This is a genomic window from Aeromonas sp. SG16 (assembly GCF_024436135.1).
Taxonomy (GTDB): domain Bacteria; phylum Pseudomonadota; class Gammaproteobacteria; order Enterobacterales; family Aeromonadaceae; genus Aeromonas; species Aeromonas jandaei.
In genome coordinates, this window is record NZ_JANFNW010000001.1 from 1 (window position 1) to 114085 (window position 114085).

A 114085-nucleotide genomic window follows, 5' to 3' on the forward strand; every position below is an offset into this window, starting at 1 on the left:
GGAGAAGGATTCGAACCTTCGAAGGCAGAGCCGTCAGATTTACAGTCTGATCCCTTTGGCCGCTCGGGAACCCCTCCCCAAGTGCGAGGCGCATACTAACAGATCTTCCGCTTTTGTGAACCCCTGAAGCGGATTTTTCCATTAAAAGAATTGGATATGTGGCCGATAAGAGATGAAATCACCATTTCCAAGAGTTATCCCATGCTACCCAGTTCAATCCGTAATCAGCTGCTCGTCGATGAAAGCCAGTTGGGGCAACGCCTCAACCAGGATCTTCAGCATGGCGATCGGGCTGATTTCCGATTGCAGCTGGCGCTGCTGACCGATGCGGTTGAAGAGCAGCCCTGGTTCGATGCCAAGCCGGCGGCAAGCCCGGACAAGCGGGACTGGCGAGCGCACTTTGAGCTGCGAGAGGCTCAGGTGCTGATGGCCGAGGGGGCGGGGAGTGACTGCAGTGCCATCAATGAGCGGTTGCAGCAGGGGGGGAGCATGGTGGATGTGCGGCTCTGGCTGGCATTGCAAACGCCGCCACTGGTAGCCAGACAGCCGCTGATCGATGAGGCGGTGTTTGACAATCTGACGCTGCTGGGGCGCGAGAAGCTGCAACACAAGGTAGCCAGTGTGCCGCGGGAGGAGGATCCGCTGGTGCTGTTGCCGGTGCTCGACCGGTTGCAGCAGGGGGTCGATACCCGTCTTCACTGGCTCAGTTAGGGACTGGTGTTTTTCTTGTTCAGCCTGCTGAAAATCAGGCAAACAAAAAGGCGGGATAACCCGCCTTTATGCTCTTTGTGATCCGCGATGCCTTACGCGTCAGCTTCGTCCGTTTCAACCTGCTCCTTCAACGCGGCATTGGCGCGACGGGCAATGGGTTTTTCGGTATGGCGATTGAGTTGACGCTCCAGTTTTTGTCCCAATTCGTTGATGGCGGCGTAGAGATCCTCATGCTCTGCCTGGGCAAACAGTTTGCCGTTGGGGATGCCAGCACTGGCTTCGACAATGAACATCAGACGCTCTTTGGAGACAATCACATGGGGTGTGATGAGAGGCACCTGAAGACGTTCGAGCTTTTCAAAACGGGATTCGATACGCTCGCGAATAGCCGGGGTGATGTCGATGATTTTGCTGGTAATTTCGATTTTCATATAGGCCCCCTTCGGGTCGTCTTGCTTGTGTCTTCACCTTCAGATTACTGATTGGCGGCACTTAAAATGTGATGTTAATCACAAAATGCAGCCATCATTATTCAGCAACTTATAAATTGTGATCTTTTCCGGTTTCGTGCCAAAAATCGCTTGAGCTCCTTGAAACTGGCAGGCAGTATGACGGGAATAGGATCGTTTCTGTCCCCTCTTGGCAGCACCCTGTGTCGACCTCATATCCGGTTCCCACTGCTTGATATCGCATGTTTGCACTTTGCCCCTCCTCTCTTCGACCTCATGAGCGGATCCGGAGCGGTTGCTGCTGCCTGTTGCTGGACATCAAACGTGGTCGGTTGTTGTGTTGGAGTCATAAATGAAGCATCAAGCCACGCAGGTCATGTGGTTTTTTGATCGGCAGCATGATCAGTGGAGTCTCTCTGATCAGGGCACCTGCCAGCAGTGGCAAGGAAAGGGAGTCCATCCATGGGCCGACCAGCTGCTGCCGGAAGATGAAGCGGGCTTTGCCGACTTCCTCATCCGCCTTCATGAATCACACCTGCCGGAACAGTTTATCGGCCACCTCAGAGATAAAGACGGAGCCCTCAACCATGTGCTCTGGAGCGGCCAGTTTGTGCCCAACCAGGAGGTTTGCTGTGGTTGGCTGATCCCGCTTGCCGCAACGTCTCTCAAGCTCTCTCTGCCTTTGCTGCAGACCAGTCTGCTCACCCAGCTGGCGCAGGCACTTTCTGCCCGCACCGGGCTCGACTTCTTCAACACCCTGGTCAAACAGCTCTCCCACATTCTGCAAGTCGATGCGGTCTGGGTCGGTGAGCTGAGCTCGGCGGATCGGGTGCGGGTGCTGGCCGCGGACGGGTTGGCGCTCAAGGATTACCCGCTGGCGGGAACCCCCTGCCAGCAGCTCTATCGGCAGGGCGCGGTCTGCCTGGAGGTGATCTCCGAGCAGGAAGAGTACCAGCCGTGGCTGGCCGCCGGTCAGACCTATTACGGTCAGCCGCTGTTTGATGGCCGGGGGCAACTGCTGGGCCATCTGGCGCTGCTCAGCTCGGCGCCGGCAGACATGGCGAACCTCAACTCGGTGCTCAACACCTTCACGGTGCGGATGGTTGCCGAGCTGGAACGGCTGCAATCAGATGCCCAGATGCGCCTCTCTGCGGTAGCTTTCGAAACCCATGAGGGGATCATCATCACCGACCCGGGCTTCAAGATCTTGCGGGTCAACAACGCCTTTAGCCAGATCACCGGATTCGACAGCCAGGCCGTGCTCGGTCTGCAGCTGGAACAGGATCTCTGGCCCAATCTGGGGGGGCTCGGTTACGAGCTCAATCCCCTGAGCCGCTGGCAGGGTGAGACCCAGCGTCTGCACGCCGATGGTCATACCTATCCCCAGTGGGAAATCGTAACGCCGGTGCAGGATGAGAAGGGAGGCATAAGCCACTTCGTCATCTGCTTCGAGGATATCTCCGAACGCAAGGCGGCCGAACGGCGGATCCAGGATCTCGCCTATTACGACGAGTTGACCGGTCTGCCCAACCGACGACAGCTGCATGAAACCCTGGTTCAGACCTTCAACGAGGCGACTCACAGCTGCCTGATCGGCGCGCTGCTCTTTATCGATCTCGATCACTTCAAGACCATCAACGACTCCCTTGGCCACGCCACCGGCGACTGGCTATTGAAAGAGGTGGCGACCCGGCTCAAGCGGCTGGTGCGTCAGGGAGATTGTCTGGCTCGCCTCGGTGGGGATGAGTTCGTCCTGCTGCTGCCGTCGCTGTCGGCCAGCCCACCCCAGGCGGAGATGCAGGCCGACATCATTGCCGAGCGGCTCATCACCGAGATTGCCGCACCTTACACCTATGCGGGGCAGGTGCTGCACATCGGTGCCAGTGTCGGCATCACCCTGTTTCCGGATCGGGAGCAGGGTGTGGATGATCTGCTCAAGCAGGCGGATACCGCCATGTATCAGGCCAAGTCGGCCGGTCGCAAGACTCGGCGCTTCTTTGACGCCTCCATGCAGCAGCAGGCGGATCGCCGCCTGCACATCCACAACGAGCTGCGCAACGCCCTCAACCAGCAGGAGCTGACGCTCTACTATCAGCCCCAGCATCTGGTGGATGGCGGTGACATCATCGGTGTCGAGGCGCTGATCCGCTGGCAGCCGGCGGGGCGCGCACTGGTCTCCCCGGCCGAGTTTATCCCCATCGCCGAGGAGAGCGATCTCATCGTCGATATCGGCAACTGGGTGCTCCACGAAGCCTGCGCCCAGTATGTGCTGTGGGAGGAAAATGGAATCCATATCCCGCAGATCTCGGTCAACGTCAGTGCCAAGCAGTTCCATGCCACCGACTTTGTCGAGCGGATCCACGATGTGCTGGCGCAAACCGGCATGGATCCGGCCTGCCTCAATCTGGAGATCACCGAATCCGTGGTGCTGGGCCATGCCGAGGACACCATCAGCAAGATGACGGATCTCAAATCCCTTGGCATCAGCTTTGCCATCGACGATTTCGGTGCTGGCTACTCCTCCCTGAGCTATCTCAAGCGGCTGCCCGCCGACGAGCTCAAGATCGACCGCTCCTTCATTCAGGACATCCCCAAGGATGGCGACAACATGGCCATCGTCGAGGCGGTGATCGCCATGGCGCGTCACATGGGGTTCAACGTTACCGCCGAAGGGGTAGAGTCACGCCAGCAGCTGGAGTTTCTCAAGGCACAGGGGTGCAGCTTCTATCAGGGCTACCTCGCCTCCAAGCCGTTGCCGGTGCCCTATCTGGAGAAATATGTGCAGCGCCTCGCAAGACAAGAGTACCCGCGCGAAATCCAGCTGAGCGGCGTAGAAAAATAGTCTCCTCTCCCCGCTGTCGCCTTGGCTGGCAACGGGTAGAATGGGAGGCAGTAGACCCACCGCCCGCGGGCGGTGTTCTTGCCTCGCAATGGAGATGTTCAGTGAAAGCTGTATGGGGAATTGTTTTGTCGGCGCTGTTTGCGCCGGGTCTGATGGCACAAACAGCGGAGCAGTCGCTGTACCGTCAGGCCTACGATGCGGTAAAGGCCGATGATCAGGCCCGTTTCCAGCAAATTCGAGCCCGTTTGGCTCATTATCCCCTGTTGCCTTACCTCGATTACTACCAGCTCGCCTTTCGGCCCGGGGCGGCCGACTACAACGATGTGACCCGCTTTATCCGCGAGCATGGCGATACCCCCCAGTCAAACCGGCTGGAACGCAGTTACCTCACCTATCTGGCCCAGAGCGAGCAGTGGTCGCAATTCCTGCGCTTCTATCCGGCCAAGCCGAGCTCCACCGATCTGCTCTGCATGCACTATCAGGCGCTCTACAACACCGGTAAACAGGGGGAAGCGCTGCAGGGGGCTGGCAAACTCTGGATGAGCGGCCAATCCCGCCCCGATGCCTGCTCGCCGCTCTTCAAGCTGTGGCAGGCATCCGGTCAGCGTACCCAGGATAAAATCTGGCAGCGGATGACCCTCGCTTTCGAAGCGGAGAACCCCAACCTGATCCGTCATCTGGGGGCCAACCTGTCGGGTAGCCTGCAAAGCTATGGCGATCAGATGGTGACCCTGTTCGAGCAGCCAGCCAAGGCGATGAATCCCGCCTATTTCAGCAGCAATCCCTACTCAAGGAAGCTGCTCTCGCTCGGTTTGGCCCGTTATGCCAATCAGGAGCCGGAAGCGGTACTGCGCCAGCTGACGCTCTTTCGCAGCCGTTTCGGCCTGACTCAGGCCGAGGTCAAACCGGTTGATCGTGCCATTGCCCGTCGTCTGTTGCTGGATCGCTCACTGGCCCAGCGCAGCTGGCTCGACAATACCGTGGTGCGGTTGGCCGACCCCGATATTACCGAGCTGCGGGCCCGTCTTGCGATTTGGGAACAGGATTGGCGCGGCCTATCCGGCTGGGTCAAAAAGATGCCGATGGCGCGTCAGAAAGAGGATCGCTGGCGCTACTGGATGGCGCGCTCCCTTGAAGTACAGGGGCAGAAGAAACCGGCCCAGGATCTCTATCTGGAGACCGCCAACCTGCGCGGTTTCTACGGGTTCATGGCGGCCCAGCGTACCGGCGTGCCCTACCGCATGGTCAATCAGGGGGTGAAGCATGTACCGGACTGGCGCACTGCCAGCCAGCGCTGGCCCTTCCTGCTGCGGGTGCGCGAGCTGCTGTCGATGAACGAAATTACGGCGGCACGGGCCGAGTGGATCCACAACATGGATCGCAACCCGGTGGCCCAACGCATCGAGTTTGGTCATATCGCCCTCAATCAGGGGTGGCATGAACTGGCCATTCTCTCCAGCATCCGCGCCGAAGCGTGGGATGCACTGGAGCTGCGCTTCCCCAAACCCTACACCCAGACCTTCAGTCAGGTGGCGCGGGAGCGGGCGGTCAACATGAGCTTGCTCTACGCCATCTCCCGTCAGGAGAGCGCGCTCTATCCGATGGCCCAGTCACCGGTGGGGGCGCGTGGCCTGATGCAGCTGATGCCCTCGACCGCCAAAGAGACTGCCGGCAAGCTCGGTGTGCCCTATCGCAGCGAACAGCAGCTGTTTGATCCGGCGATGAACGTCCGGCTGGGGAGCGCCTACCTCAAGCGGTTGCTCGATCTCTACGATGGCAACCGGATCCTGGCGGCAGCGGCCTACAACGCCGGACCCGGTCGGGTGAAGCGCTGGCGCGATCAGAGTGAAAACAAGCCGATGGATGTCTGGGTCGAGAGCATTCCCTACAAGGAGACGCGCAACTACGTGCAGAACGTGCTGTCGTTTGACCTCATCTATCAGCACAAGCTGCAGCAGCCGCTGCGCTTCATGTCGGATCGGGAGCTCAACCACGCCTATTGAGCACGGGGCCGCCAGTCGGCCCCGTTTTCAAATCCCGCAGGCAGCGGGTATCATCAGCAACGCTCTGTTACAAAAGGAAACATGAGTGGTGATCGGGCTCCGGGAAATATTCTAGGGAGCGGGATATACTCGGCCGTCGGCACCAGCAGGTTCCCCTCACAATAAAGGAATGGATAGTGGCAACGATAAAAGACGTTTCTCAGCTGGCAAATGTGTCTATTTCCACCGTATCGCGCGTGATCAACAACACGGCGCAGGTCGCCCCGGAAAAGCGCGAGGCCGTATTGGCGGCCATGAAGGAACTCAATTTTCGGCCCAACAGTTTTGCCCAGGCTCTGGTCAGCAAGCGTTCCAACTGCATCGGCGTGCTGGTCGGCGACCTCTGCGGTGGCCCCTTCTTCGCCCAGATGATGCGGGGCATTGAAACCATGGTCGATCGGGCCAACAAGTTCACCATTGTGATGTCGGGCAACCATGACATTACCCGCGAGCGCCATGCCATTCAGGCTCTGCTGCAGCGTCAGTGCGATGCCCTGATCCTGCACAGCAAGGCGCTGCCCGACGAGGAGCTGAGCGAGCTGGCGGCGGGCACCACTCCCATCGTCTTTATCAACCGTCAGGTGCCGGGTGCCGAAGATCGCTGCGTCTGGCTCGACAACAAGGCCGGGATCACCACGGCTTGCCAGCATCTGCTCGATGCCGGTCATCGCAAAATTGCCTTTATTACCTCCGATGACGAGGAGTTCGTCGATGGTCAGCAACGGATGGCAGGCTATACCCAGACCCTGGGGCGGGCTGGTATCGCTCTTGATCCGGCCCTGATCAGCCGTGGCTTTGCCGACGAGAACGGTGGTTATGTGGCGATGAGCGAACTGCTGGCGCGCGGTGTCGAGTTCACTGCCGTGCTCGGTTTCAACGACGGCATGGTGGCCGGAGCCATCTCCTGTCTGCTGGAGCGTGGTTACAAGATCCCGCAGCAGGTGTCGGTGGTGGGCTTCGACGATATCCCCTATGCCCGCTACATCTATCCCAAACTCACCACGGTGCGCTACCCCATCGAGGAGATGGGCAGCCGCGCCGCCGAGCTGGCGCTGCGTCTGCTCGATCACAAGCCGGTAGACGGGTTGCCGCTCAAATTCGAAGCCCAGCTGGTGGAGCGTGAATCGGTCGCCTGATCTGCGGCGAGAGGTTCAGAGCAATATGGCCCCATCGGGGCCATATCTTTTTCTGCCACACTAGTTCCGGTTTTACCCCGCCAGGGCAATACGCTGCTGGCGGCGCGCTTCCACCCCTTCGGCAAGGGTATTGAGCACTTCCCGCGTCAGCTCCCAGCCGATGCAGCCATCGGTGACCGACTGGCCGTAGCGCAGCGGCTGGTTGCCTATATCCTGGCGTCCCTCCTTGAGAAAACTCTCCACCATGACGGCAGCGATGGTGTGGCAGCCGTTGCCCAGCTGGGCAGCCAGATCCCGTGCCACGGGTAGCTGGCGGGCGTGCTGCTTCTGGCTGTTGCCGTGGCTGCAATCGACCATCAGGCGAGGGGAGAGGTGATGCTGGCGCAGCAGCTCACCTGCCTCTGCCACATGATTGCTCTGATAGTTGGGCAGGCGGCCACCGCGCAGGATCAGGTGGCCATCGGGGTTGCCATGACTGCGCACCAGTGCCAGCCGCCCGTCACCGGAAGGCTGCGGATAGAGGTGCGCGGCCCGGCTGGCAAGGATGGCCTCGACCGCGATCCGGACGTTGCCATCGGTGCCGTTTTTAAAACCGATGGGGCAGGGGAGGGCCGAGGCCAGCTGGCGGTGGAGCTGGGATTCGGTGGTGCGGGCACCGATGGCGCCCCAGCTGATGAGATCCCCCAGATAGAGCATGCTGGTGAGATCGAGAAATTCGGTGGCACAGGCGAGCCCCTCTTGCCCGAGTGCCAGCAGCAGTTCGCGCGCCTTGCGCAGCCCCTCCGCCAGCCGATCGCTGCCGTCCAGACCCGGGTCGAAGATAAATCCCTTCCAGCCGAGCGTCGTGCGCGGCTTTTCGAAATAGGTGCGCATCACGACTTGTAGCTGATCCCCGTATTGGCCCTGCAGCTCGACCAGCCGGCCACCATAGTCGCGGGCGGCGACGGGATCGTGGATGGAGCAGGGACCGATCACCAGCAGCAGGCGGTCGTCCTCTCCCTGCAGAATATGGCGGGCTTGCTGGCGGCTGCGCGCTATCTGACGGGTGAGTCGGGGAGGAACGGGGTGATCTTGCAGCAACTCATCCGGGGTGGGCAGGGTGGCAAGGGGTGATGCGTTCAGTAGTGAGGTGAACATGAGCGATCCTTATGGAAATGGAAACCTGCATGCTCATTGCTGTCCAGTGGGGATCTTCCCCTTATTGTGTCGGGCAACACAGCGCGGGCATGGGCCCGCGCTGTTGGCTTGATGAGCTTTAGAAGCGGGCCGAGCCACTGATGTAGTAGCTGCGACCCGGCTCCACGTTCTGGAAGGTGGGGTCTTTCTCCTGCAGGCGCACATCGGTCAGGTTGGTGATACCGACCCGCAGATCAAAGTTCTCGGTGACTTTGAAGCCGGTGCCAAGATCGAAAGTCTGATAGCTGGGCAGCTTGTGCAGCACCACGGCCTTGTTGACGGTCTGCTCCGCATATTGGGTGCCGGTGTAGGTGGTGCCAACGAAGGCGTTCATCCGCTCGGTGGCCTGCCAGGTCAGTTTGGCGTTGGCCTTGTGCTCCGGCCGTTCGGGCAGGGCCTGACCCTGATCGCCTTCCGCTTTCAGGTAGGTGTAGTTGGCACCCAGATTGATGTCGTCGGTCAGATCGAGCCTGCCGGTCAGCTCCAGCCCTTTGGTGGTGGCCTTCTCCAGATTGTACCAGGTGCGATCAGTGGAGTTCGGCAGCTGTTTGAAGGTGAGCATGTCGTCGATATCGGAGTAGAAGAGGGTGGCGCTGGTCTCCCAGATCCCTTGCCCTGCGATAACGCCCAGCTCGTAGTTGGTGCTGGTTTCCGGCTTGACCTTGTCGCTGCCATAGATGCGGCAACTGCCGCCGCAGCTCTCGATGCTGTAGCCATTGGAGTACTGGTGCGGTGCCGGCGCCTTGAAGGCCTGGCTGACACCGCCTTTCACGGTCACCACATCGTTCAGTTCGTACACCAGATAGCCGCGCGGGGTGAAGTGACTGCCGTAGATCTCGTGGTGATCGTAACGGCCGCCCAGAGTCAGGGTCAGGCTATCGGTCAGGCCGATCTCGTCCTGAGCAAACAGTGCCTCCTGGGAGTGACTCTCCTTGCCGCCGATATCCTTGTAGCTCACCGCATCCACCAGCTCCCGATCCAGATATTCACCACCCAGGGTCAGGTAGTGGTTGGCCAGCGCCAGGTTGGTGTAGCCCTTGAGGGTCAAGGTGTTCTCCTCCAGTTCGCGCTGCTGCGGGGCCGAGTAGCTGGTATTGAAATCATCGATCTGGGAGCTTTCATAGTTGGCCATGACGGTGGTGTCACCCCAGCTCCAGTTCCCCTTGTGAGTCAGACCAAACAGGTTGCGATCGTTTTGCTGCTGGCGGCTGTGCACCTTGTTGCCGGTCTTGCGGAAGATATCGAGGGGCCGCTCATCCTGGTTGTAGAGATAGTCAAACTCGAAGCGCTGCTGCTCATCCACCAGCCAGCTCAGGGTGGAGGCAAAGTTGCGGGTCTGCTTGGCTTCGATGAGCGGGATGCTATCGGCCGCTTCCGGCGGAGTCCAGGCCTGACGGTCGTACACTTCGCCATTCATCCGGATCAGCAGGTTGTCGGTTAGCGGGCCGGTAAAGCCCAGGTTGGTTCTGTGCTGATCGCCGCCATCCTTGCCCTCGATGGCCTTGAAGTCGGCATCGGCTGCCCCTTGCCAGGTTTTGCCCGGCTGCTTGGTGATGATGTTGATGACACCGCCGATGGCATCGGAGCCGTAAAGTGCCGACATGGGGCCGCGGATCACCTCGACCCGCTCGATCATGCCAAGGGGCACCGGAGTGTTGTCGAAGTTGCCACCGCGCCACAGGGCATTGGAGGAGGAGAGGCGTTTGCCATCCACCAGCACCAGGGTGTATTTGCCAGACATGCCGCGAATACCGATGTCGCTGCGGCCATTGGTGTCGGTCTCGGCCTGGATGCCTACCTCGTGGCGCAGCAGGTCGGCAAGGTCATTGACCGGTGCGGCCTTGATCTGTTCGGCACTGATAACCGAGATGGAGGCGGGGGCCGAGCGGGTATTGTGCGCAGTGGTGGTGACTGTGATCACCTCGTCGGCTTGAGGGGCGTTGCTGGCGGCGATTGCTTGCTGGGTCAGCAGGGTGACTATGGTAGTGGCCAGCAGGCTGGGGGCAATAAAACGGGAGGTTGAGGATTTCATTATTTACATCTTCCATAACATTCAAATGATAAGCGTTATCATTATCAAGTTGAATTTGCTCCGATCGCAACTCTTTTTTATCGGCGATGTTCGGTTTCGTTCGCCCCTCTCTTTTGACTAAAAAGAAGTTAATGAAATTGATTCTCATTTGTGTTGATCGTTTTTTCACTCCTTGTTAGGATGCCGCTCACCCTGCGATGGCGTGAGTCAAATGACTCACACTCTGTCGTTTCAGGTAGTGATTCATTCCAAGGAGTAGCACCGTCATGTGTGACCATGCACTGGAAGGAGAGTGGCCCGCCACAGCGGCCGGGCTGGATAAAGTGTGCTGTTTTGCCAGCGGTGACAGGGTACTGGTCGCCTCCGGTATCCACGACAGTTTTACCGGCATCCCGCCGGAGAAGCTGCTCGCCCATCTGCGTCAGTTGCGCCAGCAGGGGATGGTCAATCCCATCGCCATCGGCGCCATTCCGTTTGATACCCAATCCCCCTGGCATCTGGTGATCCCGGCGCAATCGCAATGGGTCGCAAGGGATGCGCTGTTGCCCGCCCGCTGTTGTCAGCTTCGTGGCGAGGTGAGCGAAGTGACCGGCGCTGCCCACTATCAGGGGGCGGTGCGGGCGGCGCTGCAGCAGTTCAGCGAGGGGCAGCTTGAGAAGGTGGTGCTGTCGCGCGCCATCGATGTGCAGAGCGCAGAGCAGACCTCACCTGCACACGCCTTTGGCTCTCTGCTGGCCCAGAATCCGGGCGCCTATGTGTTCCAGATCCCGCTGCCGGAGGGAGAGACCCTGCTTGGCGCCAGCCCCGAGCTGCTGGTATCGCGCAGCGAGATGGCGGTGGTGAGCAATCCGCTGGCGGGCTCCCGTCCGTGCCACGCTTTTTCCGATCAACAGGCAGCCAGTGCCGATCTGCTGGGGGCCCAGAAGGATCGCTATGAACATGCGCTGGTGGCCGATGCGGTCGCTGCGGCCCTCTCTCCCTTCTGCCGCGAGCTGGATGTCCCTCTGGAGCCGCAGGTGATCGCCACTCCTACCATGTGGCACCTCTCGACCCGCATCGCCGGGCGGCTCCATGAACCCTCTCCCGTGCTGGCACTGGCGTTGGCGTTGCACCCGACACCGGCGGTATGCGGCACGCCGCTCTCGGCTGCGCGTCAGGCCATCTCCCGGCTTGAGGGGTACGATCGCCGTTTCTACTGTGGTGCTGTCGGCTGGATGGATGCCGATGGCAATGGCGAGTGGGTGGTCACCATCCGCTGTGGCGTGCTGGCCGGCAAGCAGCTGCGGCTCTATGCCGGTGCCGGGGTGGTGGTGGGCTCTTCGCCGGAAGCAGAGTGGCAGGAGACCGCCGCCAAACTCGGCACCATGCTGCGCGCCTTCGGCCTCGAGAGCCGGGAATCGGAGGTAACCGCATGAAGCCGCTGGTGCCCTTTACTCCCTGGCCCGCCGAGCTGGCGGCCCACTACCGGGCACAAGGTTGGTGGCGCGGACAACCGCTCACCGTCCTGCTCGATGACTCTGCCGAACGTTATCCCGAGCGCACGGCCCTGATCTGCGGGGAGCGCACCCTCAGTTATGGCCAGTTAAAGCGTGAGGTCGATGTACTGGCGGCGCGGCTGGCCTCGTGCGGGCTGGGTCATGGCGATACCGCGTTGGTGCAGTTGCCCAACTGCGCCGAGTTCTATATCTGCTGGTTTGCCCTGATCCGCTGCGGCGTGGTGGCGGTGCATGCCCTCTACAGCCATCAGCGGCGCGAGCTGGTGGCCTTTGCCCGCCAGATTGAGCCCGCCTTGCTGGTACTCAGCCCCTCCCATCCCGGCTTTGCCGGTGAAACGGGAAGCCTTGTGGCCCTTGATGAGCGGGTATCGCCTTCCTGTCAGACACTGCTTTTCGAGCCAGCAGAAGGGGGCGATCTTCAGTCAGGATTTGCATGGTGTCAGCCTGACCCGATAGCCCGTGCTGATGGTTCGCCGCTGGCGGCCACAGCGCCTACACCAACCCCGGCCGATCAGGTCGCCTTTTTCCAGCTCTCCGGCGGCAGCACCGGCACCCCCAAACTGATCCCCCGTACCCACGATGACTATGGCTATAGCGTGCGCCAGAGCGTGGCGGTGTGCGGCTGGGATGAGCGGGTGATCTATCTCTGTGCCCTGCCGGCGCCCCACAACTTTCCCCTGAGCTCCCCCGGGGCACTCGGAGTGTTTTATGCCGGTGGCTGCGTGGTGCTGGCAAAGGATCCTTCCGCAGCAACCTGTCTGCCGCTGGTGCAGCGCCATCAGGTCAACTGGGCGGCACTGGTGCCACCGGCTCTGGCGCTCTGGCTGGAGGCGGCCAGCCACTATCCGCAGACCTCTCTGGAGTGTGTGCAGGTGGGCGGTGCGCGCCTCAGCCCGGCTCACGCCGAGGCGGTGGCGAGCCGCCTCGGCTGCCGCTTGCAGCAGGTGTTCGGCATGGCCGAGGGGCTGGTCAACTACACCCGCACCGAGGATGACCAGTGGCACATCGTCAATACCCAGGGCCGCCCGATGAGCCCGGGCGACGAGGTGGAGGTGCGAGGCAGCGACGGGCGCCCCTTGCCCGATGGCGAGTGCGGCGAGCTCTGGACACGTGGCCCCTACACCTTTCGCGGCTACTTCAAGGCCGATGCCCACAATCAGCGGGCTTTCGACCGGGACGGTTTCTACTGCACCGGCGATCTGGTCTGCCGCTTGCCCGGCGGTCATCTGATGGTGGTGGGGCGCAACAAGGATCAGATCAACCGGGGCGGGGAGAAGATCGACGCCCTCGAGATTGAAGAGCTGTTGCTGACCCACCCGGAGGTGCGGCAGGCGGCGCTGGTCGCCATGCCCGACCCCATGCTCGGGGAGCGCAGCTGCGCCTTTTTGATGTGCCGCGAGCCCCTCAATCTGCCCCGCTTGCGCCGTTTCCTGCGCGAGCAGGGGGTGGCCGATTACAAACTGCCCGATCGCCTGGTGCTGGTGGAGCAACTGCCCCACACCCCGGTCGGCAAGATAGATAAACAGACGCTGCGCGAGCAGCTCGCCAAGGAGTGTGCATGACCATTCAATCCCTCGCCGCCTATCCGCTGCCCACCGCTGAGGAGCTGCCCACCGGGCGGGTGAACTGGCCCTTCGAACCGGGCCGCGCCGCCTTGCTGGTCCACGATATGCAGCACTATTTCGTCGATTTCTACGGGCCGGGCAATCCGCTGATCAATCAGGTCATCGACCATATCGCCACCCTGATCCGTCAGGCGCGTGCTCTCGGCATGCCGGTGGTCTATACCGCCCAGCCCGCCGAACAGAGTCAGGCAGATCGGGCGCTGCTCAACGACATGTGGGGGCCGGGGCTGACCCGGGCGCCGGAGCGTCAGCCGATTGTTTCGGCGCTGGCCCCCGAGCCGCAGGATACGGTGCTGACCAAGTGGCGCTACAGCGCTTTTTGCCGCTCACCGCTGGCCGAGCTGATGGCCGAATGGGGGCGGGATCAGCTGGTGATCTGCGGCATCTACGGCCATATCGGGGTGATGCAGACGGCGGTCGATGCCTTTATGCGCGATATCCGCCCCTTCCTGGTGGCAGATGCTATCGCCGACTTCTCCCGCGAGGATCATCTGTTGGCGCTCTCCTATGTCAGCCGCAATGCGGGTCGGGTGATTACCGTGGCCGAGGTGATGGCGGCCAGCAAACGCCCCCTGACTCGCGAGTTGCTACGTGCTCAGGTGTTGGTGCGGCTGCCCGCCGAGATGCAGCAGGAGCAGCCCACCGAGGATGACAACTTGCTCGACTACGGTCTCGACTCGCTGGCGGTAATGGGGCTGGTGGAAGAGTGGCGTCAGCAGGGGCTGGTGGTGGAGCTGGCCGAGCTGGCCCGCACGCCGACCCTGGCTCACTGGTGGGGGCTCCTCTCCCGTCAGCTTAATGTTAGTCAGGCCACGGCTTATCAGGTCAACGAAGATCACGTCAGCGAACCGGAGTGCACCCCATGAGCGAGTGGCAAGGTAGAACCGTCTGGGTAACTGGCGCGGCGCAGGGAATTGGCCATGCGGTGGCGCGCACCTTTGCCGAGGCGGGGGCCAGCGTTGTGGCGTTCGATCTGCAACTGGCCGAGACACTGCCCGGCAACGTGAAGAGGGTGGTGATCGATGTCAGCGATAGCGAGGCCGTGACCCGCTGCTGCGAACAGCTGCTGGACGAGGGGCTGGGGCCCGATGTGCTGGTCAATGTCGCCGGCGTACTGGCGACCGGCAGGATCGATGAGGTGGATGACGCCCTCTTGCAACGCACCTTCGCCATCAACACCTTCGCCCCCTTCTACCTGATGCGGGCCCTGACCCCCTGGTTTCAGGGGCTGCGCAGGGGCGCCATCGTCAATGTCTCCTCCAATGCTGGTCGGGTGCCGCGAGTGGGGATGGGCATTTATGGCGCCTCCAAGGCGGCGCTGACCAGCCTCACTCAAACGGCTGGGTTGGAGCTTGCACCCTATGGGGTGCGCTGCAATCTGGTGTCGCCGGGCTCGACCCGTACCCCGATGCTGTACGGCATGTGGCAGGAGGGGGAGGCAGAGCAGTGCGAAGGGGAGCTGCGCACCATCGCGGGTCTGCCCGGGCAGTTCAAGCTGGGGATCCCCCTTGGCAAGCTCGGGACCCCCGACGAGGTGGCCGCCTGCGTGCTGTTTCTCGCCTCCGATGCCGCCAGCCATATCACCCTGCAGGATCTGGTGGTCGATGGCGGTGCCACTCTGGGGGTCTAGCCCGCGCGCTGCCGATCTGGCAGGCGTGACACTCTATTTATGGAGGAGGCCTGGCCTCCTCGCTTTTCAGCCATGCGGGCAGGGGCAAGCCGCTGCCCGCTCGATGTTTGCGCAAGGATATTCCCATGGAACAGACAATGGCGATGCGCGCCACCCATCAGCGTGGGGATCACCTGCGCTGGCCGCTTACCACTGCTCAGGCGGGCATCTGGTTTGCCCAGCAAAAATATCCGCAGAGCCCCGCCTGCAATACCGGCGAGTACTGGCTGCTGGAGGGGGCGCTGGCTCCCCATCACTTCACCCGAGCGGTGCGTCAGACCATCGACGAGATCCCCGGTCTGCACTGCGCCTTTGTGGCCACTGCCGATGGCCCGCAGATGGTGGCCAACCCCGCCTGCTGGCAGCTGAGCGAGCGGGATCTGCGCAGCGAAGCCGACCCGCTCGCAGCCGCGCAGGCCGAGATGCGTGCGCAGTTGGCCGTCCCCTTCAATCTGGCCGGGGGGCCGCTGTTTGCCACCACCCTCTATCGCCTTGGCGAGGGGCGGTGGGCCTGGTTTATTGCCGTGCACCATATCGCCATCGACGGCTTTGGCCTGAGTTTGCTCTGCCAGCGGGTGGCGAGCTGGTATGAGGCGCTCTGCATCGGCGAGCAGCCTGCTCCCTGTCGTTATGCGACCCAGCAGGAGTTGCTGGCCGAGGAGGCTGCCTATCAGGATTCGCCGCGCGCCGCGCGGGATCGCGATTTCTTCGTGCAGCAGCTGGCCGGGGTGGAGAACCCGGCGTCGCTCTCCCGCCGTCCGGCGCAAGGGCTAGGCCCCACTTATCGTTTCGAACAGCGGCTGGCTGGCCACCAGTGGCAGGCACTGGTAGAGCGGGCGAGTCGCTCGGCCTGCCACCCCTACAGCCTGCTGCTGGCGGCGGTGGCCAGCTATGTACAGCGGATGAGCGGCGCTGGCGAGGTGGTGCTGGGTATTCCGCTGATGGGGCGACTGGGCTCAGCGGCGGCCGATACCCCCTGCATGAAGGTCAATGTGGTGCCCCTGCGCATCGAGCTGAGCGGCACCAGCCGGGTAGGAGAGTTGCTGGCACAGGTCGAGCGGCAATTTGCCGCCCTGCGCCGTCATCAGGGCTGCCGTCAGGAGTGGTTGCAGCAGTGTCAGCCGGGCCAGCCGCTGTTTGGCCCTCAGGTCAATCTGATGCCCTTTGCCCGCACCCTCAGCTTTGGTGAAGGGCACAACCAGGTTCGTGGTGAGGTGCAGGTGCTGGCGGCGGGGCCGGTGGAGGAGTGCGCCTTCTACTTTGCCGAGGAGGCAGGCGCTATGACCCTGACCCTCGAAGCACATCAGGGGCGCTTCAGCCATCAGGAGAGCGAGCGTCATCTGGCCCGGCTGGTCGCCTATCTGGCGGCCTGGAGTGAGGCGGGTGACGAGGCCCTGGCAGTGCGCTTGCCGCTGCTGCTGCCTTGCGAGCAGGCTGAGCTGGCGCGCTGGAACCAAACCGACCATCCGTTGCCGACTACCACCCTGAGTGCACTGCTGGCCGAGGGGCTAGCGGCGGCAGATCAGAGCGCCATCGCGCTGGAGTGTGGCGCCGAGCGCTGGAGTGTGGCCGAGCTGCGCCAGCGAACCCGCCAGCTGGCCAGCTATCTGGCGGGGAGAGGCGTGGGCCCCGGTTGCCGGGTGGCTGTGGTGATCCCGCGCTCTCCCGAGCTTATTCTCGCCCAGCAGGCCATCATGGCGGTGGGGGCCGTCTATGTACCCGTTGATCCGGACTATCCGGCGGAGCGGATCGGCTACATTCTCGCCAGCAGCGATCCTGCGCTTGTGCTGACCAGTCGTACGCTTCAGATGCCGCTCGACGTGGCCGTACCACTTGTCTGCCTCGATGCCCCCGGTGTGGCAGAGCAGCTGGCGACGATAGATGTGGCGGTGATAACACCTTGTGATCTGCCAGCTCCCAAACCGGAAGATGCGGCCTATATCATCTACACCTCAGGTTCGACCGGTCGGCCCAAAGGGGTGGTGGTGAGCCACGGTGCCATCGTCAACCGGCTGCTCTGGATGCAGCACATGTATCCCATCGGCCCGGTGGATCGGGTGCTGCAAAAGACCCCGGCCGGTTTCGATGTCTCCATCTGGGAGTTTTTCTGGCCCTTTATGACCGGGGCGCGGCTGGTGCTCGCCAAACCGGGCGGCCACAAGGATCCCGCCTACCTTGCCTCGCTGATTGAGCAGGCCGGGATCACCACCTTGCACTTTGTCCCCTCCATGCTGCAGATCTTCGTCACTCAGGCCGAGCCTGCGCGTTGCCGCGCCCTGCGGCAGGTATTTTGCTCCGGCGAGGCGCTGCCCGCGGATCTGGTGCAGCGCTGGTATGGGACATTCTCAGCCCCCCTGCACAACCTCTATGGCCCGACCGAGGCGGCGGTGGATGTCACCTGGTATCCCTGCCGGGCAGACGAGGTGGTGACCAGCGTGCCCATCGGCTATCCGGTCTGGAATACCAGCATCCACATTCTCGACCCCTGGTTGCAGCCGGTGCCCCCCGGTGTGGCTGGCGAGCTCTGGATCGGCGGCGTGCAGGTGGCGGAGGGCTACTTTGGCCAGCCCGAGCTCACCGCCGAGCGCTTTATTGCCAACCCCTTCGGCGCGGGACGGCTCTATCGCAGCGGCGATCTGGCCGCCTGGCGCGAGGATGGCGCCATCGAGTATCTGGGGCGCCTCGATTTTCAGGTGAAGATCCGCGGCCAGCGCATCGAACTGGAGGAGATCGAACAGGTGCTGCTGCGCCATCCCCGGGTGGCGCAGGCGGTGGTGCTGGCCCCCGAATTTGCCCCCGGCGATCGCCGTCTGGTGGCCTATGTGGTGGCCGCAGATAGCAGCGAGCTGACGCTGGCCGAGCTGGCACCTGCCCTTGGCGCGGCGTTGCCCGACTACATGGTACCGGGACTGTTGGTTACTCTGGCCGAGCTGCCACTCACCCCCAATGGCAAGCTGGATCGCAAGGGGCTGCCACTGCCCGACATGGCGTCAGTGGTCGGTCAGTCATTGCCGAAAACCCTGCTGGAGGAGCGGCTCTGTCGCCTCTTCGCCGAGATACTGGGGCTGGTGCGGGTCGGCGCCGACGATAACTTCTTTGCCCTCGGCGGCCACTCCCTGCTGGCGGCTCAACTGGTGGTGCGCATTGAAGAGTCGACCGGACAGGCGCTCACTTTGGCCAGTCTGTTCGAAGCGCCGAGCCCCGCCCAGCTGGCGCGCCGTCTGGGCGGCGAGCGGGAGGCCATGCCCATGCTGTTGCCCCTGCGGGCGCCCGGTGCGCCGGCGGGCGCATCAGGCCCCACTCTCTTTTGTGTTCACCCCGCAGGGGGACTCGGCTGGTGTTATGCGCCGCTGGTGCCCCATCTGCCGGCCGACATGGCGGTCTATGCCCTGCAGGCGCGAGCGCTCTGCCAGCCGGATGCACCTCTGCCTGCCAGCTTCGACGAGCTGGCCCTCGACTATGTGACCGAGCTGCGTCGTCAACAGAGCGAGGGGCCCTACTGGCTGCTCGGCTGGTCGCTGGGGGGCATGCTGGTGCACCGGATGGCCGCCATGCTGCAAGAGCAGGGACAAGAGGTGGCCATGGTGCTGCTGCTCGATGCCTACCCCTGCCGTCAGTGGCAGACCCAGCCGTTGCCCGACGAGCAGCGGATGCTCGATGCGTTGCTGCGGATGGGAGGCATTGCGGTTGCGGACAATGCGCTCGATTCCCTTACTCGGGGCGACGTGGTGGCCCGACTGGGTGCAGAGGGGAGTGCGCTGGCCATGCTCGACGAGCAGGTGGTGAGCGCCATGATTGAGCTGGTGGGCCACAACAACCGGCTGATCCGTGAGCCGGTCGACTACTGCTACCACGGGGAGGTGATCTTTATCGAGGCGTCAGCCTCCCGCCAGCCCTGGCTGGATGGACGCGGCTGGGAGCCACTGACAAAAGGCGAAATCCGCTATGAGCGCTTCCCCTGCCTCCATCAGGAGATGGTGCATCCCGACTGGCTGGCGCAGGTCGGCGCCCTTATCTGTGAGCGGGTCTATGGGGTCGGACAACAACCGCACATCCGGCAGGAGGGGGGCGCATGACCCCGGTTGCCGCCATCCGGGAAGCATTGCAGGCGGGCAAACTGGTGGGGCTGGGGGAGCCGCACTGGCACCCGGATTTTATCCGACGCCAGCACGCCTGGCTCTGCGATCCGGCGCTCTGGGGAATCATGACCGATCTGGTGCTGGAGTGCGGCAACCGCCGCCATCAGGGCTTGCTCGATGCCTGGCTGACGGGGGAGGAGAACTGGCAGGGGGAGCCGCTGACGCTGGCGCAGCTCTATCCGGTTTGGCTCGACTCCTGCGCCTTTCCCGCCTGGATGGCCCCCGAGTTTCCGGCACTCTTTGCCGCCCTGCGCCAGAGCAATCTGGCACGCCCCGAACATGTGCGGCTGCGGGTGCATCTCTGCGAGCCCTTATTCGAGTGGCAAGAGTTGACTCCTGAGCGATGGCAGCAGCACAACAGGGGGCGGGATCGGGCGCTGGCCGACGATCTTCTTGCACTTCCTGCCCGCGGCGTGGTGCTGCTGGCGGGGGCGCGTCATCTGCTCAAAGCCGCAGGAGATCCCCACTTTGCTCAGCCGACGCTGGGCCAGTTGCTGGAGGCGGCAAGACCGGGTTGGCTGCAGGTGCTTCACCCTTGGCCAATGGTTGCTGGGAAGGGTGATGAGAAAGAGGAGCGGGTGTGCGAGCTGGTCGGTATCACGACCGCCGATCTCTATCCACACTGGCCGGTGCATCCGCCGCTGGAGACTCTTATCGACAGGTTGGTGCGCGTGACTGACAGGGGACGGGAGATGCGAATTTGCCCTACCTTGCTGGCCGAGCCCTGGCGCAGCCGCTTGCTGAGTCGCGCTCACTTGCTGCCAGCTGGCATGGCCAGCCAGCTGCAACAGTGGCTGGCGTAACAGCTGGTTGGCGTAACCGCTGGCTTGAGTAACAGAAGGGGGTGCAAGGCTCCCCTTTTCAACATTTGGCATCCTGCATTCAACACTGCAAAGTTGCACCATTTACGGCATACCTTGCCGCTCATCGCCGAAAATTCAGCTCCTTCGCTACTTTAAAGAAGTTTCTACTGGTCTTACCTGAGTAAATCCCTTTGCTTTTTATTTAACAAGGCATTTACATCTAAGTGTCACCAGCATCGGTGACGCCTACAACGGCAAGGAGCCAGTTATGACCCATGTCGACATCCCTTTCCTTCGTTACCTCGATGCGGAAGGGTGCCCGGTCGCCACCTTACCGACCTGGCTGGACAAGGCGATACTGCACACCTTCTACCGCAATATGGTGATGGTGCGCAGCTATGACAAAAAAGCGATAGCGCTGCAACGAACCGGCAAGCTCGGTACTTTTCCCTCCCATCTCGGCGCAGAAGCCGTGGGGATTGGCATTGGTCTCGCCATGCAGCCGCAGGATGTCTACGTCCCCTACTATCGGGACATGCCCACCCTCTATGTGCGGGGCGTGCCGATGGAGAAGAACCTGCAATATTGGGGTGGTGACGAGCGGGGCAGTTATTTTCTCAAACCCGATGGGACCCCCTCTGAAGATCTCCCCATCTGCGTCCCCATCGCCACCCAGATCACCCACGCATGCGGTATTGCCTCGGCCTTCAAACTGCGTAATCAACCGCGCGTCGCCGTGGTCACCATCGGCGATGGCGGCACCTCCAAGGGGGATTTTCTGGAGGGGCTCAATTGCGCCGGTGTCTGGCACCTGCCGATGGTCATCATCGTCAACAACAATCAGTGGGCCATCTCGGTGCCACGTAAGCTGCAATCGAGCGCCCCAACGCTGGCCCAGAAAGGGATTGGTGCAGGGGTGCGCAGTCTGCAGGTGGATGGCAACGATGTGGTGGCGGTCTACGATGCCGCCCGCAGTGCCGTCGAACGGGCCCGCAGTGGCAAGGGGCCGACTCTGATCGAGGCGGTCAGTTATCGCCTCGGCGATCACACCACGGCCGACGATGCCACTCGCTATCGCGACGGGGCCGAGGTCGAGGCCGCTTGGGCGAAAGAGCCGGTCAAGCGGCTGCGCCAGTTTATGCATAGCCAGGGCTGGTGGGATGAGGAGCAGGAGCAGAGCCTGCTGGCGGACGCCGCCCGAGAGGTAGAACAGGCGGTTTCCCGTTATGATGCGATGGCGCCCCAGCCACCGGAGGCGATGCTCGATTATCACTACGCCAGCCTGCCCGCCGAACTATTGCCCCAGCGCGAGCGAGTAATTGCCAAGGGGATGAAGCAGGAGGTTGGCCATGAGTGAGATCAGTTTGCTGGAAGCGGTCAACATGGCCCTTCACTACGAGATGGAACACGACCCGGATGTGGTGGTGTTGGGCGAGGATGTGGGGGTCAACGGCGGGGTGTTTCGCGCCACCGTGGGGCTGCGCGACAAGTTCGGTTTCAAGCGGGTGATCGATACGCCGCTGGCCGAGGGATTGATTGCTGGGGTGGCGGTCGGCATGGCCACCCAGGGGCTCAAGCCGGTGGCTGAGTTCCAGTTTCAGGGCTTCATCTTCCCCGGGATGGAGCAGATCATCTGTCAGGCGGCGCGGATGCGAAACCGCACTCGTGGCCGTCTCTCCTGTCCCCTTGTCTATCGCTCCCCGTATGGCGCTGGCATTCATTCGCCGGAGCATCACAGCGAGAGCGTCGAGGCACTGTTTGCCCATATTCCCGGGTTGCGGGTGGTGATCCCCTCCAGCCCGAGGCGCGCCTATGGCTTGCTGCTCTCGGCCATCCGCGATCCTGATCCCGTGATGTTTTTCGAACCCGATCGCATCTATCGCTCGATGAAATCCGAGGTGGTGGATGACGGTGTCGGCCTGCCGCTGGATGTCTGCTTCACCCTACGCCCAGGCCGGGATATCACGGTAGTGGCCTGGGGGGCCTGCATTCAGGAGGTGATGCGGGCGGCGAACCTGCTGGCCGAGCAGGATATCCAGTGCGAGGTGCTGGATCTGGCCACCATCAAGCCGCTGGATATGGAGACCATCCTCACTTCGGTACGCAAGACCGGCCGCTTGCTGGTGGTACACGAGGCGTGTGGCAGCTTCGGGGTAGGAGCCGAAATTGTGGCGCGGGTGACCGAGCAGGCACTTCCCAGCCTCAAGGCGCCGCCCAAACGGCTGACTGGCGTGGATGCAGCCGTTCCCTACTATCGCAACGAAGCGTATTACCTCATCACCGAGCAGGATATCGCCGATGCCGCTCACCAGCTGATGGAGAACCAGTGGCTATGAAATTTTTCAAATTACCGGATCTGGGTGAAGGGTTGGCCGAAGCCGAGATCGTCGAATGGAAAGTGAGTGCCGGTGATACCGTCGAGGTCGATCAGGTGTTGTTGTCGGTGGAAACGGCCAAGGCGCTGGTGGATGTGCCCTCTCCGGTGGCCGGGGTGATCGCCCGTCTCTGTGGCGCCGAGGGGGATATCCTCCATATCGGTGCGCCGCTGGTGGAATTCGAGGGGGGGGAGGATGATGGCACCGTGGTGGGCAAGGTGAGTGCTCACCAGCAACATATCGAGGATCACTTCGTGGTGGGGGCCATTGCCCCGGGGGGATCGCTGGTACAAGCCATGCCAGCGGTGCGACTGCTGGCACAAAAACTGGGTCTGGATATCGACCGGATCAAGGGAAGTGGCAGCGGCGGTATGGTGACCGAACTGGATGTGCAGCAGGCATTCGAGGCCCAGCAGAGCAGTGGCAACGAATTCCTCAAAGGGTCACGGCGAGCCATGGCCAAGGCGATGGAGCTCTCTCATCAGACGGTGGTGCCGGTCTGTATCACCGACGAGGTGGATTTGCGTCACTGGCGGCCTGATGAGGATGTGACGGTGCGCCTGATCAAGGCTATTGGCGTGGCGTGCCGCGCCGAGCCCTCGATGAACGCCTGGTTTGATGGTGAAACCCTGTCAAGACGGTTGTTCAAAGAGGTCAATGTGGCCATTGCGGTGGATTCCAAACATGGCCTCTATGTGCCGGTGATGGAGAACGTGGCTGAGCGGGAGGGGGCCGATCTGCGCCAAGGGCTGGATCGGATGATCGCCGATGTGAAGGCGCGCGCCGTGCCCCGCGAGATGTTGCAGGGGGCGACCATTACGCTCACCAACTTCGGCGCCATCGCAGGTCGTTATGCCAGCCCTATCGTGACGCCGCCGCAGGTGGCCATCATAGGGGCGGGCAAGTTGTTCGAGAAAGTGGTGTTCATCCATGGGGAGGCTCGCCCGGTGAGGGCATTGCCGTTGTCGATGACATTTGACCATAGAGCCTGTACCGGCGGCGAGGCGGCACGCTTCCTCAAGGCTCTGGTACAAGCGCTGGAAGCGCCGACCCTGTAACGGTTGTGCCCTGCCGTTGGCAGGGCACAAATTTGTTTGCGTAATCTACAAAGCCACGTATAATCCTAGGCAGCTTGAAAGGGCGATAGTTATGTCAATGAATTTGATGTTTTACATCTTTTCCTGTTGTTCATAAATTAATCCCGTTTTTTGAGCTTTACCCGCTGAAAAGCATAAGTAATTATTTTGAATACAGGTTTAAAGATATGTCTAACATGATCACCGGTACCGTTAAGTTTTTCAACGAAACCAAAGGTTTTGGCTTCATCCAGCAAGAAAACGGCCCGGACGTTTTCGTTCACTTCAGCGCCATTCAAGGTAACGGTTTCCGTACCCTGGCTGAAGGTCAGCGCGTACAGTTCTCTGTGACCCAAGGTCAGAAAGGCCCGCAGGCTGAGAACGTAACTGCTCTGTAATTCTTACAGAATTTAAGAAAGCCGTGGTGCCTCTGGTACCACGGCTTTTTGTTTATATGGCCTTTGTTCCTGACTCATACGGTGTGTGAATCATGTTCCAGACCCTGTTGCTCCTGACTGCATTGACCCCGATTGTGGATGAGCCCGTGCCGGTACAGGCAGCTATGGAGGCAGAGCGGGTCTGTCAGCAGTTTGTCCATGTGCGGCTAGGTGAAGAGCGGCAACCGGACGAAATTGAGGCCCGCCTGATCCCCGACAGGGAGTCAGAGTGGCTGGTCGATGGCAAAGTAAAAGGACCCGAAGGTCCTTTGCTGTTTGCCTGTCATCTCCATCAGGGAGAGCGCTGGGAGCTGCTCAACTTTTCGCTGTGGGCTCCCCAGCCGGTCAAAGCGGTTTGAGTGCGACCAGCAGGTGCTGCAGATGCTCTACCATGGTCATGCCAAACGGGGTGAGGTAGCCGCCATCTTCGGCACTGATGAGCCCTTGCTGATGCAGGCGAACCGCTGCCTGGCAAAGCTCTTCAGACATGTCGCTGCGTAATTTGATGCCCAGGCTCATGTTGGCCGGATCAAAACATGCCAGTATCTTCAACTGGTTTATTACGTCATCAGAAATCTGATCGATACCAATCATGGATCTACTCCTTACGCTAAAGATGTATGCAAACTAGCATTCCCGGATCCACTTTAGTGGGCGCTGGTTCAAAGTATTGGTCTTTGTCTCTGCCATACCCTGCCGAGTGCTGTTTTTTTGGGCGTAATCAGATGGTTGCCACTTCTCCCTACAAGCCCCTCACCATGCCAAACGTGATAGGATAGAGCCCTCCTGTTAACCGGACGGTTCGCTTGCGACTGTTCGCCCAGTTCAAGGTATTGCTCATGGTCAAGATCACTCTGGTATCCCTGCTGCATTCACACTCTGCCGGTTTTCCGGTCTACCCTGTCTCGCTGCTGACCTCCTTGCTTGAGAGCCACGAGGGGGACCTGTGGTTGCCTGCCCGCAAGGGGAGCGATATTGCCCAACTGCGCAAGCATGCCAAAGGGGATCAGGCCCGTGAACTGGCAAGTCTCGATGCCGGCTGGTGTGACTTTGCCACCGGTAAGGAGGGGGCGACTGCCGAGCTGGATGCCCTGGCCAACTACGATGCCGAGATGATGGAGAACCTGCAGATGTATTGGCACAGTGCGGCCAAGATCAACAGTCCCATCAGTGACAACCTGTTCGAGCTGCGCCGCGAAGTGGTCGATGAAGCGCACGGCGCCAAACTGGCGACAGCCTGGCTGGCCCAGCAGCAACTTCGCTTCGAGCAGTTGATGAGCGCGGCGGCGAGTGGTCGGGATCAGCTCTGTTTTGTCGAGGTCGAGTCAGCCTACTGGCTGCGGCAAAAACTGAGTGAAACGCCGGATGTGGAGTTGATCACCCCGGCGCTTTAATCCGGCCAATGTCGCGAGCCTGGCTTTTTTATCCGGCTCCCTGCTCTATCCTTATGGGCGTTCTGTTCCCCCCGTCTGGCGTCAGGGGGCGGCAGGCTGGACAAGCTGACCACAAGATGTGAACATGGCGCCCTTTATCGATTGAGAGAGACTTGGCCAATGAGCTATGAACTGAGCGACACCGAGCGCAATGCCGCGCTGCAACTGAACGCTGACTACCGTTACGATCACTTCATCAGCAAGCTGGTCGAGCATGAAGAGCTGTTTGTACTGACCGACGAGCACGGCGTCATGATGCTGACTACCGATGATGAAGATTGCATCCCGGTATGGCCGCACCCGGAATACGCCAAGGCGTGGGCCGAAGGGGAGTGGGCCGAGTGCAAGCCGCAGTCCATCACCCTCAAGGTGTGGCTGGAGCGCTGGATCGACGGCATGGAGCAGGACGAACTGTGCGTCGCCGTGTTCCCGACTCCGGATCAGGAAGGCATCGTGCTGGAGCCGGCCGATATCGCCGACGCTATCGCCCAGAAGCAGGCCAAGCGCGGCTAATCGCCCCAGCTTGACGCCAGCAACTCAGGTTCCAAAAAAACCGGTTGTAAAAAAAGACCCCGCCAGTGTGCGGGGTCTTTTGCTATCTGCCGCTGGCTCAGGGCTGCTTGAAGCGGGTATCGACCTGAGTAACGGGAGGGAAGCTCTGGCCGCTCTTGATGGCCTCCTGCGTTTCACTTTTTACCTGTTCGTCGATCCAGAACAGACCGCCATAGCTGTAACCACTGTTGCCGCCATCGAGGGGCCAGTGGAGCAACTCGCTCTTGGGCGTAGCGGGCACCTTGGGCAGTTTTATCCAGCGCCAGGCGCCATCACGGGTGTAGGGCACCTGATAGGTGGGCACGAAGCTGGCCAGCTCATAGAGCCTCTGCTGGATCTGGCGCGACAGCTCGGCCTTTTTGCCAAAATCGAAAGCCTTGTCGTACTGCTCTACCAGGGCGGTCATCGCCTCGTCATCGATGTTCATGATGTTGTTGGTTTGCGGTTTGTGGGCGTTGATCTTGTGAAAGTGCTCCCAGTAGGCAGGGTAGCGACCAGAACTCCAGGCCATCCAGGCACTCTGGTGCTTTTTCTCCAGCATCGACTTGAAGCCAGCTGAGGCGTCCATCAGGTTTAGCTCCAGATTGAGCCCCGCCTTCTTGGCCTCTTCCCGCAGCAGGGTCAGACGCTGGGCGTGCTCTGCCGTGGTGTAGGTGATGGTCAGGGTAAGCGGTTCCCCCTTGCCGTTTTGCAAAATGCCGTCAGGGCCGGTGGAGGTGAAACCCGCTTTGGCAAAGTAGGTGCGCGCCAGTTTCGGATCGAAGGGCCGCGCCTTGAGATCGGTGTTGGTAAAATCTCCCTGACCCGCGCCGTAGCTGTTGAGGCGCTGATAATCCCCGCGCAGCAGGGTGGCGAGCATCTTGTCGATGTTGAGGGCGTGCTGGATGCCGAGCCGCACATCGAGATTGCTCAGCAGCGGATCGGCGGTATTGAGATAGAGCCCCGTGGGGGATTGCGGGGTCTGGTTGTAGAACCAGAGCCGCTCGATATAGCCCTTCTCGAACTCCGGGGTTTTGCTCTTGTCATGCCACCAGTTGGGCATCACCAGCGGGAAGGTATCGAGCTCACCGCGCAGGAAGTGCTGCCAGGCGATGTTCTGATCTCTGATCACCTTGATCTCGAGTCGTTCGGGATTGAAGCGGTGCTGGAAGTAGCGCTCGTCATCGCCCCACCAATCCTTGACCCGCTTGAACGTGATCGATTTGCCCTTCTTCACCTCGTCGATCTGGTAGGGGCCGGTGACCGGCAGCACCTTCCAGTTGTACTCCTTGACCCAATTGCTAGTGAGCTTGATGGCGTGGCTCGGCTCCGGGCTGATGGGCAGTGACTCCAGCAGATCCTGGCGACTCTTTGCGGTGCCGCTGGTGATGGAGAGGGTGTAGTCGTCAAAGCGGGTCACATCGACAATCTGGGTACTGTAGTAGTTGTTGTACCAGGGATCGTTTATCTCCTTGCTGCGCATCATCTTGAGGGTAAACACCCAGTCATCGGCGGTAACCGGTTGGCCGTCCGACCAGCGAGCCTTGGGGTTGATGCGAAAATAGAGGGTCTTGTTGTCGGCGCCGAAAGCCCATTCACTCGCCAGCATCGGCATGGGGTTGCCGGTTATGGGGTGGGTGGCCAGCAACGGCAGGTTGGTCTCCCTGACATAGGCGGCAAACGCACCATTGGAGTCGGGCCCGAACTTGCGCAGGGTGAGGGGGAAACTGGTGACGAAGTCGCGGAATGTCCCCCCCCGTTTGGCAGCAGGATCTGCGTAAACGGGATCCGTATTGTTGCTCTCCCACTTCAAATCGGCTGGCAGGGTGGCGCTCCAGCCGTAGTGACTCAAACAGAGGGTCAGGGTGATGGCACTGGTGCGAAGAAGGCGCGGGATGATCCGGGATCCGGCGGTGAATGTCGATGGCATATCCTTGCTCTCCTGATAGCTGCGTCCTGCAGGTCACCTGATGGTGGCTTCAGCCCCGTTGGGGGCTGGCTCATGATGGAAATTTTCCTCGCCCCGGTCAATGGCGGCGGGCAAATAACGGATCAGGCGGCGGTCTGAGGTTTGAACCAGCGCAGCCGGCCGCCCAGTAGATGCACCACAAAGCCGAGTAGCACCAGCGCAGAGCCCAGCCACTGCAACACAGTGGGATGCTCGTCCAGCAGCAGGGCTGCCGCCACCATGCCGACACAGGGCACCAGCAGGGAGAGGGGCGCTACCTGCGCCACCGGATAGCGCATCAGCAGCCGCCCCCACAGGCCGTAGCCGAGCCAGGTGGCGACAAAGGAGAGATAGAGCACGCACAGGAAACCCTGCCAGCTGATATTGAGCAGGCTGCTGGCCATCAGCTCGGGCCCCTCGAACAGCCAGGAGAGTGCGAAGAAGGGGAGGATGGGCACCACTCCGCCCCAGGCGATAAGGCTCGGCAGGGTTGTCTGATAGCGCAGCCCGATCTGGCGATTGATGACGTTGCCAAGGCCCCAGCAGGCTGCCGCGCAGAGGGTCAGGACGAAGCCGAGCAGAGTGAGATTACCTTCGCCATGGGTGGCGATGAGATAGAGGCCGGCCCCCGCCAGCGGCAGGGCTACCCAGTGGTGGGGTTGCCAGCGCTCACCCAGCCAGATCATGGCGAACAGCAGGGTGAAGACTACCTGGGATTGCAGTACCAGTGAGGCCATGCCCGCCGGCATGCCGAACTTCATGGCGCAGAACAGAAAGGAAAACTGGCCCAGACTGATGGCGCCGCCATACGCCAGCAGCCAGCGCCACGGCATGGCGGGTCTGGGGACCAGCAAGATGGCGGGAAAGACCACACCGACAAAGCGCAGCGCCCCCAGCAGCAACGGGGGAATGCCCTCCAGCCCCCATTTGATGGCAACGAAGTTGAGCCCCCAGCAGAGGATGACCAGAGCGGCCAGAAATTTGTCCTTGGTATGCATGCGGCGTCCTTCGGTTCGTGGCTCGGGAGAGGCCAAAAGAGGACGAGCATACCCCAGCCTCGGTGGGCTCAGTCAAGCCTCGGGACGGGATGGCGGCCTGACAATGGGCGGTAAGGTGCGATTCAGGCGGCGACGCAGTGCACTGTGATGCCACGCGCGGCCAGGGTGGCCCGCATGGGGGCGGGCAGGGCGTCGTCGGTGACCAGCACGCCGATTTGCCCCGGTGTACCGAGCGGACTCGGGTGGATGGCGCCGAACTTGCTGCTGTCGGTGATGACCACATTGGTCACCCCCTTGGCCAGCACGCTGTTGACCACGTCGGCGCGCATCATGTCGCGGCCGGTGAAGCCCATCTCGGGATGAAAGCCGTCCACCCCGATGAAGGCCTTGGAGAAGTGCACCTGCTCGATGCACAGCCGGGTCAGCGGTCCCACCACGCTCTCGCTCTGATGCTGGAACAGGCCGCCGAGCAGCACTACCTGAGCCTGGGTGTCGCGCAGCAGGTGGGCGATGTAACTGCTGATGGTGATGATGGTGACCCGCTTGTGCAGGGCCAGATGGCGGGCCAGCAGGGCGTTGGCGCTGCCCCCCTCGATAAAGACCGTCTCGCCATCCTCCACCAGCTGGGCGGCCCGCTCGGCGAGGCGCTCCTTGAGCAGGTAGTTGATGTTCATCCGGGCATCGGGGTCGTCGCTCTCCAGCGCCATGGCCGAGCCGTGCACCCGCTTGAGCAGCCCCTGCTTTTCGAGAGCGGTCAGGTCGTTGCGCACCGTCACCTCCGAGACCCCGGTACGTTGGGATAGCTCGCTCACGCTCATCTTGCGGGCCTGATGGACCAGGGTGAGGATCAGTTGGTGGCGTGGGTTCATGGGACCTCGCTGGTTGACAGTGGATAGCGGCAAGCCACCGCTCGGGTGGCTTGCCGGTCATATAAGGGGCACAGCTGCCCCTGGTGGGGCTCGTCAGAGACTGTGCTCGGTTCGGGCGATGATATCATCTTGCGCATCGGGGGATAAGGCGGTGAAGAAGGCCGAGTAACCCGCCACCCGCACCACCAGATCCCGGTACTGATCGGGATGGGCCTTGGCCGCCAGCAGGGTTTCCCGCGAGACGATGTTGTACTGCACGTGCCACCCCTTGTGTACCTCGAAGAAGGTGCGCAGCAGGCTCATCAGCTTGGCCTTGTCCCGCTCGTTTTCAAGGCTGGCCGGGCTCAGCTTCTGGTTGAGCAGCACGCCGCCGAGGATGGCCGCCGTGGGCAGCTTGCCAAGGGAGTTGAACACCGCCGTGGGGCCGAGACGATCCGAACCCGACGAGGGGCTGGCCCCTTCCGCCAGCGGCGTGCGGGCGTGGCGGCCATCCGGGGTGGCCATGGTGGCCGCACCGAAGGGCACGTTGGCCGAGATGGAGGAGGTGCCCGCATAGTAGGTGCCGCCGATGGGGCCGCGGCCGAAACGGGTGTTGTGCAGCCCCTTGAGCTCGTCGATGTAGCTCTGGTAGGCCTGTACCAGCAGCATGTCTACCTCGTCGAGATCGTTGCCATATTTGGGGGCGGCATTGGTGAGGCGCATGCGCAGTTGCTCGCCTTTGACCCCGGCAAAATCCTGCTCGAGCGCTTCGGCCAGCTCACTCTGGTCTACGACCCCCTGTTCGAACACCAGTTTCTTCAGCGCCGCCAGACTGTTGCCCAGGTTGGCGATCCCCACTTGCAAGCCGGAGACCCAGTCATAGACGGCGCCCCCCTGCTTGATGGTTTTGCCGCGCTCGATGCAGTCATTTACCAGCGCGCTGCAGAGAATGTCGTGGGCCTGAGCCTCCAGCACGCTGTCGACCACGCAATCTATCTCGATGGACTTGCGGGTGAAGTAGCGCACCTGCTCGTCCCAGCGGGCCATCACCTCGTCGAAGTGGCCGAACGTGCCGTCCCGCAGCGACTGGGACTGAGGCAAAAAGACCTTGCCGGTGGTGGCATCGCGGCCGCCATCGAGTGCCGCCAACAGGATGCGGGCGAAGTTGATAAAGCTCATGCCGGTGCAGCGATAGCCCCACTTGCCGGGCACTGCGGTTTCGATGCAGCCGATGGCGGCGTAGTGGTGGGCATCCTCCTCGCTCACCCCGAGCTTGATGAACTCGGGGATCACCACCTCATCGTTGTTAAAGGCGGGCATGCCAAAGCCGCAGCGGATCACCTGAATGCAGGCGTCGAGGAAATCCTCGCTCATGCCGGCGTGGTAGCGCACCGAGAGGTTGGGCTGGGTCGAGCGCAACTGGCCACAGGACTCCAGAATCGCGTAGGAGAGGCCGTTGACCGCGTCATGGGCCTTGCCCCCCTGCCAGTTCTGGCCGCCGATGGTGACGTTCTGATAGAGCGGGCTGCCGGCGGAGGCCTTGGAGTGGGTGCCGGAGCGGATCTTGTTCACCTCCAGCAGCTTGAGCCAGCACCCTTGCAGCAGTTCGATGGCGCGTGTGCGCGGCAGGGATTCCGACAATTCCACCTCGCGGCGATACCAGGGATAGAGGTACTGATCCATTCGGCCAAACGACACCGAGTGGCCGTTGGACTCGATCTGCAGGATGAGCTGGATGAAGTAGCAGAGCTGCAGCGCCTGCCAGAAGGTCTCGGGAGGCTGGTGGGCGATGTGGGCGCAGTTGAGCGCGATGGTCTCAAGTTCACTGCGGCGCTCGGGGCGCGATTCCTGTGCTGCCATGTCGCGGGCCAGCGCGGCGTAGCGTTCGATGTGCAGGCTGACGGCATCGAAGGTGATGGCGACGGCTTGCAGAAACTGCTCGCGTTGCAGATCGGCCCAGTCAGCCAGATCGAGCCGACCACGCCGCTCGGCTACCTTGGCCTTGAGGCCATCGAGACCGAGGGTGAGCAGCTGTTCGTAATTGACCGCGAGGTGAGCATCCCCCGAGGTCATGTTGCCTTCGGCCTTGATGATGCCGCTCTCCAGCAGCCCCTTCTGTTCATCGGTAAAGAGGCCGTAGCAGCGATCCTGTACCGTCTGACCGCGCCAGAAGGGGGTGAGGGTGTGGATGATTTGCTTGTCTCTCATGCTCACCGCAAAGCCGGCGCCGGGGCGGTCGGCCAGCTCGTCGATCTCCTTCTCGATCCAGCCCACCGTGTATTCGGGAAAGAGCGGCGCCGCCCGCACCTGACTGGCCTGGTTGCCGACGATGAGCTCGTCGTGCTTGATCCAGATGGTGCGCTCCTTGAGGTGGTGGGCCAGCGCCAGGGCGCGGCGCACCGGCAGCGGCCGGGCCAGATGGGCCTGATAGGCCTCGGTGTAGTGACGGGCGCGCTCGGTGCAGACCGGCGGTTGGACGATGTGGATCAGGCTCTCCTTGTGGGCACGGATCCGCGGGGGCAGGGTAGTGAGGTCGAGCTGGGTCATGGTCTTATCCTCTGGTCATTGGGCAGTGAGTGGCTGATGTCATGGGGTGTTGCTAGCCCCGGGTGAGCGGGGTCAGCCCCTGCGCACGGGCACACTCATGGGCAAAGGCGAGCAGTGCCGGGTCATCGAGTGGCTGCAGGGGGGCCTGATAGGGTTGGTCGAGCAGGGCGTACTTGCCTGCGCCCAGGGTGTGGTAGGGGAGAAAGTGGATCTCCTGCACAGAGCCAAGGCTGGCTGCAGCTTGGGTGATGGCCTCTATGGATGCGTGGTCGGCATTGAAGCCGGGGATGAGCGGCACCCGGATCTGCATGGCCACGCCGCGCTCGGCCAGACGCTTGAGGTTGGCCAGGGGCAGGGCGACCTTGCCGCGGGTCCAGTCGAAGAAGCGCTCCTCATCCACATGCTTGAGATCCGCCAGCAGCAGGTCGAGATGGGGGAGGCTTGGCTCAATCTGGTGCCAGGGCACGTGCAGGCAACTTTCCACTGCGGTATGCAGTCCCTCGGCCTTGCAGCGGGCCAGCAGGTCGGCAGCAAATTCGGGCTGCATGAAGGGTTCGCCGCCGGAGAGGGTGACTCCGCCGCCGCTGCGCTCGAAGAAGGGGCGATCCCGCAAGATGGTGGCCATCAGGGTGTCCAGGCTCTCCTCCCGGCCGCACACCTGCAGCGCTTCGCTGGGGCAGAGGCCGCGCAGCCGTTCCACATCCTGATTGCTGAGGGTTGAGCGGACGAGCTGGACACCCTGGCTGTCACGCAAGATTGCCGGACAGGCATCGCTGCAGAGCTGGCATCCCTCGATGCATTGGCGCCGGTCGAGTAGTATGTCCGGCTTGGGAGAGCGGCTTTCCGGGTTTTGACACCAGCGACAGGCCAGCGAGCACCCCTTGAGAAATACCAGGGTGCGAATGCCGGGGCCATCGTGAGTTGAATATCGTTGCAGGTCGAAAATCATACCGCCTCCTTTTGTATTTGCATTCTATTTGCTTTCGTTCGAAAGTCGATTTGATTTTGATCAACTAAATTGCGGATGTTATCTGGCTAAAATGGCGACAGATTGAACATCCCTTTAAGGAGTCAGAGATGGAGCTTTATCTCGATACTGCCGATGTGGCTGCGGTGCGCCGCTGGTCACGGATCCTGCCGCTGGCTGGCGTTACCACCAATCCGTCCATTGCTGCGGCAGGCGGCATGCCGCTGACCGAGTTGCTGCCCGCCTTGCGGGAGGTGCTTGGGCCCAAGGCACGCCTGTTTGCCCAGGTGATGACCAAGACCGAGACCGAGATGGTGCGCGAGGCGTTTGCCCTGCGTGAACTGGACCGCGATCTGGTGATCAAGATCCCGGTATGTGAAGAGGGATTGGCGGCCATCAAGACCCTGACTGCCAACGGGGTGCCGACGCTGGGGACGGCGGTCTATACCCCGCTGCAGGGTTGGCTGGCGGCGGTAGCGGGGGCTGAGTATGTGGCGCCTTACGTCAACCGGCTGGATGCGCAGGGGGGCGACGGCATCGCCACCGTGCAGGAGCTGCAGCAACTGCTGGCGCTGCATGTTCCGGGTAGCAAGGTGTTGGCGGCGTCGTTCCGCACGCCCCGCCAGGCGCTCGACTGCCTGCTGGCGGGCTGCCAGTCCATCACTCTGCCGCTCGACGTGGCCGAGCAGCTGCTGAGAGTACCGGCGGTGGATGCAGCGCTGGCGAAATTCGATCAGGATTGGCAGCAGGCATTTGCCTGAACCAGATTGAAGGCAAGATGACGGGGTGGCAGAGGGCTAAGCTATAAGGGAGAGCCCGACGTGACGGGCTGGTGTCGATGGCTGATCGGAGGTGCCCCATGAGCGACCACTCCCTGCTGCCCCATGGTGAAGATTTGCGCCGCGCCGTGCGCTGGCTCAGCGAGCACCATCAACACGATATTCGAGCCATCGAAGAGGCGTGTATCCGTTTTGATTTGTCGCCACTGGATGAGGAGTTTCTCATCCAGCATTGCGCCGAGCGGCGGCGAGAAGGCGAGTCGGGCTAGACGGAGCGGATTTAGACGAAGTTGGCCAGATTGATGCCAAACTCCTTGGGATCAACCGTGTTCTCGATGGTTTCCTGAACCCCGTTTTTGGCGAGATCCAGCCACTGCACATCAAGGTAGTGGCGCTGGGTCGCGTGATAGATCACCTTGACCACCGGCTTGAGCGGCTCCTGCTGATTGCGCTGCATGACAATGGCCAGCCGCTGGTTTGACAGCTGCACCAGCGTACCCACCGGATAGACCCCCATGCATTTGATGAACTTGGTGACCAGCTCGGCATCGAAGTGACTGTGCAGCCCCTTGAGCAGGATGCGAAACGCCTGGGTAGGTTGCATCCCCGCCTTGTAGACCCGATCTGCAGTGATGGCATCATAGACATCAACAATGCCGCTCATGCGGGTATAGAGCGAGAGCTGATCGCCTTTGAGCCGCTGTGGATAACCGGTGCCATCGAGCCGCTCGTGGTGATTGGCCGCCACTTCCAGCATGGTGGGGGTGATGCCGGGAGTGTTGCTCAAGATCTCGTAGCTGTGCACCACATGCTGGCGCATGATGGCGAACTCCTCGTCGGTCAGCTTGCCCGGTTTGTTGAGCACCTCGTCGGGCGTCATGATCTTGCCCACATCGTGCAGCAATCCCCCGAGCGTCAGCTCCTTGAGCACGCTGCGCTCCAGCCCCAGATAGCGGCCAAAGTTGGCCAGCAGGATGGCGACGTTCATGGAGTGTTCCATCAGGTAGGCATCCTTGGCGCGGATGCGGGCCAGACAGAGCATGGCGTCGCCGTGGGTAAACATGGTGTCTACCATCTCTTCGGCGACTTCGGCCAGCGGCGTGATATCGATGGGTTCGCCTGCCTTGAGATGGCTGATGAACTTGCCTTGCAGCTCGCGAGCTTCCTGATAGAGGCGGCGGATCTTGAGCTCCTTGCCCTCACCGTTGGCACTGACCCGGCGTCTGGCCTGATCGCTGCCGTTGCCAAGTTCGGGCGACGCGACCGCTTCGCTCTCGGCATGACCCAGCTTGCTGCGGGAGAGATCGATCCGCACCGTGAGTACACCCTGACGAACCAGATTGGCAATTTGTCCCTGAGTGGTGACCAACCCCATCTGGGCAATTTCCATTCCGCCGGTCTGACTGGCAATCGCGATGACATACATGCCGGGTTTCAGCTGATTGACGGGGATGACAGGATAGGATGCTTGAGACTTCATGGCGGCTTCCCGAGATTTATTATTATGAGTATCGCCCGTGATGGGTCATAGCGCAGTGTAACATTGGATGGCCACTTCGTCACAATTGGCCGCCCGTTAACAGTGGCGTTGTCGCCTCCGCCAGATATAATGTTGCCCCTTTACTTGTTGGACTCCGAGGTTGTGAATGCGGCTTGATAAATTTTTGTGCGACTGTTCCGATTTGACCCGTTCGCTCGCTGGCAAACTGATCCGTCAGGGTGAGGTCATGGTGGATGGCATCGTGGTCAAGCAGCCGGCGTTTCACATCAATGAAGAGAGCCAGATCGAGTTCGACGGCGTCGTCCTGACGCTGGATTGTCGCAATCGCTACTTCATGCTGCACAAACCCGAGGGATATGTCTGCTCCAACGAGGATCCCGATCATCCGACCGTTTTCTTCCTGATGGATGAACCCTCCATGGGCAAGCTGCACGTGGTGGGGCGCCTTGACCTCGACACCACCGGACTGGTGCTGGTGACCGATGATGGTCAGTGGTCCCATCGCATCACCTCTCCCCGCCACGAGTGTGCCAAGACCTATCATGTCTGGCTGGCCGATCCGGTGAGCCCGGATGCCATCGCCCTCTTTGCCGAAGGTGTGCTGCTGCGCAGTGAAACCGAGAAGACTCGCCCCGCCCAGCTGGAGTTACTGGGTGAGTGCGAGGCGCGTCTGACCATCCACGAGGGCAAGTACCATCAGGTGAAGCGGATGTTTGCCGCCATCGGCAACAAGGTGGTGGGTCTGCACCGCGAGCAGGTCGGTGGCTTGGCGCTGGATGAAGATCTGGCACCCGGCGAGTACCGTGAACTCACCGCAGACGAGATTGCTCTCTTCTAAATCCTCCCGGGTGTCAGTGGCCGCTGGCACCCAGTACCAGCACTGTGCCCAGCGTGGCGAGCAGGGTTCCGCACCATGCCGCTGCCGAAGGCCGTTCCCCCGAGTGCCACCACAAGAGCGGCAGCAGGATCACCGGCGTGGTGGAGGAGAGGATCGCTACCATTCCCACGTCGCCGTGTCGCAATGCGAGCAGGATCAGCGTCATCCCTAGCGCCATGGCCAGAAAGCCGTTGATGGCGATCATGCCGAAGATTTGACGGTTGATGGGACGAAATGCTCGGGTCAGCGGCAATCCGGTCAGCCGCAATGCGCAGTGGGCCAGCAGGGCACTGACCATCCTGACTCCCGATGCACTCACCGCATCGACATTGCCGCTCATCATGACCGGCTTGGCGATGATGGCGCCCAGACTCTGACAGAGGGCGGCGGTGAGGCCAAGCGCCACACCGATGGTCAAACTTCCCCGTATCCGCTCCCATTCGCTGCCACTGCTGCGCCGACCAAACAGAATGGCCAGCATGACGCCGGCAAAGACCAGCAGGGCACCAGTCAGTCGCGAGCCGGTCAACTGTTCGTTGAAGATCCAGAGTCCGAGCAGGGCAGAGAAGAGGGCATGGCAGGAGAAGAGCAAACCGCTGCGCCGCGGGCCGAGCCGGTTCATGCAGGCGTAGAGCGCGGTATCGCCGATAAAGATGCCGATCAGGCCGGACAAGGCGAGCAGGGGAAGGGTGCTACCGGAGAGGGTGTGCCAGCCGCCTGTCAGCAGACTGATGCTGCCAAGCATCAGGCTGACCAGAAACATCCGCCAGCGGCTATAGGCAAACGGGCCCAGATGGCGGGCCGGTTTGACCGAAATCAGGGCGGCAACTGCCCATAAACTGGCCGATGCGAGAGCCAGCCACTCATAACCCATAAAAACTCCCGAAAAAATTAACCCTAAAGACTCCATCTCCGGGGCAAGCCCGATACAATACGGGGCGTTTTCGGGGATAACAAGGGCGGCATCAGGCATTCATCAGGCGCGCCGTCGGCCTTCCCCTCCTGCAGTGGTTTTATTCGAGGTTTTGTCATGAGGTATGGTCTCTGCCCCCGGCTGGCGCAACGCTGGCTTTCCCCGCTTTTACTCGGTGTGCTGGCGTTGCCGCCGGCATACGCCACTACGGTGGAGATGGCGCCCCGCTTGTCGGATCGGCAGGTGTTGGTCAAGGGCAATGGCGGTGAACCCGACTCTCTGGATCCGGCGCTGATGCGCAGCGGTTTTCCCGGGGAGGAGGTGTTGGTGGATCTCTTTGAAGGTCTGGTCAGCGAGGATGGCCAGGGGCGCATTGTTCCTGCCCAGGCTGCGCGTTGGGAAGTGAGCGAAGATGGCCTCGAGTGGCGGTTTTTCCTGCGTCCCCAGTTGAAGTGGTCCAATGGTGATCCGCTGGTTGCCGATGACTTTGTCTACGCCTGGCGCCGGCTGCTTGATCCTGCCCTCGGCTCCCCCTCGGCGACCTTGCTGCTGACTGCCGGGATCAACAATGCCCAGTCCATCTATGCCGGTGCGCTGGAGCCCGCCAATCTCGGGGTCGAGGCGCAGAGCGCCCAGATCCTGAAGGTTACTCTGGAACGACCGGTGCCATATTTCCTGCAGCTCATCAGCCAGCTGCCATTCGTGCCGGTCAATCAGCAGGCGATCGCCCGTTTTGGCAAACAGTGGACCGAGCCCGGCAAGCTGGTGAGCAATGGCGCTTACCGTTTGGCAAACCGGGTGACCAACGAGCGGCTTGAAGCGGAGCGCAACAGCAATTACTGGAATGATCGCCATACCCGCATTCAGCGAGTCACCTATCTGCCCATCGCCTCACAACATGCCGAGCGCTTACGTTATGAAGCGGGCGAGATACAGCTGACCAACCGGGTATCGCCCGACTATTACCAGAAGATGAAGCAGAGCGATCCGCTGCGAGTCTGGGGATCGCCGTTGCTGGGCACCTATCTCTACACCTTCAATATGCGCCGCCCCGAGTTGCAGGATGTGCGGGTGCGCCAGGCACTCTCCATTGCCATCGACCGCTATCAGTTGGCCAAGTCGGTGATCGGTCAGGAGGAGCTGGCGGCCTGGTCTCTGGTGCCTGATATGCCGGGTTACACCCACCTCTCTCTCCCTGTTGCACTGGAGGATCTGATGACCCGCCAGGCCAGGGCCGTTGCATTGCTTACCGCCGCCGGTTACAGCAGTGCTCATCCGTTCAGGCTGAGCATTACCTACAACACGGCCGATACCCACAAGAAGATAGCTAGCGCGATCGCCGGTATGTGGCGTCAGGTGGGGGTTGAGGTCACGCTCAACAATCTGGAGTGGAACAACTATCAGGTCGCCAAGGATAGCGGCGATTTTCTGGTGGCAAGAAGCTTTCTGTTCGGTGATTACGTCGAACCCTCGGCCATGCTGAACAGTTTCCGCTGCCAGGATCTGCGCAACGAAAGCGGTTACTGCAATCCCGATTTTGATCTGTTGCTGGAACAGGCTGCCAGCACTCTGGATGAGAAGAGCAGGGTTGCACTCTATCAGCATGCCGAACAGCTGCTGATGGAAGAGGCGCCTATCATCCCCGTGTATCATTACAACCAGATGCGACTGGTTGATCCCACTTTGCACGGGCTGCCCAGCCAGAATCTGAAAGGGACGATTGCCACCAAGGATCTCTATTTCGGCCCGCTGTAAGGAGCACCTCATGAAACTTGCCATTATTTCCGACATTCACGGCAGCATCACGGCACTGGAGCAGGTGCTGTCACGGCTGGACGCCTGGCAGCCCGACCACTACCTGTTGCTCGGCGATCTGCTCAACCACGGCCCTCGCAATCCCGTGCCTGAAGGATACAACCCGGCTGCTGTTGCCGAGCGGCTCAACGAGCTGGCCCCCTATATCATGGCGGTGCGGGGAAATTGCGATTCCGAAGTGGATCAGATGCTGCTCGCGTTTCCCATCACAGCCCCTTACAACCAGCTGCTGGTTGATGGGCGCCGCTGGTTTATGAGCCACGGGCATCTCTACCGCCCCGATGAGGTGCAACTGCCTGCGGACAGTGTATTTTTGAGCGGCCATAGCCATGTTCCAGTACTGGAGCGGCAGGGAAACCAGATCTTGATGAATCCTGGCTCCATCTGTTTTCCACGCGGTGAACTGCCGGCCAGTTATGGCTGCTATGAGGCGGGTGTCCTGAGCGTCAAGAGCTGTGTCGACGGGCGAGAATTACTGCGACTGGCGCTGTAGGTCTTATTGATTGCAGAAAGTGGCAAGGCCCGACTCGTCGAGAGTCAGGCCTTGATACCGAAGGAGCGGGTGCCTGAGCGGGTATTGCCCTTGGCATCGTAGGTGAGGCTGTTGCGATCGCGCAGCTGACTTAAAAAGCTCGCCAGACGGCGATTGGAGACAATACTGAGCTCCAGCAGTCGACCGTTGAGGTCATTTTGTTCCTGACAGGCATCCAGTTTTTCCCGGATCCGGGTCATCTCGTCAGGATAAGCCGCCAGTTGCTGAGCCAACTCAGGCAATTTGGCCAGCTGTTTATCCAGACTCTCTATTTCAGCAAGCAGCAGCTGTTTTCGCTCGGTGAGTTCGGGCAGGGCCAGTGCCTGATGCTTTTCGAGCAAGGAGAACTCCTCTTCCAGAATGCTTTGCATCTGGCTGAGGTGTTCATCCTGGGTGTGCAGTAACGAAGGCAGATCCATCATCCGAGAACTTTGTCCAGATTGGTCTCAAAGCTGAACATCTTCTTGGCCACAGCTTCGCTGTTCACCTGATATTCGCCGCTGGCAACGGCTTTCTTGAGCCGCTCGACCTTGCTTTCGTTGCCGGTAGAGGCCGTATTGAGATTCTGCTGCATCTTTTGCAATTGTTGGGCCTCACTGGTCAAGGAGACGGAGTCCAGCTTGACTGCAGCCGCTTTATTTTCGGGCTCTGGCGAAGAAGAGGTGACTGACTTGTTGCCTGTCCCCTGGCTGCTAACGGTATTTTGCAACCGATTATTCGCCAAGTTGTTGATATTGTTGATGGCCATTTGAGTTACCTTCGTCTGCTTTAAGGTTTGCTTACCTGTTTATCGGTGCGGCATGTCAAAACTTTAGAAAAAAGTTGGTGATAAACCCGACATTTAAAAAGCGACCGTTACAGCACCGACTGCACTGACTTTTCCTTCGACAGTTTTTCCGGAGCGAATATTAACAAGCTTGATGATCTCTCCGAAGCTGCCATCTTGCAAGGCTCGGGCCATGGTTTTGATCTGGAAGCTGCTATTTTCGGCTGTCAGAGTGACCTGATCTCCTTTGCATACTACACACACCTGACTCAAACGGATTGGTTGCCCCGGTTTGATTTCTCGTTTGCTGCGTACGCCGACCAGCATGCTCATGTCGGTCAGGTAGTCGCCGCGGATCAGCGTCTGATCCTGATAACCCAGTTGCAGCTGGCTTTCACTCAATAGGTCGCCTTTGGCAATCGGAGCGTTGACCGTTACATAGGGCTTCTGGATGCTCACTCGTACTGGAAGATAGACATCCCAGGGTTTGTCTTCCTCACATTTCAGGTAAACTGTTGTATTACGGCGAATTTCCATTTTCCCAGGTAAACTGATTGTCAATAGATCGTCGCAGCGGGTCAATGGAAGTCGGTCATCAAGGGTTGCCGCCGTTACTTCAGCCCTGGCATCTAATGGCACCTCGAGCTGGTTAAACACGAACTCTTGTGCTTTTTCTTGCAAATAGGTGGTGACGTCCGAGGCGTGGCTGGAAGAGATGCTGCCAAAAAAGAGGCTGATGAGTAAAAGTCGGTTAATCATTTTTGCTCGTTGGTCGATAAGTTGTTCACGCATATCACCATATTTAACTATGATTGCTTCAGAATCTGTTCGTTGTCACATCGATAGTCTGACGCAATCCATCACGCATGCATGATTAATGCCAAGCGTTTTTAGGGAGTGTTTATGGCCAGTATCCTGGACTCGGTCAACCAACGTACCCAGCTAGTGGGGCAAAACCGGCTGGAGTTGTTGTTGTTTCGTCTCAATGGACGTCAAAGATTTGGCATCAACGTATTCAAAGTGCGTGAAGTGTTGCAGTGTCCTCCCTTGACTGTGATGCCCAAGCTAAACTCCTGCATTCGCGGGGTAGCGCATATTCGGGGTCAGACTATTTCGGTTATTGACCTGAGCATGGCGATGGGCAAACGTCCCATTGAAGACCTGAGCAAGTGCTTCATTATTATCTCCGAGTACAACCGCTCCATTCAGGGTTTTCTGGTGCACTCGGTCGAGCGCATCATCAACATGAACTGGGAATCAATTCTACCGCCGCCGAAGGGCGCAGGCCGTATCAACTACATGACGGCTGTTACCGAAGTAGACGGTGAGTTGGTTGAAATTCTCGACGTTGAACGCATTCTCAACGAGATCTCTCCGGTTTCCACCGAGGTTAGTCAGGAGCTGGTTGAAGCGAGTGTTGAACACCCCACTCTCGGACGCCCTGTGCTGGTAGCTGATGACTCATCGGTTGCTCGTAAACAGGTTCAGCGTGCACTTGAGGCGATCGGGGTTGAGTGTGTATTGGCAAAAGATGGTCGTGAAGCATTGAACATGCTGCTTGAGATGACTAAGAATGGTCCGATCAAAGAGCAGATTGCTCTCGTGATTTCGGATATCGAGATGCCGGAGATGGATGGTTACACCTTCACTGCCGAGATCCGCAATAATCCCAACCTCAAAGATTTGCATGTTATTCTGCACACATCCCTCAGTGGAGTATTCAACCAGGCAATGGTGCAGAAAGTGGGGGCCAACAATTTTATCGCCAAGTTCCAACCGGATGAATTGGCCAAGGCCGTACAAAACGCACTCTAATAAAGAAGAACAGCTGCATGAAGACACTTTCGGACGACTTATACAAACAGTTCAGCAATTTTCTGGCGGTACAGAGCGGAATCGTGCTGGGTGATAACAAACAGTATCTGGTGAAGAGCCGTCTTTCACCTTTGATGGCTCAGTTTGGCATCGAGAGTCTGTCTGACCTGGTTACCCGTGCAATGAGTGTGCGAGAGCGTGACCTGAAAATGGCAGTGGTAGATGCCATGACAACCAACGAGACACTCTGGTTTCGTGACACCTATCCGTTCCAGTTGTTGACCGACAAGATTTTCCCAGAATTGGGTAAAAGTGGCCGCCCCGTTAAGATTTGGTCTGCGGCGTCATCATCTGGTCAGGAGCCATACTCCATTGCCATGACGGCGCTGGAGCAGCAGATGAAAAAACCTGGCACGCTGCCTGGTGGTGTACAGATCGTGGGGACGGATATTTCGACCACCATGCTTAACCAGTGCAAAGAGGGTGTCTACGACAGCCTTGCGTTGGCGCGGGGGTTGTCACCTGAGCGCAAGAAGATGTTCTTTGAACCCTACGGTGACAATAAAATGCGGGTGGTGGAACGAGTCAGAAAATTGACCACGTTCCGTCCCTTGAATTTACTGGAAAGCTATAGCTTGCTCGGTAAATTTGACATTATTTTCTGTCGTAACGTGCTGATCTATTTTGCTCCGGAAGTTAAGTCAAAGATCCTCAACCAGTTTGCTGCAAGCCTCAATCCGGGAGGATATCTGATGCTGGGGGCATCAGAGTCACTGGCCGGTTTGACTGACCGATTCGAGATGATCCGTTGCAATCCGGGGATTGTTTACAAGGTGAAATAGGCTTTCAATCCGCACTCCTGCAGGAATGACAGAATAGCGGCAATATCAAGCCAGAGGGAGGCACAATGCCTCCCTCTTTATTTAGGCCAGAAGCCCTCAGTGCGTGGATCTTCCATCGTCAGCCTGTTGATTGGCGCGCTCCGTGCTTCCTGATAATGCAACCCCTTCCTTACGTACCTCTCATTACCCGTCGTTTGTGGCATAGCTCTTGCTTGGAAACAGTATCAAGCAGGAGGTGAGCTATGGCTCTTTCATTCGACAAGGCATTTGGTGTTCATCAATACACGCTGGGGGTTCGTGCCAAGCGTGCAGAAGTGCTATCCAGCAATATTGCCAATGCCGATACCCCTGGCTACAAGGCCAGAGATATCGACTTTGCACAGGCATTGCAGGATGCACAGCACCAACAACAGGGGTTTGGTCTGGCGACTACCAGCGAAAAACACTTTGCCTTGAATATGGATGCGCCCGGTTCGGTTCAATATCGCAACCCGTTGCAGCCTGATACCGGTGACGGCAATACGGTGGATGTGCAGCAGGAGCGCACAGAGTTTCTGCGTAACAGCCTTGAGTATCAGACCTCCCTTGAATTCATGAATAGCAAGATCAGCGGTCTGCTCAAGGCGCTGAAAGGAGAACAGTGATGAGTTTGTTCAAGGTTTTTGACATCGCAGGCTCGGCCATGAGCGCGCAGACCGTGCGGCTCAACACTGTTGCCAGCAATATGGCCAACGCAGATAGCGTCAGCTCCAGTGTGGAAAAAACTTACCATGCCCGGCGGCCAATTTTTGCCGCTCAGCTCGATCAGGCTATGTCGGATAATCAGGGCTCGGTTGGGGTTGAGGTGAAAGGGATTGTCGAGAGCAAGGCTCCATTGCTCAAGGAGTACAACCCCAATCATCCCATGGCGGACAAGGATGGCTTCATTTTCAAGCCGAACGTCAACATGGTTGAAGAGATGGCAGACATGATCAACGCCTCGCGCAGCTATCAAACGAACGTTCAGGTTGCAGACTCGGCCAAGAAAATGCTTCAGCAGACGCTGAATCTTGGCAAGTCCTGATAGGGGGAAGGCAACATGGCCAATACAAATGGTGTGAGTGGTGTTAACTATGCGTCCACTCAGACAAATGGCACGACAACTGCGCCAAAGAAGGAGCTGGATCAGGCTTCATTTCTAAAATTGCTTACGATGCAGCTCTCGTATCAGGATCCTTTCAAGCCTGTTGATAATGCTCAGATGCTTTCTCAGATGGCGTCCATGTCCACCTCGGAGGGGATTAGCAGTTTGTCTACCCAGATGGGCAAGCTAAATGAGCAGATGATTTCCAGTCAGGCTCTGCAAGCGTCTTCTCTGGTTGGACAAAATGTGCTGTTACAAGGCAATACAGGGTTTTTAGACAAAGATGGCCCTTTATCTGCGGTTGTTGCAGTTGGCACAACGAATAAATATTCGAATATCAAAATCACCGTTGAAGATGAAAAAGGACAGGTTATCAAGGAGTTTCCCCTTGAAGGAGACCAAAAAGGTAATGTGGAAATTGCTTGGGATGGTAAGGATAAGGATGGTAACCGAGTCGCTTCAGGAAAATATGTCATCAAAGCAAGTGGCGCGCTCGATGGGAAGTCGGAAAGTATTGCCACCTTTGCCTATGCCAAAGTAGACAGTGTCGCCTTGGGGAATGCCTCCAACCCGACTCGCCTCAATTTAAGAGGGCTTGGCAGCGAATATTTGAACAATATTCTGCAAATTTCAGGCACCAATTCAAATCCGACGGTTACACCGTCAAAAACCACGTCGACAGCATCGATCTAAGGAGCTGGATATGTCATTTAACAATGCCTTGAGCGGTGTCAATGCGGCACAAAAAGACTTGAACGTCACCGCTAACAATATTGCCAACGTCAATACCATGGGCTTTAAAGAGTCCCGCGCCGAGTTTGCGGATGTTTACGCCAACTCCATTTTTGTCAATGCGAAAACTCAGGTTGGTAACGGTGTGGCAACTGGAGCGGTGGCCCAGCAGTTCCATCAGGGGGCGTTGCAATTTACCAATAATGCATTGGACTTGGCTATTCAAGGTAATGGCTTCTTTGTAACCTCTGATGGCCTGACCAATCTGGATCGCACCTATACCCGTGCCGGTGCTTTCAAGCTTAATGAGAGCAGCTACATGGTCAATAACCAGGGCCATTATTTGCAGGGGTATGAAATCAACGCAGATGGAACACCTAAAGCGGTGAGTATTAATGCCACCAAGCCTATTCAGATCCCTGACAAGGCGGGCGAGCCGATCAAAACCACCAAAATTGATGCAAGTTTCAACTTACCATCGACAGCAGCACCTTTGCCTGCTGGTAATGGTGCTGCTGACGCGTCAACTTTTAATCCCAAAGATTCCAAAACATATTCATCATCGACTTCTGTCGTCATCTATGACTCGCTGGGTGAGCCTCATACAATAACTCAGTATTTTGTCAAAGAGGCCAACCCGGCAGATTTGACCAAACCGGCTAACCCGACAGCTTGGCGTATGTATCTCTATCAAGGCGACAAACCAATAGACATTGTTGGTGGCGTAACGCCAACTATGGCTACAGGCCTAAGCCCTGCCCCTGCTGGAGCGAGAGTCACATTTGATGCTGATGGCAAGATGGTTCTTCCGACTACCCCTGCGACTATCAAGACAGTTGCTTTGGGGACAGGGGCTGGAATCATCACCAACGGCGCGGATCCGACCCAACAGGTGGACATCAATTTTGGCACGGTGACCCAATATTCCTCACCGTTTGAAGTCTACAAGTTGTCACAGGATGGTTCGACCGTTGGTCGTTTGACTAAGGTTGAGATCACTCCAGATGGGATTGTCTCTGCCACCTATAGCAACGCCACCACCATCAAAGTTGCCATGGTCGCGATGGCCAAGTTTGCCAACTCGCAAGGGTTGACTCAGGTGGGTGACACCTCTTGGCGGCAATCACTGCTCTCTGGCGATGCCTTGCCGGGTACCCCCAACTCGGGCACATTCGGTACCATCAAGTCCTCAGCACTGGAACAATCCAACGTGGATTTGACCTCCGAGCTGGTGGATTTGATCACGGCCCAGCGTAACTTCCAGGCCAACTCTCGTTCTCTGGAGGTCAACAGCTCGTTGCAACAGACCATCCTGCAGATCCGTTAATTGGTCTACTGACCATTTTAAGAGGGGGACTGATGTCCCCCTCTGTATTTCTGACTCCAGATCCTCCGAGATATCCCCTCATTTTTTCCTGTTGGCACTCAAATTGCAGTTCCCTCACTAGAGTCATCTGTTTGACGGAGGATCCCATGGATCACCTGCTTTACATCGCCATGTCCGGGGCCAAAGCCAACATGAATAGCCTTGCTATTCGCAGCAATAACCTCGCCAACGCCAATACCACCGGCTTCAAGTCCGACTTCGAGCAGGCGCGTAGTATGCAAAGTTTTGGGGAGGGCTTGCCCAGTCGGGTATTTGCCATGACTGAGCGCCCCGGTCAGAACTTGCAGCATGGCATGTTGATGACAACAGGACGGGATCTTGACGTGGCAGTCGATGGGCCGGGCTGGATTGCCGTGCAGGATCCCAAGGGGGGGGAGGCCTATACCCGCATGGGAAATTTGCAGGTAAATGCCACGGGCAATCTGCAGACCTCAACCGGTCTGAACGTCGTAGATGATGGTGGTCAGCCCATCGTGCTGCCGATGCCGATGGAGAAGCTTGAAATCAACCGTGATGGCACCATCAGTGGTCGTCCAGAAGGTGCTGCGGCTAACCTGTCAGAGGATTTCCAGCGGATCAAACTGGTTAACCCGGCTGCCAATGCGGTAGAGAAGGGGAGTGATGGCCTGTTTCGCCGCAAGGATGGTCAGAATGAGCCAGCTTCTGCCGCTGTTGGTCTGATTGCCGGATCTCTTGAAGGAAGCAACGTCAATGTGGTGGATGAGATGACCAACCTTATTCAACTGCAGCGCCAGTTCGAAACCCAGATCAAATTAATGAAAACGGCCGAAGAGAATGACGAGGCCCAAACCCAGCTGCTGCGTATCAGCTAATCAAGGAGTTACCTATGAATCCTGCACTCTGGATCAGCAAGACCGGGTTGGATGCTCAGCAGACCAATATTTCGGTTACCTCGAACAACCTGGCGAACGCCAGCACCGTGGGCTTTAAAAAGTCGCGGGCCATCTTTGAAGATCTGCTTTATCAGAACATCAACCAGCCCGGTGGCCGTTCCTCGGCTGATACCGAACGCCCCTCAGGCTTGATGCTGGGGGCCGGTGCCAAAGTGGTGGCGACTCAGAAAGATCACAGCCAAGGTAACGTGCAAACCACAGATAACTCTCTGGATCTTATGATCAGTGGTCGCGGTTACTTTGAAGTGCAGTTGCCGGATGGCAGCTCTGCCTACACTCGCAATGGTCAATTCACCCTCAATAGTGAAGGGACTATCGTTACCCCTGGCAACGGTTACACCCTGCAACCGGAGATTCAGATCCCGGAAAATGCCCAGAGCGTGACGGTCGGTGAAGATGGTCAGGTTTCTGTCCAACTTAAAGGGGATGGAGCTTCTCAGGTGGTTGGTCAGATCACTCTTTCCGATTTCGTCAACGCTAGCGGTCTGCAGCCGATGGGGGAGAACATGTTTGTGGAAACCCAGTCCAGTGGTGCGGCCATTCAGGGGACTGCGGGTGCCGACGGTATGGGCGTGGTGAAACAGGGGATGCTGGAGACCTCCAACGTCAACGTGACCGAGGAGCTGGTGAACCTGATCCAGGCTCAGCGGGTCTACGAGATGAACTCCAAGGTTATCTCGGCGGTGGACGGCATGATGTCCTTCCTTATCCAGCGTACCTAAGTAGGAGGTGCATGATGAAAGCCGTATGGATGCTGGGTTTGTTGGTACTGGGTGGTTGTACCTCGACCCCCAATACTCCCAAACCCGATGATCCCGAATTTTCTCCCGTTTACGGGGAGTCGGAGCCGGTCTCGGTCAGACCGACAGGGGCGATCTTTCAGCCGGAGCAGGTCAACGGCATCTATTCGGATATCAAGGCGCACAAGGTGGGTGACATTATCACCATTCAGCTGGCTGAATCGACCTCGGCATCCAAAAAAGCCAATACCCAGAGTGGCAAGGACAACAAATTCAATCTGGATGCAGTCAGCCTGGGCGGCGTGCCGGTGACGGCGGGGCCCTATGACCTCTCGGCGAGCATCGGCCAGACTGGCGCGTTCAAGGGACAAGCCAAGGCGGATCAGAGCAATAGCCTGCAGGGGAATATCTCGGTCAGCGTGGCCAAGGTATTGCCCAACGGCAATCTGCTGGTGCGTGGCGAGAAGTGGATCATGCTTAACAATGGCAACGAATACATCCGCATTACCGGTCTTATCCGGCCAGAGGATGTGACCTCTGATAACAGCGTGTCATCCCAGAAAGTTGCCAATGCCCGTATCTACTACGGTGGAACCGGTGATCTGGCCAATACCCAGGAACAGGGATGGCTGACCAGCTTTTTCAATGGTCCCTGGTGGCCGCTCTAGGAGATGTTATGAAGTCACTCCGTCTTGCCACACTCCTCTGCTGTCTGTTGCCGCTGGGCATGGCTCATGCCGCCCGGATCAAGGACATCAGCTCGGTTGAAGGGGTTCGTACCAACCAGTTGATTGGTTACGGTCTGGTGGTCGGTCTACCCGGTACTGGCGAGAAGAACAACGCCTTCACCGAGCAGACTTTCCGTACCATGCTCAACAACTTTGGCATCAAGGTACCGGACAACATCAAGCCCAAGATCAAGGATGTGGCACCGGTGGCCATTCATGCCGACTTGCCGCCCTTCTCCAAGCCGGGCCAAACCATTGATGTCACGGTTTCCGCGATTGGCGAGGCGAAAAGCCTGCGTGGCGGTACTCTGCTGCAGAGCTTCCTCAAGGGGCTTGATGGTCGGGTCTATGCGGTTGCCCAGGGCAGTCTGGTGGTCGGCGGTCTGGGCGCTGAAGGGGCGGATGGCTCCAAGGTGGTGATCAATACCCCGACCGTCGGACGCATTGCCAACGGGGCAACCGTCGAGCGCGAAGTACCCAATGCGTTCAGTCAGGGCGATACCATCACTTTTAACCTGAACCGACCGGATTTCACTACGGCGCGCCGACTGGCTGATGTGGTGAACGATCTGGTCGGCCCCAATACCGCGCAGGCACTCGATGCCACTTCGGTCAAGGTCTATGCACCGCGTGATCCGGGTCAGCGGGTCTCCTATCTCGCGACCATCGAGAATCTGGAAGTGGACCCGGCCAATGAAGCGGCCAAGATCATCGTCAACTCCCGAACCGGCACTATCGTCATCGGCAGTGAGGTCAGGTTGAAGCCAGCGGCCATCAGCCACGGTGGGTTGACCGTCACCATTGCTGAAAACCAGCAGGTCTCTCAGCCCAATCCGCTCTCTGGCGGGCAGACCACTACCACCAACAGTTCGACCATCAACGTCAAGCAGGAGCAGGGGCGGATGTTCAAGTTTGACACCGGCGCCACGCTGGATGAGTTGGTTCGGGCCGTCAACCAGGTCGGGGTTGCTCCCGGTGACCTGATGGCCATCCTCGAGGCGCTGCAGCAGGCAGGCGCTATCGAAGGACAGCTGATCATATTGTAACAAGCGGCAAGGGGTTGCCACGGGCGGCAAAGAGGTAAGCAAAATGGCGGACTTTGACACTAACAGCGGTATCAATCTCGGGGTCGTACAGGACGTCAAAAACCTGGATCGTCTCCGTCAGATGAGCAACAGCAAAGAGGGGCAGGCGGAAGCGCTCCGGAGTGCATCGCGCCAGTTCGAGTCAATTTTCACCCAGATGATTTTTCAGGGGATGCGGCAGGCCAATCAGGTGTTGACCCAGGATAGCCCGTTCAACAGCAGCTATACCCAGTTTTATGAAGGGATGCTGGATGAGCAGCGTGTTTCCGATATGACCAATAAAGGTGGGTTAGGTCTTGCTGATATGGTGGCCAGGCAGCTTTCGCCAGCCACCTTTACCCACAAGGATGGACGGGTGCTCAAGATGCCGCAGCGCACGGAGCGTGCCTACAAACCCTACGAACCGCCCACCGGGGCTGCCAATGATTTGATTGAAGCCTCTAAAGTTGGCAAGGATTTTGCTGAAAAGGGGATGGCAGAGGATAAACCCGTGTTCACCATGCCGGTACGCCCTCACCGTACCGTGCCGCCGATGGGCATTGCCGCCCAAGCTGGTAGCAGTGCCGATGGCAAAGAGTTTGATAGTCCGGAAGAGTTTGTGCAGCGCTTGATGCCACTTGCCAAGAAAGCGGCCGACAAGCTAGGGCTAAGTCCGGCGGTACTGGTGGCTCAGGCCGCGCTGGAAAGTGGCTGGGGCAAGCGGGTGATCAAGGATGGCGAGGGGAACGTAACTCACAACCTGTTTGGTATTAAGGCTGATCCCCGTTGGGAGGGGCCCAAGGCAGTGGTGAGTACGCTCGAGTATGAGGAAGGGGTTGCATCGCGCCAAAAAGCGGCCTTCCGCTCCTACGACTCTTTTGAAGAGAGCTTCAACGATTACGTGGATTTTCTCACCTCTGGCTCCCGTTACAAGGGGGCCTTGGCCAAGGTAGACAGCCCGGATCACTACTTTGAAGCGCTGCAAAAAGCCGGTTATGCCACGGATCCTCACTACGCCAACAAACTGAAACAGGTATTGCGCAGCGATGCCATTGCGCAATACAACGAGATGGAGCTGTAACATATGGCAAGCGATCTGCTTGGAATTGGTTCATCAGGTGTGCTGGCACAGCAGCGCCTGCTGCAGAGCACCAGTAACAACATAGTGAACGTCAATAGCCAGGGCTATGTGCGTGAGCGTACGCTGGTGTATACCAATTCTGTTGGGCTGGGTACTGGCGACATCAAGACCGAGCGGATCCTCAACAGCTATATGCAGGGGGAGGTGCGCCGTGATACCTCTGCCTACCATGCATCCTTGACTCATTATGATCAGCTTTCCTCCGTGGACAGGTTGCTGGGTGATACCAGCAACAGCGTAGGGGCTGCCATGACCTCGTATTTCAATGCTTTCCACTCTGCCAATGAGTCACCGGCCGACATTGGTGGCCGCAAGGTTGTCATGACCGAATTGAGCGGTATGGTCAACCGGTTTCATACTCTCTCGGCCCAGCTCGACAAGCAGAGTGACACCATCAGCACCCGTATTGAGGACGAGACCAAGCAGGTCAACAGCCTGCTCACCAGCATCAATGACCTGAACAAGGCGATTATACGGACCCAGGGCTCACCCGAAGAGAACCTGATGCTGTTTGATCAGCGCGATGAGGCGATTCGCCAGCTCTCCGAAAAGATGGATATTCGCACCATACCTCAGGCCAACGGCAGTATGCTGGTCAATATGAGCACAGGTCATTCATTGATCCTTGATGGTGGCGTGGCTCAGTTCAAAGTTGTGGCAGGGGATCCTGATTCGCGCAATCAGGAGTTGCAATTGACCCTGGGTGATAATCAGGCGCTTATCGATCACGATACCTTCGGGGGGACTGTGGGTGGGCTGTTCAAGGCTCGAACTGATCTGGAGCCGACCAAGCGCGAGTTGGGGCAACTTTCTATTGCCATGGCCGATGCCATGAACCAGCAAAACCGGCTGGGGATGGATCTGGATAACGAGCTGGGTAGCGATATTTTCAACCTGCCAACCAGCAAGGGGTTGCCTTACAACTCCAATGGCGGTACTGCCGGTGCTACGGTCAGTTTTGTACCCGGTAAGGGAACAGAAGTGACCCCCTTTGACTACGAGATCCGCTTTAGCAGCGCCACAGGTTATGAGGTCTTTTCACTGGACAAGGATGGCAATGCGACCTCGGTTGCGACAGGAACTACGCCACCTGCCACTTTCCAGATCCCGGGTCACGGCATTTCTGTCGATTTGACCGGGGCGCCAGTTGCCGGCGACAAGCTGCTGTTGCAACCAGCCAAGAGTGCCGCCGCTGGCATAACACAAAATATAACCAGACCGGAAGATTTGGCTTTGGCTTCTCCGCTCAAAGCGCAAAAGACCACAAATAACGGTGGTAGTGCAGATATCAAGTTGGGTGGGGTGTTCAATACCGGAGCCGGTTCCGGTTTTGGTACCAACACGCTCAACGCTGCGGCTCCTCAGGTTGTCAAAATAAACGGAGCTGGTGACTACGAAGTCTATGACAAGGGGGGAACGCTGCTCGGTGTGGCTCCGGCAGCCAGCAAGGGCCAAAATCTGATGGCGGCTTTGCAACTGCCGCCTCCCGCAGTTGGGGCTGTCTATGCCAATCCCAAACAGACTCCTGGCTACGAGTTCAGCATTACCGGTACTGTCAACGCGGGTGACAGTTTCACACTCAGTTACAACAGTAATGGCTTTGCCGATAACAGCAACGGTCTCGCACTGGCGGAGCTGCAAAACAAGGATTTGGTGCGCAAAGGCAGTAGTGGCGGTACAGCCAATGACAAGATGACTTTCAATGAAGCCTACTCTGGGCTGGTCATGTCGGTAGGCAACAATACCAGCCAGGCGAAGACTTTGCTCAAGGCCAATGAGTCCAAGCTGATCCAGAGTACCGGAATCTATGAAAGCGTCTCCGGGGTCAATCTGGAAGAGGAAGCGGCCAATCTGATTCGGTTCCAGCAATCCTACGCGGCATCGGCCCAGATTGTCAGTACCGCCAAAACCATTTTCGACACACTGCTTGCTTCCGTGAGGTAACGTCATGCGCATTACGACCAACATGATCTACGACCGGAATATCTATTCCCTCAACAGTGCAAATGAGCGGCTCAATACCGCTTATCAGCAGCTGCAGACCGGCAATAAGTTCCAGACGGCCGGTGAAGACCCGGCTGGCATGAGCCAAAAAATGGCGCTTACCAAGGAGATCGACCTCTTCAAGCAATATGGGGTCAATGGTAGTCTTCTGGAAAACAGCCTTGGTCATGAAGAGACGGTATTGACCTCTCTGAATACCGCCATGCTGAGTGCTCAGACCCTGATCCAGAAGTCAAATAACGGTTCCATCAGCATGGAAGATCGCAAGTCGATCGCCAGCGAACTGGAGGGCTTGCAACAGCAGATGTTTGATCTGATGAACAGCAAGAACTCTCAGGGGGAATATATCTTCGGCGGCAACCAGAGCAAGACCCAGCCCTATGTGAGAGATACCAACGGCAAGTTCATCTATCAGGGGGATACCGGGCAGCGCGAGATCCAGGTCTCGCCGACCGTCAAAATTGCCGCCAACGACTCGGGGCAGGATCTCTTCGAGATTGTGGCAACCAGGCGCACAGCCAGTGCAGGGACTGCCAATATCAAGGTGGGTATCGCGGATCAGGGCAACTTTGATAACTTTTTCCAAGCAAACTACAACTCGGCGCTGGCCAGCAATGACTACACCGTTTCCACCACGATAGGGCCTCCCGATACCTATCAGATCAAGGATTCCGGTGGTGCTACGTTGCAGACGGGAAATTACACGCCCGGTACCAAGATTCCGTTCAACGGTCTCGAGTTGACGCTCGATTTACCAGCAGGTGGGACGGCACAGCAGTTTTCGCTCAATCCGCCAAAGAATGACAACATCCTCAATGGCATGTCTGACTTTATCAATACGCTGCGTGATCCGAGCGTATCTGCCGATACGTTTCAGAGCAAGGTGGCTGATGTAACCGTTCATATGAAGAATGCTCGGCAGAACATCGATCATGGACTAGGTGAACTGGGCGGCCGGATGAACAGCCTTGAACAGGTGATGAGCTCCAACGAAGGGCTGAGTAACCTGAACACCGAGGCGAGGGCCAAGGTTTCCGAGGCCGATCTCTACGAGGTAATATCCACGCTGGCGAAAGAGGACGCAGCGCTGAGTGCGTCACAACTTTCCTTCAGCAAGATAAGCAGGTTGACCCTGTTTGATTACATCCGCTGAATCTACAAAAGGCCCTATCAGGGCCTTTTTGCATATTGGGCAATCCCATCCTTGAGCATGATTGGGTCAGTAATTGTAACAAGCTGTTACCTATGGCGGTTTCTGGCTAAACCGGGGTTGACCTTGTTGTGTGATTGGACAATTATGCCGCCCGCACAACAGAGCGTTGTGCAAGTTTAATTGCAGCATCTCGTTAGGCGAGGCTCCTGTATAAACACAGGCCACTGATCTCACGACGTCCAGAGACGCCCAAGATCAGGACAGTTTTCATCGGATTAAGGTGTAAACCCAAGTGGCTTCCGGCATGCCGGATACGTTATGCAGTGCTAAAGCTGGTACGTGGGGATGATGACACGCCGAACGGCGTCATTTCCTGCCTATTACTCGTCAATCAAATTGCTGTTTTCTTTCAGATGGCGAACGGATCTCCGCTCGCGCTCAGGCTTGCCTGAAATCACATGGGATTATTTGTGATGAAGAAAACACACACCATTCTCAACCGTCATCAACTGCTCGATCTCGCCAGCCTGCAGGGCTGGTTGGAACACAATCTGGATCCGGTTCAGCGCGCCGATCAACTGCTGACCCTGCGTCCGGAAGAGCTCAACTGCATCTTTGATACCTTGCCTGTGCCGCAGGGGGCTGAACTTATCGCTTCTCTCTCGGCAGAGAGTGCGGGTCGCCTGTTGCAGCGCATGCATGGCAGCATAGTTACAGTCTTGCAAGAGGCCATTCCCCGTCGCGAGATGGTGGCGATCCTGCGCAAGCTCGGCCGTCAGGATCGCACCATGCTGTTGGCGCGTTTTCCGACCCAGGCTCAGGCCATGTACTACTCGCTGCTCGACTGGCCTACCGAGTCGGTCGGGGCCAACATGCGTCATGAATACCTGGCCGTGAGCGAACAGGATACCGTGGGCAAGGCCAAGCAGCTGATCCACGATGCTTGGGATAATGCCCAGCTGTTTCGCCACATCTATGTGGTCAACGCGGATGGGCGTCTGCAGGGGAGCATCTCGCTCAAGACGTTACTGATCGCTGACCCGCTGGCCAGCGTCGCGACTCTGATGGATCGTGAAACGGTGCGGATCAACGCCCGTGCGGATCAGGAGCTGGCTGCGCGCCTGCTGATTGACCGCGACCTGTCGGTGTTGCCGGTCGAGGATCAGGGGCGGCTGGTCGGTATTTTCCACGTTGATGATGCAGCCGATATCCTGGAGCTCGAATCCACCGAGGATGCCGAGATGCAGGGTGGTTCATCGCCGCTGGATACCCCCTATCTGCAGGCAACTCCCTGGCAGTTGTGGCGCAAGCGGGTGGGCTGGTTGCTCATTCTGTTTGTGGCCGAAGCCTATACCGGCACCGTGCTGCGGGCTTTCGAGGAGCAGTTGGAAGCTGCCATTGCCCTGGCATTCTTTATCCCTCTGCTGATCGGTACCGGTGGTAACAGCGGTACCCAGATCACCACTACCATAGTACGCGCCATGGCGGTCGGGGAGGTGAGTCTGCGCAACCTCGGTACCGTGCTGAAGAAGGAGCTCTCTACCGGTCTGCTCATCTCGGCGGCCATTGCGCTGGCGGCCTGGGTGCGGGCCTGGAGCCTTGGGGTGGGGCCCCAGATTGGCATGGTAGTTACGCTGACCATCATCGCCATCGTGCTCTGGAGTGCCACCGTGGCGTCGGTGATCCCCATGGTGCTGCGCCGATTCCGTATCGACCCGGCGGTCGTATCGGCTCCCTTTATTGCGACGCTGGTGGATGGTACCGGTCTTATCATCTACTTCGAGATTGCCAAGCTGCTGCTGCCCGAGCTGCAGTAAACCACAACCTGAGAATGCAAAAGGCAGCCCACAGGCTGCCTTTTTTACATCTCTCTTTGCGGTTCAGCCGAGCTGGAACAACAGAGGCCAGCCCTGCTCCTGGCAATAACGGTGCTCCTTCTCCAGATTCTGCATCAGGAGACGGTTCTCCTCGCACCAGTCGATCGGCAGGGTTACTACCAGCTGATCCCCTTGTACCGCGACTTTCCACTCTGGCAGCAGGTTGTCCTGGCGCTTGTGGTGCGCGGCTACCGCTAGGCGCAAAATACGGATGCAACGCAGCACCGTCTGCAGGTCGTGGTTGGGCAGGGGCGGCAGCTCGGAGAGTTTTAGCCCCTTGCGCTGAAAGCGTACCAGCGCGGCCAGCAATGCCTGATCGTCCTGGTTGAAGCCGGGCAGGTCGGTGTGTTGCAGGATATAGGCGGAGTGGCGGTGGATGCCGCTGTAGTTGATGGCAAGGCCAATTTCGTGCAGTCGTGCCGCCCAGCCGAGGATGGCGCGATAGGGTTCTATCTCCATCTGCCAAGGCCCTTGCAAGGCATCAAACAGGGTCAGCACACTCTGCTCCACCCGGGCTGCCTGCTTTTTGTCCATCCGGTAGTGGGTGCCGAGCGCTTGCGCCGTCCGTTCGCGGATATCGTGGTGCTGCAAGCGCTCCTCGAACTCATACAGCAATCCTTCACGCAGGGCACCGTCAGAGTAGTCGAGCCGCTCGATGGGCAGCGAGGTAAACAGGCCGAGCAGGATGGCAACCGCGGCGGCAAACACCTCCTGACGCTCCTCGGTGAGCCCAACCAGTTTGAGGTTATCGACCCGCTTGTGTTCGATCATCAGGCCCTTGAGGCGCTCCAGCCCCTCCAGCGTAATACTGCCATCGGTCAGCCCCTCACCCTGTAGCACGTCGCGCACGGTGCGGATCGAACCTGAGCTGCCAAGACAGCTCTGCCAGCCCAGCTTGCGGTACTGGTTGACGATGGGGGCGAGCTGGTGCTGCGCCTCCAGCACTGCATTGGTGAAGTGCTTGTCACTCAGCTTGCCGCTGGCAAAGAAGCTCTGGGTAAAGCTGACGCAGCCCATCTTGCGGCTGGTGAGGGCCTTGTGTTCAAACCCTTCACCAATGATGAGCTCGGTGCTGCCGCCGCCGATATCGATGACCAGTACCTGACCTTCGATATGCTGGGTATGGGCGACCCCCTGATAGATGAGCCGTGCTTCTTCCTGCCCGCTGATGATCTCGATGGGGTGGTTGAGCACCTTGGCCGCTTCGCTGACGAACTCGCGCGCGTTGCTGGCACGGCGCAATGTGTAGGTGCCGGCGATGCGGATCTGATCCGGTTTGATGTTGGTGAGCCGCTCGGCAAACAACGACAGACAGGCGAGGCCGCGTTCCATCGCCTCCGGGCTCATGCGCTTTTGCGCATCCATCCCTTCCGCCAGCCGTACCCGCTCCTTGATGCGATCGACGATGCGAAAACGCCCTTCGCTCAGATGGGCGATCACCATATGAAAACTGTTGGAGCCGAGATCGACGGCGGCGTAGAGGCTATTGTCCATTGTTTGACTCGATACGTTTGAGATAGTCGTAAATCGCGACCTGAGAGCGGATTTTGCGGCGGTTGCCCCGCTTCACATATTCGTTCTGCTGGTCGGCATCGATCACCCGCGCCTTGCAGGTATCACTCAGTTGTAGCTCGAGAATATCCATGATGCGCTGCTTGAGCCGCTCGTCATAGATGGGAGTGCCCACCTCGATCCGGCCGTCAATATTGCGGCTCATCCAGTCGGCGCTGGAGATATAGAGCTGGGGGTTGCCCTTGTTGTGGAACACCATCACCCGCGGGTGCTCGAGGAAGCGGTCGATGATGCTGATCACCTTGATGTTGTCACTGAGACCCGGCACGCCCGGGCGCAGGGCGCACATGCCGCGGATGATCATCTGGATCGGCACCCCGGCCTGACCGGCGGCATAGAGCCGGTTGATGAGATCCCGGTCCACCAGGTTGTTAATCTTGAGGGTGATGCCGCTGGGTTGCCCCGCCTTGGCGTTCGAGAGCTCGTTGTCGATGAGACGATAGAGCTGACGGCGGCTGTTGATGGGGGAGACCAGCAGGTGGTTGAACTTGTAGCGCCGGTAGGGGTACTCGATGTACTCGAACACGCTCTCCACCTCGGCGGTGATGTCCGGGTGGCGAGTCAGCAGCGAGAAGTCGGTATAGATTTTGGCGGTCTTCTCGTTGAAGTTGCCGGTCCCGATATGGGCGTAGCGCACCGCCTCGCCGTTTTCGTGGCGGGTGATGAGGCAGAGCTTGGAGTGGATCTTGAGGCTCGGCACACCGAACACCACCTTGACCCCGGCATCGGTCAGGATGTTGGCCCAGTCGATGTTGGCCGCTTCATCGAAGCGGGCGCGCAGTTCCACCACCACGGTCACCTTCTTGCCGTTGTTGGCGGCATCGATGAGGGAGTGGATGATCCGCGACTTCTTGGCGACCCGATAGATATTGATGCGAATGGCGCTGACCGCTGGGTCGAACGCCGCCTGACGCACCAGCTCGGTGAAGTGGTGGAACTTGTGGTACGGGTAGTAGAGCAGGATGTCCTGCTTGGTGATGGCATCGAAGGCATTGACGAAGCCGTCAAAGTCTCGGCAATCGATGGCAGGCAGCTTGGGGTTTTCCAGATAGTCGCGGCCCACGTTGGGGAAGCCGATGAAATCCTTGAAGTTGTGATAGCGCCCACCCGGCATGATGGCGTCGTAGGAGCTGATCTGCAGCTTGAGCTTGAGGAAGCTTATCATCGCCGCCGGCATCTCCCGCTCGTAGACGAAACGCACCGGCATGGCGGTGAGACGCTGTTTCAAGCCGTCACTCATCTTGTCGACCAGGCTCAAGTCCAGCTGGTCGGAGAGGTCATATTCGGCATCCCGGGTCAGCTTCACCGCATAGGCGGCAATCTCGTCGTAGTCGAAGAACCCTTTGAAGATCTCGTCGAGACAGAAGCGGATGACATTGTCCAGAATGATGATCTGCTTCTTGCGGCGGGTCCCTTCCGGCGGCAGCTGGAAGAAGCGGGGCAGGTCATCGGTCGGCACTTCCACCAGCGCATACTGGATCACCTGGCCATTCTTTTTCATCTCGATGGCCAGATAGGTGTGCTCGTCTTTCAGGAACTTGACCGGGTTGACCTCCTTGTTGAGCAGGATCGGGATGATGTGGCGCAGCACCTTCTCCCGAAAGAACACCCGCAGCCACTTCTGGATGGCGTCGGAGAGCTGGTTTTCGTTGACCAGAAAGATGTTGTGGCGAGCCAGGGCGATCAGCAGCTCCTTGTAGGTGTTGTCGAATGCCTCGCCAAGTGCCATCACCTTCTGCTGGATGGCGCGCAGCAGCACCTTGGCTTCATCGTCGCCGCCATGTACTTCATTGATTAGGATGCGGCGCTTGACGTCCGACACCCGAACTTTAAAAAACTCATCCTGGTTGGAGGAGAAGATCCCCAAAAAGCGGACCCGCTCGATGAGGGGGACCGTCTTGTCCATCGCTTCTTGCAACACCCGTTCATTGAATGAGAGCCAGCTCAGCTCTTTCTCTTCATACAGCTTGTCGGTGCTCATGTTATGCCTCTGGTCTCTAATCAGTTCGCCTCTGCGCGGCAGGTATGACGTGAATATATGACAGAAAAGTGACAGCAATATTACTCGGGCATCGCCTCGTCAATATCGACCACCAGATCATCGGAGAGAGACTCCAGCGCAGAGACAAGGCTCTCCATCTCCAGCCCGTCTGGCAGGGCAACCAGCGCATGGGCGTAGAAGAGCGATGCGCCGGAGTGGGGGGCAGGTTCACAGCCGGTGGTGAGATCGGCCACATTGATATCAAGTTGCCGCAGGATGCTTGCTACTTCGTGGACGATGCCGGGGCGATCATTGCCGGTGACCGTCATCATCACCTGATGGGCCGGCTCGGCGGTGGGGGTCCCTTCGGCAAAACTGATGGTGAGGCCGGGCAAAAGGGCCAGCGCTTCGCACAGGCTGCGGTAGTGCTCCTCGGGCACGGCCACATGGAGGATGCCGGCAAACTGGCCTGCCAGCTCGCTCATGGCACTGCCCAGCCAGTTGCCCTGCTCGCGACTGATGACGGCAGCCAGACTCTCGACGATACCTGGTTTGTCTGCACCGATCACGGTGACCACCAATTGCTTTTGCATCCTGCTCTCCTTGGAATCGGGTTTCTCCAGCATTGTGCCTGCTGTGGCTGGTCATATGAAGCCCCGCCCGCTGGCAAATGGATAAAAAGCAGGGACTTTTACACTTTCCATACGCTTGCCTGCTGCCTTGCGTGACGCTGGCTGTGGTAAAGTGTTCCCCCTTTCGTGTTGTGAACTGGATTGTGCTCTCATGAATACCCTCGTCCTGTCGGGATTACTGCTGCTGGCCCTGCTGGTGCTAGCGATTTTCTGGAGCAGAAACAAGGAGCAGAAGCAGCTGCCCTACGATCTGCAGGAGACTCTCTTCACTCCGGCCGAGCGCTCTTTTCTCGGGGTTCTGGATCTGGCGGTAGGCGACAAGGCAAGAGTGCTGGCCAAGGTGCGGGTGGCCGATGTGCTGACCCCGCAAGCGGGACTCGGCAAGAGCAAGTGGCAGCAACACTTCAACAAGATCAGCGGCAAGCATTTTGACTATCTGCTCTGCCATCCGACCGACCTCTCGTTTATCTGCGCCATCGAGCTGGATGACAGCTCTCACCGTCATCAGAAGCGCAAGGCGCGAGATCTCTTTCTGAAAACTGCCTGTGACAGCGCCGGTCTGCCCCTGCTGCAAATTCCGGCCAGCAGCGGTTATCAGGTGGAAGAGCTGCGCGAACAGATTCTGCCGTTGCTGGTCAAAACCAGCGAGCCGGTGGTTGATGATCTGCTGCCGGGCCAGCGGCGCGAACCCACCTTCAATCCTCTGTTGCTGGACGGGGTCGACCTTGGCACGCCGCTGCGCGGTGGCTCGCCACAGGCAACTGTTCGCCCAGTCGATGAAGAGCCGCTTCACTTCCCAAATCTGGAGCGCCCTGCGCCGAGCATTGCGGTTCCCGTGCAGGAGCCGGAACTTGCCGACAACCTGTTTGCCGATCCGTCTGAAGACGAGGATGAAGAGGTGCACCACTGTCCTCGCTGCGATGCGCCGCTGGTGGAGCGTGAAGCCAAGAAAGGGCCCCATGCCGGCCGCCTCTTTATGGCCTGCAGCCGTTTCCCCGAGTGCCGCTACGCGACCCCGCGCCACCATATCCACCCTTGAACTGCTGCATCTGAGTGATACCGCCGCCGGCAAGGCGGTATCACCTGAATATTCCCTGCGAAAAAAATGCCGTAGCCATTTCGTTTATCCCCGTTTTATGTCGATACACTTAGCCTGAATACGACAGTTTTTGACAAAGTGTCGGAATTTTGGCACTTTGTCTGTCTGCAACAAAATAAGTGATATATGTTTTATATCTATATAAAACAATGAATTATATTCGGTCGTCGCGAGGGATTGATATGGTGGAGATGGGCGTGTTGATTGTTGATGCCGATGCGCAGCGGCGTCAGCAGTTGGGAACAGTGCTCTCGTTTATGGGGATCCCGTGGCAAGAGGTGGCTGAAGGCGATCTGGATGTCGCCATCGACTCCTCCGGCCCCCTGCAAGGTGTGCTGGCCGGCGAGCTCGGCACCCGTGTTCTGCCGGATCTGCTGGCCGCATTTCCCCGAACCCCCTTTATCTCTCTGGTCGAGGCCGACCTGCCCAACAGCAACTTCATCGGGGTTGCCGAGGCGCCGTTTACCTATGAGTCGCTGACTCGCCACCTGCACTTCTGTCAGGCGTTTGTTTCTCTGCATCCCCGTCAGCAGACCCATGACAAGGGGCAGGCTCTGCTGCGCCTGCTGGTGGGCAAGGGGAAGGGGATCCAGGAGGTGCGTCGCCTCATCAGCCAGGTTGCCGAGACCGATGCCAACGTGCTGATCCTCGGGGAGTCGGGTACCGGTAAAGAGGTGGTGGCGCGCGCCATTCACGAACTCTCTGGCCGCAGCCAGGGGCCGTTCGTGCCCATCAATTGCGGTGCCATTCCGGCGGAGCTGTTGGAGAGCGAGCTGTTCGGCCACGAGAAGGGGGCGTTTACCGGCGCTATCGCCGCGCGGCGTGGCCGCTTCGAGCTGGCGCAGGGGGGCACTCTGTTCCTCGACGAGATTGGCGACATGCCGATGCCGATGCAGGTCAAGCTGCTGCGGGTGTTGCAGGAGCGGCTCTTTGATCGGGTCGGTGGTGGCAAGCCCATTCAGGCCGATGTGCGTATCATCGCCGCGACTCACCGGGATCTAGAGGCGCTGATCCGCACCCAGGGTTTTCGTGAGGATCTCTACTATCGCCTCAACGTCTTCCCCATCGAAACCCCGCCGCTGCGGGATCGCATCGACGATATCCCCCTGCTGCTGCAGGAGCTGCTCAACCGTCATGCCGAACAGCACCACAGCACCATCCGTCTGACCCAGCGGGCGATGGAGTCGCTGATGCAGTATCCCTGGCCGGGCAACGTGCGCGAGCTCTCCAACCTGCTGGAGCGGCTGCTCATTCTCTATCCGCAGCAGATTGTCGATGTGGCCGATCTGCCGAGCCGCTACCGCTTGCTGCCAAGCGAGCCGCGTGATGAACGGCTGACCGAGATGGATGAGCGGGATGCGCTGGCCGCGGTGTTTCAGGATCCGCCGGAGATCGACCATCCGCTTTCCTCGCCCCGTACCATGCAGCTGCCGGAGGAGGGGGTCAATCTCAAGGAGATGCTGGCCGACCTCGAAGTGGAGCTGATCCGTCAGGCGCTGGAGTCACAGGACGGGGTGGTGGCCCGCGCTGCTGATCTGCTCGGCATGCGTCGCACCACCTTGGTCGAGAAGATGAAAAAGTACGGGATGAGCAAGGACGTCTGAGGGTCAAAGCCTTGACGCAAGGCGGTAATCTATTGGTTTTAATAGATTAATTTAGTGGCATGGAAATTGAATAACCTGACCAGGTCGCCAGTTTGAGGTCAGGTTTATGACAGCCCAACAGCAGGATATCCCACTCCAGTCTCACGAAGTGAGCCAGCTTTACGCCATCTTCAAGGCGCTCCCGACCGGGGTGCTGTTGCTTGATGGCACTGGCATCATCACCCGTGCCAATCCGGCGGCGATAGACCTGCTGGGAGAGCCGCTGGAGGGGGAGCTCTGGCGTCACGTCATCACCCGCTGCTTCGAGCCGCGCGAGGATGACGGCCACGAGATCTCCCTGCGCGATGGCCGCCGGGTCCAACTCTCGACCCAGCCGCTGCAGGATCAGGCGGGCCAGCTGGTCTTTATCAACGACTTGACCGAAACCCGTCAGTTGCAGGATCGCATCAACCACATGAAGCGGTTGTCGGCCCTTGGCAATATGGCCGCTTCGCTGGCCCACCAGATCCGTACCCCGCTCTCGGCCGCCATGCTCTATGCCGCTAATCTGGCCAACCGCACCCTCAAACCTGAGTCCCGCACCCAGTTTCAGCAAAAGCTGATGGCCCGGCTGCAGGACTTGGAGAAGCAGATCAACGACATCCTGCTGTTTGCCCGAAATGGCGACAATCAGGTGGTCACCCCCATCTCGGTGCAGGGTCTGCTGGCTGAAGTGCAGGCGGGGGCAGAGGCGTTCTGCGCGCAGCAGGGTTGCGAGCTGCACATGGAGGCACCGGAGCCCGATCTCTGCCTGCTGGCCAACAGCAGTGCGCTCTCCGGAGCCATCAACAATCTCATCGCCAACGCCCAGCAGGCGGGGGCAACGTCGCTTCTGGTGAGCGCGGTGCGCAGCGGTGCCCGGGTCGAGATGCGGGTGATCGACAATGGCAAAGGGATGCCTGCCCACCTGCTCAGCCAGATTTTCGAGCCCTTCTTTACCACTCGCTCCCAGGGCACCGGCCTTGGACTGGCGGTGGTGCAATCCGTCGTGCGTGCCCATCAGGGCGAGGTCGGTGTGGCCTCGGTTCCCGGAGAGGGCACCTGTTTTACTCTGTCGTTCCCCCTGCATCAGCAGCAGGTACAGCTTGGAGGTGCAGCATGAGCCTTGCTAAGGAGTTGTGCCGGCCGAGAGGGAGCCATATCAATGCGGCCAAGTTGGCTGTCGTGGGAGGTGTAGCATGACTCAGGCCCGGATCTTGGTAGTGGAAGATGACAATGGCCTGCGCGAGGCACTGGTCGATACCCTGTTGCTTGGCGGCTATGAGTGCCGTGAGGTGGACAGCGGCGAGCGGGCCTTGCTGGCCCTCTCCCGTCAGCCGTTTGACATGGTGATCTCCGATATTCAGATGGGGGGAATGGATGGCCTGACCCTGTTGGCTACCATACGCCAGCAGTATCCGCAGGTGCCGGTGCTCCTGATGACTGCCTACGCCAACATCGACGGTGCGGTGCGCGCCATGCGGGAAGGGGCCATCGACTATCTGGCCAAACCCTTTTCGCCCGAGGTGTTGCTCAACCAGGTGAGCCGCTATGTACCGGCCCAGAAGGTAGAAAAACGTGCCGTGGTCTATGGCGATCCCAAGAGCGCCGAGCTGTTCCAGCTGGCGACCCGGGTGGCCAGAAGCGAGGCTACCGTCATGGTGACCGGCCCGAGTGGTACGGGGAAAGAGGTACTGGCCCGCTACATCCACGACAACTCCAACCGCGCCGAGCAGCCCTTTATCGCCATCAACTGTGCCGCCATTCCGGAGAACATGCTGGAGGCGACCCTGTTTGGCTACGAGAAGGGGGCGTTTACCGGCGCGGTGCAGGGGTGCCCCGGCAAGTTCGAGCAGGCGCAGGGGGGGACTCTGCTGCTCGACGAGATCACCGAGATGGATCTGGGGCTGCAGGCCAAGTTGCTGCGGGTGCTGCAGGAGAAAGAGGTAGAGCGGCTCGGCAGCCGCAAGATGATCCCGCTGGATGTGCGGGTCATCGCCACCAGCAACCGGGATCTCAAGAAGGCGGTACAGGATGGTCTGTTTCGCGAAGACCTCTACTACCGGCTCAACGTTTTTCCGCTGCGCTGGTCAGCCTTGTGCGAGCGGCCCGGAGATATCTTGCCGCTGGCTGAACATCTGCTGGCCCTGCATGCCAGCCAGCAAGGGCTGCCCACCCCGCAACTGGAGCCGCAGGCGCGCGAGCGGCTACTCTCTCATCCCTGGCCCGGCAACGTACGCGAGCTCGATAACGTGGTACAGCGTGCGTTGATCCTCAGCACAGATGGAGTGATCGATTGCGGCCACCTCATTCTGGAAGAGGTGGACGAGCAGGAGATGGAGTTTGCTGTCACAGAGCGCGCTTATGGCGGTGATCGCCTCGGCAGCGAACTCAAGCAGCAGGAGCACCAGATCATTCTCGACACCCTGCAAGAGTGCAACGGCAGTCGCAAGGATGTGGCCGACCGGCTCGGGATCAGCCCGCGTACTCTGCGCTACAAGCTGGCCCAGATGCGGGATGCCGGCATCGACTTGCCCGCCTGAATCAGGCTGGTGCCTCACTAGAGGGAAGTATCACTGTGTGGGAACCGTCATGGTCTTGATGGCGGCTCTCGATTATCATAGGGCCCTTGGCGTTTTGAGCCGGGGCCTTGTTTTTATTGGTAAAACAGGGAATCGCGCCGTTATAAAGGGACCCTTATGATCTCTCATCGAAAATTGGAAACCGTACTCAACCACCTGCTTGAGCCCCACGCCATCAAGGATTACTGCCCCAATGGTCTGCAAATCGAGGGGCGCGAGCGCATTCGCAAGGTGGTGACCGGCGTGACCGCCAGTCAGGCCCTCATCGATGCAGCCGTGGCTGCCGATGCCGATGCCATTCTGGTTCACCACGGCTACTTCTGGAGTGGTGAACCGGCCCAGATCACCGGTATGAAGCAGCGCCGCATCAAGACCCTGCTGGCCCACGATATCAACCTGTTTGCCTACCACATGCCGCTCGATGTCCATCCCGAGGTGGGCAACAACGCCCAGCTCGCCAAGCTGCTCGATATCAAGGTGCGTCGCGGGCTGGAGCCGTGGAACAGCAAGAGCGTCGCCATGGTGGGCAAGCTGGAAGAGCCGATGAGCGGCAGCGATTTTGCCAAACTGATTGCCGAGCGTCTCGGTCGTGAGCCGCTCCACTGTGGCGACAGCGGCCCCGAGCTGATCCGTTCCGTGGCCTGGTGCACCGGCGGCGGCCAGAGCTACATCAATCTGGCGGCGGAGCAGGGCATCGATGCCTTTATCTCTGGCGAGGCTTCCGAGCAGACCATCCACACCGCTCGCGAGATGGGGATGCACTTCTACGCTGCTGGCCATCACGCCACCGAACGCTACGGCGTCAAGGCGCTGGGAGAGTGGCTGGCGACCGTGCAGGGGTTGGATGTCACCTTTATCGATATCGACAATCCGGTCTGATTAGCCGTGTAGCGGCGTCATCGGAGATGAACGTGGTCACTGCGTTGATCTATGGAAATGACAAGGGAGGCCTGGGCCTCCCTTGTTGTATTTTGCTTGCTGTGGTTAGCGGTTACTCGCAGGCATAGCCAGCCGGACCAAGTTGCTTGCCATCGAGAAAGGCAGACCCATCTCGCATCTGCAAGCGCCCTTCACAGAACCACTGCACCACCAGTGGGTAGATGCTGTGCTCCTGCACCTGTACTCGTGCTGCCACCTCATCGGCCTCATCTCCTTCGAAGATGGGAACGCAGGCCTGCAGGATCACCGGACCACCGTCGAGCTCTTCGGTCACGAAGTGAACGCTGGCGCCATGCTCGCTATCACCGGCATCGATAGCGCGCTGGTGAGTGTGCAGCCCCTGATATTTCGGCAGCAGAGAGGGGTGGATATTGATCATCCGTCCGGCGAAGTGGCGCACCAGTTGCGGGCTCAATATGCGCATAAAGCCGGCCAGTACCACCAGATCCGGCTGATAGTCAGCCATCAGCGCCAGCAGGGCGGCGTCATACTCCTCCCGGTTGGCAAACTGCTGCTGGCTGAGGGGGCTGGTAGCCACCCCTGCCTCTTGTGCGCGGATCAGGCCATAGGCGTCGGCCTTGTTGCTGATGACGCCGACCACCTCACCGGCAATCTTGCCACTGGCGCAGTGGTCGAGGATTGCCTGCAGGTTGCTGCCGTTGCCGGAGATAAGGACGAGGATCCGCATCATTTGATGACGACCTGCTCCTCGCCATCGGCGGCCTTGGCCACATGACCGATGTGCCATGCGTTCTCGCCCTCGGCCTTGAGCAGGGTCAGCGCCTTCTCCAGCTGATGGGCTGGCAGGGCGATGATCATGCCAACGCCGCAGTTGAAGGTGCGATACATCTCGTGGCGGGTGACGTTGCCAGCCTGCTGCAGCCAGCTGAACACTGCTGGCCACTGCCAGCTCTGCTCATCGATAACAGCCTGAGTGTTGGCGGGCAGCACGCGCGGGATGTTCTCCCAGAAACCACCACCAGTGATGTGGGAGAGTGCGTGGATCTCGCACTCCTTGATGAGCTTGAGCACAGGTTTCACATAGATGCGGGTCGGCTCCAGCAGGGCGTTGGCCAGGGTGGTGTCACCCAGCGGCTGATGCACGTCGGCTTTGGAGACTTCGAGAATTTTGCGGATCAGGGAAAAACCGTTGGAGTGGGGGCCGCTGGCAGCCAATGCGATCAGGGCATCCCCTTCGCCGACCTTGCTGCCGTCGATGATCTCGCTCTTCTCCACCACGCCGACGCAGAAACCGGCGATGTCGTAGTCTTCACCTTCATACATGCCCGGCATTTCGGCGGTTTCGCCGCCCACCAGGGCGCAGCCGGACTGCTCGCAACCGGCACCGATCCCGGTGACCACTGCGGCTGCGGTGTCCACATCCAGCTTGCCGGTAGCGTAGTAGTCGAGGAAGAAGAGGGGCTCGGCACCCTGTACGATCAGGTCGTTGACGCACATGGCCACCAGATCGATACCCACGGTGTCATGTTTTTTCAGATCGATGGCGAGGCGCAGCTTGGTGCCCACACCGTCGGTGCCGGAGACCAGCACCGGCTCCTTGTAGCCCGCAGGGATTTGACACAAGGCCCCAAAGCCGCCAAGACCACCAAGGACTTCAGGACGACGAGTGCGCTTTGACACGCCCTTGATACGTTCAACCAGTGCATTGCCGGCATCGATATCCACGCCAGCATCCTTGTAGCTCAGTGAGGTTTTGTCAGTCACGAGTAGTCCCCGTCATGTGAGAAGTGGAGGGTAAAATTCGGGGCGTATTCTAACAGTGGCGGTGAAAAACCAGAAAGGAAATCGTTTGCGCGTTTTTGCGCAAAACTGCTCTACAAGCGGCGGCTTTTGTTGTATGATTCCGCGATTTTTTTGCGGCAGGTTAGAGGAGATAATAATGAAAGTCGTTGAAGTCAAACACCCCCTGGTCAAACACAAGATCGGTCTGATGCGTGAAGGCGATATCAGCACCAAGCGTTTCCGTGAACTGGCCAAAGAAGTGGGCAGTTTGTTGACCTATGAAGCTACCTCTGACTTCGAAACCGAGAAGGTTATCATCGATGGCTGGAATGGGCCAGTAGAAGTTGACCAGATCAAGGGCAAGAAGGTAACCGTCGTACCGATCCTGCGTGCCGGTCTTGGCATGATGGATGGCGTACTGGAGCACATGCCGAGTGCCCGCGTCAGCGTGGTCGGTATCTACCGCGATGAAGAGACCCTGCAGCCGGTTCCCTACTTCGAGAAGATCGTCAGCAACATCGAAGAGCGTCTGGCGCTGGTCATCGACCCCATGCTGGCCACCGGTGGCTCCATGATCGCCACTATCGATCTGCTGAAAAAGAAAGGCTGCCAGTCCATCAAGGTGCTGGTACTGGTTGCCGCACCGGAAGGCATCAAGGCGCTGGAAGCCGCTCACCCGGATGTGGAGCTGTTCTGTGCCTCCATCGATCAGGGCCTGAACGAGAAAGGCTACATCGTGCCGGGTCTGGGCGATGCCGGCGACAAGATCTTCGGTACCAAGTAAGTTGCTGTGATACGCCGCCTCTGCCGAGGTGGCTGACGGAGCCGGCGTCCTGCCGGCTTCGCTGTTTATGGCCTTTGTCCCAGCCTTGCCGCAGGACGCGCCTTGCCGCTACCATAAGCACCATCTCCCATTTCGAGACTCTGTTCATGTTCAAACGTGTTGTGACCGCCCTCTGCTGCGGCTTGTCATTCATTGCCTCGGCCGCTCAGGTGACCGACCTCTATCAGGGCAAGGCCCCGACCACCGGCGACATGGTGGCTGCTCAGGGTCAGGCGCTGGGCGAGGTGTTGATCAAGGTGACCGGCAAGCGGGATATTCTGACTCAGCCTGCCGTGGTCAAGGCGCTGGCTGCGCCGGGCGACTATGTAAAGAGCTATGGCTATCAGGATGTGGATTCGGTCAAGTATCTGAAGGCCGAGTTCAAGAGCGACAAGGTCAACAGCCTGGTCTCCGAGAGCAAATTCGCCCTGCTTGGCCCGGCTCGTCCCCAGATGGCCCTCTGGCTGGTGGTGGATCAGGGTGAGCGCCATCTGCTGGCAGACCAGTCTACCGATGGCTGGGCACAGGCACTGCGCGAACAGACCCTGGCGCTGGGGCTGCCGGTCAGCATCCCCCTGATGGATCTCGACGACAACATGGCGGTCAGTGCCACCGATGTATGGGGCCGTTTTGCCGATCCCATCCTCAAGGCGAGTCAGCGTTATGGCGCCGAGATGGTGGTGCTGGGCAAGCTGACCCCGGAAGGGGACAAGTGGAGCATCGACTGGGGACTCTACGGTCCCAAGGCCGCTGGTGAAGTGGCCGAACTGACCCGAGGCAACACCACGGGTACCCAGGCCGAAGTGGCGCAAGGGCTTGCCGATACCCTGGCGACCTGGCTGGTGAAAAACTACGGCGCCCGCATCTCGGGGCCGGCAACCAGTCAGACCCTGGTGGTGGATGGTCTCTCCGATGTGGACAGCATGATCTCCGTGCAGAAGATGCTGCAGGGGATGGCCAACGTCAGCAAGGTCGAGATCGGCAAGCTGGAAGGCAATCAGGTCACCTTCAACTTCACCCTGCAGGGGGATCAGAGCGAGTTGGTGCGCGCCCTGCAGCTGGAGAGCCGCTTGCACAAGGTTGATGATAATGGCAGCAATCTGCGTTACCAATGGTCGCAGCCCTGATTTCACAAGGCTTTTGTCTACCGCCCGGCTTGCCCGGGCGGTTCTCTATCTGCCATTGCGATGGTACACTTAGCCACAAATGTCACAGTCAAAGCCCAACGAGTGAAGCAACCGGCCCAACTGTCCCTAGCCGTACAACTACCGGATGATGAAACCTTCGTCAGTTTTTATCCCGGCACCAATGCTCATCTGATCACCGCCCTCAAGAATGCGGCCATCGGTCAGGGGTCACCTTTCCTCTATTTCTGGGGAGCCAAGGGCTCCGGGCGCTCCCATCTGCTCCATGCCACCTGTGCCGAGGTCAATGCCCGCGATGCAGCTGCGGCCTATCTCTCCCTCGATCAGTTTGAACAGCTCGACCCCAGCATGCTTGATGCCCTCGAAAGCCTGCCGCTGGTCTGCCTCGACAGCATTGAGGCCATCGCCGGCAATGCCGTTTGGGAGCGGGCGCTGTTTGATTTTTACAATCGCTGGCAGGAGAAAGGGGAAGGGACGCTGATCGTCACCGGCTGCAGCGCGCCGCGCAAGCTGGGGCTGCAGCTGCCGGATCTCGCCTCGCGCCTTGACTGGGGGGTGAGTTTCCATCTCGAAGAGCTGGATGATGAAGGCAAGCTCAGTGCCCTGCAGCTGCGTGCCGAGCTGCGGGGCTTCAAACTGCCCATCGATGTGGGCCGCTTCCTGCTCAACCGCCTCTCGCGCGATATGCGCACTCTGCTTACCACTCTCAATCAGCTCGACAACGCCTCATTTCGCGCCAAGCGCAAGCTCACCATCCCCTTTGTCAAAGAGATCCTCGAGCTCTGAGCCATTGGGTGTGCTTGAGTTTCCGTGGTGCTGATATAACGGGCAAAAAGAAACCCCGGCCTGAAGCCGGGGTTTTGCTATCTCAAGGAGTCTCTCAAAGAGTTCTGCCTATTAGTGGAACTGATCTTCTTCGGTCGAACCGGTCAGCGCAGTCACCGAGGATTGGCCACCCTGAATGACAGTGGTGACCTTGTCGAAGTAACCGGTACCGACCTCCTGCTGGTGTGCCACGAAGGTGTAGCCACGGCTGGCTGCGGCAAATTCCGGCTCCTGCACCATCTCGACGTAGTGCTTCATCCCTTCGCCACGGGCGTACTGGTAGGCCAGTTCGTACATATGGAACCACATGTTGTGGATACCCGCGAGGGTGATGAACTGGTACTTGTAGCCCATGTCGGAGAGCTCTTGTTGGAAGCGGGCGATGGTGGCATCGTCCAGATTTTTCTTCCAGTTGAAGCTCGGTGAGCAGTTGTAGGCCAGGATGCGATCCGGGAACTTGGCCTTGATCGCTTCGGCAAATTTACGCGCTTCGTCCAGGTCCGGTTTGGCGGTTTCACACCACACCATGTCGGCGTAGGGGGCGTAAGCCAGACCGCGAGCAATGGCCTGATCGATACCGGCACGTACCTTGTAGAACCCTTCGGCAGTGCGCTCGCCAGTCAGGAAGTCTGCATCGTACGGGTCAGCATCGGTGGTCAGCAGGTCAGCGGCGTTGGCGTCGGTACGGGCGATCACCAGAGTGGTGGTGCCGCACACATCGGCTGCCAGACGGGCTGCAACCAGCTTCTGCACCGCTTCCTGGGTCGGCACCAGTACCTTGCCACCCATGTGGCCGCACTTCTTGACTGATGCCAGCTGATCTTCAAAGTGCACGCCGGCGGCACCCGCTTCAATCATCCCCTTCATCAGTTCGAAGGCGTTCAGCACGCCGCCGAAGCCAGCTTCCGCATCCGCCACGATCGGCAGGAAGTAGTCGATAAAGCCCTCATCCTGCGGTCCTACCTTGTTGGCCCACTGGATCTGGTCGGCACGGGCGAAGGAGTTGTTGATGCGCTCCACCACGGACGGCACCGAGTTGGCCGGGTAGAGGGACTGATCCGGATACATGGTGGAGGACAAGTTATTGTCCGCCGCCACCTGCCAGCCGGAGAGGTAGATCGCCTCGATCCCCGCCTTGGCCTGCTGCACCGCCTGACCACCGGTCAGGGCGCCGAGGCAGTTGACGTAGCCTTTCTTGGCGTCGCCGTGGATCAGACCCCACAGCTTGTCGGCACCGCGCTGGGCCAGGGTGTGCACCGGCTGCAAGCTGCCGCGCAGGTTTACCACATCTTCGGCGCTGTAGCCGCGCTTGATCCCTTTCCAGCGGGGGTTTTCCGCCCAGTCTTTCTCGATAGCCTGGATCTGTTGCTCACGGGTCAGTGCCATATCAGTTCCCTCTTTCATTGATTTCACGTTTCCATTGACTTGTTATTGGCGAGCCCCGCCCGGGGCCCGGAGTTCAGAGCCGCTCGTAACCGGGCAGCGTCAGAAAATCGATCAGGGTATCGGCGCAGGTGATCTCTTCCATCAGCTCGCTTGCTTCGGCAAAGCGACCCGCTTGCCAGCGCTCGGCACCCACTTCTGCTTTGACCACCTCCTGCTCCTCGGCCAGCATCTGGCGGAACAGCTCCTTGGTCACCACCTTGCCGTTGGCGAGGCTCTTGCCGTGGCGGATCCACTGCCAGATGGAGGTGCGGGAGATCTCGGCGGTGGCGGCATCTTCCATCAGGCCGTAGATGGGCACGCAGCCGTTGCCGTTGATCCAGGCTTCCAGATATTGCAGGGCGACCCGGATATTGGTGCGCATGCCGGCCTCGGTGCGCTCGCCTTCACAGGGGGCCAGCAGGTCGGCGGCTGTGATGGGGGCATCCTGCTCGCGCAGCACGCCGATCTGGTTCTTGGCACCCGCCGCAATGGTGGCATTGAATACCGCCATCGCAGTATCGGCGAGGCCAGGGTGGGCGACCCAGGTGCCATCGTGGCCGTTATTGGCTTCGCGCTCCTTGTCGGCCTTGACCTTGGCGAAGACCTGCTCGTTGACGGCGGCATCCTTGGCCGGAATAAAGGCGGCCATGCCACCCATCGCCAGCGCACCGCGCTTGTGACAGGTCTTGATCAGCAGCCGCGAGTAGGCGGAGAGGAACGGCTTGTCCATGGTTACTACCTGGCGGTCCGGCAGCACGCGATCCGGATGATTCTTCAAGGTCTTGATGTAGCTGAAGATGTAGTCCCAGCGGCCGCAGTTCAGCGCAACGATGTGATCCTTCATCTGATAGAGCAGCTCATCCATCTCGAATACAGCCGGCAGGGTTTCAATCAGCACGGTGGCCTTGATGGTGCCGCGGGGAAGGCCGAACTTGTCCTCGGTCCAAGCGAATACCTCGCTCCACCAGCGCCCTTCCAGATGGCTCTGCAGCTTGGGTACATAGAAGTAGGGGCCGGAGCCTTTGGCCAGCAGCGTCTGATAGTTGTGCAGGAAGTAGAGGGCAAAATCGAACAGGCCACCGGGGATGGGCTCGCCATCGAAAGTGACATGTTTTTCCGGCAGGTGCAGACCGCGCACCCGGCAGATGAGCACCGCCGGATTGGGGTTCAGGGTGTAGGCCTTTCCTTCCGGACTGGTGTAGGAGACGGTACCGTTGACTGCATCGCGCAGGTTGATTTGACCCTCGATCACCTTGTTCCAGGCGGGGGCCAGTGAGTCCTCGAAGTCCGCCATAAACACTTTGACGTTGGCGTTGAGGGCGTTGATCACCATCTTGCGCTCGACCGGGCCGGTGATCTCCACACGGCGATCTTGCAGGTCGGCGGGAATGCCGCGAATGGTCCAGTCACCGTCACGGATGTGGGCGGTTTCCGGCAGGAAGTCCGGCAGCTCGCCACCATCGATACGGGCCTGACGTGCCACACGTTGTTTCAGCAATTCCCCTCTTTGGGGAGCAAAACGTTCCACCAGTTCGGAGACCAGCGCCACCGCGTCCGGCGTCAGAATTTGCGCGTATTCGGGCAGCATCTCGCCCTGGATGCGAAGGCGGGCGCTACAGTGGGTCTGAGCCGGTGCCGACATAAGGTTCACTCCTTTGAGAATTACATTTTGAACTAACTAACTACGACTAAAGTCGAATCCCTGTTCCTGAAACGTTCCCGCAACAACGGGATAACACGATTGATAAGGTGCGAAATATTGTCGATTACGTCAACAGTTTTTTTAAAACGCCTGTTTGGGGTCGATGTTTAAGTTGATGTTTTTAATTGAGTTATTTGATTGGTATAAAAGCTCTACACAGATGGTTATGCTCCTGGTTTTTCTGTCCGGGCGATGGCTCGTCCGGTCGCCCTTCTTGTCATGTGATTCGTAACTTATTACGTAATAAAATTACAAATGCAAAAACAAATCCCGACCTTACTCCAGGCTTTTGAAAAACAGCTGTATGAAGTGCGTTTAAATATTTCAATCAATAGGCTGATGGCGTTGATGCTGGATAGTGAACGTTCGTTTAAAACTGTCGGGCTTTCGCAGGGCTCTGTTGGCGCTGACGGCTTGCCGCATTGAAAGTGGAGCGCAATAACGTAGGTTTGTATCAGCTGATGGGGATCAACCGGGCGGGGAGTGGTGGTTAAACAGCAGTCAATTAAACTGTGTAATCATGTTTTGGTAGTGGTTTGTCGTTTTTTTAAGGCGGTACGTCTCAAGAGGCATAAGACGGGGAAAAGCAGGGAATAAATCAGGCAAAGAGAGGGAAAATCGCCCGCAGGCGGGCTCAGTAGTCATCGTCAGGTTCGGCCAGATCGATGACATCCAGCTGGATGACCAACTCTTCCTCTTCACCCTGCGGGGTGCAGGAGTTGTCGTGAGGAACAGGGTAGAGCGGAATGAGCGGGGTGAAATCGGTTGTCTGGTTCATGCTTGCTCCCGTATTGAATGCAAGCCGGCCAGTGATCCCTTCACTTGTGCCTCCACCTCCCTGTCTTGATACCGGCGGAAAGTTGCGCATATTAATGAGCGCATCGAAAAGATTCAAGCGATTCTGTACGTTTTTTGTTCCTGGCGATGATGGCGCGGGTTGAACCGGGCAAAAGGCCGGGAAAGGGAAGGCTGGTCAGAGCAAAAACGGGAGCAAAAAAATAGCCCAGTCGTTTGACTGGGCTATTTTCGGGGAATGATGGTCGGCGTGAGAGGATTTGAACCTCCGACCCCTGACACCCCATGACAGTGCGCTACCTGGCTGCGCTACACGCCGACAAGGTCAGTCTGAGCTGACGGGGAGGAAGTCTAATGATCTGCACTCATGGGTGCAACTCCTTTTTTATCATAGAGATGCCGACTGCTTCTTTATTGCGCAGCCAAGATGCGGCTTGGGCGGAGGAGGGAGTTTTGGCATAATCGCCGCCCCGCTGCAGCCACTATTCATGCAAGATATTCATGATGTTGGCTGAAAGGTGTGGAAGTATGGAATACCAATGCAGAGATTGAACAGACAGAGAGGCATGGCCGTGAAACCAGCAGAGGGGGCCGATGCGCCGGAACAGGCCGCAACGGATGAGAAGTGGATGCGCCACGCCATGGCACTGGCGGGCCGCGCCGAGGGGATCGGCGAGATCCCGGTTGGTGCCGTGCTGGTGCTGGGTGACGAGATCGTGGGGGAGGGTTGGAACCGCTCCATCAGCGAGCACGATGCCTGCGCCCATGCCGAAGTGATGGCGATCCGCGCGGCAGGTAGCCGGCTGGAGAACTACCGCCTGCTCGACACCACCCTCTATGTGACGCTGGAGCCCTGCTGCATGTGTGCCGGTGCCCTCATCCATAGCCGGGTCAAGCGGGTGGTCTTTGGCGCACGGGATCTCAAAACGGGTGCGGCGGGGTCGGTGTTCGAGATCTTGCAGGACCCGCGCCACAACCACAGAGTCGAACTGACCGCTGGTGTGCTGGCCGATGCCTGTTCGACCCAGCTCTCCGATTTCTTCAAGCGGCGCCGCGCCGAGAAAAAGGCGGCCAAACTGGCGCTGCAACAATCGGGTGAGGCTTCCGCCTGAGCCGGTCAGCGGCGGGATGTACTAACCCGCCGCTTGCCATTTTTATAACCACTTTAAAAACAATAAGTTATTAAGCCATCACTCCCTCTCTCCCCTGGTATTCCGTCCCCTGTATATCCTGCTTATTTAAGGTGGCGGGTGTAACAAAACTGTCATGCAACCGCCATATAATGCCGCCAAGCCTAGCTTACATTGAGGTTTTGCATGTCATCGGAATCGTTACACCTAGGTATGGCGGGGAGTCGAAAACGCCGCATCAAGGACAAATTGGCCAAGTACGGCGTCACCACGGGTGGGGCGCTGGTGCTGGTGGCGCTCCTGCTTATCTTCTTTTACCTGCTCTATGTGGTGAAGCCCATCTTCAATGGCGCCACGATGGAGCCGACCGCCTCGTTTACCCTGCCGACAAGCGGCAAGACCGCCTGGCTCGGGGTGGAGGAGCAGAACGAGATCGGTTATCGCTTCAGCGACAACGGGCAGGTCAACTTCTTCGCCGTGCAGGGCGATGGCAAGATCAAGGTCGGTCAATCCCTCGGTCAGGCTGAGGTAGCCGGTGACGTCACTGCCGTGGCGCCACCCGCGCCGGGTCAGAAGCTGATCGCCTACGGTTTTGCCGACGGCAAGGCACAGGTGGTTCAGCCCTCCTTCAAGGTCTCCTATCCCAACGATGTGCGCGTCATTGAGCCCAGCCTCCAGTACCCCTTCGGCGAAGAGCCGGTGGTAGTGGATCCCGAGGGCAAGGCGCTCAAGACCATGGTGTTTGAAGCCACCAAGGACAAGATGGCCGCTGCTGCCGTGACCGAAGATGGTCGTGGCGTGATGACGGTGATGAGCGGTGAGGAGAACTTCCTCTCCGGCGAGATTGAGTGGAGTGCCCAGAACTACACCATTCCCTCCCTGCCGCGCCATGTGGATCAGATGCTGCTCACCCCCAACCTGCGCATCCTGTTCGTGCGCGAGGGCAACCGCCTCTCTGTCTACGACATCCAGAACCTGAGCGATATCTCGGTGCGCAACGTGCTGGAGATCAACGCACCGAATGCCAACGTGACCCGGGTCGAGCTGCTCTCCGGCGCCTCTTCCCTGCTGGTGGGCAATGACAATGGCGTCATCTCCCAGTGGTTTGAAGTGGCAAAGGATGGCAAACGCCAGTTCACCCAGATCCGTGACTTCAAGGGTGATGGTGCCGTGGCGCAGCTGACCCCGGAGCACTTTCGCAAGGGCTTTATCAGCGCCGACAAGGATGGCACCGTCAGTTTCTTCCACGCCACCGGCGAGACCAAGCTGCTGAGCGAACATGTCGATGGCGGCGCCTTCTCTGCGCTGGCCATTTCGCCGCGCCACAACCTGCTGCTGACCCAGCAGGGCGATACGTTCAAGCTGTTTGCGGTGGAGAACGAGCACCCAGAGGTGACCTGGTCTGCCCTGTGGCAACAGGTGTGGTACGAAGGGTATCCCGAGCCCCAGTATGTGTGGCAATCCACCTCCGCCAGCAACGACTTTGAAGCCAAGCTGAGCCTGGTGCCGCTGGTATTCGGTACCCTGAAAGCTTCCTTCTATGCCATGGTGTTTGCGGTGCCGCTCGGTGTTGCGGGCGCCATCTACACCGCCTACTTCATGTCGGCGGGGCTGCGCAAATATGTCAAACCGACCGTCGAGATCATGGCGGCTCTGCCGACCGTTATCCTCGGCTTCCTTGCCGGCCTCTGGCTGGCGCCCATCATCGAGGGCTCTCTGCCCGGCGTGGTGCTGCTGCTGATCCTGCTGCCGGCGGGAATGTTGCTGACCGCGCTGGTGTGGAACTACCTGCCGGAGCGCAGCCGCACCTGGCTGCCGGAAGGGTGGCACGCCATCCTGCTCATTCCGGTGCTGCTCTTCATCGGTTGGGGTGCGTTCGCGCTGAGCCCGCTCATCGAGAATGCCTTTATGCACGGTGATTCGCGCATCTGGCTGACCCACGACATGGGCATCAAGTTCGACCAGCGTAACTCGCTGGTAGTCGGCATCGCCATGGGCTTTGCAGTCATTCCGACCATCTTCTCCATCGCTGAAGATGCGGTTTTCTCGGTGCCCAAGCACCTGACCCAGGGCTCGCTGGCCCTCGGTGCCACCCCGTGGCAGACCCTGAGCCGGGTGGTGATCCTCACCGCCAGCCCGGGCATCTTCTCGGCGGTGATGATGGGCCTTGGCCGCGCCGTGGGTGAGACCATGATCGTGCTGATGGCCACCGGCAATACCCCCATCATGGACTTCTCCATGTTCCAGGGGCTGCGTACCCTCGCCGCCAACATTGCGGTAGAGATGCCGGAGTCGGAGGTGGGCAGCTCCCACTACCGGGTGCTGTTCCTCGCAGCCTTCGTCCTGTTCGTGTTCACCTTCTTGTTCAACACCCTGGCCGAGTTCATCCGTCAGCGGTTGCGTGAAAAATACAGCTCTCTGTAAGGACCAAGGAATGACAATGGGTAAGTGGTTTAAATCAGGGGCCCCGTGGATCTGGATGACCGGCGGCGCCGTCAGCCTGAGTCTGGTCGCGGTACTGGGGCTGTTGCTGCTCATCGGCTGGCGTGGTCTGGTCTACTTCTGGCCTCACCCCATCTATGAGTGGCAGCTGGAAGATGCGAGCGGCAACAAGAGCGTGCTGATCGGCGAGATCAACGATCGCGAGCTGGTGCCGGTGGAGCGCCTGCGCGCCGCAGGTCTGCCGCTGGCAGGGGAAGAGCGCGAGCTGCTGACCCGCTATCTGGTCAAGACCGGCAACCGCGAGTTTGTCGATCTGGACTTCCGCTGGGTGCTGGAGACCGACATCAAGTCACAGAGTCAGCCGGTCGAGCTCGCCATGATTGAGCGCGCCACCAACGGCAACTTCTACGGCTACATCAGTTCGGTCAAAGAGGATGGGCGCGAGATCACCACGGATCTGCACGCCGCCCTGCAGCGGGTGCTGGCGCGGGCCAATGGCCTCTCCGAACAGGCGAACGACCTGCAAAAAGGGGACATCGGCAGCATCAACTATCAGCTGGAGCGGCTGCGCCTTAAAGAGCGCAAGGCCGAGCTTGAGAATAACCTGACCGATCAGCTCAAAGCCCAGCTGGCGAGCGAGCGTCAGGCTCTCAACGATCGCTATCAGGTGCTGGAGAAGGAGCTCTTCTCCCTGCGCAGTCAGGCCGACCGCGACAGCATCACCGTCAAGGATATGCGTGGCGAGCAGGTAACCATGCCGATGTCCAAGGTACTGGATGTGGTGTGGCCCAACGACATGAGCCTGCTGGCCAAGGTAGGTTACTGGTTCCACCAGATCGGCAAGTTTGTCTCCGACGATCCCCGTGAAGCCAACACCGAGGGCGGGGTGTTCCCGGCCATCTTCGGCACCGTCTTCATGGTGTTCCTGATGGCGATCATCGTCACTCCGCTCGGCGTGATTGCGGCTGTCTACCTGCACGAGTATGCGGGCAAGAACAGCCTGACCAAGCTTATCCGCATCGCGGTGATCAACCTGGCGGGCGTGCCCTCCATCGTTTACGGCGTGTTCGGTCTGGGCTTCTTCGTCTATACCCTGGGGGGCAGCATCGACCGCCTCTTCTATCCGGAAGCGCTGCCGAGTCCGACCTTTGGCTCACCCGGCGTCATCTGGTCGGCGCTGACCCTGGCCATCCTGACCCTGCCGGTGGTGATCGTCTCCACCGAAGAGGGGCTGGCGCGGATCCCGAGCACCATCCGTCAGGGCTCGCTGGCGCTGGGGGCTACCCAGGCCGAGACCCTGTGGCGCATCGTGCTGCCGATGGCGAGCCCGGCCATCATGACCGGTCTCATTCTGGCGATTGCCCGTGCGGCCGGTGAAGTGGCGCCGCTGATGCTGGTGGGGGTGGTGAAACTGGCGCCGACCCTGCCGATGGATGGCAACTTCCCGTACCTGCATGTGGAGCGCAAGTTCATGCACCTGGGCTTCCACATCTATGACGTCGGCTTCCAGAGCCCCAACGTCGAGGCGGCGCGTCCTCTGGTCTACGCCACCTCCTTCCTGCTGGTGACGGTGATCGTCGGTCTCAACCTGACGGCTATCGGTATTCGCAACCACCTGCGCGAGAAATTCCGGTCGCTGGAACATTGATAGGCCAGCCACCACAGAGACGGGCAGGGGACAGGTCCCCTGCCAGCCAAGCGTTCCGGCCGCGGGCGATGAGTTTGCCCGCCGCCACCGACAGATTTTGAGGTAACAGATGATCAACGTAACGACCGCCGCGACCCAGCATACCGCGACCGACCTGCTCAACCTGAGCCCGGAGCAGACCGCGCTGGAGGTGAAGGATCTCAACCTGTACTACGGCAGCAAACAGGCGCTGTTCAACGTCAACATGAAGATCCCCAAAGGCCAGGTAACCGCCTTTATCGGCCCCTCCGGCTGCGGTAAATCGACCCTGCTGCGCTGCATCAACCGGATGAACGATCTGGTGGAAATTTGCCGCATCGATGGCGAGATCCAGCTGCATGGTCAAAACATCTATGACAAGAGCGTCGATGTCTCCGCCCTGCGTCGTCGGGTGGGCATGGTGTTCCAGCGCCCCAACCCCTTCCCCAAGTCCATCTACGAGAACGTGGTCTATGGCCTGCGTCTGCAGGGGATCAACGATCGCCGTACCCTGGACGATGCCGCCGAGCGCTCCCTGCGCGGCGCGGCCCTGTGGGATGAGGTAAAGGATCGTCTGCACGACAACGCCTTCGGTCTCTCCGGCGGTCAGCAGCAGCGTCTGGTGATTGCCCGCGCCATCGCCATCGAGCCGGAAGTGCTGCTGCTCGATGAACCGACCTCGGCACTCGACCCGATTTCAACCCTCACCATCGAGGAGTTGATCAACGAGCTCAAGAGCCAGTTCACCGTGGTGATCGTGACCCACAACATGCAGCAGGCGGCGCGGGTATCGGATCAGACCGCCTTCATGTATATGGGCGAGCTGATTGAGTACTCGGATACCAACACCATCTTCACCACCCCGGCCAAGAAGAAGACCGAAGACTACATCACCGGTCGCTACGGTTAAGGAGAGGAGAGGATGAACCACCACAAACAGATTGGCAGTCAATTCAACGGCTAAGGCATAATCGGAGCATCAAGGACTATTTGTATGGACAATATGAACCTCAATAAACATATCTCCGGTCAGTTCAATGCCGAGCTCGAGAGTGTGCGCAACCAGGTGCTGGTGATGGGTGGCATGGTAGAGCAGCAGCTCACCGACGCCATCGCGGCGATCCACGACCAGGATCTGGAAGCGGCGCGCAAGATTGTGGCCAATGACCACAAGGTCAACGCCATGGAAGTTGCGATCGACGAGGAGTGCACCCGTATCATCGCCAAGCGCCAGCCGACCGCCTCCGACCTGCGACTGGTGATGGCCATCATCAAGACCATCACCGATCTGGAGCGCATTGGCGATGTGGCGGACAAGATCGCCCGCATGCTGACCGACAACGCCAACAAGCCGCAGCCGCCGCTGGTGTCGTTGGAGAACATGGGCCGCCGTACCATCAAGATGCTGCACGATGTGCTCGATGCCTTCGCCCGCATGGATCTGGACGCGGCGCTGGCGGTCTACAAGGAAGATGACAAGGTGGATCGGGAGTACGAGTCCATCATCCGCGAGCTGATGACCTACATGATGGAAGATCCCCGCACCATACCACAGGTGCTCAACGTGCTGTGGGCTGCGCGGGCCATCGAGCGGGTCGGTGATCGCTGCCAGCACATCTGCGAGTACATCGTCTACTACGTCAAGGGCAAGGACGTGCGTCACACCAAGGCGGACGATCTGGGCACCCTGCTGGGCAAGGGCTAAGCGGAAAGTGAATAAAAAGGCGCGTCAGGCGCCTTTTTTGTTGCATAACTGGTCGGAGTAAGATAAAGCCCCCAACTGGCTGTTTTCTGATAGAATACTCCCCCTGTGTGAGTCCCGGATGGACTCACGGTCCGGTCTCCCGGGCCCAGTTTGCCGTCTTGTGCTAAGGCGGGCGTAGCAATTAGGTTAATCATGAGTTTTGCCGATAGTTTGTTCTTTCTGATGCTGCTGGTTGGCGGCAGTGTGTTCTTCTCCCTCTCCGAGATCTCCCTCGCGGCCTCCCGCAAAATCAAATTGCAGGTGATGGCTGACGAAGGCAATCGTCAGGCCGAAAAGGTGCTGGCACTGCAAGCCCAGCCGGGCAATTTCTTTACCGTGGTGCAGATTGGCCTCAATACCGTTGCCATTCTGGGTGGTATCCTGGGTGAGTCTGCCCTCAACCCCGCCATCAAGGGGATCGTCTCCGAGTTCTATCAGGGCCCCTGGCTTGGCGAAATCAGCTCCGGTGCATCCTTCGTGTTCGTCACCGGTATGTTTATCCTGATCGCCGACCTGATGCCCAAGCGCCTCGCCATGATCATGCCCGAGCAGATCGCCGTGGTGGTGGTGCGTCCCATGCTCTTCTTTGTCACCGTGCTGATGCCGCTGGTGTGGATCTTCAACGGACTGGCCAATGCCCTGTTCCGTCTGATGCGGGTCTCCACCGTGCGTAACGACGAGATCACCTCGGACGATATCTATGCAGTGATGGATGCCGGTGCCGAAGCGGGTGTTATCCAGCGCGAGGAGCATCAGCTCATCGAGAACGTGTTCGAGCTGCAGTCCCTTGGCGTGACCTCCGCCATGACCGCGCGCGAGAGCCTCATCTACTTCACCCTGCAAGAGGATGAAGAGAGTATCAAGGCCAAGATCGCCGAGCACCCGCACAACAAGTTTCTGGTCTGTGACCACAACCTCGACAGCATCAAGGGCTTTGTCGATGCCAAAGAGCTGCTGATCCGCGTCATCGGTGGCCAGAGCATCGATCTCAATAGCGGATCGCTGGTGCAGAACGTCATCATCATTCCCGATACCCTCAACCTCTACGAGGCGATGGAGTACTTCAAGAACCACAGAGGCGACTTTGCCGTGGTGATGAACGAGTACGCGCTGGTGGTGGGTATCGTCACCATGAACGACCTGATGAGTACTGTCATGGGCGAGTGGGCCACCCACGTGGTGGAAGAGCAGATTGTGCAGCGGGACGAGAGCTCCTGGCTGGTGGACGGGGTGACACCCATCTCCGACGTGATGCGAGCCTTCGATATCGAAGAGTTCCCGGACGATCAGAACTACGAGACCATCGCCGGCTTTATCATGTACATGCTGCGCAAGATCCCCAAACGGACCGATTCGGTCAAATATGCGGGTTACAAGTTCGAAGTGGTGGATATCGACAGCTACAAGATCGATCAGCTGCTGGTCACCCGGATTGAACCCGCCGTCGTTACCGACAAGCTTGCTCAGGATGCGTAAAAGGAGCTTTCAGGAGTCATGAAAATGCAGTCTCATTCCCGTGCGATCGCCTGTGTGGCGCTCGCTCTGGCACTCGGCGCCTGTAGCCAGAGTGCACCGCGCAAGGCAACCGTAACTGCCAAACCGGTGGCGCCAAAGCCCGCCGTGGTTGTGCCGCAGCCGGACCCCGATGCGGTGGTGCAGAGCGCTGTGGCTGAGCCCAGCCCGGTGTTTGACGAGGAGTATCACGGGCCGGAGCAGGGATCGCTGGAGTCGGTGACCGCCCTGTTTGCCCGTGGCTACATCGAGTCGGCCATGCGTGAAACCATGCTGGCGGCGGTGAAGAATGACTATCCGCTGCTTGGTATGCGAGATGTGCGGCTGACCGATCCGGTCTACAAGTTCCTCACCTCTGCCCATGCCACCACCACGGCGCACGACTACCTCTATGCCGGTGTACAGCGTCGTCTGGGCCGCCCGCTCAGCCCTGCCCAGTGGGAGCAGATCTGGCGCCGCTTGCCGCAGGATGGTCGGGTATCCGACTGGGTGAAACAGATCAAGCGGGTACTGGCCGGACATTAAGCGGCCAGCTCACCATATCGCCACAAAAGGCCACCTTCGGGTGGCCTTTTGCATTTCTGCGCTTGTCTTACCGTGTGCATGCTGATTTCTGCTGCGACGGATTGCCGTCAGTGGCACTTTGTTTTATCTTGTTTTGGCCATCTAAACATCCATATGTTTTTATGGCCATGTCGTCGGGTACTTCACCCGGATGAAGCCGGACGATCTGTTGCGATTCAACATGAAACCGCAGATCAGCAAGACACATACGCAAATAACAAAGAGACACGACAGATGGAAACCAGGGAATTGTGGGTGCTGGATGGGGGCATGGGGCGCGAGCTGGCACGGCGGGGGGCCCCGTTTCGTCAGCCGGAGTGGTCGGCGCTGGCCTTGATGGAGGCGCCAGAGACGGTGCGCGAGGTGCATCAGGCCTATGTGGCGAGCGGTGCCCGGGTCATCACCACCAACAGCTATGCGCTGGTGCCATTTCATATCGGCGATGAGCGTTTCTTTGCCGACGGTGAGGGGTTGGCTGCGCTGGCTGGGCAACTGGCCCGCGAGGTGGCTGACGAGCAGAAGGGCAGCGTGCAGGTGGCGGGTTCCCTACCTCCGCTGTTTGGCTCTTACCGTGCCGATCTGTTCAAGGCGGACAAGGTGAGCGAGCTGGCTATCCCGCTTATCCGGGCGCTATCCCCTTATGTGGATATCTGGCTGGCCGAGACCATGAGCCTGATTGCCGAGCCACTGGCCCTCAAAGCGCTGCTGCCTGATGACGGCAAGCCGTTCTGGGTCTCCTTCACGCTGGAAGATGAGGCGCCGGGCAATGAGCCGCTACTGCGCTCCGGCGAGCGGGTGGCTGATGCGGTTAGCGCGCTGGTGGCGGCCGGAGTGGACGCCATCCTGTTCAACTGCTGTCAGCCCGAGGTGATCGAAGGGGCGCTCAAGGTGGCCTGCGCCGAGTTGCAGGCGCTGGGCCGCGCTGACATTCGCCTCGGTGCCTATGCCAACGCCTTCCCGCCGCAGCCCAGGGAGGCCACCGCCAACGACGGACTGGACGAGATCCGCACCGATCTGGGGCCGCTGGATTACCTTGGCTGGGCCGAACGCTGGCGTGCGGCCGGGGCGAATCTTGTCGGTGGTTGCTGCGGTATCGGCCCCGAGCATATTCAGGCGCTGAGCAGCCGGTTGCGCTAAGGAGTCCCCATGAAAGAGAACAAGATTGGGCTCTGGTCTCTCACCGCGCTGGTGTTCAGCTCCATGGTGGGGGCGGGGATCTTCAGCCTGCCGCAGAATATGGCCGAGGTGGCAGGCGCGCGCGCCGTGCTGATCGGTTGGGGCGTGACCGGGGTGGGCATAGTGGCGCTCGCCATGAGTTTTCTCTATCTGTCGCGGTTAAGGCCGGATCTCGACGGCGGCATCTACAGCTACGCCCGCGCCGGTTTCGGCGATCTGGTGGGCTTCTTCTCCGCCTGGGGTTATTGGCTCTGCGCCACCATCGGTGTGGTGGGCTATCTGGTCATCGCCTTTGCGGCGCTGGGCAGTTTTATCGATACCCCCGAGCAGATCTGGTTTGGTGACGGCAATACTCTGGCGGCGTTTGTCGGCGAGTCCTGCATCCTCTGGGCTGTACACCTGCTGGTGGCCCGTGGCGTGCAGCAGGCAGCGCTGTTCAATCTGGTGGCGACTCTGGCCAAGAGCCTGCCGCTGCTGCTGTTTATCCTGTTCGCTTGCTATTGGTTCGACCCGGTCACCTTTGCAGCTGATCAGCAGGGCAGCACCCTGGCGGTGCCGGTCTCCGAGCAGGTGCGCAACACCATGTTGATTACCCTCTGGGTCTTTACCGGCATTGAGGGGGCGGCTGTGTTGTCGGCCCGCGCCAGAAACCGGCGGGATGTGGGCACGGCCACCGTGCTCGGCGTGGTGCTGGCGCTGCTGCTCTATGTGCTTATCTCGTTGCTGGCGCTGGGAATATTGAGTCGGCCCGAGCTCGCGGCCCTGCCCAACCCCTCCATGGCTGGGTTGATGGCCCAGATGACCGGCTCCTGGGGCAAGTTGCTCATCAGTGTCGGTCTTATCGTCTCGGTGCTCGCCTCCTATGTGAGCTGGACGCTGTTCTCGGCCGAGGTGCCGTTCAGCGCGGCCCGCCACGGCGCGTTTCCTGCCATCTTCCGGCGCCAGAACCGCAACGGCACCCCTATCGCATCACTCTGGCTCACCAGCCTGACGGTGCAGACATGCCTGCTGCTGGTATGGCTGCTCGGCAAGGGCTACACCAGTCTGCTGCTTATCTCCACCTCGATGATCCTGGTGCCCTACCTGCTGATAGGCCTGTTCTTGCTCAAGCTCTCGTTCAGCAGGAAGGGGGAGAGCGGGCAGGGCCGCGGTCTGATGCGGGCGGTGGCTCTGGTGGCGAGCGGTTACGGCTTCTGGCTGCTTTATGCTGCCGGGGTGGAGTATCTGCTGCTGTCGCTGTTGCTCTACGGGCCGGGCTTGCTGTTGTTTCTCTACAGCTGCCGTCAGCTGGGTGCAGGCCTTTGCCTGAGCGGTCGCGAGCGGCTGTTGGCCGGAGTGACCTTGCTGAGCTTGATCCCCGCCGTCTGGTCGTTCGCCCATCTCTGACATCGAGGCGGTGACTGACCATAAAAGAGAGCGCCACCATGGCGCTCTCTTGTTATCAGGGATGGGTTATCAGGGACTTGCTATCCGGGAGTTGGGACCCGGGGAGAAGGCTCAGCGGCTGGCAGGCCCGGCCGGTTTGCCAAACAGCACGGCGAGTTTTTGTCGCCACGGCAGGCCACGGGCGTCGCGCAGCATGTCGCGCCACTCGTGGAAGGTGAGGGTGAGGGGGTTGAAGCTGTGGATCGGCTTGGTGATGCCAAAACGACACGGCTCGGCCGGATCTTCCTCGACAAAGGTGCCGAACAGTCGATCCCAGATAATCAGCACGCCGGCAAAGTTGCGATCTATGTATTTGGCGTTGCTGGCGTGGTGCACCCTGTGGTGGGAGGGGGTGTTGAAGATCCACTCCAGCCAGCCGAGCTTGCCCACCACCTGGGTGTGGACGAAAAACTGAAAACCCAGGCTGAGCAGCACGGTGGCCACTACCGCCTCGGGCGGGAAGCCGATGACAATCATCGGGATCCAGAACAGCCACATGCCGGAGATCGGATACATCAGGCTCTGGCGAAAGGCGGTGGAGAGGTTGAGCCGCTCCGAGCTGTGATGTACCACGTGGGAAGCCCACAGCCAGCGTACATGGTGGCTGGTGAAGTGGAACAGCCAGTAACAGAGATCCTGCAGCAGGAAGAGCAGCAATACGCTCCAGAAGTTCAGCTCGATATCGAACAGTCGCCAGCCCCAGAGGGTGTCATACAGATAAGCGATGGCGATGGCTGCCAGCGCATCGCCCCCCTGATGCATCAGGGCCAGGGTGGCGTTGGCCAGCAGATCTTTCCACTGGTAGGTGGCGGTTGGAAAAGCAGCGCCATGCTTGCGCAGATAGGCCATCTCCCAGCCGATAAAGGCCAGAAAGAGGGGGGATAGGTAGAGCAGGATCAGTTGCACATCCATGAGCAGGTATCCATTCAGAGCAATTGCTCTCCAGCATAAAGGATGAAAGCAATATTTCATTAACATTTTCGAGCCTCTTGCACGATGGCTCTGGCGGGTTTGCAGTGAGGCCGCAATTCAATCCGATGGATGGTGACCGCTGACTATGCTTGATGCAGATTGGCATCCAGAGGATTGGTTAATGCGTATCTGTGTTTATCTGTTGCTGGGATTCTGCCTGCTGGCACAGGCCAAAACCCGGGTGGAGATAGTGGCGGATGCCAGCTATCCCCCCTACTCCTGGCAGGAGGGCAAAGAGGTGCGGGGGATCTATGCCGATATCATCCGTGAGGTAACCTCCGCCATGCCCGACTATGAGGTGGTGCTCAAACCGATGCCATGGCGCCGTGGTCTGAGCATGGTGGAGCAGGGCAGCGCATTTGCCATTTTCCCTCCCTACTATATGCCCGATACTCGCCCCTATATCTGGCCCTACTCCCAGCCGCTGCTTGATGAAGAGCTGGTAGTGATGTGCGGCGCCAGTGTGGCTGCCAATACCCCGCAGGCAAGGTTTCCGCTCGACTATCAAGGTTTGCGCTTTGGCATGAACGCCGGTTTTGCCGTCGGCGGCGATGCCTTCTGGCAGGCGGTGAAGGAGAAGAAAATCGATGTGGAGGAGGTGAAGAGCAACCGGGAGAACCTGCTCAAGATCGTGCGGGGGCGGGTGGATTGCACCATCAACGATCGCCTCTCTCTGCTCTATGAACTGCTCGCCATGATCAAGGGGGAGCAGCTGGCGGTGACCGATATCTCGTTGCTCAAACAGGGGCCGGTGCTCAGCCGGGAGCAGGGTTTTCTCGGTTACAGTCGCAAGGGGGATTTTCCCTACAAGGAGGGCTTTATCGAGCAGTTTGACAAGGGGCTCTATCAGCTCAAAAAGCGCGATGGGGTCAAGCCCATCGTCGAGCGCTATCTGGGAAAGTCCCCGCGCTGAGCCGGTAACTGCGGGAGCGGCTTCAGCAGAGAGTTGGTGTTGTGTCATCAGAACCGCAAAGAAAAAGAGAGAGGAACCATGGTTTCTCTCTCTTTTTTACTGGCCATTTTAACTGGCTGTGGGTCGGCGTTTACAGCACCTGGCTCAGGAACTGGCGCAGGCGCGGGGAGGGGGGATTGTCGAAAAACTCCGTTGGCTTCTCATCCACCAGCAGTTCGCCGCTCTCCATAAAGAGCACCCGATCCGCCACTTCCCGGGCAAAGCCCATCTCGTGGGTCACCACTACCATGGTCATCCCTTCGCGGGCGAGACCCTTCATGACATCCAGTACTTCCCCCACCATCTCGGGATCGAGCGCGCTGGTGGGCTCGTCGAAGAGCATGATGCGCGGCTGCATGGCGAGCGCCCGGGCGATGGCCACCCGCTGCTGCTGACCACCGGAGAGCTGGGAGGGGTAACTGCCCGCCTTGGCCGAGAGCCCCACTTTCAGCAGCAGGGCCTTGGCGCGATCTTCGGCCTCCTTGCGCGACAGGCCCCGCACTTTTTGCGGGGCGAGGCAGATGTTCTCCAGTACCGTCAGGTGGGGAAAGAGGTTGAAGGACTGGAACACCATGCCCACCTCTTCCCGCAGCTTGTTGACATCGCCCGGCTGGGTCAGGCAGATGCCGTCCACCACGATATCGCCGTCGTTGATAGTCTCCAGCTGGTTGAGGGTGCGCAGAAAGGTGGACTTGCCGGAGCCGCTGGGGCCGACGATCACCACCACTTCCCCTTCGGCGACCTCGGTGCTGACGTTCTTCAGGGCATGTACTTCGCTGCCGTAGAACTTCTCTACACCGGTCGCCTTGATAATCGGATCAGTTGCTGTACGCATATTTCGCCTCCAGAAAACGAACCGGGAAGGCGAAGGGGGTGCCGTTGATGGCTGCACTTCTCGACGCCTGTTGCACCTTGATGATGGGATCAGTTGCTTTTCGCATATTTCACCTCGAGACGGCGCACCAGAAAGGAGAGGGTACCGGTCAGTACCAGATAGAGCAGCGCCACGGTGAACCACACCTCGAACGGGCTGAAGGTAGAGCTGACCACCTCGCGTCCCGCCTTGGTCAGATCGGTGATGGAGATGACCGACACCAGCGAGGAGTCCTTGATCAGGTTGATGAACTGACCCGCCAGCGGCGGCAGTACCCGCTTGAATGCCTGCGGCAGGATGACGTAGCGCATGGTCTGGGCCGAGGTGAGGCCCAGACTGCGACCCGCCTCCATCTGCCCCTTGTGGATGGAGCTGATGCCGGCGCGGACGATCTCCGCCACATAGGCGCCGGTAAAGACGGCCAGTGCCGCGACCCCGGCAGTGAAGCGATCGAGGTTCAGCACGGTGCCAATAAAGAAGTAGACGATGAAGATCTGCACCAGCAGCGGGGTGCCGCGAATGAGCTCCACATAGGTGACGGCCAGATTGCGCAGGGCCGGGTTGGGGGATAGTCGGGCCAGTCCGGCCAGGGTGCCGAGCAAAATGGCGAAGATGCCCGCCACCAGCGAGAGCTTGATGGTCATCCAGACGCCCCAGGCGATGGGGCCAGCGGTCCAGCTCAGCTGGATATCGAGGGCATCGCCACGAAAGACGGTATCCCCTTCGCTGACCTGCACACCGCTGGTCGCAATGGGCTGGCGCTGGTTGGGGTCGAGATCGTTTTGCAGGAACAGTTTGCCTTTCTCTGCGGCAGTGGTGCCGGCCACCACGGTGCCGTCAAACTCGGCGTAATTCTTCTGTTCGGCCTGATAGGCGATGTACTGGGGAATGCGTTCCCAGCGCCAGGTGTAGTCAACGGATTGCACCGCCTTGTAGATGCCGAACACGGCCACCAGCAGCATCAGCAAAAAGACGCCGTGCCAGAGCAGCGGGTTGGGCTGTTTTTCCATCTGTCTTGTCGGTTTGGGTGTGTGCACAGTCACAACCTCTTCTCGTTATTGTGTGGGGTGTTGCGAGAGGGGGCGGCAAGGCGCCCCCTTTTTGAGGTTATTTGAGCTGACTCAGCCAGGCGTTGGATTCGAACCACTTCTTGTAGAGGCGGTCGTAGCTGCCGTCACCCTTGATTTGGCGCAGGTAGTTGTTGAACCAGTTGAGGGTGTCCTGATCTCCTTTGCGGATGGCCCAGGCCAGCGGCTCGAAGGTGAACGGCTTGTCGAGGTGTACCACGGCGCCCTTGTTCTGGGAGGCGAAGATGGCGTTGTAGGGCAGGTCGTAGACGAAGGCATCGACCTTGCCGTTGATCACTTCCAGCTTGGCGTCATCCTGGGTTTCAAACTGCAGCAGGGTGGCTTTCGGGATGAGGCGCTTGACTGCCTGCTCGCCGGTGGTGCCGAGCTTGACCGCAATCTTGTATTTCGGGTCGTTGAGGTCGGTGAAGGATTTGATCTCGGCAGCCTTGTCCTTGCGCACCACTATGGTTTGGCCGACCACGATGTAGGGATCGGCAAAGTTGACCCGCAGGTTGCGCTGCGGAGTGACGGTCATACCGCCCATGATGACGTCGAACTTGTTGGTCAGGAGCGCGGGAATGATGCCGTCCCACGCGGTGTTGACGAACTCGACCTTCACGCCCATCTCCTTGGCGACCATCTTGGCAAGATCGACGTCAAAGCCGATGTACTGGCCCTGTTTGTTGGTCATCTCGAAAGGTTGATAGCCGGCGTCGAAGCCAACCCGCAGCACACCGCGCTCCAGCACGGCATCCAGGGTTGAGGTGGGGGTAGTGGCGGGGGCGGCGGTCGCCAGCCCGCAGAAGAGCAGGGTAGAAAGAATCAGTTTTTTGATCATGGGTGACGTCTCTGTCGATGTTGTGTTCGGCCTTGAACCTGATCCCGTGCGACTCCGTGGCACAAGAGACTGCTGCATCCGGCAACAGGCAAGACAGGATGAATGTCTTGGGTCGGGGGAAAGCCCCATATGGGATGCTATGAATCGAAATTGAGCGAAAAATGTACCAAAAACCAATTGTGTCAGAATACTCAATAGGTTAGAGACGCTTTTTGCTCACCGCTTCACTCATAAAATCACACGAAAACAACATATCTATCTAACGTGGCCGGTTCAAGCCCAAATTGTGTTCAATACCTTTTGTTACATATGATGGGGTTCGCTTGTGACTTGTTTTGTACTCTGACGTTTTCTGTACCTGCGGTGGTGCGATCCCGACAGGGAAAGCAGGCCACAGAGACAGTAAACAATATGTTTTTATTGTGAAAACAGTCAGTCCCCTCTGGGTCTTGGCAAACGCTTCTCATATACTCAGTTACCTTCTGAAACTGGTTCTTGTATGGCGCTCTCACTGCTGCTGAAACTGGACGTTTTTACCCTGATGCTGATGGCGCTGGGTGGCTACAGTCTTGGCTTTATCACCCTCTCCATCATCTGGTCTACCCACAGGGAGATCCCCGGTATCGGTTACTGGTGGTGGTCTGCACTCTGTGCGCTGGTGGCCCAGACGCTCTTCTCGTTGCAGGCATTTTTCCCCAGCCCATCCGGCATCTGGCTGGCCAACACCCTGATCACGCTCTGCATCGCACTGATGCCGCTGGCGCTGCAGCGCTTTTTCGGCCAGCCCCCGAACTGGCGTGCCGGTGTGCTCTTTATGCTGGTCTATCTGCTGATCCTGAGCTGGTGCATTGTGAAGGGGGGGATGGAGTCCAGGGTGATGCTGGCTTGCCTGAGCTACATGGTGCTGGGGGCGGTGATCGTCTATCTGGTCTGGCGTCACGGCTACCCCGACTATTTGCCGGCGGTGATGGTCTTTACCGTGGTCAATATCCTGCTCTACGCCTTCTACCTGATGCGGCTCTGGTTCCTGTGGCAGGACAATGTGCAGATGCTGATGGATAAGAGCGGGGTCAATGTGCTGCCCTTCCTCTCCATGCTGATGGGGAGCTATCTCTCCACCTTTGGGGTGCTGCTGCTCTGTACCCAGTACCGGGCGCTGGCGCTGCACCAGCAGGCGAGCCACGACCCTCTCACCGGCCTGCTCAACCGGCGTGGCTTTATGGATCAGCTGAAGCAGCAGAAGTTGGGTGACGGCGGCGCGCTGGCCGTGCTCGACATCGACGATTTCAAGCAGATCAATGACCAGCATGGCCACGAGGTAGGTGATCGGGTGCTGGCCGAGCTCGGCGCCTATCTGGGTAGCCAGCCCGATTTGGTGTGCAGCCGTTTCGGTGGCGAGGAGTTTGTGCTGCTCTTCTCGCAGCCCGGTGTGCTGGCGCTGCAGCGCTGCGAGGGATTGCTGGAGGCGGTCGCGAACCGTGACATGGGCGGCCTCTCCATTACGGTCAGCATGGGGCTCTCCCACTGGCACGGGGAGTGGCACTTTGATCCTCTGTTCACTCAGGCCGATCATGCGCTCTATTGCGCCAAGCGGCAGGGCAAGAACCGGGTCTGTCAGGCTGGCCGGGAGGCGTAACTCCCGCTCAGTCCGGTATCACATAGTGTCGGCAGGTTGGGGGCGCGGTGCCTGTGCCTTGAGGAAGGGGAGCAGCAGCAGGGCCGAGACGCCCGCCGCCACCGAGATCACCACGAAGAAGCCGTTCCAGTGCCAGATCTCCATCACCTTGGCCAGCGGATAGCCTGACAGCGCCGCCCCCATGTAGGCAAACAGGCCGACAAAGCCGGTGGCCGCTCCCGCCGAGTTTTTGTGAGAGCACTCCGCCGCCGCCATGCCGATCAGCATCTGGGGGCCGAACACGAAAAAGCCGATGGTGAAGAAGCAGGCTGCCTGCATCACGTAGCTGAAGAAGGGCATCAGCCAGAGCGATCCCACCGCCAGCAGGATCCCCACCGCAAAGATGAGGTTCATCGGGCCACGGTTGCCGTTGAACAGCTTGTCCGATCCCCAGCCCGCCACCAGGGCGCCGATAAAGCCCCCTACCTCGAACATGGAGATGGCAGAGTTGGCGCTCATCAGATTGAAACCGCGCTGCTCGGTCATGTAGAGGTTGCCCCAGTCGTTGATGGCGGTGCGCACCACATAGACCAGCACGTAACAGCAGGCCAGCAGCCAGATATAGGGGTTGCCGAGCACATATTTGCGCAGGATCTGGCGATGGGAGAGCCCCGCATCCTGAGTCTGCTGGGCCAGCTCCATCGCATCCTTGCGCCACTCGCCCACCGACGGCAGTCCCATGGCTGCCGGGGTATCCCGCAACCGCCAGCAGAGCAGCAGACCGGCCGCAATGGCGATAAGACCGGGCACTATCATGCCGTAGCGCCAGCCATGTTGCAGGGCCAGGGTGCTGACGATAAGGGGGATGAGCGCCCCGCCGGCATTGTGGGCTGTGTTCCAGGCCGACCACCAGACACCCCGCTCACTGCGCGAATACCAGCTGGTGAGCAGCTTGGAGCAGGGGGGCCAACCCCAGCCCTGAAAGAAGGCGTTGGCCACCCAGAGGGCGGCAAACATCCAGAGAGCGGACGAGAGGCCGAACAGGATATTGATGACGCCGGTGGCCATCAGCCCGATCCCCATGAAGTAGCGCGGGTTGGCGCGGTCGCTGATGATGCCGGAGAAGAACTTGGAGCAGCCGTAGGTGATGTAGAACAGGGTCCAGAGCATGCCGATGTCTGACTTGTCCAGCATGCCGCTCGCCAGCATGTCCGGCATGGCGAAGTTGAAACTCTTGCGGGTGAAGTAGAAGACCGCATAGCCCAGATACATGGTGAGCAGCAGATGCAACCGCCAGTGACGATAGGTGGCGTCGATCTCGGCTTGCTCGCGGATCGGCGGTTGCGCCGGTGCGCTTCTCATAAAGCTCAGCATGGGGCTCCCCCCTGATGAAGGACGAGGTTACTCATGGTTCTCCTCCCGTTTGCGGCAGGGGAGATTGACCGTCAACTGGGTGCCGTGGACGCAGGAGAGCTGCAAGGTGCCTCCCAACGCCTGCACCCGCTCGCGAATACCGAGCAGACCATAGCCCTGCGCCGTGCGGCTTTGCGGCAGGCCGCGACCATCATCCTCCAGCACCAGCTGCAGCTGTTCTTCACCGTGCCGCGCCCGGATTGTCACCGAGTGGGCGTTGGCATGCTTGACCACGTTGTTGAGCCCCTCCTGACAGACCCGAAACAGGGTGACCCGCTGGGCATCGGAGAGATCGCTGTCCGCCAGCTGCCACTCCAGCCGGGTGACGATGCCGTGGCGCTCCAGCTCCAGCTCTCTGAGCAGTGCCCGCACCGCCTGCTCCAGGGTCATGTCGTCGAGCTGGCGCGGGCGCAGGCGACCGAGCAGACCGCGCACCGCGTCGTAGATGCCAAGGGAGAGGGTATCGATCAGGGCGCTGCTCTGGCCCACGCCCGCATTGTCGGGTGCGAGGCGGCGCACTATACCGGCCTGGGTACGAATGGCGGTGATGGTCTGGCCGATGTCGTCGTGCAGCTCGCGCGCCACCTCCTTGCGGATGCTCTCCTCGGTCTCCAGCAGTCGCTCGGTGAGTTGGCGATTGTGGGCGAGTTGGCGGGTCAGCGCCTGATTGAGCTCGCGCTGGCGCTGGATCCCGGCGCCCAGCAGCAGGCCGGTGAGACTCTGGGCCAGCAGGGAGAGCAGCAGATCGAGGGGGTGGTCGTGCCAGGCCTGACTCGCCAGCAGGGCGATGGTGTTCATCAGGGTGGCGAGCAGCGCCCCCTGCCAGCCATAGCGCCACGCCATGGCGATGATGGGGATGGCCAGACAAAACGGCGTGAAGCGCACCAGCGAGTTGGGCAGCCCCAGCTGCAGCCAGAGGCTCAGCACGAATAACAGCAGATACCAGACCAGATGGCGAAAGCGCCAGTCTACCGGCTGATCCACCAGTGCAGGGCCGAGCGGCACCCAGGTGGCGCGGGTTAGGTAGTGCCAGATCAGCATGCAGGTGGAGGTGAGGGTGAGCCCGCCGGTGAGGGTGAGCAGCAGGGCCGAGAGGCCATCTTCTCCCGCCAGATGCCAGAGCAGGGATTGCAGCAGGGCTGCCACCGAGACGGTGGCGAGCAGCAACAGCAGTTGCTGCCAGTCGTTGCGAACCGGCTGGCGGCGGGCAATCAGCAGGGGGAGCAGGGTGAGCAGGCTGCCAGTCAGCAGCCACTGCCAGTGGGGCAGCCCGACCTCCAGATTGATCCAGTAGAGCAGCCCCCCTTCGCAGAGCAGCAGCGGCAGCCAGTAGCGACCGGGACTTTGCAGCAGCAAGCCGAGGCGCAGGCCGAAGGGGAACAGCAGTACCGCCAGTGCCGGGCCGCCCGCCAGATGCAGGCTGATGCTCCAGAGGCAAAACCAGCCGGCGGCAAAGATGAAGCAGGCCGCCAGCGTGATGGCGACATAGCTGGCAAGACGGTGGATCACCAGCTATCCAGCATGCGGTGGGCCAGCTCGACGTTGTTGCTGACCTTGAGCTTGTCCATCAGGTTGGCGCGGTGCACATGCACTGTCTTGGGGGAGAGGCCAAGTTGCTCGGCGATGCTCTTCACCTCCAGCCCCTGTGCCAGCAGCTGGGCAATCTCCCGCTCCCGATTGGTGAGGGGATCCCGGCTGCTGCTGGCCAGCTTCTGGGCGATGTCGGGAGTGAGGTAGCAACCACCTAGCGCGGCGGTACGCACCGCCGCGATCAGCTCGTCCGGGCTGCAGCGCTTGGAGAGAAATCCCTTGGCACCGGTTTGCAGCGCCTGCTCGATGAGGGCGGGGCTGTCGTGTACCGAGAGCATCACCACTGCCAGACCGGAGGGGAGCTGCTTGAGCAGATCCAGCCCCGACTGGTCGGGCATCGAGATGTCGCAGACGCAGACCCGGGCGCCACTGCCGGGCAGGCCGGCCAGCGCCTCGCTGGCGGAGCCAAATTCGGCGACCACCTGCAGGTCGGGCTCCAGATTGAGCAGTTGGGCAAAACCGGAACGGACGATCTGGTGATCGTCGATGAGGGCAATGTTTATCATGATGTCAGCCTGAAATTCGGTGCGTCATGACCATGACGCGGCCAACAAGATACCTGCCCCCCGAGTCAGGCTCAAGGGGCGGGGGGAAATAGGGGGAAAATCGACCCGATAAGCAGGGGAAGCTTGATCGGGATCAGGCTGTGCGGGCTGGTCTTCCGGGTTGGCCTGCCCGCAACCGGGTTCAGCGGTGCAGCTCGCCGGCACGCTCCGGCTGATAGACCACTTCAAGGATCTCCACCTCGATGGTGCGACCGGCCGGGCCGGGCCAGGCGATGCTGTCGCCCACTTTCAGACCAAGCAGGGCGCTGCCCACCGGTGCCAGCACCGAGATGTTGCTCTCGTCACCCTTGGCATCGCGCGGGTAGACCAGGGTGAGGCAGAACTCGTTGCCGCTGCTCTGCATCTTGAAGCGTACCTTGCTGTTCATGGTGACGACATCGGGCGGCATATCGGCCGGCTCGCGGATTTCGGCGCGATCCAGCTCCTCTTGCAGGGCAAGGTGCTGGGGATGGTTGCCGAGCAGTTGTTCAATCCGATCCAGATCAAGGCTGGAGATAACGAGATGCGGTTGTTTCATAAGATAATCCTTATCAATAGCTTACAGGGCCAAGCCCACTCACGCAGGCTGGCCATCACAAGGGTGTCGAGAGATCGAGAAAGTGCCATGCCCCCAAGCGACTCGCGGCCGAAGGAGCGAGGCGGGGGCTCAGCAGGGTGTGAGCTTGTGAGAGGAAATAGTGAATCTTTTCATGGGGCTACCATAACCATTCTGAACGGCTTTGGCAATTATCCTGACAAGGTTGTCAGGGTGCCTGGTAATCGTACTGCTTGATGATGCGGGCCAGGCTGCCGTCATCGCGCATGGCGGCGATGGTGTTGCGCCAGCGTGTTGCCTCTTTGGCTGGAAAATGGGGGCTGGCCGCCAGGTAGAGCGCGGCCTGTTTCAACGTTTCACCGCGCACCAGATCCACCAGCGGCAAGCCTGCCTGCAGCTGGTTGTAGCGGGCGCTGTTCCAGGCCACCGCCCAGCCCTGAATGCGGCCACGAGCCAGCTTGCTGGCGTTGTTGACCTCTTCGGCCACCTCTTCCTGTTTGATCCGTTTGAACGGGAGCAGCAGGCTCTGGCCATAGGAACTGCGCATTACGCCGATGGTGAGACCGGGCAGTTCACCGGTTGTCAGCGGTTGGGGATGGTGCTGACGATGAGTCACCAGCACGAAGGCCTCGTCCAGCAAGGGGGCAATCCAGAGAAACAGCGGCTCGCGCTGGGGGCTTCTCACTGGCGGCACCAGTAGCACATCCTGCCGGTGCTGGGTCTGGCTGAGGGCGCGAGCCAGCGGCATCAGCTCGATGGTCAGCGGCTCCTTGAGGCGACGGGCCGCCTCCTCCAGCACCTCGATGGCCATGCCGCTCGGGGCGCCCTGGTGAGAGCGGATCACGTAAGGGGGAATTTCAGCCGCGACCACCACCATGGCCCGGGCGTGAAAGGCTGGCAGGAGCGAGGTGCAGAGCAGCAGGAGCAAGGGGAGACGCATGGCAGACCTGATCCGGGATGAGTACACAGAGTGTAACATCCCGCAGAGACAAGTCAGCCCGCTATGGAGCCTCATCTCAATCGAAGAAGTCCCGCAGATCGAGCGTCTGATACCCCTCCAGCTGCTGCCAGGGCAAATTCTTGGGCAGCGTTTTTAGGGTCACCTCCATCCGGTAGCTGCGATAGCCATCGAGGCTCGCCGACTCCACCACCAGCGGCAACTGCCAGCGGCTCGACCAGAGGATGCGGGTGCGCTGGTTGCCCTCGCGTCTTTCATACCAGCGCGCCTGTTCGGGGGCGCTTTCATCGAGGGGCGTCATCTCCTGCAACAGGGCCGGGTTGATGAGATGGCGGATCCGCGGCCAGTCGGGTTTGAAAGCCACCTGACCGTACTCCTCCTCCGGCACTTCTACCAGCTGGTTGTGCCAGCTGTCGGCGTAGCGCAGTTGCAGCATCCCCTGCTGGCCGCGGGTCACCCAGCGCGCCGCCATCTGGTGGGTAAAGTGCTTGTGGCCCGGGGTGGCATCGTGAGTGGAGTGGTAAGCGCGGGCAAGGGGCAGCGGGATGAGCCGCTGGCTCCACACCTGATCGCCGACCCGCAGCCACTTCTCCTGCCACTGGCTCTCCTTGCTGATGCCGTCGCTGCTGGTCACCCTGTCCTGATAGCGGATACGGGCGGCCAGATCGGGGACTTCATCGGCAAGGAGGGGAAAAGAGAGGCTGCTGGCGAGCAGCCACAACGGAAGTAAATATCGCATCATGAGTGATCGCTCGAACGAGCAGGGCCCGGCACCTCGCCGGGCCCTGCCGTTTACATGCCGAGCGCCTCCTTCAGCTTGCCGAACACCTTAGTGTTATCCAGCGTCCCCTTGAAGCGGCTGCTGCCGGCGCCGTCGGCGAACAGCATGACATCGCCGCCGCCGTGGGTCTCGGAGCCGAGCTTGACCCCGGTCTCCTGCAGGTAGTCGTCCGCCATCACCTGATCGCTGGTGAGGGTGGGGCGCACGTCGGGACGGTTGGGGCCGTTGCCGAACACCAGGGTGGTGAACGGCTTGCCATCCACGTCGTTCTGGGTCGAGCCGTCGCCATTTTTCACCAGATCCAGCACCTTGTTGCCCTTGGCGGAGTAACCGTTGATGGTCATGGTGTGGTCATGGTCGGCGGTGACCACGATCAGGGTATCTTTCAAATCCACTTTGCCGAGCGCCGTCTTGACCGCGTCGTCAAGCGCCACCGCGTCGGTGAGCGAGCGCTTGGCATTGGTGCCGTGCAGGGCGTGGTCGATCCGGCCCCCTTCCACCATCAGGAAGTAGCCCTGGCTGTTCTGGCTCAGCAGGTCGATCGCCTTGGCGGTCATCTCGGAGAGCGAGGGCTGGGTATTGGCTGCCCCCTTGGCGACGCGGTCCAGCTCGTAGTCGAGGTGGGATTTGGCGCTGAACAGGCCGATGAGCTTGCCGCTCTCGACCTTGGCAAGGTCAGAGCGAGTGGTGACGTAGCGATAGCCCTGCGCGGTCAGTTCGGCGGTGAGATCCCGCCCGTCGGCACGGCCGCCCTTGTTGCTGGTGCTGTTGTAGGGCGTCCAGTGGTTGGCGCCGCCCCCCATCAGCACGTCGACCCCGTTCCCCAAGGCTGTGTTGAAGCCGGCGCCGCCCGGTACCGCCTGTGCGGCGATGGCGTAGGCGGCATCCCGATGGCAGATGTGGGAGTAGGTGGCGGCCGGGGTGGCATGGGTCAGCTCGGTGGTGGTGACGGCCCCCACCGACTTGCCCGCCGCCTTGGCCAGCTCGAGAATGGTGGGCACTGGCTTGCCGTTGTCGCTGGTGCAGTTGTTGACGCCCTTGTTGCCGTTGGCGTCTTTGCCGGGTGCGACGGCTTTGGTGTCGCTGCTCATGGCGATCACCTCGTTGTTCATCTTGACCCCGGTGGTGTAGGCCGCCATGGAGGGGGCTGAATCGGTGGTCTGGGCATCGTTGGAGAAGGTCTTGATGCGGGCGCTGCGGGCCAGCTTCATCATCTCCAGATTGCCCTCTTCCCCCACCTTGTAGAGGCGGGTAGCGGTGAGCACGGTGGGGCCCATGCCGTCGCCGATAAAGAGGATGACGTTTTTGGCATCGGCGGCCTGTGCCTGGGTCGCGCCACAGAGGGCGGCCAGCAGGGCCGTGCTGACCAAGGTTTTATGCAGGTTCTGCTTCATCGATTGGTTGATGGCTCTTTTCATGGGAATGCTCCTTACAGCCCGGCCGCAGCCTTGACCTTGCCGAACACGGCGGTGTTGTCGAGTGAGCCGTGGAAGCTATCCGCTCCCCGGCCGATGGCGCCGAGGAAGACGTCGGTGCCGCCGTGGGTCTCGTTGCCGATTTCACCCACCTTGACCACTACCTCCTGGTGATAGTCGTTGGCGGAGACGGTGGCGTCATCCAGCGGTGCCACGCTGCTGCGCGGCCCGTCCACCCGGTTGTAGCCGTTGCCAAAGCCGATGATGGTGTAGGGCATGCCGTCGGCATCCTTGCTCGGCTCGCCGGTTTCGTAGTTCTTCACCAGCCCGAGCACGCCGGGGTTGTCGGCCGTGGTCTTGCCGGTACGCTTGGCGTAGCCGTTGAGTACCAGGGTGTGGTCATGGTCGGCAGTGACCACGATCAGGGTGTTTTTCAGCTCGGGATCGGTTTTCTTCACCTCGTCGAGGGTCGCCTTGATGGCGTTGTCGAAGGCGAGGGTGTCCTGCAGTGCACGCTTGGCGTTGGTGTCGTGCAGCGCGTGGTCGATGCGGCCCCCTTCCACCATCAGGAAGTAACCCTGCTTCTTCTCTTTGAGCTGCTTGATGGCTGCCAGTGTCATCTGGGCCAGGGAGGGCTCGCTGGCGGGGCGATCCAGGTCATATTTCATGTGGCTTGCGCCAAACAGCCCCAGCAGCGGCTTGCCTGCCTCGGCCTTGTTCAGCTCGTCCAGGTTGCCGGCAAACTGGTAGCCCTTGGCCTTCATCTCGGAGATGAGGTTGCGACCATCCTCGCGTTTGCCTTTGTCGGCCTTGGGCAAGAAGAAGCTGCTGCCGCCGCCGAGCACCACGTCCACCCCCCCTTTAAGGGCGCTGTTGTAACCGGCCCCACCGGGCACCAGCTGGGCGGCGATGTCGGCTTCCAGATCCCGGTTACAGAGGTGGGCATAGGTGGCGGCCGGGGTGGCGTGAGTCACCCGGGTGGTGGTGACTACGCCGGTACCGCGGCCAGCGGCCTTGGCCAGCTCCAGCAAAGTGGTGGCCGGCTTGCCGGCGCTCTTGCTGCAGTTGCTCTCCTGAGTGGCGTCGCTGTCCATGCTGATGACGCCGTTGTTGCTCTTGACCCCGGTCATGTAGGCGGACATGGAGGGGGCCGAGTCGGTCACCTGAGAGTCGTGGGAGAAGGTCTTGATGAAGGCCGTCTCCGGCAGGGTATCGATGGTGAGGCTGCCCTCTTCACCAACGCCGTAGATGCGGGCGGCGGTCAGGGTGTTGAGCCCCATGCCGTCGCCAAGGAAGAAGATCACGTTCCGGGCGCCAGAGCCGGGTTTGTTCTCCTGCGAGTTGTTCTCTGAGTTGCAGCCGGCGACCAGTGCGGCCCCCATCATCACTGCAACACCTGCCATTTTTTTCATCGAGGTTCGCTCCTTGTAAAACCTGAGCGCAGCCTAGAGGTCGCAGATGACACTTTTAGTGAGAGTGAATGACAATCCGGTGAAAGTGATATCTGAATGTGATGTTGTATCAATCACTTATCTATCAATAATCGGACTCTGCAGCGCAGCCTGACAAGGCTGACAAACGGGAGGAAATCTGGCCGGTTTAGGACCTGCGGGCTAGAATGGCCTGTCAAATCGGGGCGGGTGCAGGTAAAATGCGCCCCCTTGCGACGCCCTGCGTCCACCACCGCTCGCCGCTCGCTTCATTGCAAGCCCGCGCCCGCAGTCCTTAGATGAGAGTAACGGATATGTCCATCAACTGGTTCCCCGGTCACATGCACAAGGCCCGCAAAGAGATTGCCGAGGTCATGCCCCAGGTCGATGTCATCATCGAAATGCTCGACGCCCGCATCCCCTTCTCCAGCGAAAACCCGCTGGTGCCCGAGCTGCGCGGCGATACTCCGGTGATCAAGGTGCTCAACAAGGCGGATCTCGCCGACCCCGAGATCACCGAGCTGTGGGTGGCCCATATGGAAAAGGAGAAGGGGATCAAGGCGTTGCCCCTGACCCAGCAGGAGCCCGAGAAGATCAAGCAACTGCTGACCCTCTGCCATGAGATGCTGCCGGAGCGCAATCTGGAGCTGCGCGGCGTGCGCGCCATGATCATGGGTATTCCCAACGTGGGCAAATCCACCCTGATCAACACCCTGGCCGGGCGCATCATCGCCCGCACCGGCAACGAGGCGGGGGTGACCAAGTCCCAGCAGCGGATCAAGCTCGACAACCACGTCATCCTGACCGATACCCCGGGCTTTTTGTGGCCCAAGCTCAACCCGCCCTCCTGCGGTTATCGGCTGGCCATCACGGCGGCTATCAAGGATACCGTCTATGACTATGCGGACATCGCTATGTTCGCCGCCGATTACTTCCTCAAGGCGTATCCGGAGCGGATCAAGGCGCGCTATCAGATTGAAGAGCTGCCCGAGACCGAGATCGAGCTGCTGGATCTGATCGCTCGCCAGCGCGGCTTCATGCGCAAGGGGGGGCTGGCGGATCTGCACAAGGCGTCCGAGATCCTGGTCAACGAATTCCGCTCGGGGATGCTGGGCCGCATCTCGCTGGAGACCCCAGAGATGGTGAGCGTAGAAATCGTGGAAGCTGATGCCGAGGCCGAGCAGAAGGCCAAAGAGAAGGCGGAGCGGGAAGAGGAGCGCCAGGCGCGGGCCCGCCGCAAGTACGCCAAGAAGCGTCAGCGTTAATCGGCATTGAGCTCGGTATAAAAGAAGAGGCGGCCCACGGGGCCGCCTCTTCTGTTTATGGCCGCAAAAGCGAGCCAAGGCAGCGCTAAGGGGATGATTTTCAACTGGCAATATGCCGGTAACATGGCCAAATTTCACGTTAATCAAAAAGATAAAGCCGGCATTAAATGGTGCCGCATCTCGCAGCAATCACTGCGTGCAACAAAACCTTGCGACTTGGCTGCAGCGCCGATTGACAATGGATTTGGCAGTGGCATGATGCGCTCGCATTTTGACTCTCCTCAGGGTTCTACCCATGACCACATACACCCGGCCAGTGCTGTTACTGCTCTGTGGCCTGTTGCTGCTGACCCTCTCCATCGCGGTGCTCAATACTCTGGTGCCGCTCTGGCTTGCCCATGACAATCTGCCGACCTGGCAGGTGGGCATGGTCGGATCCTCCTATTTCAGTGGCAACCTGCTGGGAACCCTGCTGGCGGGCACCCTGATCAAGCGTTTTGGCTTTAACCGCAGCTACTACCTCTCCTCCGTTATCTTTGCCGCAGGTTGTGTCGGGCTCGGCATTACCCTCGGTTTCTGGAGCTGGCTCGCCTGGCGATTCATTGCCGGTATCGGCTGCGCCATGATCTGGGTGGTGGTGGAGAGCGCACTGATGTGCAGCGGCAACGCGCACAATCGGGGGCGACTGTTGGCCGCCTACATGATGGTCTACTACCTGGGGACAGTGCTTGGGCAGCTGCTGGTCAGCAAGCTGCCGACCGGCCTGATGGACGTGCTGCCCTGGGCGACCGGACTGGTATTGGCGGCGATTCTGCCGCTGTTGTTCACTCGCATCGTCAGTGAGCACAGCGAAGCACAGGGAACGACCCGGGTCTGGCCGATGCTGCGGTTGCGTCAGGCGCGGCTCGGGGTCGATGGCTGCATCATCTCCGGCATCGTGCTGGGATCGCTCTATGGCCTGATGCCGCTCTACCTCAATCATCAGGGGGTGAGCGATGGAGAGATCGGCTACTGGATGGCGGTGATGGTGAGTGCCGGTATCCTGGGGCAGTGGCCAGTCGGCCGTCTGGCGGATCGCTTCGGGCGTCTGCCGGTACTCCGGGTGCAGGTGCTGGTAGTGATCCTCGGTTGCGCAGCCATGCTGAGCGGCGTGGCGATGGGGCCAGCCCTGTTTATCCTGGGCGCTGCCGGTTTTACTCTTTATCCGGTGGCCATGGCGTGGGCCTGCGAGAAGGTAGAACACCATCAGCTGGTGGCGATGAATCAGGCACTGCTGCTGAGCTATACCATCGGCAGCCTGCTCGGCCCAGCCTATACAGCGCTGCTGATGCAGCACCTTTCGGACAACTTGCTCTTCATCATGATCGCCGGCGTGTCGCTTATCTATCTGCTGATGCTGCTGCGCCCCATGGGGAAACATCCGACGCCGGTAGCCCATGCCTGAACGAGAGCTACAGCAGGGCGCCATCCTCAATTCCCGAATAAGGGATAAATACGGCGCAATGACGTTCGATATAACGCAGAGGCGGCCCTTGGGCCGCCTTGTTGTTGTCTGCAATAGCGGTTATCAGAGATTAACGGCTAGCCGTAACGCTTTTTTGCTTCTTCAAACAATGACATGTGCAGCGGGAGCAACTGCTGCCAGTCGCGCCGGTAGCCACCACCCGGTACGGCTGCAATGGGCAAGCCGTGTTGCCGGGCGCAGTCAAATACCATGGCATCGCGCTGGCGCACCCCCTCATCGCTCAAGGCGAGATAGCCAAGCTCGTCGCCACGGTGTACGTCCACGCCAGCCTGATAGAGGATGAGGTCGGGAGCGTAGAGCCGCAGCGCCAGGTTGAGCGCCTCTGCCAGCGTGGTGAGGTAGGCATCGTCTTGCATGCCGCTTGGCAGAGGGAAATCCATGTGGGAGGCGGGCTTGTGGCGGGGGAAGTTGTGCTCCCCGTGCAGGGAGAGGGTGATAATATCGCGCCGCCCTTGGCACAGGGCTGCGCTGCCATCCCCTTGATGGACATCGAGGTCGATGATCAGTACCTGCTCGCAGCGCCCTTCGTCCAGACAGGTCTGGGCGGCGATCACCAGATCGTTGAAGAGACAAAAGCCGCTGCCAACATTCCGGTGGGCGTGATGATAACCGCCGGAGATCTGCAGGCCGCAACCCTGCTCCAGGGCGTGGCGGCTGGCGGCAATGGTGGCGCCCACCGAGCGCAGGGTGCGTTCAATCAGCAAGGGAGACCAGGGAAAACCAAGCTGGCGGATGGCGCTCGCATCGAGGGTGCCGGCGAGGGCCGCCGCCACATAAGCAGTATCATGCACTCTCTCTATCTGCGTGCGGCTGGCGGGCGCGGCCTCAGCCAGTGGATAGCCGAGGCTGCTAAGGTGCTCAAACAGCGCCTGATATTTGGCCAGCGGGAAGCGATGACGCTCCGGCAGGGCCAGGGCAGAGTAGAGGGGGTGATAGAAGATGCGCAGTGACATGACGGCAGGGCCTTTGCAGATATGAAAAAGGGGAGCCTGGCTCCCCTTGTCTCTCCCGGCGATGCGGGATGAATCATCCAATTACTGCTGCTGGATAACCCAGATCTGGAACGCTTTGCGGGTCTCCGCATCAGCCTTGTTGTACCAGTTTTGCAGCTGGGTCAGGGCTTCCGGGTTGCTCTCGGCCTTGCTCGGCGCTACCTGTACCGGTGCGCTGGCGGCAGCCATAACAGCAGCAGAGGAGATGGCGACAGTCTTGGGCTGGTTGAATGCCTTGCCCATGTTGATCAGCTCTTGCTGGTAGTCACGAGTCAGCTGGAAGCCTTCGACTTTCGGCATCACGAACTGCTCGCTGGCCACGGTCTGACCGCTGGCGGCGTCTTTCAGTGCAACTTTCTGATCCTTGACGAACTGCTTGGCTTCCATTTCATTGCGGGGCTTTTTGAAGTCCAGCACCAGCTTCTGGTTGTCGGCGGCAGTAAAGTTGAGCACCAGCGGTTCGGCAGTTACCAGCTTGATGTCGTTCCGGCTGGAGTAGTTCCCTTCAAAAGCAACAACCAGCTGATGCTTGCCAGCGCTGAGCGGGAAAGTGCTGGTTTTGTCGAGCAGTTTGGGGTTGATCGGTTGGCCGTCGATCAGCTGGGCAACATAAGGGGCACTTACTTCGACCTGGGTATTGGCCAGAGCGCTACCCGCAAACAACAGACCAGCCAGTGCCGGTACCAGAACAGTCAGTTTCATTTCATCTCCTTGAACAGTCAGACGATTGCCTGCTGAAAACAGGGGCTCATTTTTACAGGTTTGGCCCACTGCGGCAATTGCTCTTTGAGTTGGTCAAAATCAACCCAGATATCATCTTTTCTCTCATTAAGATTGAGTGGCAGCGTGATTAGGGAGTGTCATTCAATACGCCGTTTGAACGGGGGCAGAGCATCGAGCAGCCCCTTGCCATAGCGTTTGGTCAGCAGGCGGCGATCGAGAATGGTGACCCGTCCCCGATCGGCCTCCTTGCGGATCAGGCGACCACAGGCCTGAATGAGCTTGCGCGATGCTTCCGGCACCGTCAGTTGCAAAAAGGGATTGCCGCCCCGCTTCTCGACCCACTCGGCGGTGGCCTCTTCCACCGGCGAGTTGGGCACCGCGAACGGCAGCTTGGTGATGACCAGGTTGGTGAGGTAGTGACCGGGCAGATCCAGCCCTTCGGAAAAGCTGCCGGTACCGAACAGGATGCTGGCCTGACCGCCGTCGCACTTCTGCTTGTGCAGGGTGAGCAGGGCGTTGCGGGAGGCTTCGCCCTGTACCAGCAAAGAGAGTCCTTTTGCCCTGAGACCAATGGCCACCTCGTTCATCTGCCGGTAGGAGGAGAAGAGCACCAGGCTTGCCTCTTTACCCGCCAGCAGGCGTGGCAGGGCACTAATCAGCTCGTTGGTGAAGGCTGGGGAGTTGGGCTCATGGGCCATCTTGGGCAGATAGAGCTCGGCCTTCTGATAATCAAAGGGGGAGCGCAGGCGCAGATAGCGGGTGCCGTCGTGCTCCTTCAAACCCACCTGGTGGCGGAAATAGCTAAAGGAGGAGAGGGCGGTCAGGGTGGCCGAGACCAGCACGGCGCCCAGACACCTGGACCAGAGCCACTCTTCCAGCAGATAACCCACCTCGATGGGGGAGGCATGCAGCCAGATGTCGCCATCGTCACTCTTGGCCATCCAGCGGGCGAGCGGGGTCTTCCCCTCGGGAATATGGCGCCCCAACATCTCCCACAGGGCGCAGAAGCTCTCCAAGCGCTGCAGATGAAAACCGCTCTCGGCCAGTAGTGGCTCGGCCTCTTTGCGACGGAGCTCGCCATCTTTCAGGGCTTCACCGATGGCTGCCTGCATTCTGTCCAGCGCTCGTAGCGCCTTCTTGCTCGACTCCTTGAGATTTTCTGCCAGCATCGGCAGCGGGTCTGGCAATACCCCTTCGCCAAAACGGTAGTGCATCTCGCTGCCAAACAGCCGGTCATTGCTGGCGAGCCACTGCTCCACCGCCTTGAGGTCGGGTTGAATGGAGGCGAGGGCATCCTGCAACTTCAATTGCGGGTCGATGAGGCTCTCTTTATTGAGGGTACGAGTCAGCTTGCCAGCACTTTGCACCAGTTTTTCCAGCCAGCGGCGGGAGCCTTTGACGCTGGCCGAGGCGGCGCCGTGATCCCGGGCGATGGTAGGCAGGTGGTGCGCTTCGTCCAGCACATAGATGCACTCGTCGGGTGGCGGCAGAATAATGCCTCCGCCCATGGTGAGATCGGATAGCAGCAGTGCATGGTTCACCACCAGCACGTCAGCCGCATCCATGTCGTTGCGGGCGCGGTGGAAGGGGCAGTGTTGATGATGGGTCAGGGCCTTGTTGCAGGTGTGGCGATCGGCGGCGATACGATCCCAACAAAGGTCGGGAATCGGTTTGGGCCAGTTGTCCCGATCACCATCCCACTTGCCTTCGGTGTAGGCCTGCCATAGCGCCTGATAGCAACTCTTGTCGGCTTCGGACGGTTTGTGTTTGCTCAGGGCGCCGAAGTCGAATTCGAAGTTGGCCATCTCGCTACCGCTTGCAGCCTGCTCCAGCAGATGTTCGCAGCAGTAGCGCTGACGCCCCTTGACCAGCATAAAGCGAAACGGCAACTCGCTGTGGCGGTGATAGAAGGGGAGATCCTTGTGGATCAGCTGCTCCTGCAATGCCACTGTGGCTGTGGAGATCACCAGCTTTTTCTGGGTCAATCTCGCGACAGGGATCGCTCCCTGAGCATAGGAGAGGGACTTGCCGATACCGGTACCCGCCTCGGCCACCAGAATACGGCGCTGCTTGTCATACTCCCCGGTTAGCGTCTTGGCTATCTCGGCAACCAGAAAATTCTGCTCTTTACGCGGCACAAAACCGGGCAAGCCATCCGAAATCTGGCGGTAGGTTTGACGAATGGTGGCTTTGAGGCGAGTTGACAGCATAAAGAGGAGGCCAGTTTGATTGTTGCGCGGGGAAAGGCCAAGGATACCCGTATCCCCTTGTCGGGGTCGAGGGGCGCTCTTTCATCACCCTCATTTCGCACTGGTCTGATGAGGTTGGTTGTTTATCAGGGAGTTAGCTGCAATTACCTAAAAAACAGGCTGTGCAAGTATAAAAAAACAGCAAAAAGCATTGTAAACGTTTTCTTTGGATGGGCGAACAATGTGAGAGCTGGCTCACATTTCTGCCTCGGTGACTATGCTTTTCATAAAAAGTTCCAAGTTTTTTCGTTGCGGTTGTGAAAACCCGGTGCTAGTCTCGCCGTCATAGTGATGCAAAGTACATCGCTAACACAGGGAATAACAAAGACTTAGTGTTTAATTACAGTAGGCATTGGAAACTATGAAAAAGACAATTCTGGCTATTGCTATCCCGGCTCTGTTTGCATCCGCAGCCAACGCTGCCGTTGTTTATGACAAAGACGGTGTGACTTTCGACGTATACGGCCGTGTACAGGCTAACTACTACGGCGATCACAACAAGGCTGTTGGTGCAACTGACGACGCCTATAAATTCGATACTAAAACTGGTCAATCAGTTTTCGTTCCCGGCACTGCTGCTAGCTACCAAGATGTCGATGGTGAGCTGATCGGTTCTTCCCGTCTGGGTTGGTCTGGCAAAATTGCCCTGAACAACACCTGGGCTGCTATCGCCAAGACCGAGTGGCAAGTTTCTGCTGAAAACTCCGACAACAAGTTCAACTCACGTCACGTCTATGTCGGCTTCGACGGCACCCAGTACGGTAAGATCATCTTCGGTCAGACCGATACCGCCTTCTACGACGTTCTGGAACCGACCGATATCTTCAACGAGTGGGGCGATGCCGGTAACTTCTACGACGGTCGTCAAGAAGGTCAGATCATTTACTCCAACGCTATCGGTGGCTTCAAAGGCAAACTGTCTTATCAGACCAACGATGAGAAAGCTGTTGTTGTTACTGACGTAGGTCAAAGCATCAAAGAGAAAGCCGTATACGGTGACAACGTTAAGCGTAACTACGGTTATGCAGCTGCTGCTGGCTACGACTTTGACTTCGGTCTGGGCTTCAACGCTGGTTATGCCTACTCCGACCTGGAAAACACTGTAAGTGGCACCACTGGTGACAAGAAAGAGTGGGCTCTGGGCGCTCACTATGCCATCAATGGTTTCTACTTCGCCGGTATGTATACCGAAGGCGACCTGAAGTACTCTTCAGCGACCGCTGGCGACAAAGACAAAGGCCGTGGTTATGAGCTGGCTGCGTCCTACAACGTAGACGCCTGGACCTTCCTGGCTGGTTACAACTTTAAAGAGTCCAAAGTCAAAGCTAACACTGCCGGTTCCAGCTACAAGGATCTGGTTGACGAAACTCTACTGGGTGTTCAGTACTCTTTCACTCCGAAGCTGAAAGCTTACACCGAATACAAAATCCAGAGCATCGAGAAGCTGGACGACGAGTGGACTGTTGCTCTGCAGTACAACTTCTAATAAGAAGTTGCTGACAAGCGATATCCAAGCTTGAGTCTTTGACCAAGCGATAAAATGGCCGGATTGATATCCGGCCATTTTTTTTGGCGTTTTGCTGTCTTGGTGGCGATTGAATGGGTGGCTGGGTAAGTCATATTGCTACCCAAGTTGCCAAAGCCGTTGTAACGATTAATCTCTCCTGCTCCTGCTCCTGCTCCTGCTCCTGCTCCTGCTCCTGCTCCTGCTCCTGCTCCTGCTCCTGCTCCTGCATCTCATAAATGTCTTTAGACTAACAGGCGTTACGTTCTGTTGAGTGAACAGTTCAAATTCGGGCACGGCCTCTATCCGGTGGAGAATGGCTGCGAAGGAGCTTGGGGAGGAATATATGTACGGTATAAACAAAAATTTGGCCATTTTGGAAAATACATAAATTAAATTTATGGCGTTCTTCTCGGTCTGTTGACGGGGTTTGGAGCATTGTGCTCAACGTAGTGAGGGATGTGGCCGATCTTAACGGGCTGTCTAATTGAGCGCCTGTTGGACGGACGTTATAGCTTTTCGTCTATCTGCAATGGTTTGGTCCTCCTCGGATCTGTGGCAGAAGAGGCCAATAGCCGATATGGCTGATTGGGCCTGTGGCTTGGCTGTTCGGTTGTGTTGCAGCTTGATGTTTAATTGCCGATTGCCGATTGCCGATTGCCGATTGCCGATTGCCGATTGCCGATTGCCGATTGCCGATTGCCGATTGCCGATTGCCAGTTGCTGTAAGATGGATAGCAAGCGAGCGACCATTGGCAGTGGGTAGGAAAACCGGCGCGGTTATTTTCAGCTGGTGAGCTGATAAGGGAAGAGCGTGGTCTGCAAAAGGATCACCAGCCTGCGTTTAAGCGGGGCTTTCGATGGTGTGTCAATAAATGGAGAGCCAAGAAACAGCGTGGCAATTAAGGGCGTATCAATAAAAAGGGAAGATGAGAGGCATCTTCCCTTGGCAATCGGTTGGTGCAGGCTCGCTCAGCTGTGCTGGCGGCGATCGTTGGCTTGTGCCAGCAAGGTGCGGCTTTCACGCAGGAACTGGTCGGCATGGTCACCAAAGAAGCCGGAAACCTGGCTGAACGCCTCGATAAAACCGTCCCTGTCTCCACGCTCCAGCAGACCCAGCGCCTCGCCGAAGTTCTGGTAGTAGCGGCGGATCATCGCGAGGTTCTGTGGCGACGACAAAATGATGTCGGCATAGAGGTGGGGATCCTGGGCAAACAACCGCCCCACCATGGCCAGCTCCAACCGGTAGATGGGGGAGCTCAACGCCAGCAGTCGCTCCAGATTGGCCCCTTCCCGCGAGAGGTGCCAGCCATAGGCAAAGGTAGCAAAGTGGCGCAGCGCCTGGATAAAGGTCATCGCCTCATCGTGGGCCTTGGCTTCCACCTGTTGCAGGCGAGCGCCCCAGATGGTCATCTGCTCCAGTAGCCACTGGCTGGCGGCGCCGTCGCGCCCCTGACAGCAGACGATCACCTGTTTGGCGAGACTTGCCACATCCGGTCCGAACATGGGGTGCAGCCCCAGCACAGGCCCCTGGTGCACTGCCAGCATATGCTCGAGTGGCGCGGATTTGACGCTGGTGACATCCACCAGCAAGCAATCTGCGGGCAGGTTGCCGAGCCGGTCGATGATCTGGCAGGTGATGTCGATGGGCACTGCTACCATCACCAGACCGGCTCCGGCGAGGATCTCGTCAGCACGCGGCCAGTCGGTCTGTTCGAGGGTATCGACGTGATAGCCCGAGAGGGTGAACATATGGCCAAACAGGCGGCCAAGCTGGCCCTGACCACCGATGATCACCACCTTGCCCAGATCCGGCTTCATGCACTTGAAGCCGGTATCTTTTTCACTGGCGTAAGATTCGCGCATCACCCGGCGCAGCACGTCTTCGATGAGGTCACACGGCACCCCCAGTGCCTCGGCTTCGGTACGGCGGCGGGCCAGCATGCTGGCCTCCCGATCCGGTGCATAGATGGGCAGGCCGTGGCGGCTCTTCACTTCGCCCACTTCTCCTACCAGCGCCAGACGGGTGGCCAGCAGATCGATCAGCTGCCGGTCTACCGCATCAATCTTGTCCCTGAGGGCATTCAACTCTTCTGCCATCTTCAGTCCCTGTGGGTGCCGCCAGCGGCGGCACCTTGTGATTCAATATGTTGCATCAAGATATCACGGCTTAACCGCCAGTTCTGCTCTTGAGTGGCGCCGCCAACTGGCTGTGGCAACGGGCCAGTAGCGCCTCTGTGGTCTCCCAGTCGATGCAGGCATCGGTGATGGAGACACCGTAGCGCATCTCGCACTTGGGTTGCTCGCTCGACTGGCTGCCCTCGAACAGGTTGGATTCGAGCATCACCCCGATGATGGAGCGGTTCCCCTCCAGGATCTGGTGGATGACGTTGTCAGCCACCTTGGGTTGCAGACGGTGATCCTTGCTGGAGTTGCCGTGGCTGCAATCCACCACCAGTCCCGGCTGCAGGCCCGCTTTTTCCAGCGCCTCTTCCGCCAGCGACACATTGACCGAGTCGTAGTTGGGGTGTTTGCCACCGCGCAGGATCACATGGCCATCCGGGTTGCCCTGGGTCTGCAACAGCGCGACCTGGCCCTGCTGGTTAATGCCCATAAAGGCGTGGGGAGAGGAGGCCGATTGCAGGGCGTTGATAGCGGTGCCCAGATTACCGTCGGTGCCGTTCTTGAAGCCGACCGGCATGGAGAGGCCGGATGCCATCTCCCTGTGGGTCTGGGATTCGGTGGTGCGGGCGCCGATGGCCGACCAGGAGAAGAGCTCGGCCAGGTATTGCGGGCTGATGGGGTCGAGTGCTTCGGTCGCCAGCGGCAGCTCCATCTCGGCCAGCGAGCAGAGCAGCTCGCGGGCACGGTGCAGCCCCAGCTCTACGTCGAAGGTGCCATCCAGATTGGGGTCGTTGATAAAGCCCTTCCAGCCCACCGTGGTGCGGGGTTTCTCGAAGTAAACCCGCATCACAATGTAGAGAGAGTCCTGATAGGCATCATGCAAGGCCTTGAGTCTGGTTGCGTACTCTTTGGCGGCCTCCATGTCGTGAATGGAGCAGGGGCCGCAGATCACCAGCAGGCGGTGGTCACGGCGGTGGATGATATCGGCGATGGTATTGCGGGCCCCTTGCACGAATGCCAGCGCCTTGGCGGAGATAGGCAATTTCTCCTTGAGCTGGGCAGGCGTGATCATCACTTGTTCGGACTGGATATGGATGTTGTTCAGGGGATCTCTTTGCATGATGTCGTTCTCTCTGGACTGAATTCTAAAAGCAGCCGTACATATATATTTACGATGGTACGTGCTTTGTTACGCAACCGCCCTCACCTTACCAAGTAAAAGCAAACAATCAAGTGAAACAAGCGGGTTTACTGCCATTTATGCAGATAAAAACGCGTTGACATAGTCGTTATGGTAATAAAATAGCGAAGCATAGCGTGATGGGGAGTGACTTTTGTAATCAAATGTTTACGGTTGCGTAGGGGAGAGAGCAAAAGAAGCATAAAGGGGAGCTGGCTCGACACCGCAGAGAAACAAGAAAGGGGCCCTGATGGCCCCTTCGAATAGGGGCCAGAGCCCCGTTCAAGACGTGATATTACGCCTTGAGTTTGTCCAGCATCTCTTTGGTTACCAGGACTATGCCCTGTTCGGAGCGATAGAAGCGACGGGCATCCTCATCGGCGTTTTCACCGATCACCATCCCTTCCGGCAGCTTGCACCCCTTGTCGATCACCACCCGGCGCAGGCGGCAGCCCGGCCCGATCTCTACCCCGGGGAAGACCACGGCCTGATCCAGGGTGCAGAAAGAGTGAACCCGCACATTGGTAAAGAGGACCGAGCTCAGGATAAAGGAGCCGCTGACGATGGTGCCGCCAGAGAACATCGAGTTGATGGTCATGCCGTGCTGGCCGTTTCTGTCCTGCACGAACTTGGCAGGCGGCGTCATGGTCTGGCTGGTCCAGATGGGCCAGTCCTGATCATAGATATCGAGCTCCGGAGTGACGGAGGCGAGATCCATGTTGGCCTCCCAGAAGGAGTCCACAGTGCCCACATCGCGCCAGTAGGGACGCTTCTCGGCATTGCAGCCGACGCAGGACATGCCAAACGGGTGAGCGTACGCAGTCCCTTCCCGCACCACGCGGGGGATCACGTCCATCCCGAAATCGTGGTGGGATTCGTCGTTGGTGATGTCTTCATCCAGCAACTGATAGAGATAGTCGGCATCGAAGATGTAGACCCCCATGGAGGCGAGGGAGGTATCTTCCTTGCCCGGCATGGCAGGCGGGT

At 59.4% G+C, this 114085-nt stretch carries 100 protein-coding genes, 1 tRNA gene and 1 riboswitch (1 of these 102 cut by a window edge); of the genes, 59 read left to right on the forward strand and 42 right to left on the reverse strand.

What is annotated here, in order from left to right:
* Positions 1 to 201: 201 nt before the first annotated feature.
* Positions 202 to 711: a VC2046/SO_2500 family protein gene (locus NOM67_RS00005; protein WP_255933024.1), complete on the forward strand. Its 510-nt coding sequence runs from the start codon at positions 202 to 204 to the stop codon at positions 709 to 711.
* Positions 712 to 803: 92 nt separating this feature from the next.
* Here NOM67_RS00005 and hpf read toward each other — a convergent pair whose 3' ends face one another.
* Positions 804 to 1142, reverse strand: coding sequence for a ribosome hibernation-promoting factor, HPF/YfiA family (gene hpf, locus NOM67_RS00010; RefSeq protein WP_033113440.1), 339 nt, complete (start codon positions 1140 to 1142; stop codon positions 804 to 806).
* A gap of 370 nt (positions 1143 to 1512) precedes the next feature.
* On the opposite strand from hpf, the gene NOM67_RS00015 reads away from it, so the two are divergent.
* The 3 genes from NOM67_RS00015 to NOM67_RS00025 all read left to right on the forward strand — a co-directional run bounded on the left by NOM67_RS00015 (position 1513) and on the right by NOM67_RS00025 (position 7180).
* Complete coding sequence (locus tag NOM67_RS00015) at positions 1513 to 4002, forward strand: bifunctional diguanylate cyclase/phosphodiesterase (protein WP_255933029.1); 2490 nt, start codon at positions 1513 to 1515, stop codon at positions 4000 to 4002.
* A 101-nt stretch (positions 4003 to 4103) separates the two neighbouring features.
* Positions 4104 to 6005 carry a transglycosylase SLT domain-containing protein gene (locus NOM67_RS00020; RefSeq protein WP_255933031.1) on the forward strand — a complete coding sequence of 634 codons (1902 nt, stop codon included), beginning with the start codon at positions 4104 to 4106 and terminating at the stop codon, positions 6003 to 6005.
* 176 nt (positions 6006 to 6181) lie between these two features.
* Positions 6182 to 7180, forward strand: coding sequence for a LacI family DNA-binding transcriptional regulator (locus NOM67_RS00025; RefSeq protein ID WP_182927599.1), 999 nt, complete (start codon positions 6182 to 6184; stop codon positions 7178 to 7180).
* 72 nt (positions 7181 to 7252) lie between these two features.
* Here the strand turns inward: NOM67_RS00025 and NOM67_RS00030 are convergent, their stop codons facing one another.
* Together NOM67_RS00030 and NOM67_RS00035 are read right to left on the reverse strand one after the other, a co-directional pair.
* Positions 7253 to 8317: a 3-deoxy-7-phosphoheptulonate synthase gene (locus tag NOM67_RS00030; protein WP_156852127.1), complete on the reverse strand. Its 1065-nt coding sequence runs from the start codon at positions 8315 to 8317 to the stop codon at positions 7253 to 7255.
* Positions 8318 to 8435: 118 nt separating this feature from the next.
* Positions 8436 to 10388 carry a TonB-dependent receptor domain-containing protein gene (locus NOM67_RS00035; RefSeq protein ID WP_156852126.1) on the reverse strand — a complete coding sequence of 651 codons (1953 nt, stop codon included), beginning with the start codon at positions 10386 to 10388 and terminating at the stop codon, positions 8436 to 8438.
* Positions 10389 to 10654: 266 nt separating this feature from the next.
* On the opposite strand from NOM67_RS00035, the gene NOM67_RS00040 reads away from it, so the two are divergent.
* From NOM67_RS00040 to NOM67_RS00090, 11 genes are all read left to right on the forward strand, one after another.
* Positions 10655 to 11803 carry an isochorismate synthase MenF gene (locus tag NOM67_RS00040; RefSeq protein ID WP_156852125.1) on the forward strand — a complete coding sequence of 383 codons (1149 nt, stop codon included), beginning with the start codon at positions 10655 to 10657 and terminating at the stop codon, positions 11801 to 11803.
* A complete protein-coding gene (locus tag NOM67_RS00045) occupies positions 11800 to 13446 on the forward strand; it encodes a (2,3-dihydroxybenzoyl)adenylate synthase (protein WP_156852124.1) in 1647 nt (548 codons plus the stop codon). Before NOM67_RS00040 ends, NOM67_RS00045 begins: the two co-directional genes overlap by 4 nt.
* Positions 13443 to 14375, forward strand: a complete 933-nt coding sequence (locus NOM67_RS00050; RefSeq protein ID WP_156852123.1) for an isochorismatase family protein — start codon at positions 13443 to 13445, stop codon at positions 14373 to 14375. Before NOM67_RS00045 ends, NOM67_RS00050 begins: the two co-directional genes overlap by 4 nt.
* The gene (gene dhbA, locus NOM67_RS00055) at positions 14372 to 15139 is read left to right on the forward strand and encodes a 2,3-dihydro-2,3-dihydroxybenzoate dehydrogenase (protein WP_156852122.1); all 768 of its coding nucleotides are present in this window, start codon (positions 14372 to 14374) and stop codon (positions 15137 to 15139) included. The genes NOM67_RS00050 and dhbA overlap by 4 nt, the downstream gene beginning before the upstream one ends.
* A gap of 125 nt (positions 15140 to 15264) precedes the next feature.
* Positions 15265 to 19254, forward strand: a complete 3990-nt coding sequence (locus NOM67_RS00060) for a non-ribosomal peptide synthetase (RefSeq protein WP_156852121.1) — start codon at positions 15265 to 15267, stop codon at positions 19252 to 19254.
* Positions 19251 to 20120 (forward strand): hypothetical protein, encoded by an 870-nt coding sequence (locus NOM67_RS00065; RefSeq protein ID WP_255933038.1) that lies wholly within the window; start codon positions 19251 to 19253, stop codon positions 20118 to 20120. Before NOM67_RS00060 ends, NOM67_RS00065 begins: the two co-directional genes overlap by 4 nt.
* Positions 20121 to 20388: 268 nt before the next feature.
* A complete protein-coding gene (gene pdhA, locus NOM67_RS00070; RefSeq protein ID WP_156852119.1) occupies positions 20389 to 21477 on the forward strand; it encodes a pyruvate dehydrogenase (acetyl-transferring) E1 component subunit alpha in 1089 nt (362 codons plus the stop codon).
* Positions 21470 to 22456 (forward strand): alpha-ketoacid dehydrogenase subunit beta, encoded by a 987-nt coding sequence (locus NOM67_RS00075; protein WP_021231077.1) that lies wholly within the window; start codon positions 21470 to 21472, stop codon positions 22454 to 22456. The genes pdhA and NOM67_RS00075 overlap by 8 nt, the downstream gene beginning before the upstream one ends.
* Positions 22453 to 23553, forward strand: a complete 1101-nt coding sequence (locus NOM67_RS00080; RefSeq protein WP_156852118.1) for a dihydrolipoamide acetyltransferase family protein — start codon at positions 22453 to 22455, stop codon at positions 23551 to 23553. Before NOM67_RS00075 ends, NOM67_RS00080 begins: the two co-directional genes overlap by 4 nt.
* Positions 23554 to 23759: 206 nt before the next feature.
* Positions 23760 to 23969, forward strand: coding sequence for a cold-shock protein (locus NOM67_RS00085; protein ID WP_005302803.1), 210 nt, complete (start codon positions 23760 to 23762; stop codon positions 23967 to 23969).
* A gap of 92 nt (positions 23970 to 24061) precedes the next feature.
* Positions 24062 to 24367: a hypothetical protein gene (locus tag NOM67_RS00090; RefSeq protein ID WP_043850543.1), complete on the forward strand. Its 306-nt coding sequence runs from the start codon at positions 24062 to 24064 to the stop codon at positions 24365 to 24367.
* Here the strand turns inward: NOM67_RS00090 and NOM67_RS00095 are convergent.
* Positions 24354 to 24602 carry a TIGR02647 family protein gene (locus NOM67_RS00095; protein ID WP_033113423.1) on the reverse strand — a complete coding sequence of 83 codons (249 nt, stop codon included), beginning with the start codon at positions 24600 to 24602 and terminating at the stop codon, positions 24354 to 24356. The genes NOM67_RS00090 and NOM67_RS00095 overlap by 14 nt on opposite strands.
* A gap of 245 nt (positions 24603 to 24847) precedes the next feature.
* On the opposite strand from NOM67_RS00095, the gene NOM67_RS00100 reads away from it, so the two are divergent.
* Positions 24848 to 25402: a hypothetical protein gene (locus NOM67_RS00100; protein ID WP_156852117.1), complete on the forward strand. Its 555-nt coding sequence runs from the start codon at positions 24848 to 24850 to the stop codon at positions 25400 to 25402.
* 159 nt (positions 25403 to 25561) lie between these two features.
* Positions 25562 to 25954, forward strand: a complete 393-nt coding sequence (locus NOM67_RS00105; RefSeq protein ID WP_071911694.1) for a DUF2750 domain-containing protein — start codon at positions 25562 to 25564, stop codon at positions 25952 to 25954.
* A gap of 97 nt (positions 25955 to 26051) precedes the next feature.
* Here NOM67_RS00105 and NOM67_RS00110 read toward each other — a convergent pair whose 3' ends face one another.
* From NOM67_RS00110 to NOM67_RS00130, 5 genes are all read right to left on the reverse strand, one after another.
* Positions 26052 to 27902 (reverse strand): extracellular solute-binding protein, encoded by a 1851-nt coding sequence (locus tag NOM67_RS00110; protein WP_255933044.1) that lies wholly within the window; start codon positions 27900 to 27902, stop codon positions 26052 to 26054.
* A 122-nt stretch (positions 27903 to 28024) separates the two neighbouring features.
* Positions 28025 to 28918, reverse strand: a complete 894-nt coding sequence (locus NOM67_RS00115) for an EamA family transporter (RefSeq protein ID WP_156852115.1) — start codon at positions 28916 to 28918, stop codon at positions 28025 to 28027.
* A 122-nt stretch (positions 28919 to 29040) separates the two neighbouring features.
* Positions 29041 to 29787 (reverse strand): DNA-binding transcriptional regulator YciT, encoded by a 747-nt coding sequence (locus NOM67_RS00120; protein WP_011706659.1) that lies wholly within the window; start codon positions 29785 to 29787, stop codon positions 29041 to 29043.
* A 93-nt stretch (positions 29788 to 29880) separates the two neighbouring features.
* Complete coding sequence (locus tag NOM67_RS00125) at positions 29881 to 32313, reverse strand: formate C-acetyltransferase/glycerol dehydratase family glycyl radical enzyme (protein ID WP_255933045.1); 2433 nt, start codon at positions 32311 to 32313, stop codon at positions 29881 to 29883.
* Positions 32314 to 32365: 52 nt separating this feature from the next.
* Complete coding sequence (locus NOM67_RS00130) at positions 32366 to 33262, reverse strand: glycyl-radical enzyme activating protein (protein WP_255933047.1); 897 nt, start codon at positions 33260 to 33262, stop codon at positions 32366 to 32368.
* A 128-nt stretch (positions 33263 to 33390) separates the two neighbouring features.
* Here NOM67_RS00130 and fsa point away from each other — a divergent pair, with 128 nt between their 5' ends.
* Both fsa and NOM67_RS00140 read left to right on the forward strand, forming a co-directional pair.
* Positions 33391 to 34041 (forward strand): fructose-6-phosphate aldolase, encoded by a 651-nt coding sequence (fsa, locus tag NOM67_RS00135; protein WP_041209841.1) that lies wholly within the window; start codon positions 33391 to 33393, stop codon positions 34039 to 34041.
* 98 nt (positions 34042 to 34139) lie between these two features.
* A complete protein-coding gene (locus tag NOM67_RS00140; RefSeq protein WP_043850551.1) occupies positions 34140 to 34328 on the forward strand; it encodes a hypothetical protein in 189 nt (62 codons plus the stop codon).
* Between the two features lie 11 nt (positions 34329 to 34339).
* Here the strand turns inward: NOM67_RS00140 and NOM67_RS00145 are convergent, their stop codons facing one another.
* A complete protein-coding gene (locus NOM67_RS00145) occupies positions 34340 to 35539 on the reverse strand; it encodes an HD-GYP domain-containing protein (RefSeq protein ID WP_041209843.1) in 1200 nt (399 codons plus the stop codon).
* 166 nt (positions 35540 to 35705) lie between these two features.
* On the opposite strand from NOM67_RS00145, the gene rsuA reads away from it, so the two are divergent.
* Positions 35706 to 36398 (forward strand): 16S rRNA pseudouridine(516) synthase RsuA, encoded by a 693-nt coding sequence (gene rsuA, locus NOM67_RS00150; RefSeq protein WP_156852111.1) that lies wholly within the window; start codon positions 35706 to 35708, stop codon positions 36396 to 36398.
* A gap of 13 nt (positions 36399 to 36411) precedes the next feature.
* Here rsuA and NOM67_RS00155 read toward each other — a convergent pair whose 3' ends face one another.
* Positions 36412 to 37311 carry a DMT family transporter gene (locus tag NOM67_RS00155; protein ID WP_201906910.1) on the reverse strand — a complete coding sequence of 300 codons (900 nt, stop codon included), beginning with the start codon at positions 37309 to 37311 and terminating at the stop codon, positions 36412 to 36414.
* Positions 37312 to 37467: 156 nt separating this feature from the next.
* Here NOM67_RS00155 and NOM67_RS00160 point away from each other — a divergent pair, with 156 nt between their 5' ends.
* Both NOM67_RS00160 and yfcE read left to right on the forward strand, forming a co-directional pair.
* A complete protein-coding gene (locus NOM67_RS00160) occupies positions 37468 to 39105 on the forward strand; it encodes a peptide ABC transporter substrate-binding protein (protein ID WP_156852109.1) in 1638 nt (545 codons plus the stop codon).
* A gap of 10 nt (positions 39106 to 39115) precedes the next feature.
* On the forward strand, positions 39116 to 39658 hold the full coding sequence (gene yfcE / locus NOM67_RS00165; RefSeq protein ID WP_156852108.1) for a phosphodiesterase: 543 nt from the start codon (positions 39116 to 39118) through the stop codon (positions 39656 to 39658).
* A 44-nt stretch (positions 39659 to 39702) separates the two neighbouring features.
* Here yfcE and NOM67_RS00170 read toward each other — a convergent pair whose 3' ends face one another.
* The 3 genes from NOM67_RS00170 to flgA form a co-directional block, all read right to left on the reverse strand.
* Positions 39703 to 40119 carry a flagella synthesis protein FlgN gene (locus NOM67_RS00170; protein WP_198037923.1) on the reverse strand — a complete coding sequence of 139 codons (417 nt, stop codon included), beginning with the start codon at positions 40117 to 40119 and terminating at the stop codon, positions 39703 to 39705.
* A complete protein-coding gene (flgM, locus tag NOM67_RS00175; protein ID WP_041209849.1) occupies positions 40116 to 40445 on the reverse strand; it encodes a flagellar biosynthesis anti-sigma factor FlgM in 330 nt (109 codons plus the stop codon). Before flgM ends, NOM67_RS00170 begins: the two co-directional genes overlap by 4 nt.
* 93 nt (positions 40446 to 40538) lie before the next feature.
* On the reverse strand, positions 40539 to 41222 hold the full coding sequence (flgA, locus tag NOM67_RS00180) for a flagellar basal body P-ring formation chaperone FlgA (protein WP_082044087.1): 684 nt from the start codon (positions 41220 to 41222) through the stop codon (positions 40539 to 40541).
* A gap of 144 nt (positions 41223 to 41366) precedes the next feature.
* Here flgA and NOM67_RS00185 point away from each other — a divergent pair, with 144 nt between their 5' ends.
* The 14 genes from NOM67_RS00185 to mgtE all read left to right on the forward strand — a co-directional run bounded on the left by NOM67_RS00185 (position 41367) and on the right by mgtE (position 55923).
* On the forward strand, positions 41367 to 42278 hold the full coding sequence (locus NOM67_RS00185) for a chemotaxis protein CheV (RefSeq protein WP_033114353.1): 912 nt from the start codon (positions 41367 to 41369) through the stop codon (positions 42276 to 42278).
* 17 nt (positions 42279 to 42295) lie between these two features.
* Positions 42296 to 43120, forward strand: coding sequence for a protein-glutamate O-methyltransferase CheR (locus NOM67_RS00190; RefSeq protein ID WP_033114354.1), 825 nt, complete (start codon positions 42296 to 42298; stop codon positions 43118 to 43120).
* A 242-nt stretch (positions 43121 to 43362) separates the two neighbouring features.
* Positions 43363 to 43764: a flagellar basal body rod protein FlgB gene (gene flgB, locus NOM67_RS00195; RefSeq protein ID WP_033114355.1), complete on the forward strand. Its 402-nt coding sequence runs from the start codon at positions 43363 to 43365 to the stop codon at positions 43762 to 43764.
* Positions 43764 to 44183 carry a flagellar basal body rod protein FlgC gene (gene flgC, locus NOM67_RS00200; protein ID WP_033114356.1) on the forward strand — a complete coding sequence of 140 codons (420 nt, stop codon included), beginning with the start codon at positions 43764 to 43766 and terminating at the stop codon, positions 44181 to 44183. The genes flgB and flgC overlap by 1 nt, the downstream gene beginning before the upstream one ends.
* Positions 44184 to 44198: 15 nt before the next feature.
* The gene (locus NOM67_RS00205) at positions 44199 to 44936 is read left to right on the forward strand and encodes a flagellar hook assembly protein FlgD (protein ID WP_124242412.1); all 738 of its coding nucleotides are present in this window, start codon (positions 44199 to 44201) and stop codon (positions 44934 to 44936) included.
* A gap of 10 nt (positions 44937 to 44946) precedes the next feature.
* On the forward strand, positions 44947 to 46302 hold the full coding sequence (gene flgE / locus NOM67_RS00210; protein ID WP_156852107.1) for a flagellar hook protein FlgE: 1356 nt from the start codon (positions 44947 to 44949) through the stop codon (positions 46300 to 46302).
* A 146-nt stretch (positions 46303 to 46448) separates the two neighbouring features.
* A complete protein-coding gene (gene flgF / locus NOM67_RS00215) occupies positions 46449 to 47195 on the forward strand; it encodes a flagellar basal-body rod protein FlgF (protein ID WP_156852106.1) in 747 nt (248 codons plus the stop codon).
* Between the two features lie 14 nt (positions 47196 to 47209).
* Positions 47210 to 47998 (forward strand): flagellar basal-body rod protein FlgG, encoded by a 789-nt coding sequence (gene flgG / locus NOM67_RS00220; protein ID WP_043850558.1) that lies wholly within the window; start codon positions 47210 to 47212, stop codon positions 47996 to 47998.
* 14 nt (positions 47999 to 48012) lie between these two features.
* Entirely contained in the window at positions 48013 to 48684 is a 672-nt protein-coding gene (gene flgH, locus NOM67_RS00225) for a flagellar basal body L-ring protein FlgH (RefSeq protein ID WP_041209855.1), read from the forward strand.
* Between the two features lie 8 nt (positions 48685 to 48692).
* On the forward strand, positions 48693 to 49790 hold the full coding sequence (locus NOM67_RS00230) for a flagellar basal body P-ring protein FlgI (RefSeq protein ID WP_041209856.1): 1098 nt from the start codon (positions 48693 to 48695) through the stop codon (positions 49788 to 49790).
* Positions 49791 to 49833: 43 nt separating this feature from the next.
* Positions 49834 to 50889: a flagellar assembly peptidoglycan hydrolase FlgJ gene (gene flgJ / locus NOM67_RS00235; RefSeq protein ID WP_156852105.1), complete on the forward strand. Its 1056-nt coding sequence runs from the start codon at positions 49834 to 49836 to the stop codon at positions 50887 to 50889.
* A gap of 3 nt (positions 50890 to 50892) precedes the next feature.
* On the forward strand, positions 50893 to 52893 hold the full coding sequence (locus NOM67_RS00240; protein WP_255933058.1) for a flagellar basal body rod C-terminal domain-containing protein: 2001 nt from the start codon (positions 50893 to 50895) through the stop codon (positions 52891 to 52893).
* 4 nt (positions 52894 to 52897) lie between these two features.
* A complete protein-coding gene (gene flgL / locus NOM67_RS00245; protein WP_201959702.1) occupies positions 52898 to 54106 on the forward strand; it encodes a flagellar hook-associated protein FlgL in 1209 nt (402 codons plus the stop codon).
* Between the two features lie 182 nt (positions 54107 to 54288).
* Positions 54289 to 54458: riboswitch (M-box (ykoK) riboswitch) on the forward strand.
* 121 nt (positions 54459 to 54579) lie between these two features.
* Complete coding sequence (gene mgtE / locus NOM67_RS00250) at positions 54580 to 55923, forward strand: magnesium transporter (RefSeq protein ID WP_042033338.1); 1344 nt, start codon at positions 54580 to 54582, stop codon at positions 55921 to 55923.
* A 63-nt stretch (positions 55924 to 55986) separates the two neighbouring features.
* Here mgtE and ppx read toward each other — a convergent pair whose 3' ends face one another.
* The 3 genes from ppx to NOM67_RS00265 form a co-directional block, all read right to left on the reverse strand.
* Positions 55987 to 57477, reverse strand: coding sequence for an exopolyphosphatase (gene ppx, locus NOM67_RS00255; RefSeq protein WP_156852102.1), 1491 nt, complete (start codon positions 57475 to 57477; stop codon positions 55987 to 55989).
* Positions 57467 to 59536, reverse strand: coding sequence for a polyphosphate kinase 1 (ppk1, locus tag NOM67_RS00260; RefSeq protein ID WP_041209862.1), 2070 nt, complete (start codon positions 59534 to 59536; stop codon positions 57467 to 57469). The genes ppx and ppk1 overlap by 11 nt, the downstream gene beginning before the upstream one ends.
* A gap of 80 nt (positions 59537 to 59616) precedes the next feature.
* Positions 59617 to 60129, reverse strand: a complete 513-nt coding sequence (locus NOM67_RS00265; protein WP_033114369.1) for a glycine cleavage system protein R — start codon at positions 60127 to 60129, stop codon at positions 59617 to 59619.
* 190 nt (positions 60130 to 60319) lie between these two features.
* Between NOM67_RS00265 and NOM67_RS00270 the strand changes: the two genes are divergently transcribed.
* The 5 genes from NOM67_RS00270 (at position 60320) to NOM67_RS00290 (ending at position 66350) form a co-directional block, all read left to right on the forward strand.
* Entirely contained in the window at positions 60320 to 61207 is an 888-nt protein-coding gene (locus NOM67_RS00270; RefSeq protein WP_156852100.1) for a DUF2726 domain-containing protein, read from the forward strand.
* Positions 61208 to 61449: 242 nt separating this feature from the next.
* A complete protein-coding gene (locus NOM67_RS00275) occupies positions 61450 to 62871 on the forward strand; it encodes a sigma-54 dependent transcriptional regulator (RefSeq protein ID WP_041209864.1) in 1422 nt (473 codons plus the stop codon).
* Between the two features lie 106 nt (positions 62872 to 62977).
* Positions 62978 to 64012 carry a PAS domain-containing sensor histidine kinase gene (locus NOM67_RS00280; protein WP_042033343.1) on the forward strand — a complete coding sequence of 345 codons (1035 nt, stop codon included), beginning with the start codon at positions 62978 to 62980 and terminating at the stop codon, positions 64010 to 64012.
* Between the two features lie 76 nt (positions 64013 to 64088).
* Positions 64089 to 65432 (forward strand): sigma-54 dependent transcriptional regulator, encoded by a 1344-nt coding sequence (locus NOM67_RS00285; RefSeq protein WP_255933060.1) that lies wholly within the window; start codon positions 64089 to 64091, stop codon positions 65430 to 65432.
* A 156-nt stretch (positions 65433 to 65588) separates the two neighbouring features.
* Complete coding sequence (locus NOM67_RS00290; protein WP_305121601.1) at positions 65589 to 66350, forward strand: Nif3-like dinuclear metal center hexameric protein; 762 nt, start codon at positions 65589 to 65591, stop codon at positions 66348 to 66350.
* A 112-nt stretch (positions 66351 to 66462) separates the two neighbouring features.
* On the opposite strand, the gene purN is transcribed toward NOM67_RS00290, so the two are convergent.
* Positions 66463 to 67101, reverse strand: coding sequence for a phosphoribosylglycinamide formyltransferase (purN, locus tag NOM67_RS00295; protein WP_255933061.1), 639 nt, complete (start codon positions 67099 to 67101; stop codon positions 66463 to 66465).
* A complete protein-coding gene (gene purM / locus NOM67_RS00300; protein ID WP_255933062.1) occupies positions 67098 to 68135 on the reverse strand; it encodes a phosphoribosylformylglycinamidine cyclo-ligase in 1038 nt (345 codons plus the stop codon). The genes purN and purM overlap by 4 nt, the downstream gene beginning before the upstream one ends.
* Positions 68136 to 68310: 175 nt before the next feature.
* On the opposite strand from purM, the gene upp reads away from it, so the two are divergent.
* The 3 genes from upp to hda all read left to right on the forward strand — a co-directional run bounded on the left by upp (position 68311) and on the right by hda (position 70907).
* A complete protein-coding gene (gene upp / locus NOM67_RS00305; protein ID WP_033114376.1) occupies positions 68311 to 68937 on the forward strand; it encodes a uracil phosphoribosyltransferase in 627 nt (208 codons plus the stop codon).
* A gap of 146 nt (positions 68938 to 69083) precedes the next feature.
* Positions 69084 to 70103 (forward strand): DUF2066 domain-containing protein, encoded by a 1020-nt coding sequence (locus NOM67_RS00310; RefSeq protein WP_041209869.1) that lies wholly within the window; start codon positions 69084 to 69086, stop codon positions 70101 to 70103.
* Between the two features lie 102 nt (positions 70104 to 70205).
* On the forward strand, positions 70206 to 70907 hold the full coding sequence (gene hda / locus NOM67_RS00315) for a DnaA inactivator Hda (RefSeq protein WP_033114378.1): 702 nt from the start codon (positions 70206 to 70208) through the stop codon (positions 70905 to 70907).
* A gap of 111 nt (positions 70908 to 71018) precedes the next feature.
* On the opposite strand, the gene aceA is transcribed toward hda, so the two are convergent.
* Positions 71019 to 72332: an isocitrate lyase gene (gene aceA, locus NOM67_RS00320; RefSeq protein WP_005344572.1), complete on the reverse strand. Its 1314-nt coding sequence runs from the start codon at positions 72330 to 72332 to the stop codon at positions 71019 to 71021.
* A gap of 73 nt (positions 72333 to 72405) precedes the next feature.
* Positions 72406 to 74013: a malate synthase A gene (aceB, locus tag NOM67_RS00325; protein WP_255933068.1), complete on the reverse strand. Its 1608-nt coding sequence runs from the start codon at positions 74011 to 74013 to the stop codon at positions 72406 to 72408.
* 315 nt (positions 74014 to 74328) lie between these two features.
* On the opposite strand from aceB, the gene NOM67_RS00330 reads away from it, so the two are divergent.
* Complete coding sequence (locus tag NOM67_RS00330) at positions 74329 to 74499, forward strand: hypothetical protein (protein ID WP_215807675.1); 171 nt, start codon at positions 74329 to 74331, stop codon at positions 74497 to 74499.
* Between the two features lie 208 nt (positions 74500 to 74707).
* On the opposite strand, the gene NOM67_RS00335 is transcribed toward NOM67_RS00330, so the two are convergent.
* Both NOM67_RS00335 and NOM67_RS00340 read right to left on the reverse strand, forming a co-directional pair.
* On the reverse strand, positions 74708 to 74851 hold the full coding sequence (locus NOM67_RS00335; protein WP_167335513.1) for a hypothetical protein: 144 nt from the start codon (positions 74849 to 74851) through the stop codon (positions 74708 to 74710).
* Between the two features lie 259 nt (positions 74852 to 75110).
* Positions 75111 to 75187: transfer RNA gene (locus tag NOM67_RS00340), tRNA-Pro, on the reverse strand.
* Between the two features lie 310 nt (positions 75188 to 75497).
* Between NOM67_RS00340 and tadA the strand changes: the two genes are divergently transcribed.
* The 9 genes from tadA to NOM67_RS00385 all read left to right on the forward strand — a co-directional run bounded on the left by tadA (position 75498) and on the right by NOM67_RS00385 (position 86488).
* The gene (gene tadA, locus NOM67_RS00345) at positions 75498 to 75980 is read left to right on the forward strand and encodes a tRNA adenosine(34) deaminase TadA (RefSeq protein WP_255935078.1); all 483 of its coding nucleotides are present in this window, start codon (positions 75498 to 75500) and stop codon (positions 75978 to 75980) included.
* Positions 75981 to 76184: 204 nt separating this feature from the next.
* The gene (locus tag NOM67_RS00350) at positions 76185 to 78422 is read left to right on the forward strand and encodes an ABC transporter permease subunit (protein WP_198506333.1); all 2238 of its coding nucleotides are present in this window, start codon (positions 76185 to 76187) and stop codon (positions 78420 to 78422) included.
* A 16-nt stretch (positions 78423 to 78438) separates the two neighbouring features.
* The gene (gene pstA, locus NOM67_RS00355) at positions 78439 to 80088 is read left to right on the forward strand and encodes a phosphate ABC transporter permease PstA (RefSeq protein ID WP_255933069.1); all 1650 of its coding nucleotides are present in this window, start codon (positions 78439 to 78441) and stop codon (positions 80086 to 80088) included.
* Positions 80089 to 80197: 109 nt separating this feature from the next.
* Complete coding sequence (gene pstB, locus NOM67_RS00360) at positions 80198 to 81016, forward strand: phosphate ABC transporter ATP-binding protein PstB (RefSeq protein WP_033114382.1); 819 nt, start codon at positions 80198 to 80200, stop codon at positions 81014 to 81016.
* An 84-nt stretch (positions 81017 to 81100) separates the two neighbouring features.
* Positions 81101 to 81811, forward strand: a complete 711-nt coding sequence (gene phoU / locus NOM67_RS00365; protein ID WP_033114383.1) for a phosphate signaling complex protein PhoU — start codon at positions 81101 to 81103, stop codon at positions 81809 to 81811.
* Between the two features lie 192 nt (positions 81812 to 82003).
* Positions 82004 to 83326, forward strand: coding sequence for a hemolysin family protein (locus NOM67_RS00370; protein ID WP_041209873.1), 1323 nt, complete (start codon positions 82004 to 82006; stop codon positions 83324 to 83326).
* 18 nt (positions 83327 to 83344) lie between these two features.
* A complete protein-coding gene (locus NOM67_RS00375; RefSeq protein WP_042033358.1) occupies positions 83345 to 83887 on the forward strand; it encodes a hypothetical protein in 543 nt (180 codons plus the stop codon).
* Positions 83888 to 84160: 273 nt separating this feature from the next.
* Complete coding sequence (locus NOM67_RS00380; RefSeq protein ID WP_255933070.1) at positions 84161 to 85063, forward strand: homocysteine S-methyltransferase family protein; 903 nt, start codon at positions 84161 to 84163, stop codon at positions 85061 to 85063.
* Between the two features lie 9 nt (positions 85064 to 85072).
* Entirely contained in the window at positions 85073 to 86488 is a 1416-nt protein-coding gene (locus NOM67_RS00385; RefSeq protein WP_255933071.1) for a basic amino acid/polyamine antiporter, read from the forward strand.
* A 111-nt stretch (positions 86489 to 86599) separates the two neighbouring features.
* Here NOM67_RS00385 and NOM67_RS00390 read toward each other — a convergent pair whose 3' ends face one another.
* Entirely contained in the window at positions 86600 to 87439 is an 840-nt protein-coding gene (locus NOM67_RS00390; RefSeq protein WP_255933072.1) for a sterol desaturase family protein, read from the reverse strand.
* A 181-nt stretch (positions 87440 to 87620) separates the two neighbouring features.
* Between NOM67_RS00390 and NOM67_RS00395 the strand changes: the two genes are divergently transcribed.
* A complete protein-coding gene (locus tag NOM67_RS00395; RefSeq protein ID WP_255933073.1) occupies positions 87621 to 88412 on the forward strand; it encodes an ABC transporter substrate-binding protein in 792 nt (263 codons plus the stop codon).
* A gap of 130 nt (positions 88413 to 88542) precedes the next feature.
* Here NOM67_RS00395 and NOM67_RS00400 read toward each other — a convergent pair whose 3' ends face one another.
* The 4 genes from NOM67_RS00400 to NOM67_RS00415 all read right to left on the reverse strand — a co-directional run bounded on the left by NOM67_RS00400 (position 88543) and on the right by NOM67_RS00415 (position 91233).
* Complete coding sequence (locus tag NOM67_RS00400) at positions 88543 to 89286, reverse strand: amino acid ABC transporter ATP-binding protein (RefSeq protein WP_255933074.1); 744 nt, start codon at positions 89284 to 89286, stop codon at positions 88543 to 88545.
* The gene (locus tag NOM67_RS00405) at positions 89270 to 89392 is read right to left on the reverse strand and encodes a hypothetical protein (RefSeq protein WP_255933075.1); all 123 of its coding nucleotides are present in this window, start codon (positions 89390 to 89392) and stop codon (positions 89270 to 89272) included. Before NOM67_RS00405 ends, NOM67_RS00400 begins: the two co-directional genes overlap by 17 nt.
* Positions 89376 to 90335 (reverse strand): amino acid ABC transporter permease, encoded by a 960-nt coding sequence (locus tag NOM67_RS00410; RefSeq protein WP_033114390.1) that lies wholly within the window; start codon positions 90333 to 90335, stop codon positions 89376 to 89378. The genes NOM67_RS00405 and NOM67_RS00410 overlap by 17 nt, the downstream gene beginning before the upstream one ends.
* A 97-nt stretch (positions 90336 to 90432) precedes the next feature.
* Positions 90433 to 91233, reverse strand: coding sequence for a transporter substrate-binding domain-containing protein (locus NOM67_RS00415; protein WP_041209881.1), 801 nt, complete (start codon positions 91231 to 91233; stop codon positions 90433 to 90435).
* A 499-nt stretch (positions 91234 to 91732) separates the two neighbouring features.
* Between NOM67_RS00415 and NOM67_RS00420 the strand changes: the two genes are divergently transcribed.
* The gene (locus tag NOM67_RS00420) at positions 91733 to 92869 is read left to right on the forward strand and encodes a GGDEF domain-containing protein (RefSeq protein ID WP_208736558.1); all 1137 of its coding nucleotides are present in this window, start codon (positions 91733 to 91735) and stop codon (positions 92867 to 92869) included.
* An 18-nt stretch (positions 92870 to 92887) separates the two neighbouring features.
* On the opposite strand, the gene NOM67_RS00425 is transcribed toward NOM67_RS00420, so the two are convergent.
* The 8 genes from NOM67_RS00425 to NOM67_RS00460 form a co-directional block, all read right to left on the reverse strand.
* On the reverse strand, positions 92888 to 94222 hold the full coding sequence (locus NOM67_RS00425) for an MFS transporter (RefSeq protein WP_071911619.1): 1335 nt from the start codon (positions 94220 to 94222) through the stop codon (positions 92888 to 92890).
* Positions 94223 to 94249: 27 nt separating this feature from the next.
* Positions 94250 to 95770 carry a signal transduction histidine-protein kinase/phosphatase UhpB gene (uhpB, locus tag NOM67_RS00430; RefSeq protein ID WP_255933076.1) on the reverse strand — a complete coding sequence of 507 codons (1521 nt, stop codon included), beginning with the start codon at positions 95768 to 95770 and terminating at the stop codon, positions 94250 to 94252.
* Positions 95767 to 96357 (reverse strand): transcriptional regulator UhpA, encoded by a 591-nt coding sequence (uhpA, locus tag NOM67_RS00435; RefSeq protein WP_033114395.1) that lies wholly within the window; start codon positions 96355 to 96357, stop codon positions 95767 to 95769. The genes uhpB and uhpA overlap by 4 nt, the downstream gene beginning before the upstream one ends.
* Before the next feature lie 181 nt (positions 96358 to 96538).
* Positions 96539 to 96934, reverse strand: coding sequence for a nucleoside diphosphate kinase regulator (gene rnk, locus NOM67_RS00440; protein ID WP_005334070.1), 396 nt, complete (start codon positions 96932 to 96934; stop codon positions 96539 to 96541).
* A gap of 226 nt (positions 96935 to 97160) precedes the next feature.
* A complete protein-coding gene (locus NOM67_RS00445) occupies positions 97161 to 97931 on the reverse strand; it encodes a substrate-binding periplasmic protein (RefSeq protein ID WP_370689108.1) in 771 nt (256 codons plus the stop codon).
* Positions 97932 to 97968: 37 nt separating this feature from the next.
* The gene (locus NOM67_RS00450) at positions 97969 to 98652 is read right to left on the reverse strand and encodes a hypothetical protein (protein ID WP_255933078.1); all 684 of its coding nucleotides are present in this window, start codon (positions 98650 to 98652) and stop codon (positions 97969 to 97971) included.
* Between the two features lie 50 nt (positions 98653 to 98702).
* Complete coding sequence (locus NOM67_RS00455; RefSeq protein ID WP_305121602.1) at positions 98703 to 100109, reverse strand: alkaline phosphatase; 1407 nt, start codon at positions 100107 to 100109, stop codon at positions 98703 to 98705.
* 11 nt (positions 100110 to 100120) lie between these two features.
* Positions 100121 to 101518 (reverse strand): alkaline phosphatase, encoded by a 1398-nt coding sequence (locus tag NOM67_RS00460; RefSeq protein ID WP_255933079.1) that lies wholly within the window; start codon positions 101516 to 101518, stop codon positions 100121 to 100123.
* A 332-nt stretch (positions 101519 to 101850) separates the two neighbouring features.
* On the opposite strand from NOM67_RS00460, the gene ylqF reads away from it, so the two are divergent.
* Positions 101851 to 102801: a ribosome biogenesis GTPase YlqF gene (gene ylqF / locus NOM67_RS00465; protein ID WP_033114400.1), complete on the forward strand. Its 951-nt coding sequence runs from the start codon at positions 101851 to 101853 to the stop codon at positions 102799 to 102801.
* A 295-nt stretch (positions 102802 to 103096) separates the two neighbouring features.
* The gene (locus tag NOM67_RS00470) at positions 103097 to 104245 is read left to right on the forward strand and encodes an MFS transporter (RefSeq protein WP_156852083.1); all 1149 of its coding nucleotides are present in this window, start codon (positions 103097 to 103099) and stop codon (positions 104243 to 104245) included.
* A gap of 137 nt (positions 104246 to 104382) precedes the next feature.
* Here NOM67_RS00470 and NOM67_RS00475 read toward each other — a convergent pair whose 3' ends face one another.
* The 3 genes from NOM67_RS00475 to dinG all read right to left on the reverse strand — a co-directional run bounded on the left by NOM67_RS00475 (position 104383) and on the right by dinG (position 108251).
* Positions 104383 to 105279, reverse strand: coding sequence for a histone deacetylase (locus tag NOM67_RS00475; RefSeq protein ID WP_255933080.1), 897 nt, complete (start codon positions 105277 to 105279; stop codon positions 104383 to 104385).
* A gap of 81 nt (positions 105280 to 105360) precedes the next feature.
* Complete coding sequence (locus NOM67_RS00480) at positions 105361 to 106020, reverse strand: DUF2057 domain-containing protein (protein ID WP_041209892.1); 660 nt, start codon at positions 106018 to 106020, stop codon at positions 105361 to 105363.
* A 158-nt stretch (positions 106021 to 106178) separates the two neighbouring features.
* Positions 106179 to 108251, reverse strand: a complete 2073-nt coding sequence (dinG, locus tag NOM67_RS00485) for an ATP-dependent DNA helicase DinG (RefSeq protein ID WP_255933081.1) — start codon at positions 108249 to 108251, stop codon at positions 106179 to 106181.
* A gap of 400 nt (positions 108252 to 108651) precedes the next feature.
* On the opposite strand from dinG, the gene NOM67_RS00490 reads away from it, so the two are divergent.
* Positions 108652 to 109776: a porin gene (locus NOM67_RS00490; protein ID WP_156852080.1), complete on the forward strand. Its 1125-nt coding sequence runs from the start codon at positions 108652 to 108654 to the stop codon at positions 109774 to 109776.
* A 990-nt stretch (positions 109777 to 110766) separates the two neighbouring features.
* Here the strand turns inward: NOM67_RS00490 and tyrA are convergent.
* The 3 genes from tyrA to glgC form a co-directional block, all read right to left on the reverse strand.
* Positions 110767 to 111894, reverse strand: a complete 1128-nt coding sequence (gene tyrA / locus NOM67_RS00495; RefSeq protein ID WP_255933082.1) for a bifunctional chorismate mutase/prephenate dehydrogenase — start codon at positions 111892 to 111894, stop codon at positions 110767 to 110769.
* Positions 111895 to 111964: 70 nt separating this feature from the next.
* Positions 111965 to 113038, reverse strand: coding sequence for a 3-deoxy-7-phosphoheptulonate synthase (locus NOM67_RS00500; protein WP_255933083.1), 1074 nt, complete (start codon positions 113036 to 113038; stop codon positions 111965 to 111967).
* A gap of 355 nt (positions 113039 to 113393) precedes the next feature.
* Positions 113394 to 114085, reverse strand: the 3' portion of a protein-coding gene (gene glgC, locus NOM67_RS00505; RefSeq protein ID WP_041209897.1) for a glucose-1-phosphate adenylyltransferase. Its footprint extends 586 nt past the window's final position; the window shows 692 of its 1278 coding nt (coding positions 587–1278); its start codon lies beyond the right edge, outside the window — the gene reads right to left on this strand; it ends in the stop codon at positions 113394 to 113396.

What these genes read in the sequence shown, in the direction of transcription:
- NOM67_RS00040 (WP_156852125.1), top strand. Translation starts at nt 10,655, where the DNA reads ATGTGTGACCATGCACTGGAAGGAGAGTGGCCCGCCACAGCGGCCGGG.
- flgB (WP_033114355.1), top strand. Translation starts at nt 43,363, where the DNA reads ATGGCTCTTTCATTCGACAAGGCATTTGGTGTTCATCAATACACGCTG.
- aceB (WP_255933068.1), bottom strand. Translation starts at nt 74,013, where the DNA reads ATGTCGGCACCGGCTCAGACCCACTGTAGCGCCCGCCTTCGCATCCAG.
- NOM67_RS00385 (WP_255933071.1), top strand. Translation starts at nt 85,073, where the DNA reads ATGAAAGAGAACAAGATTGGGCTCTGGTCTCTCACCGCGCTGGTGTTC.
- flgJ (WP_156852105.1), top strand. Translation starts at nt 49,834, where the DNA reads ATGGCGGACTTTGACACTAACAGCGGTATCAATCTCGGGGTCGTACAG.
- flgM (WP_041209849.1), bottom strand. Translation starts at nt 40,445, where the DNA reads ATGGCCATCAACAATATCAACAACTTGGCGAATAATCGGTTGCAAAAT.
- hpf (WP_033113440.1), bottom strand. Translation starts at nt 1,142, where the DNA reads ATGAAAATCGAAATTACCAGCAAAATCATCGACATCACCCCGGCTATT.
- NOM67_RS00470 (WP_156852083.1), top strand. Translation starts at nt 103,097, where the DNA reads ATGACCACATACACCCGGCCAGTGCTGTTACTGCTCTGTGGCCTGTTG.
- NOM67_RS00095 (WP_033113423.1), bottom strand. Translation starts at nt 24,602, where the DNA reads ATGATTGGTATCGATCAGATTTCTGATGACGTAATAAACCAGTTGAAG.
- NOM67_RS00110 (WP_255933044.1), bottom strand. Translation starts at nt 27,902, where the DNA reads ATGCCATCGACATTCACCGCCGGATCCCGGATCATCCCGCGCCTTCTT.
- NOM67_RS00455 (WP_305121602.1), bottom strand. Translation starts at nt 100,109, where the DNA reads ATGAAAAGAGCCATCAACCAATCGATGAAGCAGAACCTGCATAAAACC.
- mgtE (WP_042033338.1), top strand. Translation starts at nt 54,580, where the DNA reads ATGAAGAAAACACACACCATTCTCAACCGTCATCAACTGCTCGATCTC.
- NOM67_RS00265 (WP_033114369.1), bottom strand. Translation starts at nt 60,129, where the DNA reads ATGCAAAAGCAATTGGTGGTCACCGTGATCGGTGCAGACAAACCAGGT.
- uhpA (WP_033114395.1), bottom strand. Translation starts at nt 96,357, where the DNA reads ATGATAAACATTGCCCTCATCGACGATCACCAGATCGTCCGTTCCGGT.
- NOM67_RS00330 (WP_215807675.1), top strand. Translation starts at nt 74,329, where the DNA reads ATGCAAAAACAAATCCCGACCTTACTCCAGGCTTTTGAAAAACAGCTG.
- NOM67_RS00275 (WP_041209864.1), top strand. Translation starts at nt 61,450, where the DNA reads ATGGTGGAGATGGGCGTGTTGATTGTTGATGCCGATGCGCAGCGGCGT.
- NOM67_RS00100 (WP_156852117.1), top strand. Translation starts at nt 24,848, where the DNA reads ATGGTCAAGATCACTCTGGTATCCCTGCTGCATTCACACTCTGCCGGT.
- NOM67_RS00115 (WP_156852115.1), bottom strand. Translation starts at nt 28,918, where the DNA reads ATGCATACCAAGGACAAATTTCTGGCCGCTCTGGTCATCCTCTGCTGG.
- NOM67_RS00035 (WP_156852126.1), bottom strand. Translation starts at nt 10,388, where the DNA reads ATGAAATCCTCAACCTCCCGTTTTATTGCCCCCAGCCTGCTGGCCACT.
- NOM67_RS00060 (WP_156852121.1), top strand. Translation starts at nt 15,265, where the DNA reads ATGGAACAGACAATGGCGATGCGCGCCACCCATCAGCGTGGGGATCAC.
- NOM67_RS00030 (WP_156852127.1), bottom strand. Translation starts at nt 8,317, where the DNA reads ATGTTCACCTCACTACTGAACGCATCACCCCTTGCCACCCTGCCCACC.
- NOM67_RS00090 (WP_043850543.1), top strand. Translation starts at nt 24,062, where the DNA reads ATGTTCCAGACCCTGTTGCTCCTGACTGCATTGACCCCGATTGTGGAT.
- upp (WP_033114376.1), top strand. Translation starts at nt 68,311, where the DNA reads ATGAAAGTCGTTGAAGTCAAACACCCCCTGGTCAAACACAAGATCGGT.
- NOM67_RS00130 (WP_255933047.1), bottom strand. Translation starts at nt 33,262, where the DNA reads ATGATTTTCGACCTGCAACGATATTCAACTCACGATGGCCCCGGCATT.
- NOM67_RS00290 (WP_305121601.1), top strand. Translation starts at nt 65,589, where the DNA reads ATGATCTCTCATCGAAAATTGGAAACCGTACTCAACCACCTGCTTGAG.
- tyrA (WP_255933082.1), bottom strand. Translation starts at nt 111,894, where the DNA reads ATGGCAGAAGAGTTGAATGCCCTCAGGGACAAGATTGATGCGGTAGAC.
- NOM67_RS00160 (WP_156852109.1), top strand. Translation starts at nt 37,468, where the DNA reads ATGAGGTATGGTCTCTGCCCCCGGCTGGCGCAACGCTGGCTTTCCCCG.
- NOM67_RS00105 (WP_071911694.1), top strand. Translation starts at nt 25,562, where the DNA reads ATGAGCTATGAACTGAGCGACACCGAGCGCAATGCCGCGCTGCAACTG.
- NOM67_RS00240 (WP_255933058.1), top strand. Translation starts at nt 50,893, where the DNA reads ATGGCAAGCGATCTGCTTGGAATTGGTTCATCAGGTGTGCTGGCACAG.
- NOM67_RS00270 (WP_156852100.1), top strand. Translation starts at nt 60,320, where the DNA reads ATGAATACCCTCGTCCTGTCGGGATTACTGCTGCTGGCCCTGCTGGTG.
- NOM67_RS00395 (WP_255933073.1), top strand. Translation starts at nt 87,621, where the DNA reads ATGCGTATCTGTGTTTATCTGTTGCTGGGATTCTGCCTGCTGGCACAG.
- NOM67_RS00125 (WP_255933045.1), bottom strand. Translation starts at nt 32,313, where the DNA reads ATGACCCAGCTCGACCTCACTACCCTGCCCCCGCGGATCCGTGCCCAC.
- NOM67_RS00400 (WP_255933074.1), bottom strand. Translation starts at nt 89,286, where the DNA reads ATGCGTACAGCAACTGATCCGATTATCAAGGCGACCGGTGTAGAGAAG.
- NOM67_RS00145 (WP_041209843.1), bottom strand. Translation starts at nt 35,539, where the DNA reads ATGAAGTCTCAAGCATCCTATCCTGTCATCCCCGTCAATCAGCTGAAA.
- rnk (WP_005334070.1), bottom strand. Translation starts at nt 96,934, where the DNA reads ATGAAACAACCGCATCTCGTTATCTCCAGCCTTGATCTGGATCGGATT.
- NOM67_RS00075 (WP_021231077.1), top strand. Translation starts at nt 21,470, where the DNA reads ATGAGTGAGATCAGTTTGCTGGAAGCGGTCAACATGGCCCTTCACTAC.
- flgA (WP_082044087.1), bottom strand. Translation starts at nt 41,222, where the DNA reads ATGATTAACCGACTTTTACTCATCAGCCTCTTTTTTGGCAGCATCTCT.
- phoU (WP_033114383.1), top strand. Translation starts at nt 81,101, where the DNA reads ATGGACAATATGAACCTCAATAAACATATCTCCGGTCAGTTCAATGCC.
- NOM67_RS00050 (WP_156852123.1), top strand. Translation starts at nt 13,443, where the DNA reads ATGACCATTCAATCCCTCGCCGCCTATCCGCTGCCCACCGCTGAGGAG.
- NOM67_RS00380 (WP_255933070.1), top strand. Translation starts at nt 84,161, where the DNA reads ATGGAAACCAGGGAATTGTGGGTGCTGGATGGGGGCATGGGGCGCGAG.
- pstA (WP_255933069.1), top strand. Translation starts at nt 78,439, where the DNA reads ATGGGTAAGTGGTTTAAATCAGGGGCCCCGTGGATCTGGATGACCGGC.
- NOM67_RS00005 (WP_255933024.1), top strand. Translation starts at nt 202, where the DNA reads ATGCTACCCAGTTCAATCCGTAATCAGCTGCTCGTCGATGAAAGCCAG.
- NOM67_RS00390 (WP_255933072.1), bottom strand. Translation starts at nt 87,439, where the DNA reads ATGGATGTGCAACTGATCCTGCTCTACCTATCCCCCCTCTTTCTGGCC.
- NOM67_RS00080 (WP_156852118.1), top strand. Translation starts at nt 22,453, where the DNA reads ATGAAATTTTTCAAATTACCGGATCTGGGTGAAGGGTTGGCCGAAGCC.
- pdhA (WP_156852119.1), top strand. Translation starts at nt 20,389, where the DNA reads ATGACCCATGTCGACATCCCTTTCCTTCGTTACCTCGATGCGGAAGGG.
- NOM67_RS00190 (WP_033114354.1), top strand. Translation starts at nt 42,296, where the DNA reads ATGAAGACACTTTCGGACGACTTATACAAACAGTTCAGCAATTTTCTG.
- flgF (WP_156852106.1), top strand. Translation starts at nt 46,449, where the DNA reads ATGGATCACCTGCTTTACATCGCCATGTCCGGGGCCAAAGCCAACATG.
- NOM67_RS00155 (WP_201906910.1), bottom strand. Translation starts at nt 37,311, where the DNA reads ATGGGTTATGAGTGGCTGGCTCTCGCATCGGCCAGTTTATGGGCAGTT.
- dhbA (WP_156852122.1), top strand. Translation starts at nt 14,372, where the DNA reads ATGAGCGAGTGGCAAGGTAGAACCGTCTGGGTAACTGGCGCGGCGCAG.
- flgE (WP_156852107.1), top strand. Translation starts at nt 44,947, where the DNA reads ATGTCATTTAACAATGCCTTGAGCGGTGTCAATGCGGCACAAAAAGAC.
- NOM67_RS00480 (WP_041209892.1), bottom strand. Translation starts at nt 106,020, where the DNA reads ATGAAACTGACTGTTCTGGTACCGGCACTGGCTGGTCTGTTGTTTGCG.
- flgH (WP_041209855.1), top strand. Translation starts at nt 48,013, where the DNA reads ATGAAAGCCGTATGGATGCTGGGTTTGTTGGTACTGGGTGGTTGTACC.
- NOM67_RS00445 (WP_370689108.1), bottom strand. Translation starts at nt 97,931, where the DNA reads ATGTTACACTCTGTGTACTCATCCCGGATCAGGTCTGCCATGCGTCTC.
- NOM67_RS00085 (WP_005302803.1), top strand. Translation starts at nt 23,760, where the DNA reads ATGTCTAACATGATCACCGGTACCGTTAAGTTTTTCAACGAAACCAAA.
- NOM67_RS00415 (WP_041209881.1), bottom strand. Translation starts at nt 91,233, where the DNA reads ATGATCAAAAAACTGATTCTTTCTACCCTGCTCTTCTGCGGGCTGGCG.
- ylqF (WP_033114400.1), top strand. Translation starts at nt 101,851, where the DNA reads ATGTCCATCAACTGGTTCCCCGGTCACATGCACAAGGCCCGCAAAGAG.
- purN (WP_255933061.1), bottom strand. Translation starts at nt 67,101, where the DNA reads ATGATGCGGATCCTCGTCCTTATCTCCGGCAACGGCAGCAACCTGCAG.
- rsuA (WP_156852111.1), top strand. Translation starts at nt 35,706, where the DNA reads ATGCGGCTTGATAAATTTTTGTGCGACTGTTCCGATTTGACCCGTTCG.
- NOM67_RS00460 (WP_255933079.1), bottom strand. Translation starts at nt 101,518, where the DNA reads ATGAAAAAAATGGCAGGTGTTGCAGTGATGATGGGGGCCGCACTGGTC.
- ppk1 (WP_041209862.1), bottom strand. Translation starts at nt 59,536, where the DNA reads ATGAGCACCGACAAGCTGTATGAAGAGAAAGAGCTGAGCTGGCTCTCA.
- NOM67_RS00450 (WP_255933078.1), bottom strand. Translation starts at nt 98,652, where the DNA reads ATGATGCGATATTTACTTCCGTTGTGGCTGCTCGCCAGCAGCCTCTCT.
- flgC (WP_033114356.1), top strand. Translation starts at nt 43,764, where the DNA reads ATGAGTTTGTTCAAGGTTTTTGACATCGCAGGCTCGGCCATGAGCGCG.
- NOM67_RS00370 (WP_041209873.1), top strand. Translation starts at nt 82,004, where the DNA reads ATGAGTTTTGCCGATAGTTTGTTCTTTCTGATGCTGCTGGTTGGCGGC.
- NOM67_RS00350 (WP_198506333.1), top strand. Translation starts at nt 76,185, where the DNA reads ATGTCATCGGAATCGTTACACCTAGGTATGGCGGGGAGTCGAAAACGC.
- NOM67_RS00375 (WP_042033358.1), top strand. Translation starts at nt 83,345, where the DNA reads ATGAAAATGCAGTCTCATTCCCGTGCGATCGCCTGTGTGGCGCTCGCT.
- NOM67_RS00120 (WP_011706659.1), bottom strand. Translation starts at nt 29,787, where the DNA reads ATGAACCCACGCCACCAACTGATCCTCACCCTGGTCCATCAGGCCCGC.
- NOM67_RS00170 (WP_198037923.1), bottom strand. Translation starts at nt 40,119, where the DNA reads ATGATGGATCTGCCTTCGTTACTGCACACCCAGGATGAACACCTCAGC.
- NOM67_RS00280 (WP_042033343.1), top strand. Translation starts at nt 62,978, where the DNA reads ATGACAGCCCAACAGCAGGATATCCCACTCCAGTCTCACGAAGTGAGC.
- NOM67_RS00015 (WP_255933029.1), top strand. Translation starts at nt 1,513, where the DNA reads ATGAAGCATCAAGCCACGCAGGTCATGTGGTTTTTTGATCGGCAGCAT.
- NOM67_RS00420 (WP_208736558.1), top strand. Translation starts at nt 91,733, where the DNA reads ATGGCGCTCTCACTGCTGCTGAAACTGGACGTTTTTACCCTGATGCTG.
- NOM67_RS00045 (WP_156852124.1), top strand. Translation starts at nt 11,800, where the DNA reads ATGAAGCCGCTGGTGCCCTTTACTCCCTGGCCCGCCGAGCTGGCGGCC.
- flgG (WP_043850558.1), top strand. Translation starts at nt 47,210, where the DNA reads ATGAATCCTGCACTCTGGATCAGCAAGACCGGGTTGGATGCTCAGCAG.
- NOM67_RS00285 (WP_255933060.1), top strand. Translation starts at nt 64,089, where the DNA reads ATGACTCAGGCCCGGATCTTGGTAGTGGAAGATGACAATGGCCTGCGC.
- aceA (WP_005344572.1), bottom strand. Translation starts at nt 72,332, where the DNA reads ATGGCACTGACCCGTGAGCAACAGATCCAGGCTATCGAGAAAGACTGG.
- NOM67_RS00230 (WP_041209856.1), top strand. Translation starts at nt 48,693, where the DNA reads ATGAAGTCACTCCGTCTTGCCACACTCCTCTGCTGTCTGTTGCCGCTG.
- NOM67_RS00410 (WP_033114390.1), bottom strand. Translation starts at nt 90,335, where the DNA reads ATGGAAAAACAGCCCAACCCGCTGCTCTGGCACGGCGTCTTTTTGCTG.
- NOM67_RS00335 (WP_167335513.1), bottom strand. Translation starts at nt 74,851, where the DNA reads ATGAACCAGACAACCGATTTCACCCCGCTCATTCCGCTCTACCCTGTT.
- pstB (WP_033114382.1), top strand. Translation starts at nt 80,198, where the DNA reads ATGATCAACGTAACGACCGCCGCGACCCAGCATACCGCGACCGACCTG.
- NOM67_RS00405 (WP_255933075.1), bottom strand. Translation starts at nt 89,392, where the DNA reads ATGCGAAAAGCAACTGATCCCATCATCAAGGTGCAACAGGCGTCGAGA.
- NOM67_RS00065 (WP_255933038.1), top strand. Translation starts at nt 19,251, where the DNA reads ATGACCCCGGTTGCCGCCATCCGGGAAGCATTGCAGGCGGGCAAACTG.
- NOM67_RS00500 (WP_255933083.1), bottom strand. Translation starts at nt 113,038, where the DNA reads ATGCAAAGAGATCCCCTGAACAACATCCATATCCAGTCCGAACAAGTG.
- NOM67_RS00475 (WP_255933080.1), bottom strand. Translation starts at nt 105,279, where the DNA reads ATGTCACTGCGCATCTTCTATCACCCCCTCTACTCTGCCCTGGCCCTG.
- fsa (WP_041209841.1), top strand. Translation starts at nt 33,391, where the DNA reads ATGGAGCTTTATCTCGATACTGCCGATGTGGCTGCGGTGCGCCGCTGG.
- NOM67_RS00140 (WP_043850551.1), top strand. Translation starts at nt 34,140, where the DNA reads ATGAGCGACCACTCCCTGCTGCCCCATGGTGAAGATTTGCGCCGCGCC.
- NOM67_RS00185 (WP_033114353.1), top strand. Translation starts at nt 41,367, where the DNA reads ATGGCCAGTATCCTGGACTCGGTCAACCAACGTACCCAGCTAGTGGGG.
- flgL (WP_201959702.1), top strand. Translation starts at nt 52,898, where the DNA reads ATGCGCATTACGACCAACATGATCTACGACCGGAATATCTATTCCCTC.
- NOM67_RS00310 (WP_041209869.1), top strand. Translation starts at nt 69,084, where the DNA reads ATGTTCAAACGTGTTGTGACCGCCCTCTGCTGCGGCTTGTCATTCATT.
- tadA (WP_255935078.1), top strand. Translation starts at nt 75,498, where the DNA reads ATGCGCCACGCCATGGCACTGGCGGGCCGCGCCGAGGGGATCGGCGAG.
- ppx (WP_156852102.1), bottom strand. Translation starts at nt 57,477, where the DNA reads ATGGACAATAGCCTCTACGCCGCCGTCGATCTCGGCTCCAACAGTTTT.
- yfcE (WP_156852108.1), top strand. Translation starts at nt 39,116, where the DNA reads ATGAAACTTGCCATTATTTCCGACATTCACGGCAGCATCACGGCACTG.
- NOM67_RS00490 (WP_156852080.1), top strand. Translation starts at nt 108,652, where the DNA reads ATGAAAAAGACAATTCTGGCTATTGCTATCCCGGCTCTGTTTGCATCC.
- NOM67_RS00205 (WP_124242412.1), top strand. Translation starts at nt 44,199, where the DNA reads ATGGCCAATACAAATGGTGTGAGTGGTGTTAACTATGCGTCCACTCAG.
- dinG (WP_255933081.1), bottom strand. Translation starts at nt 108,251, where the DNA reads ATGCTGTCAACTCGCCTCAAAGCCACCATTCGTCAAACCTACCGCCAG.
- NOM67_RS00425 (WP_071911619.1), bottom strand. Translation starts at nt 94,222, where the DNA reads ATGCTGAGCTTTATGAGAAGCGCACCGGCGCAACCGCCGATCCGCGAG.